General features: G+C 71.8%; 96 protein-coding genes, 2 tRNA genes, 2 pseudogenes and 1 riboswitch (2 of these 101 only partly in view). Of the genes and pseudogenes, 55 read left to right on the forward strand and 45 right to left on the reverse strand.

Annotated features, from left to right (window positions below; all coding sequences use genetic code 11):
• The 6 genes from pth to AC07AZ_RS23480 all read right to left on the reverse strand — a co-directional run.
• A protein-coding gene (gene pth, locus AC07AZ_RS23455; RefSeq protein WP_478850771.1) for an aminoacyl-tRNA hydrolase crosses the window boundary here: on the reverse strand, positions 1–507 show its 5' portion. 96 nt of this gene lie to the left of the window's left edge; the window shows 507 of its 603 coding nt (coding positions 1–507); its start codon is at positions 505–507; its stop codon lies beyond the left edge, outside the window.
• A gap of 83 nt (positions 508–590) precedes the next feature.
• Complete coding sequence (locus AC07AZ_RS23460; protein WP_478850773.1) at positions 591–1,178, reverse strand: 50S ribosomal protein L25/general stress protein Ctc; 588 nt, start codon at positions 1,176–1,178, stop codon at positions 591–593.
• Positions 1,179–1,363: 185 nt separating this feature from the next.
• Positions 1,364–2,338, reverse strand: a complete 975-nt coding sequence (locus AC07AZ_RS23465) for a ribose-phosphate diphosphokinase (RefSeq protein ID WP_478850775.1) — start codon at positions 2,336–2,338, stop codon at positions 1,364–1,366.
• 130 nt (positions 2,339–2,468) lie between these two features.
• Positions 2,469–3,917, reverse strand: coding sequence for a bifunctional UDP-N-acetylglucosamine diphosphorylase/glucosamine-1-phosphate N-acetyltransferase GlmU (gene glmU / locus AC07AZ_RS23470; RefSeq protein WP_478850777.1), 1,449 nt, complete (start codon positions 3,915–3,917; stop codon positions 2,469–2,471).
• A gap of 114 nt (positions 3,918–4,031) precedes the next feature.
• A tRNA-Gln gene (locus AC07AZ_RS23475) sits at positions 4,032–4,102 on the reverse strand.
• An 11-nt stretch (positions 4,103–4,113) separates the two neighbouring features.
• Positions 4,114–4,986: a hypothetical protein gene (locus AC07AZ_RS23480; RefSeq protein WP_478850779.1), complete on the reverse strand. Its 873-nt coding sequence runs from the start codon at positions 4,984–4,986 to the stop codon at positions 4,114–4,116.
• Positions 4,987–5,153: 167 nt separating this feature from the next.
• On the opposite strand from AC07AZ_RS23480, the gene AC07AZ_RS23485 reads away from it, so the two are divergent.
• Positions 5,154–6,461, forward strand: coding sequence for a sensor histidine kinase (locus AC07AZ_RS23485; RefSeq protein ID WP_478850781.1), 1,308 nt, complete (start codon positions 5,154–5,156; stop codon positions 6,459–6,461).
• Positions 6,462–6,539: 78 nt separating this feature from the next.
• On the opposite strand, the gene AC07AZ_RS23490 is transcribed toward AC07AZ_RS23485, so the two are convergent.
• Entirely contained in the window at positions 6,540–7,034 is a 495-nt protein-coding gene (locus AC07AZ_RS23490) for an SUKH-3 domain-containing protein (protein ID WP_478850783.1), read from the reverse strand.
• 170 nt (positions 7,035–7,204) lie between these two features.
• Positions 7,205–7,732, reverse strand: a complete 528-nt coding sequence (locus AC07AZ_RS23495; RefSeq protein ID WP_478850785.1) for a YwqJ-related putative deaminase — start codon at positions 7,730–7,732, stop codon at positions 7,205–7,207.
• Positions 7,733–8,080: 348 nt separating this feature from the next.
• Between AC07AZ_RS23495 and AC07AZ_RS23500 the strand changes: the two genes are divergently transcribed.
• From AC07AZ_RS23500 to AC07AZ_RS23510, 3 genes are all read left to right on the forward strand, one after another.
• Positions 8,081–9,151: an SMI1/KNR4 family protein gene (locus tag AC07AZ_RS23500; RefSeq protein WP_478850787.1), complete on the forward strand. Its 1,071-nt coding sequence runs from the start codon at positions 8,081–8,083 to the stop codon at positions 9,149–9,151.
• A gap of 8 nt (positions 9,152–9,159) precedes the next feature.
• Positions 9,160–12,108, forward strand: a complete 2,949-nt coding sequence (locus AC07AZ_RS23505) for an SUKH-4 family immunity protein (protein ID WP_478850993.1) — start codon at positions 9,160–9,162, stop codon at positions 12,106–12,108.
• 202 nt (positions 12,109–12,310) lie between these two features.
• The gene (locus AC07AZ_RS23510) at positions 12,311–13,201 is read left to right on the forward strand and encodes a cellulose-binding protein (RefSeq protein WP_478850789.1); all 891 of its coding nucleotides are present in this window, start codon (positions 12,311–12,313) and stop codon (positions 13,199–13,201) included.
• Between the two features lie 79 nt (positions 13,202–13,280).
• Here the strand turns inward: AC07AZ_RS23510 and AC07AZ_RS23515 are convergent, their stop codons facing one another.
• Together AC07AZ_RS23515 and AC07AZ_RS23520 are read right to left on the reverse strand one after the other, a co-directional pair.
• Positions 13,281–14,861: a sodium/solute symporter gene (locus AC07AZ_RS23515; RefSeq protein WP_478850995.1), complete on the reverse strand. Its 1,581-nt coding sequence runs from the start codon at positions 14,859–14,861 to the stop codon at positions 13,281–13,283.
• Positions 14,862–14,887: 26 nt separating this feature from the next.
• A complete protein-coding gene (locus tag AC07AZ_RS23520) occupies positions 14,888–15,334 on the reverse strand; it encodes a DUF485 domain-containing protein (RefSeq protein ID WP_478850791.1) in 447 nt (148 codons plus the stop codon).
• Between the two features lie 706 nt (positions 15,335–16,040).
• On the opposite strand from AC07AZ_RS23520, the gene AC07AZ_RS23525 reads away from it, so the two are divergent.
• The 3 genes from AC07AZ_RS23525 (at position 16,041) to mfd (ending at position 23,316) form a co-directional block, all read left to right on the forward strand.
• Positions 16,041–16,829, forward strand: coding sequence for an ABC transporter ATP-binding protein (locus AC07AZ_RS23525; protein WP_478850793.1), 789 nt, complete (start codon positions 16,041–16,043; stop codon positions 16,827–16,829).
• Positions 16,826–19,393 carry an ABC transporter permease gene (locus AC07AZ_RS23530; RefSeq protein ID WP_478850795.1) on the forward strand — a complete coding sequence of 856 codons (2,568 nt, stop codon included), beginning with the start codon at positions 16,826–16,828 and terminating at the stop codon, positions 19,391–19,393. The genes AC07AZ_RS23525 and AC07AZ_RS23530 overlap by 4 nt, the downstream gene beginning before the upstream one ends.
• Before the next feature lie 383 nt (positions 19,394–19,776).
• On the forward strand, positions 19,777–23,316 hold the full coding sequence (gene mfd / locus AC07AZ_RS23535) for a transcription-repair coupling factor (protein WP_478850798.1): 3,540 nt from the start codon (positions 19,777–19,779) through the stop codon (positions 23,314–23,316).
• A 406-nt stretch (positions 23,317–23,722) separates the two neighbouring features.
• Here the strand turns inward: mfd and AC07AZ_RS23540 are convergent, their stop codons facing one another.
• The gene (locus tag AC07AZ_RS23540; RefSeq protein WP_478850800.1) at positions 23,723–23,905 is read right to left on the reverse strand and encodes an Rv0909 family putative TA system antitoxin; all 183 of its coding nucleotides are present in this window, start codon (positions 23,903–23,905) and stop codon (positions 23,723–23,725) included.
• Between the two features lie 167 nt (positions 23,906–24,072).
• On the opposite strand from AC07AZ_RS23540, the gene AC07AZ_RS23545 reads away from it, so the two are divergent.
• On the forward strand, positions 24,073–24,795 hold the full coding sequence (locus tag AC07AZ_RS23545; RefSeq protein ID WP_478850802.1) for an HNH endonuclease family protein: 723 nt from the start codon (positions 24,073–24,075) through the stop codon (positions 24,793–24,795).
• A 76-nt stretch (positions 24,796–24,871) separates the two neighbouring features.
• Here the strand turns inward: AC07AZ_RS23545 and AC07AZ_RS23550 are convergent, their stop codons facing one another.
• Positions 24,872–25,666, reverse strand: a complete 795-nt coding sequence (locus AC07AZ_RS23550; RefSeq protein ID WP_478850804.1) for a LolA-like protein — start codon at positions 25,664–25,666, stop codon at positions 24,872–24,874.
• A 275-nt stretch (positions 25,667–25,941) separates the two neighbouring features.
• Between AC07AZ_RS23550 and AC07AZ_RS23555 the strand changes: the two genes are divergently transcribed.
• The 15 genes and pseudogenes from AC07AZ_RS23555 (at position 25,942) to AC07AZ_RS23625 (ending at position 44,476) form a co-directional block, all read left to right on the forward strand.
• A complete protein-coding gene (locus AC07AZ_RS23555) occupies positions 25,942–28,224 on the forward strand; it encodes an N-6 DNA methylase (RefSeq protein WP_478850806.1) in 2,283 nt (760 codons plus the stop codon).
• A 170-nt stretch (positions 28,225–28,394) separates the two neighbouring features.
• Positions 28,395–29,090 carry a hypothetical protein gene (locus AC07AZ_RS23560; protein ID WP_478850808.1) on the forward strand — a complete coding sequence of 232 codons (696 nt, stop codon included), beginning with the start codon at positions 28,395–28,397 and terminating at the stop codon, positions 29,088–29,090.
• Positions 29,087–30,622 (forward strand): protein kinase domain-containing protein, encoded by a 1,536-nt coding sequence (locus tag AC07AZ_RS23565; RefSeq protein WP_478850810.1) that lies wholly within the window; start codon positions 29,087–29,089, stop codon positions 30,620–30,622. The genes AC07AZ_RS23560 and AC07AZ_RS23565 overlap by 4 nt, the downstream gene beginning before the upstream one ends.
• Before the next feature lie 134 nt (positions 30,623–30,756).
• The gene (locus AC07AZ_RS23570; RefSeq protein WP_478850812.1) at positions 30,757–31,584 is read left to right on the forward strand and encodes a glycoside hydrolase domain-containing protein; all 828 of its coding nucleotides are present in this window, start codon (positions 30,757–30,759) and stop codon (positions 31,582–31,584) included.
• A gap of 201 nt (positions 31,585–31,785) precedes the next feature.
• Positions 31,786–32,433: a SurA N-terminal domain-containing protein gene (locus tag AC07AZ_RS23575; protein ID WP_478850814.1), complete on the forward strand. Its 648-nt coding sequence runs from the start codon at positions 31,786–31,788 to the stop codon at positions 32,431–32,433.
• Between the two features lie 51 nt (positions 32,434–32,484).
• Positions 32,485–33,570: a nucleoside triphosphate pyrophosphohydrolase gene (locus tag AC07AZ_RS23580; RefSeq protein ID WP_478850816.1), complete on the forward strand. Its 1,086-nt coding sequence runs from the start codon at positions 32,485–32,487 to the stop codon at positions 33,568–33,570.
• Entirely contained in the window at positions 33,567–34,838 is a 1,272-nt protein-coding gene (locus AC07AZ_RS23585) for a cytochrome P450 family protein (protein ID WP_478850818.1), read from the forward strand. Before AC07AZ_RS23580 ends, AC07AZ_RS23585 begins: the two co-directional genes overlap by 4 nt.
• 167 nt (positions 34,839–35,005) lie before the next feature.
• Positions 35,006–36,016, forward strand: a complete 1,011-nt coding sequence (locus tag AC07AZ_RS23590; protein ID WP_478850820.1) for a transglycosylase family protein — start codon at positions 35,006–35,008, stop codon at positions 36,014–36,016.
• Positions 36,017–36,213: 197 nt separating this feature from the next.
• A riboswitch (cyclic di-AMP (ydaO/yuaA leader) is annotated at positions 36,214–36,379 on the forward strand.
• A gap of 3 nt (positions 36,380–36,382) precedes the next feature.
• Entirely contained in the window at positions 36,383–37,111 is a 729-nt protein-coding gene (locus AC07AZ_RS23595; RefSeq protein WP_478850822.1) for a transglycosylase family protein, read from the forward strand.
• 341 nt (positions 37,112–37,452) lie between these two features.
• A complete protein-coding gene (gene eno, locus AC07AZ_RS23600; RefSeq protein WP_478850997.1) occupies positions 37,453–38,739 on the forward strand; it encodes a phosphopyruvate hydratase in 1,287 nt (428 codons plus the stop codon).
• Between the two features lie 118 nt (positions 38,740–38,857).
• Positions 38,858–39,334: an FtsB family cell division protein gene (locus tag AC07AZ_RS23605; protein WP_478850824.1), complete on the forward strand. Its 477-nt coding sequence runs from the start codon at positions 38,858–38,860 to the stop codon at positions 39,332–39,334.
• A 48-nt stretch (positions 39,335–39,382) separates the two neighbouring features.
• Positions 39,383–39,835 (forward strand): annotated as a pseudogene (locus AC07AZ_RS23610) (DUF501 domain-containing protein); the annotation flags it as partial.
• 147 nt (positions 39,836–39,982) lie between these two features.
• The gene (locus AC07AZ_RS23615) at positions 39,983–41,002 is read left to right on the forward strand and encodes a Ppx/GppA phosphatase family protein (RefSeq protein ID WP_478850999.1); all 1,020 of its coding nucleotides are present in this window, start codon (positions 39,983–39,985) and stop codon (positions 41,000–41,002) included.
• Positions 41,003–41,572: 570 nt separating this feature from the next.
• On the forward strand, positions 41,573–42,970 hold the full coding sequence (locus tag AC07AZ_RS23620; protein WP_478850826.1) for an NAD(P)/FAD-dependent oxidoreductase: 1,398 nt from the start codon (positions 41,573–41,575) through the stop codon (positions 42,968–42,970).
• A gap of 210 nt (positions 42,971–43,180) precedes the next feature.
• Positions 43,181–44,476: a class I SAM-dependent methyltransferase gene (locus AC07AZ_RS23625; RefSeq protein WP_478850828.1), complete on the forward strand. Its 1,296-nt coding sequence runs from the start codon at positions 43,181–43,183 to the stop codon at positions 44,474–44,476.
• Between the two features lie 57 nt (positions 44,477–44,533).
• On the opposite strand, the gene AC07AZ_RS23630 is transcribed toward AC07AZ_RS23625, so the two are convergent.
• Both AC07AZ_RS23630 and AC07AZ_RS23635 read right to left on the reverse strand, forming a co-directional pair.
• Positions 44,534–47,062: an ABC transporter permease gene (locus tag AC07AZ_RS23630; RefSeq protein ID WP_478850830.1), complete on the reverse strand. Its 2,529-nt coding sequence runs from the start codon at positions 47,060–47,062 to the stop codon at positions 44,534–44,536.
• A gap of 38 nt (positions 47,063–47,100) precedes the next feature.
• Complete coding sequence (locus AC07AZ_RS23635) at positions 47,101–47,871, reverse strand: ABC transporter ATP-binding protein (protein ID WP_478850832.1); 771 nt, start codon at positions 47,869–47,871, stop codon at positions 47,101–47,103.
• 394 nt (positions 47,872–48,265) lie between these two features.
• Between AC07AZ_RS23635 and AC07AZ_RS23640 the strand changes: the two genes are divergently transcribed.
• The 3 genes from AC07AZ_RS23640 (at position 48,266) to AC07AZ_RS23650 (ending at position 50,911) form a co-directional block, all read left to right on the forward strand.
• Positions 48,266–48,349 (forward strand) — tRNA-Leu (locus tag AC07AZ_RS23640).
• A gap of 272 nt (positions 48,350–48,621) precedes the next feature.
• Positions 48,622–49,797 (forward strand): 4-hydroxybenzoate 3-monooxygenase, encoded by a 1,176-nt coding sequence (locus AC07AZ_RS23645; protein ID WP_478850834.1) that lies wholly within the window; start codon positions 48,622–48,624, stop codon positions 49,795–49,797.
• 217 nt (positions 49,798–50,014) lie between these two features.
• Positions 50,015–50,911 carry a Bax inhibitor-1/YccA family protein gene (locus AC07AZ_RS23650; RefSeq protein ID WP_478850836.1) on the forward strand — a complete coding sequence of 299 codons (897 nt, stop codon included), beginning with the start codon at positions 50,015–50,017 and terminating at the stop codon, positions 50,909–50,911.
• A gap of 60 nt (positions 50,912–50,971) precedes the next feature.
• Here the strand turns inward: AC07AZ_RS23650 and AC07AZ_RS23655 are convergent, their stop codons facing one another.
• Together AC07AZ_RS23655 and AC07AZ_RS23660 are read right to left on the reverse strand one after the other, a co-directional pair.
• Positions 50,972–52,552 (reverse strand): IS1182 family transposase, encoded by a 1,581-nt coding sequence (locus AC07AZ_RS23655; RefSeq protein ID WP_478851001.1) that lies wholly within the window; start codon positions 52,550–52,552, stop codon positions 50,972–50,974.
• Between the two features lie 155 nt (positions 52,553–52,707).
• Positions 52,708–52,938, reverse strand: coding sequence for a DUF4287 domain-containing protein (locus tag AC07AZ_RS23660; protein WP_478850838.1), 231 nt, complete (start codon positions 52,936–52,938; stop codon positions 52,708–52,710).
• Between the two features lie 104 nt (positions 52,939–53,042).
• On the opposite strand from AC07AZ_RS23660, the gene AC07AZ_RS23665 reads away from it, so the two are divergent.
• Positions 53,043–53,354, forward strand: coding sequence for a hypothetical protein (locus AC07AZ_RS23665; RefSeq protein WP_478850840.1), 312 nt, complete (start codon positions 53,043–53,045; stop codon positions 53,352–53,354).
• 218 nt (positions 53,355–53,572) lie between these two features.
• Here AC07AZ_RS23665 and AC07AZ_RS23670 read toward each other — a convergent pair whose 3' ends face one another.
• The 3 genes from AC07AZ_RS23670 to AC07AZ_RS23680 form a co-directional block, all read right to left on the reverse strand.
• On the reverse strand, positions 53,573–54,355 hold the full coding sequence (locus tag AC07AZ_RS23670) for a hypothetical protein (protein WP_478850842.1): 783 nt from the start codon (positions 54,353–54,355) through the stop codon (positions 53,573–53,575).
• A 315-nt stretch (positions 54,356–54,670) separates the two neighbouring features.
• Positions 54,671–55,891, reverse strand: coding sequence for an acetyl-CoA C-acetyltransferase (locus AC07AZ_RS23675; RefSeq protein ID WP_478850844.1), 1,221 nt, complete (start codon positions 55,889–55,891; stop codon positions 54,671–54,673).
• A gap of 196 nt (positions 55,892–56,087) precedes the next feature.
• Entirely contained in the window at positions 56,088–57,137 is a 1,050-nt protein-coding gene (locus AC07AZ_RS23680; RefSeq protein ID WP_478850847.1) for an SGNH/GDSL hydrolase family protein, read from the reverse strand.
• 313 nt (positions 57,138–57,450) lie between these two features.
• On the opposite strand from AC07AZ_RS23680, the gene AC07AZ_RS23685 reads away from it, so the two are divergent.
• Positions 57,451–58,839 (forward strand): cystathionine beta-synthase, encoded by a 1,389-nt coding sequence (locus AC07AZ_RS23685; RefSeq protein ID WP_478850850.1) that lies wholly within the window; start codon positions 57,451–57,453, stop codon positions 58,837–58,839.
• A 731-nt stretch (positions 58,840–59,570) separates the two neighbouring features.
• Positions 59,571–59,726: a hypothetical protein gene (locus tag AC07AZ_RS23690; RefSeq protein ID WP_478850852.1), complete on the forward strand. Its 156-nt coding sequence runs from the start codon at positions 59,571–59,573 to the stop codon at positions 59,724–59,726.
• A gap of 22 nt (positions 59,727–59,748) precedes the next feature.
• On the opposite strand, the gene AC07AZ_RS23695 is transcribed toward AC07AZ_RS23690, so the two are convergent.
• From AC07AZ_RS23695 to AC07AZ_RS23715, 5 genes are all read right to left on the reverse strand, one after another.
• On the reverse strand, positions 59,749–60,177 hold the full coding sequence (locus AC07AZ_RS23695) for a hypothetical protein (RefSeq protein ID WP_478851003.1): 429 nt from the start codon (positions 60,175–60,177) through the stop codon (positions 59,749–59,751).
• A gap of 89 nt (positions 60,178–60,266) precedes the next feature.
• The gene (locus AC07AZ_RS23700) at positions 60,267–61,202 is read right to left on the reverse strand and encodes an ABC transporter substrate-binding protein (RefSeq protein WP_478850854.1); all 936 of its coding nucleotides are present in this window, start codon (positions 61,200–61,202) and stop codon (positions 60,267–60,269) included.
• A gap of 12 nt (positions 61,203–61,214) precedes the next feature.
• Positions 61,215–61,922: an ABC transporter permease gene (locus tag AC07AZ_RS23705; protein ID WP_478850856.1), complete on the reverse strand. Its 708-nt coding sequence runs from the start codon at positions 61,920–61,922 to the stop codon at positions 61,215–61,217.
• A gap of 1 nt (position 61,923) precedes the next feature.
• Positions 61,924–62,565, reverse strand: coding sequence for an ABC transporter permease (locus AC07AZ_RS23710; RefSeq protein ID WP_478850858.1), 642 nt, complete (start codon positions 62,563–62,565; stop codon positions 61,924–61,926).
• Positions 62,562–63,620: an ABC transporter ATP-binding protein gene (locus AC07AZ_RS23715; protein ID WP_478850860.1), complete on the reverse strand. Its 1,059-nt coding sequence runs from the start codon at positions 63,618–63,620 to the stop codon at positions 62,562–62,564. The genes AC07AZ_RS23710 and AC07AZ_RS23715 overlap by 4 nt, the downstream gene beginning before the upstream one ends.
• A gap of 141 nt (positions 63,621–63,761) precedes the next feature.
• On the opposite strand from AC07AZ_RS23715, the gene AC07AZ_RS23720 reads away from it, so the two are divergent.
• The 3 genes from AC07AZ_RS23720 to AC07AZ_RS23730 all read left to right on the forward strand — a co-directional run bounded on the left by AC07AZ_RS23720 (position 63,762) and on the right by AC07AZ_RS23730 (position 66,888).
• Entirely contained in the window at positions 63,762–65,279 is a 1,518-nt protein-coding gene (locus AC07AZ_RS23720) for an aromatic amino acid ammonia-lyase (protein ID WP_478850862.1), read from the forward strand.
• On the forward strand, positions 65,276–66,148 hold the full coding sequence (locus AC07AZ_RS23725; RefSeq protein WP_478850864.1) for a MurR/RpiR family transcriptional regulator: 873 nt from the start codon (positions 65,276–65,278) through the stop codon (positions 66,146–66,148). The genes AC07AZ_RS23720 and AC07AZ_RS23725 overlap by 4 nt, the downstream gene beginning before the upstream one ends.
• Before the next feature lie 146 nt (positions 66,149–66,294).
• The gene (locus tag AC07AZ_RS23730) at positions 66,295–66,888 is read left to right on the forward strand and encodes a hypothetical protein (protein ID WP_478850866.1); all 594 of its coding nucleotides are present in this window, start codon (positions 66,295–66,297) and stop codon (positions 66,886–66,888) included.
• A 16-nt stretch (positions 66,889–66,904) separates the two neighbouring features.
• Here AC07AZ_RS23730 and AC07AZ_RS23735 read toward each other — a convergent pair whose 3' ends face one another.
• From AC07AZ_RS23735 to AC07AZ_RS23755, 5 genes and pseudogenes are all read right to left on the reverse strand, one after another.
• Positions 66,905–67,279, reverse strand: coding sequence for a roadblock/LC7 domain-containing protein (locus tag AC07AZ_RS23735; protein ID WP_371670990.1), 375 nt, complete (start codon positions 67,277–67,279; stop codon positions 66,905–66,907).
• 777 nt (positions 67,280–68,056) lie between these two features.
• Positions 68,057–68,656 (reverse strand): annotated as a pseudogene (locus tag AC07AZ_RS23740) (roadblock/LC7 domain-containing protein); the annotation flags it as partial.
• A gap of 34 nt (positions 68,657–68,690) precedes the next feature.
• Positions 68,691–69,578 carry a transcriptional regulator gene (locus tag AC07AZ_RS23745; protein ID WP_478850869.1) on the reverse strand — a complete coding sequence of 296 codons (888 nt, stop codon included), beginning with the start codon at positions 69,576–69,578 and terminating at the stop codon, positions 68,691–68,693.
• The gene (locus AC07AZ_RS23750) at positions 69,575–69,985 is read right to left on the reverse strand and encodes a hypothetical protein (RefSeq protein ID WP_478850871.1); all 411 of its coding nucleotides are present in this window, start codon (positions 69,983–69,985) and stop codon (positions 69,575–69,577) included. Before AC07AZ_RS23750 ends, AC07AZ_RS23745 begins: the two co-directional genes overlap by 4 nt.
• A 170-nt stretch (positions 69,986–70,155) precedes the next feature.
• On the reverse strand, positions 70,156–71,610 hold the full coding sequence (locus AC07AZ_RS23755) for a type III PLP-dependent enzyme domain-containing protein (RefSeq protein WP_478850873.1): 1,455 nt from the start codon (positions 71,608–71,610) through the stop codon (positions 70,156–70,158).
• Positions 71,611–71,725: 115 nt separating this feature from the next.
• Between AC07AZ_RS23755 and hutU the strand changes: the two genes are divergently transcribed.
• From hutU to hutI, 4 genes are read left to right on the forward strand one after another with little or no spacing between them, the layout of a single operon-like run.
• Complete coding sequence (gene hutU, locus AC07AZ_RS23760) at positions 71,726–73,390, forward strand: urocanate hydratase (RefSeq protein WP_478850875.1); 1,665 nt, start codon at positions 71,726–71,728, stop codon at positions 73,388–73,390.
• Positions 73,387–74,610 carry an allantoate amidohydrolase gene (locus AC07AZ_RS23765; protein WP_478850877.1) on the forward strand — a complete coding sequence of 408 codons (1,224 nt, stop codon included), beginning with the start codon at positions 73,387–73,389 and terminating at the stop codon, positions 74,608–74,610. Before hutU ends, AC07AZ_RS23765 begins: the two co-directional genes overlap by 4 nt.
• Positions 74,607–75,974, forward strand: coding sequence for a formimidoylglutamate deiminase (locus AC07AZ_RS23770; RefSeq protein WP_478850879.1), 1,368 nt, complete (start codon positions 74,607–74,609; stop codon positions 75,972–75,974). The genes AC07AZ_RS23765 and AC07AZ_RS23770 overlap by 4 nt, the downstream gene beginning before the upstream one ends.
• Before the next feature lie 41 nt (positions 75,975–76,015).
• Positions 76,016–77,188: an imidazolonepropionase gene (hutI, locus tag AC07AZ_RS23775; RefSeq protein WP_478850881.1), complete on the forward strand. Its 1,173-nt coding sequence runs from the start codon at positions 76,016–76,018 to the stop codon at positions 77,186–77,188.
• On the opposite strand, the gene AC07AZ_RS23780 is transcribed toward hutI, so the two are convergent.
• Both AC07AZ_RS23780 and AC07AZ_RS23785 read right to left on the reverse strand, forming a co-directional pair.
• Positions 77,151–77,549, reverse strand: coding sequence for a DUF397 domain-containing protein (locus AC07AZ_RS23780; RefSeq protein ID WP_478850883.1), 399 nt, complete (start codon positions 77,547–77,549; stop codon positions 77,151–77,153). The two genes, hutI and AC07AZ_RS23780, sit on opposite strands and share 38 nt — an antisense overlap.
• A gap of 8 nt (positions 77,550–77,557) precedes the next feature.
• On the reverse strand, positions 77,558–78,409 hold the full coding sequence (locus AC07AZ_RS23785; RefSeq protein WP_478850885.1) for a helix-turn-helix domain-containing protein: 852 nt from the start codon (positions 78,407–78,409) through the stop codon (positions 77,558–77,560).
• A 202-nt stretch (positions 78,410–78,611) separates the two neighbouring features.
• On the opposite strand from AC07AZ_RS23785, the gene AC07AZ_RS23790 reads away from it, so the two are divergent.
• Together AC07AZ_RS23790 and AC07AZ_RS23795 are read left to right on the forward strand one after the other, a co-directional pair.
• Positions 78,612–79,019, forward strand: a complete 408-nt coding sequence (locus AC07AZ_RS23790; RefSeq protein ID WP_478850887.1) for an ATP-binding protein — start codon at positions 78,612–78,614, stop codon at positions 79,017–79,019.
• Between the two features lie 57 nt (positions 79,020–79,076).
• Positions 79,077–79,337 carry a hypothetical protein gene (locus AC07AZ_RS23795; RefSeq protein ID WP_478850889.1) on the forward strand — a complete coding sequence of 87 codons (261 nt, stop codon included), beginning with the start codon at positions 79,077–79,079 and terminating at the stop codon, positions 79,335–79,337.
• Between the two features lie 27 nt (positions 79,338–79,364).
• Here the strand turns inward: AC07AZ_RS23795 and AC07AZ_RS23800 are convergent, their stop codons facing one another.
• Both AC07AZ_RS23800 and AC07AZ_RS23805 read right to left on the reverse strand, forming a co-directional pair.
• Positions 79,365–80,921, reverse strand: a complete 1,557-nt coding sequence (locus AC07AZ_RS23800; RefSeq protein WP_478850891.1) for a ricin-type beta-trefoil lectin domain protein — start codon at positions 80,919–80,921, stop codon at positions 79,365–79,367.
• A 228-nt stretch (positions 80,922–81,149) separates the two neighbouring features.
• A complete protein-coding gene (locus tag AC07AZ_RS23805) occupies positions 81,150–82,055 on the reverse strand; it encodes an RNA polymerase sigma factor SigF (protein ID WP_478850893.1) in 906 nt (301 codons plus the stop codon).
• Positions 82,056–82,293: 238 nt separating this feature from the next.
• Between AC07AZ_RS23805 and AC07AZ_RS23810 the strand changes: the two genes are divergently transcribed.
• The 6 genes from AC07AZ_RS23810 to AC07AZ_RS23835 all read left to right on the forward strand — a co-directional run bounded on the left by AC07AZ_RS23810 (position 82,294) and on the right by AC07AZ_RS23835 (position 87,956).
• Positions 82,294–82,698, forward strand: a complete 405-nt coding sequence (locus tag AC07AZ_RS23810) for an STAS domain-containing protein (protein ID WP_478850894.1) — start codon at positions 82,294–82,296, stop codon at positions 82,696–82,698.
• A gap of 200 nt (positions 82,699–82,898) precedes the next feature.
• The gene (locus AC07AZ_RS23815) at positions 82,899–83,405 is read left to right on the forward strand and encodes an ATP-binding protein (protein WP_478850896.1); all 507 of its coding nucleotides are present in this window, start codon (positions 82,899–82,901) and stop codon (positions 83,403–83,405) included.
• Between the two features lie 425 nt (positions 83,406–83,830).
• Entirely contained in the window at positions 83,831–84,541 is a 711-nt protein-coding gene (locus AC07AZ_RS23820) for an LPXTG cell wall anchor domain-containing protein (RefSeq protein WP_478850898.1), read from the forward strand.
• 30 nt (positions 84,542–84,571) lie between these two features.
• A complete protein-coding gene (locus tag AC07AZ_RS23825) occupies positions 84,572–85,486 on the forward strand; it encodes a COG1470 family protein (protein ID WP_478850900.1) in 915 nt (304 codons plus the stop codon).
• Positions 85,487–85,539: 53 nt separating this feature from the next.
• Positions 85,540–86,634 carry a hypothetical protein gene (locus AC07AZ_RS23830; RefSeq protein WP_478851005.1) on the forward strand — a complete coding sequence of 365 codons (1,095 nt, stop codon included), beginning with the start codon at positions 85,540–85,542 and terminating at the stop codon, positions 86,632–86,634.
• The gene (locus tag AC07AZ_RS23835; RefSeq protein ID WP_478850902.1) at positions 86,631–87,956 is read left to right on the forward strand and encodes a hypothetical protein; all 1,326 of its coding nucleotides are present in this window, start codon (positions 86,631–86,633) and stop codon (positions 87,954–87,956) included. The genes AC07AZ_RS23830 and AC07AZ_RS23835 overlap by 4 nt, the downstream gene beginning before the upstream one ends.
• 168 nt (positions 87,957–88,124) lie before the next feature.
• On the opposite strand, the gene AC07AZ_RS23840 is transcribed toward AC07AZ_RS23835, so the two are convergent.
• Positions 88,125–89,630, reverse strand: a complete 1,506-nt coding sequence (locus AC07AZ_RS23840) for a peptide MFS transporter (RefSeq protein ID WP_478850904.1) — start codon at positions 89,628–89,630, stop codon at positions 88,125–88,127.
• 557 nt (positions 89,631–90,187) lie between these two features.
• Between AC07AZ_RS23840 and AC07AZ_RS23845 the strand changes: the two genes are divergently transcribed.
• Both AC07AZ_RS23845 and AC07AZ_RS23850 read left to right on the forward strand, forming a co-directional pair.
• On the forward strand, positions 90,188–90,865 hold the full coding sequence (locus AC07AZ_RS23845) for a response regulator transcription factor (RefSeq protein ID WP_356042789.1): 678 nt from the start codon (positions 90,188–90,190) through the stop codon (positions 90,863–90,865).
• Between the two features lie 166 nt (positions 90,866–91,031).
• A complete protein-coding gene (locus tag AC07AZ_RS23850; RefSeq protein ID WP_478850906.1) occupies positions 91,032–92,312 on the forward strand; it encodes an ATP-binding protein in 1,281 nt (426 codons plus the stop codon).
• 109 nt (positions 92,313–92,421) lie between these two features.
• Here the strand turns inward: AC07AZ_RS23850 and AC07AZ_RS23855 are convergent, their stop codons facing one another.
• Positions 92,422–93,006, reverse strand: coding sequence for a GtrA family protein (locus AC07AZ_RS23855; RefSeq protein WP_478850908.1), 585 nt, complete (start codon positions 93,004–93,006; stop codon positions 92,422–92,424).
• A 264-nt stretch (positions 93,007–93,270) separates the two neighbouring features.
• Here AC07AZ_RS23855 and AC07AZ_RS23860 point away from each other — a divergent pair, with 264 nt between their 5' ends.
• From AC07AZ_RS23860 to AC07AZ_RS23875, 4 genes are all read left to right on the forward strand, one after another.
• On the forward strand, positions 93,271–94,410 hold the full coding sequence (locus AC07AZ_RS23860; RefSeq protein WP_478850910.1) for a 5-(carboxyamino)imidazole ribonucleotide synthase: 1,140 nt from the start codon (positions 93,271–93,273) through the stop codon (positions 94,408–94,410).
• On the forward strand, positions 94,407–94,934 hold the full coding sequence (gene purE, locus AC07AZ_RS23865) for a 5-(carboxyamino)imidazole ribonucleotide mutase (protein ID WP_478850912.1): 528 nt from the start codon (positions 94,407–94,409) through the stop codon (positions 94,932–94,934). The genes AC07AZ_RS23860 and purE overlap by 4 nt, the downstream gene beginning before the upstream one ends.
• A gap of 5 nt (positions 94,935–94,939) precedes the next feature.
• Positions 94,940–96,118: a dipeptidase gene (locus tag AC07AZ_RS23870; RefSeq protein WP_478850914.1), complete on the forward strand. Its 1,179-nt coding sequence runs from the start codon at positions 94,940–94,942 to the stop codon at positions 96,116–96,118.
• A 172-nt stretch (positions 96,119–96,290) separates the two neighbouring features.
• Positions 96,291–97,412, forward strand: coding sequence for a dipeptidase (locus AC07AZ_RS23875; RefSeq protein WP_478850916.1), 1,122 nt, complete (start codon positions 96,291–96,293; stop codon positions 97,410–97,412).
• Positions 97,413–97,424: 12 nt separating this feature from the next.
• Here the strand turns inward: AC07AZ_RS23875 and AC07AZ_RS23880 are convergent, their stop codons facing one another.
• Together AC07AZ_RS23880 and AC07AZ_RS23885 are read right to left on the reverse strand one after the other, a co-directional pair.
• Positions 97,425–97,817: a VOC family protein gene (locus tag AC07AZ_RS23880; RefSeq protein ID WP_478850918.1), complete on the reverse strand. Its 393-nt coding sequence runs from the start codon at positions 97,815–97,817 to the stop codon at positions 97,425–97,427.
• A 17-nt stretch (positions 97,818–97,834) separates the two neighbouring features.
• Positions 97,835–98,194: a VOC family protein gene (locus tag AC07AZ_RS23885; RefSeq protein WP_478850920.1), complete on the reverse strand. Its 360-nt coding sequence runs from the start codon at positions 98,192–98,194 to the stop codon at positions 97,835–97,837.
• Between the two features lie 126 nt (positions 98,195–98,320).
• Between AC07AZ_RS23885 and AC07AZ_RS23890 the strand changes: the two genes are divergently transcribed.
• Positions 98,321–98,821 (forward strand): CGNR zinc finger domain-containing protein, encoded by a 501-nt coding sequence (locus AC07AZ_RS23890; protein WP_478850922.1) that lies wholly within the window; start codon positions 98,321–98,323, stop codon positions 98,819–98,821.
• A 439-nt stretch (positions 98,822–99,260) separates the two neighbouring features.
• Here the strand turns inward: AC07AZ_RS23890 and AC07AZ_RS23895 are convergent, their stop codons facing one another.
• A complete protein-coding gene (locus AC07AZ_RS23895; protein ID WP_478850924.1) occupies positions 99,261–100,604 on the reverse strand; it encodes a UDP-glucose dehydrogenase family protein in 1,344 nt (447 codons plus the stop codon).
• Between the two features lie 190 nt (positions 100,605–100,794).
• Between AC07AZ_RS23895 and AC07AZ_RS23900 the strand changes: the two genes are divergently transcribed.
• Positions 100,795–101,952, forward strand: a complete 1,158-nt coding sequence (locus AC07AZ_RS23900; protein WP_478850926.1) for an acyl-CoA dehydrogenase family protein — start codon at positions 100,795–100,797, stop codon at positions 101,950–101,952.
• A 163-nt stretch (positions 101,953–102,115) separates the two neighbouring features.
• Positions 102,116–102,478, forward strand: a complete 363-nt coding sequence (locus tag AC07AZ_RS23905) for a four-helix bundle copper-binding protein (protein WP_478850928.1) — start codon at positions 102,116–102,118, stop codon at positions 102,476–102,478.
• Positions 102,479–102,529: 51 nt separating this feature from the next.
• On the opposite strand, the gene AC07AZ_RS23910 is transcribed toward AC07AZ_RS23905, so the two are convergent.
• Complete coding sequence (locus tag AC07AZ_RS23910; protein WP_478850930.1) at positions 102,530–103,822, reverse strand: M48 family metalloprotease; 1,293 nt, start codon at positions 103,820–103,822, stop codon at positions 102,530–102,532.
• A gap of 143 nt (positions 103,823–103,965) precedes the next feature.
• Positions 103,966–105,234 (reverse strand): LCP family protein, encoded by a 1,269-nt coding sequence (locus AC07AZ_RS23915; protein WP_478850932.1) that lies wholly within the window; start codon positions 105,232–105,234, stop codon positions 103,966–103,968.
• 119 nt (positions 105,235–105,353) lie between these two features.
• Here AC07AZ_RS23915 and AC07AZ_RS23920 point away from each other — a divergent pair, with 119 nt between their 5' ends.
• A complete protein-coding gene (locus tag AC07AZ_RS23920; protein WP_478850934.1) occupies positions 105,354–105,911 on the forward strand; it encodes an acyl-CoA thioesterase in 558 nt (185 codons plus the stop codon).
• Between the two features lie 32 nt (positions 105,912–105,943).
• Here AC07AZ_RS23920 and AC07AZ_RS23925 read toward each other — a convergent pair whose 3' ends face one another.
• Positions 105,944–107,407, reverse strand: a complete 1,464-nt coding sequence (locus AC07AZ_RS23925; RefSeq protein ID WP_478850936.1) for an LCP family protein — start codon at positions 107,405–107,407, stop codon at positions 105,944–105,946.
• 127 nt (positions 107,408–107,534) lie between these two features.
• Between AC07AZ_RS23925 and AC07AZ_RS23930 the strand changes: the two genes are divergently transcribed.
• Positions 107,535–108,563, forward strand: a complete 1,029-nt coding sequence (locus AC07AZ_RS23930) for a glycosyltransferase family 2 protein (RefSeq protein WP_478850938.1) — start codon at positions 107,535–107,537, stop codon at positions 108,561–108,563.
• Between the two features lie 219 nt (positions 108,564–108,782).
• Here AC07AZ_RS23930 and AC07AZ_RS23935 read toward each other — a convergent pair whose 3' ends face one another.
• The 4 genes from AC07AZ_RS23935 to AC07AZ_RS23950 form a co-directional block, all read right to left on the reverse strand.
• Complete coding sequence (locus AC07AZ_RS23935; protein ID WP_478850940.1) at positions 108,783–110,465, reverse strand: LCP family protein; 1,683 nt, start codon at positions 110,463–110,465, stop codon at positions 108,783–108,785.
• Positions 110,466–110,541: 76 nt separating this feature from the next.
• Positions 110,542–112,284 (reverse strand): LCP family protein, encoded by a 1,743-nt coding sequence (locus AC07AZ_RS23940; RefSeq protein WP_478850942.1) that lies wholly within the window; start codon positions 112,282–112,284, stop codon positions 110,542–110,544.
• 230 nt (positions 112,285–112,514) lie between these two features.
• On the reverse strand, positions 112,515–113,861 hold the full coding sequence (locus tag AC07AZ_RS23945) for an LCP family protein (RefSeq protein ID WP_478850944.1): 1,347 nt from the start codon (positions 113,859–113,861) through the stop codon (positions 112,515–112,517).
• Between the two features lie 119 nt (positions 113,862–113,980).
• Positions 113,981–114,146, reverse strand: the final stretch of a protein-coding gene (locus AC07AZ_RS23950; protein ID WP_478850946.1) for a TIGR03089 family protein. It continues 590 nt past the right edge of the window; only the last 166 of its 756 coding nucleotides appear in the window; the start codon falls outside the window, past its right edge — the gene reads right to left on this strand; the stop codon is at positions 113,981–113,983.

The raw sequence follows: 114,146 nt of genomic DNA on the forward strand, positions 1-114,146 counted from the left end.
GCGCTCCGCCGACGAGAAGTCCTTCAGCACGAAATCCGCGACCTGCATACGACCCGGCGGCCGCCCGATCCCGAACCGCACCCGGTGATACTCCGCCCCCATCGCCTTCGTCATCGACTTCAACCCGTTGTGCCCGTTGTCACCGCCACCCAGCTTCAACCGCAACGCCCCGAAATCGATGTCCAGCTCGTCATGCACCGCCACCACACGCGCCGTCGGCACCTTGTAGAAGTCCCGCAACGCCGTCACCGGCCCACCCGACAGATTCATGTACGACATCGGCTTCACCAGGATCACCCGCCGGCTCGCCGGCCCCGGCGCACCGAACCGCCCCTCAACGACCTGCGCCTGAGCCTTCCCCGCCCGCTTGAACCGGCCCCCCATCCGCCCAGCCAGCAGATCCGCCACCATGAAACCCACGTTGTGCCGGTTCATCGCGTACTCCGGCCCGGGATTCCCCAACCCCGCGATCAGCCACGGAGCGCCCGCGTCAGTCGTCACGTCCATGTCTCCTTGAGTAACACGCCAGCCGCCGCCCCCCAAAGGAAGCAGCGGCTGGTGCTGAAGCCGGAACAACCCGGCCGGCCCGATCAGACCTCGGCAGCCAGGTCACCCTCGCCCTCGGCGGGGGCTTCCTCAGCCTGCGCGGCGAGGACCTGAAGGACGACCGCGTCCTCGTCGATCGCCAGCGTCGTGCCCTCGGGCAGCGGGATGTCCTTCGCCAGGATGGAGGCACCGGCCTCCAGGCCCTCGATGGAGACGGTGACCGACTCCGGGATGTGCGTGGCCTCGGCCTCGACCGTCAGCGTGCTCAGCACGTGCTCGAGCAGGTACGCGCCCGGCGCGAGGTCACCCTCGGTCTGCACGTACACCTCGACGTTGACCTTCTCACCACTGCGGACCAGCAGCAGGTCCACGTGCTCCAGGTACCCCTTGATCGCGTCACGCTGCACGGCCTTCGGGATCGCCAGCTGCGTCTTGCCCTCAAGCTCAAGAGACAGCAGGACGTTCGGCGTACGCAGCGCGAGCAGCAGCTCGTGACCCGGCAGCGTCACGTGGATCGGGTCACCACCGTGACCGTAGACAACCCCGGGAACCTTGCTGTCCCGGCGGATACGGCGGGCAGCACCCTTACCGAACTCGGTACGGGGCTCGGCGGCCAGCTTGACCTCAGACATGTTCACTCCTCGTAGAACTGGGGAAAGTGGTCACCCGGCCAAACCATCGGCCTGCTACGAAGAGCGCGTCGATAACGGACCGCCGTACGCCTCCTGTGAAGCGGTACGGCCTCCCTCGCCGAGCAACGAACGCAGTCTACTCGGCGGGGAGGCCACACCCAAAAGGATCTTCGCAGCGAACGGTCCTACTGCTCGTCGAACAGGCTCGTCACCGAACCGTCCTCGAACACCTCACGCACCGCACTCGCGATCGTCGGCGCGATCGACAACACCGTGATCTTGTCCAGCTCCAGCTCACCCGGCGTCGGCAACGAGTTCGTGAACACGAACTCACTCACCTTCGAGTTCTTCAACCGATCCGCCGCCGGACCCGACAGCACACCATGCGTCGCCGTCACGATGACGTCCTCCGCACCATGCGCGAACAACGCGTCCGCCGCCGCCACGATCGTGCCACCCGTGTCGATCATGTCGTCGACCAGCACACACACCCGGCCCTCGACCTCACCGACGACCTCGTGCACCGTCACCTGGTTCGCCACGTCCTTGTCACGCCGCTTGTGCACGATCGCCAACGGCGCACCCAGACGGTCACACCAACGATCCGCCACCCGCACCCGGCCCGCGTCCGGAGACACCACCGTCAACTTGTTCCGGTCGACCTTGCGACCCACATAATCCGCAAGCAACGGCAACGCGAACAGATGATCCACCGGACCATCGAAGAAACCCTGGATCTGATCCGTGTGCAGATCCACCGTCAACAGCCGGTCCGCGCCCGCCGTCTTCATCATGTCCGCGATCAGCCGCGCCGAGATCGGCTCACGACCACGGTGCTTCTTGTCCTGACGGGCATACCCGTAGAACGGCACGATCACCGTGATGGAACGCGCCGACGCACGCTTCAACGCGTCGATCATGATCAACTGCTCCATGATCCACTTGTTGATCGGAGCCGTATGGCTCTGAATCAGAAAGCAGTCCGCACCACGCGCCGACTCCTGATACCGCACATAGATCTCACCGTTGGCGAAATCGAAGGCCTTCGTCGGAACAACCCCGACACCCAACTGCTCGGCAACCTCCTCGGCAAGCTCGGGGTGGGCGCGGCCGGAGAAGAACATCATCTTCTTCTCGCCGGTCGTCTTGATCCCGGTCACAGCACTGTCTCCTCAGAGGTGTCTCAGCTGGCAGTCGAACAACCCCCTCCGTCGAACGAGAGGGCCTCTCAGCTGGGGAAGCGGGTGTGCATCTATCACGGTACGCCGTCACCGACGCACCCGTTTCCGGTCAGCTTCCGCCATCAGGCTCCCGGGACGCCGCCTCGGCCGCCTTCGCCGCCGCACTCCCCGGACGCTTACGAGCCACCCAACCCTCGATATTCCGCTGCTGACCACGGGCCACAGCCAACGAACCAGGCGGCACATCCTTCGTGATCACCGACCCCGCAGCCGTGTACGCACCATCCCCCACCGTGACAGGAGCCACAAACATGTTGTCCGAACCCGTCTTGCAGTGCGAACCCACCGTCGTGTGGTGCTTGCTCTCCCCGTCGTAGTTCACGAACACACTCGCCGCACCGATATTGCTGTACTCACCGATCGTCGCGTCCCCCACATACGACAGATGCGGAACCTTCGTCCCCTCACCGATCGACGCGTTCTTCGTCTCCACATACGTACCGATCTTGGCCTTGGAACCGAGCCGGGTACCAGGCCGCAGATAGGCGTACGGCCCCACGGTCGCCCCCGCCCCCACGTGCGCGCCGTCGGCCACCGTCGTGTCGACCCGAGCCCCCGCACCCACCACCGTGTCCTTCAGACGACTGTTCGGGCCCACCTCGGCACCCTCACCCAGATGCGTGGCCCCCTGCAACTGCGTGCCCGGATGGACCACCGCGTCCTGCTCGAAGGTGACCGCCACATCGACCCACGTCGTCGCCGGGTCGACCACCGTCACGCCGGCCAGCATCGCCCGATCCAACAACCTGTCGTTCAGCGTGCGACGCGCCTCGGACAACTGCACCCGGTTGTTGATCCCCGCGACCTCCCGGTGATCGGCCGCGACCGACGCACCGACCCGATGCCCCGCCTCCCGCAGAATCCCCAGCACATCCGTCAGGTACTCCTCACCCTGACTGTTGTCCGTACGCACCTTCCCGAGCGCGTCCCCGAGAAGCCGCCCGTCGAACGCGAACACCCCCGAGTTGATCTCACGGATCCCCCGCTGCGCGTCAGACGCGTCCTTGTGCTCGACGATCCCCGTCACCGCACCCGACACCCCGTCCCGCACGATCCGGCCGTAACCCGTCGCGTCCGGCACCTCCGCCGTCAGCACCGTCACCGCGTTACCGTCGGCGGAATGCGTCGCCGCGAGCGCCCGCAGCGTCCCACCGCTCAACAGCGGGGTGTCACCACAGACCACCACCACCGTCCCCTCGACCGGACCGCCCAACTCCTCCAACGCCATCCGCACGGCGTGCCCCGTGCCGTTCTGCTCCGCCTGCACCGCGGTACGGACATGCGGGTCGGACGCGGTCAGGTGCGCGACGACCTGCTCCCGCGCGTGGCCGACCACGACGACCAGGTTCTCGGGATCCAACTCTCGTGCGGCGGCGAGCACATGACCCACCAGGGAACGACCACAGATCTCATGCAGGACCTTGGGTGTGGCCGACTTCATACGGGTGCCCTCACCCGCTGCGAGAACGACGACGGCGGCCGGGCGAATGGCGCTCACGGGGTTGCCCTTCGGCTTTCAATGGCTGGCGTGGACACCCGCAGGATACCGGGGCGTTTCATGGCAGACATGAGAGTGGGCCCTGACAGTGCTGTCAGGGCCCACAGGCAAGGGCTCCCGGAGAAGGATTCGAACCCTCATTCAACGGACCAAAACCGTTTGTCCTGCCCTTAGACGATCCGGGATGGTTTTAGCGCTATGTCCGATTCCGTAGATCGGCTTCTCGCGCGGACTCCACTATGCCGCACCAGGAGCCCTCGATGCGACGGTACAAGTCGGCACCCTTCAGGACTTTGATGACCAAGCAGCCGCGGTACGAATCTGCGGTGTTCCTGCGCACGGTCTTCGGGTTGTGTTTCTTGGGAGACGTCTTGTAGAACCTGGAGCGGTCCGCTCCGACGAGGTCGGCCCAGTACTGCTCAGCGCCCGCCGCGTCCGCGCTCTCGTGGATCATCACGGCGTACCGGAGTCGCTCTCGTCCCACTTCCAGTAGGTCCAGCCAGGCCAGGAACACCTCGATCATGCCTGGGTCGCTGTTGACGAAGGTGACGTTCTCCCGGCGGTCGTACGGCTTGTCCTTGGCGCCCTCGGCCCAGTACAGGCCGACACCCACCAGGAAAAGTTCCCGGTCGGACATCCTGCCGACTTTCTGCGCGGCGGCGGCCTTGATCCGCTGCCGCTCCTCGTCGCGCACCGCCAGCTCGTGGTCCCATCGTCTGCGCGCGGCCAGCTTCGCCTGTTCTGTCGGGTCGCGACGCTCGGGCTTCGGCAGATCCCGCACCCAGAGTGAGATCGAGCTCTTGGAGCACCCCAGCTCCAGCTGGATCCGGTCGTACGTCCAGCCCTGGAGCCGCAGCTCCCTCGCCCTGTCCCTGAGGTCGTCCTTCGCGTTCGGGCGTTTCGTCCATTCCGGAGGGGGCTCGCCCTCCAGGAGGCGATTCAGGATGTCGTTGTTGTCGACGTGCAGCCGGTCGCGGATCTGCCGGCGGCTCAGTCCGTCTCGCCGTAGGGCCATCGCCTGCTTCCTGAGTCCTTCGAAGTCGGCGTATTTTTCCTGGGCTTTTGCCATAGGCATACCCTCCCGGCGGAATCGGAGCTTCCGGTGTCGAACGGTGTGCGATTCAGCAGTTCGAGGGATATCGGGCCGTTTCGTTGTCGATCGGTTGCGGAGAGTGGTGTAGGCCAGTCGCGGAAACTCGCCGGAAAAGGGGCGGTCGGCGCCCGTAGGCTGGAGTCATGACCACGACGGGGGAAGACCACGCGACGGCTTGGGAAGGGCCGTGGTGGTGGGCCAGGTGGCGCAGCGCGGTGCTCGATGTGGGCCTGGCGTGCGTTTCCGCGCTGGAGTGTGCGGTGGAGGGGATTCCGTTCGCGCGGGACGCGGGGGTCCCGGTGGCGGCGGGGGTTGTTTTCGGGTTGTTGGCCGGTTCGGTGCTGGTGGTGCGCCGTAAGTGGCCGGTCGCGGTCGTGTTGGTGTCGATCGCGATCACGCCTGCCCAGATGGGTTTCCTGATGGGCATTGTCGGTCTCTACACCCTGGCGGCGTCGGAGTTGCCGCGGCGGATGATCGCGTCGTTGGCGGGGATGTCGCTGGTGGGGACGTTGATCGTGACGTTCGTGCGGGTGCGGCAGGACATGGCGCGGGGGGATTTGACGCTGGGGGACTGGTTCGTGCCGTTCGCGGCGATCGCGACGTCGTTGGGGTTGACGGCGCCGCCGTTGTTGTTGGGGCTGTATGTGGGGGCGCGGCGGCGGTTGATGGAGAGTCTGCGGGAGCGGGCGGACGATCTGGAGCGGGAGTTGCAGTTGCTCGCGGAGCGGGCGGAGGAGCGGGCGGAGTGGGCGCGTGGTGAGGAGCGGACGCGGATCGCGCGGGAGATGCATGACGTGGTGGCGCACCGGGTGAGTCTGATGGTGGTGCATGCGGCGGCTCTGCAGGCGGTGGCGCGTAAGGATCCGGAGAAGGCGGTGCGCAATGCGGTGTTGGTGGGGGATATGGGGCGGCAGGCGCTGACGGAGCTGCGGGAGATGCTCGGGGTGCTGCGCAGTGGTGACGGGGTGGAGCGGCGGGAGCGGGCGGCGGTGCCGTTGGTGGCGGTGGGTGTGGCTGCTGCTGTGGCGGCTTCTCGGGTGGGGGAGGAGGGGGAGGGGCCGTGTCTGTCGGAGTTGGAGGAGTTGGTGGGGCAGTCGGCGGCTGCGGGGATGGTGGTGGATCTGTCGGTGGAGGGTGAGGAGCGGGTGTACGCGGCGGTGATCGAGCAGACGGCGTTCCGTGTGGTGCAGGAGGCGTTGACGAACGTCCACAAGCATGCGGCGGGGGCGAAGACGTATGTGCGGTTGGCGCATCGGGTGTCGGAGATCGCGATGCAGGTGGAGAACGAGCCGCCGCCGGAGGTGTCGTCGGCGTCTTCGGCGCGGTTGCCGTCGGGGGGTAATGGTTTGTTGGGGATGAGGGAGCGGGTCGTGGGGTTGGGGGGTGTGTTTGTTTCGGGGCCGACGGATGCGGGGGGTTTTCGGGTGTCGGCGGTGATTCCGGCGTCGTAGGTGGCGGTGGGGTGTGTGGGGCGCGGACCGGGGCGTGTGGGCGTCTGTGTGGGGCGGGTGGGGGCCGGTGGGGGTGGGTCAGCCGGCGGTGAGTCGTATGGGTTCGGTGCCGGTGATGAGTCGGGTGAGGGCTTGGTCGATGTCGGGGCCGAGGTACCAGTCGCCGGTGTGGTCGAGGGTGTAGACGCGGCCGCTGGCGTCCATGGCGAGGAGGGCTTCGGTCTGGGTTTCGGTGCCGAGGGGGGAGACGTCGGTGTCGAGGGCGCGGCCGAGGTCGCCGAGGGTGCGGGCGAGGTGGAGGCCGTAGAGGGGGTCGAGGTGGAGGGTGGCGGGGGCGACTTGTCGGCCGGGGCCGGTGGGGGTGAGGTGGAGTCCGCCGAATTCGGCCCAGGCTTCGACGGCGGCGGGGAAGACGGCGTGGCGGTGTCCGGCGGGTGAGGTGTGGTCGCGCAGGGTGTCGGCCCAGATCTCGGCTTGTTTTATGTCCCAGCGTCCGGGTTGCCAGCCGGCGGCGCGGAGGGTGGCGTCGACGGGGACGGGGAAGCGTGTGGTGGAGGTGCGGTCGGTGTGCATCTGCCCTTCGTTCGTCGTGCTCGTGCGGGTCGCGGTGGGGCGCCGGGGCGTCGTCGCGCGGGGTGCGGAATGCGGTGGTGACTGCGGTGACTGCGGTGACTGCGGTGACTGCGGTGACTGCGGTGACTGCGGTGAGTGTGGTGCTGTGGGGTGTGGTGGGGGGCCGGGGGTCAGTCGTCGGTCGTCGTGGGGTTGACGACGCGGACGCCGAAGTGGGCGCTGAGGGCGGTGCAGGCGCGGCAGGGGGCGGCGAATCCGCCGTGCAGGGGGTCGCCGTCCTCGCGGATGCGGCGGGTGGTGAGTTTTGCCTGTTTGAGTGATTTGCGGGCTTCGCCGTTGGTCATGGGTCTGCGGGCGGCGCGTTTGCTGCGTTCGGCGTCGGCGGCGGCGATGTGGCGGGAGATGAGGATGGTTTCGGCGCAGCGGCCGGTGAAGCGGTCGCGTTGGGCGCTGGGGAGGGTGTCGAGGAAGTCCTGGACGAGGGGGTGCAGGGCGGGGGGCTGGTCGCCGCGTGCGGCGGTGCCGGTGAGGGTGGTGCCGCGGACGGAGAGGGCGGCGGCGACGGTGGGGAGTATGCCGTCGCGGCGGTGGCGTAGGACGGGTGTGTGCGCGTTGTCGGTGGTGCTCCAGCCGACGCGGGGGTCGCCGGAGGTGCCCGGCGGTTGTCCGGTGTGCGGTCCTGCGTGTGTCGTGTTCATGTCTTCATCCCCTCCCGGGCGTCCTCCCGGTCGACACAGAGTGCCAAATGGCGTGGCTGGTGCGGTAGCTGGGGCGATGCGACACGCCCGGGTTTGGGCGGGCTGTCACTAGGGGGTGACGGCTGGTCACGGAAGCGGAGGGGTGCTGACCGGTGCCCGGTGACCGGTGTCGTCGTACCGCATAGGCTGTCGGCACCGCGATCCGAGGGATCCGCGCGGTCGACCTGTTCGACGCGTGGTGACGGAGGGCGAGACGGAAGTCGAGACGGACGAGACAGTCGTTACGGGGCGTGGTGGCCGGAGCCGGTCGCCGCGGGTCGTACAGAGTGCCGCAGGGGGCAAACCGCCATGACGACAGGTCGGCTCGGGCTGGGGGATCCTCCCGGCAGCCAGGCCGGGGGACAAGCCGCGCCGCCCAACGCGGCTTATGCCGGGCAGGTCGTGCACTTCCCGGACCCGGTCCGCGCGGCCCGTCACCCGAGGGGGGTGCGGGTGGACGAGCGCGGCTATCCGGACTTCTCGCCGTACGCGCGGGCGGCGGCGGAGATCGCGGAGCCGCCGGAGGGTTTCGGTGTCGACGAACTGCGGCTGACGGACTACGTGTCGGCGAACGCGGCGCTCGCGGCGACCGGACACGAGTTGTGGGACACGGTGCCCGCGGTGGCGACCCCGCACGGCTGGACCTGGCACCACGCGGTCGGCGGTCGCCGGCTGGAGCTGGTCCCGGTCGAGGTGAAGGCGTTGCTGCGCCATCACGGCGGGATCGCGACGTCGAACGTCGACCACGGCAAGCGCGGTACGCGGCCGTTGCAGGAGACGCGGCCCGCGCACTTCGGGTTGCCGAAGTCGGGGGTGGCGGTGACCGAGTCGCAGGTGCAGGGGGTCGAGGAGGATCTCGGGTACCGGCTGCCGGGCGCGTACCGGTCGTTTCTGAAGGCGGCGGGCGGGTGCGCTCCGGTGGGCACGGCGCTGGACGCGGAGTTGGGGCTGCTGATCGACCAGCCGTTCTTCACGGTGCGCGACGAGGCCGCGGTGAACGACCTGGTGTATGTCAACAAGTGCCTGCGTGACCATCTGACCAAGGACTATCTGGGTGTCGGGTTCGTGCAGGGCGGTCTGCTGGCGGTGAAGGTGAAGGGGCGGGGCGTCGGTTCGGTGTTCTTCTGCGCCTACGACGATGCCCGGGACGTCGATCCCGGGTGGGCGCCCGCGGAGCGCGTGGAGCGGCTGCTGCTGCCCTGCGGTGAGGACTTCGACGTGTTCCTGGCGCGACTGGCGGGTTCTCCGCCGGAGTTGGAGACGGTGGCGAACCTGATGGTGGACGGTGGGTTCGCGCAGGCGGTTCCCGTGTCGCCGGAGCCGGGGGTCCCGGGGGTCCCGGGGTCTTCGGCGTCTTCGGCGTCTTCGGTGGGGGAGTGAGCTGGACGATGGTGACCTTCGCGCAGGCGCAGGAGCGCGCCGAGGAGTGGATCAACGGGGACGTGCCCTCGTACCAGCATCGTGAGGTGCGGGTGCGGGAGTTCGGGCTCGGGTTCGTGGTGTGGGCCGAGGACCGGGCGGAGGGCCCGCGGTCGGACGGGGGCGCGCAGCGGCTGGTGCTCGCCCGGGACAGCGGTGAGGCCACGTTGTGGCCCGCGCTGCCGGTGGGTGAGGTCATCCGCCGGTACGAGGAGGAGTACGGCCGTCCGGAGCCGGCCGACGAGCCGGTGCCGGCGCCCTCGGCGCGGGTCGATCTCAATCAGACGTCGTTCCTGCTGAGTCCGCCGGAGTGGTTGCAGGAGGCGGCGGACAAGCTGGGCATCCCGGATCGGCGGGGGGACGGGCCGGCCGCCGCGCCGGTGCCCTCCCCGGACCGCGTGTCGGCCGCCGACCGTGCTCCCGCTGCCGACCGCGCGTCCTCCTCCGACCGTGCTGTCGCCGCCGACCCGGTGTCCGCGCGGGACTCGCTGCCGCAGACGCAGGCGGGCGTGCCGCTCGGGGCGGCCGGTCCGGGGGCGCCTTCGGGTGCCGCGCCCTGGGCCGGGACCGACACCAACGGGGACGCGGGTGAGGACCGGTCCGTGCCGCTGCCCGCGACCGTGTTCGCGCCGCCGCTGAGCGGTGCCGACGACGACACCACGCCGCCCGCGGGGCTGGCCGACGCCAAGACGGCCCTGATCTCGGGTGGCAGCCGGCTCCCGCCGACGGCGCTCGCCCCCGCGTTCCCCGACCCGAACGCGCAGGGGACGCGGGAGCCGGGCAGCGACCGGCGGCAGGGTCAGGGCCCGGGGCCGGGCCAGAGCCACGGGCAGGCACAGGGGCCCGGTCCGGCCGGTGTTCCGTCGTCCGCTGCCGGAGCGCCGGCCGGCGGTCCTCCCGCCGCGTCGCCGGGGGCTTCCTCGTACGGCTATCCGCAGGGAGGCGGCGCGGCCGCTGCGTCCCCGGGCGGGCCGCAGGGCCCGCCGCCTCCGCACCACGCGCCGCCCGCGGCGGGGGCGTCGGCCTACGGCTACCCGCAGGGTCCGGGCGCGGTTTCGCCGCCGCCCCCGCCGGCCGGTCCCGGTGCGCCGGTCCGGCCGCTGCCGCCGAACGCCGGGGACATCGCCGACGCGGCGACGAGCAAGGCGGCGCCCCAGCCGCGCCGGGCGCGGGGCGCGGGTGCGAACCCGCCGCCTCCGCCGGGTGCGCCCGGGGCCCCCGGCGCGCGCCCGGGCGCGGTTCCTCCGCCGGCCGGTCCCGGTGCGCCGGGCGCGCCGGCGGGCGGTTACCTGCCCACCCAGCTCGTCTCGCAGCTCGGCCCCGACGGCCAGGGAGGTGCCCCGGTTCCGGACGCGCCCCGGCCGCCGGGCGCGCCGCACCCGCCCGGTGCGCCCAACCCGCCCGGGGGTGCGGTGGACCATGCCGCCACCGTGTTCGCAGACCCCGGCCGGATGGGCGCGGGCGCGGGTGCGCCGCCTCCGCCGAGCGCCCCTGGTGTGCCCGGCGCGCCCTGGGCGCCGCAACCGCCCGGTGCCCCCGGCGTCCCTCACTCTCCCGGTGCGCAGGGTGCCGCGGCGGTCGCGCGGGGCGCCGTTCACCACGCGGAGACCGTGCTGTCCGCGCCTCCGGTGACCGGCCCCGGCGCCCCTCCGCCGCCGCAGGCACCTGGTGCGCTCGGCGGGCTGGGTGCTCCGGGTGTTCAGGGTGGTCCTGGTCCGGGCGGTCCGGGTGCTCCGGGTGTTCAGGGTGGTCCGCGGCCGATGCCGCCCGGTGCCGGCGTGATGCCGCCTCCCGGTGTCGTGCCGCCGGGCGTGATGCCGCCTCCCGGTGTCGTGCCGCCGGGCGTGATGCCGCCTCCCGGTGTCGTGCCGCCGGGTGCGATGCCGCCGCCGGGGCTGCCCGTGCCCGGGCAGCAGCCGTCCGCTTACGGCTATCCGCAGGCGCCGCCGACGGTCGGCCCCGGGTATCAGGCCGTGCTGCGCTACCGCGCGCAGGACGGGTCCGAGCAGCAGCTGATCCGGCGTTCGGCGCCGGGGACGCCACACCCGGAGTGGCAGATCTTCCACGAGCTGCGGGCGATGAACGTGCCGCCGAACCAGGTGCTCGAACTGCACACGGAGCTCGAACCGTGCGAGCTGCCCGGCGCCTACTGTGCGCGGATGATCCGTGAGCAGTGGCCGCAGGCGCGGCTCGCGAGTATCGCGCCGTACGGCACCGACCATGCGAGCCGGCAGCAGGGCATGCAGCAACTCCTGGCCCATCAGGGTGAGTTGCATCAGGTGGCCGACGGGCCCGCGCGTTCCGCGCCGGTGCGCGCGCCGTTGCCGCAGGTGCAGTCGGCGCCGCCGGTTCCGCCGGAGGGTGTCGCGCAGGAGATGGCGGGGGCGTTCGGGCCGGGGGTCTTCCGGTTCGAGCAGGCCGCCGTGTCCCGGCAGGGCGTGCCGCCGGTCGTGGCGCACTCGCTGGTGGTGGCGGGGCTGCCGGTGGACATGGGTCCGTTCTTCTGGGCGCAGGCCCAGCCGGGACGGCCGGTGCCCACGCTGGCGGAGCTGGCGCAGGAGCGCGGGGTGCGCCCGGCGCCGGACGCGGGCTCGTACCTCGTGATGGGCAGCGACTTCGGGCGGGCGCTGTGTGTGCAGTACGGCACCGCGAACATCGTGGCCGTGCCCGTGGAGGCGGGGCCGGGCGGTGCTCCCGTACCGCCGCAGTTCGTGAACACGGGGCTGCCCGAGTTCCAGCGCTGTCTGGCGCTGCTGGGCCGGATGTGGCGGCTGCGGTTCGGGCTGAACCAGGAGCAGGCGGGCCGCTGGACCGTCGACTTCCAGGCGCAGCTGGTGTCCCTCGACCCGGCGGCGCTCGGTTCGCCGGAGAGCTGGTGGTCGGTGCTGCTGGAGCAGATGTGGGACGGGCTGCTGTGACGGGGAGACCTCGCCGCTGAGGTGTCGTGGCGCTCTTCGTGAAGGGCCGGACCCGATCGTGTGATCGGGTCCGGCCCTTCTGCGTGTCGTCGGCGCCCGTGACCTGCGCACGGAGTGTCGCGTTACGAACATTTCCCCCTATACATCAGGATATGCGCGAAATCATTATTTTCGCGTCCGTTCGGCGGAGAGGGATTCCAGGATGAACAGCGCACCGGACTCGACCCGCGACTTCGTGGTGGCACGGGGCCGCGGCTACCGTCCCGACCAGGTCGAGGCGTACGCCGCGGCGCTTTCCCGGGATCGCGACGCCGCGTGGGAGCGGGCGGCCCGTCTCACCGTCCTCGCCCGGGAGATGGAGGAGGAGGCGGCCGACCTGCGGGATGCCGTGGCCCGGCTGGCTCCGCAGACCTACGAGGCGCTCGGGGACCGGGCGCGGCGGCTGTTCGCACTGGGCCGCGAGGAGGCCGCGGCCGTCCGGGACGGCGCCCGCGAGCAGGCCCGCGGCCTGGTGGAGGAGGCGCGGGCGCGGGCGGCCGAGGTGGAGGAGGCCGCGCGGACGCACGCCGACACCGTCCTGGCCGAGGCCGACGAACGCGCCCGGCAGCGGCTGCTCGCGGCGCGCGCCGAGGCCGACGAGATCCGGATCGCGGCAAGGCGCGAGGTGAAGGAGAGCCGTGGCGAGTCGCTGGCCGCGCTGCGGGACGTACGGCAGCGCACCGCGGCCCTGCTGGCCGAGCAGGCCAGGGAGCACGCGGAGCGCTGGGCCGAGGCCGAGCGGGAGGCCGAGGAGCGCGCGGCCGCGCTGGGCGCGCGGCACGCCGAGCGGGTGGCGCTCGCGGAGGCCGGCCTGTCCGCGGCGAAGCAGGCGTTCGCGGAGGCGGAGGCGGAGCTACGGCAGCGGCAGGAGGACGCGCGGGAGCGGGCGGCGGAGGTGGTGGCCGAGGCGCGGGTGCGTGAGGAGCGGATCGTGCGGGAGACCGAGCGGGTGCTGCGGGAGCACGGCGAGCGGTGGGACGACGTACGGGCGCACATCGACAACGTTCGCGACAGTCTCAGTGCCCTGACGGGACGGGCGGCACCGTCGGAGTGAGCCGCCCGTCCCCGGCAGCGGGCACCCGGCTCCCGGCGCCGGGCACGCGCACCGGACGGTCAGGGGACCGGGCCGGTCGTCAGCGTCCCCTGCGGACCGCCCCCGCCAGGATCCAGCCCTCCACCGCTTCGTACTGCTTGCGTTGTTCCGCCGCCTTGGCGCGGCCGGAGGCCACCGTGCCGAGCCAGCCGAGGGCGAAGCCGGCCGGGATGGAGACCAGGCCGGTGGTGGTGAAGGGGAACCAGTTGAAGTCGGCGTCGGGGAAGGCCGAGACCGGGGAGCCGGAGACCAGGTTCGTGCCCGGCATCAGCAGCAGGACCGTGAGCGAGCCGCCGATCAGGGTGCACAGCAGGCCGGCCCGCGTGTAGCGGCGCCAGAAGAGGCTGTAGACCAGGGCGGGGGCGATCGCCGAGGCGCCCAGGCAGAAGGACAGGGTCACCAGCGGCTGCAGGCTGCGGTGCTGGACCAGGGTGGCCAGCGCGATCGCCGGGATGCCGACCGCCACCGCGGACAGCCGGGCCAGCGTCATCTCGCGGCGCGCCGACATCTGCTGTGCGCGGGCGGCGAACACGTCGTGGGCGAGGGAGTTGGCGCAGGCGAGGATCATGCCGGCGACGGAGGCGAGCAGGGTCAGGAAGATCGCCGTGGTGACCGTGGTGAACAGCAGGGTCTCCGCGGTCGAGACGTCCAGGCCGAAGGCGGCCCGGGAGCCCAGCAGGTAGGCCGTGTTGCCCCGCGGGTCCGCCTGCGCGATGACCGCCCGTCCGATGAGCGCCGTGGCACCGAACCCGACGACCGTGATGACGGCCACGAACAGCACCACCGACGACACCGCCCAGGACATCGAGCGGCGCACCTGTCGGGCGCTGGAGGCGGTGTACATGCGCATGGTGACGTGCGGCAGGCAGGCGCCGCCGAGCACCACCGACAGTTGGGAGGTGATCATGTCGAGGCGGGGGTTGGGGCTGCCCGCGAACTCGATGCCGGAGTGGAGGAACGCCGAGCCCACCCCGCTCTGCCGGGCCGCCGCGTCGAACAGGGCGCCCGGGTTCCAGTCGTAGCGGTGCAGGATGAGCAGGGCGACCGCGGTGCCCGAGCCGAGCAGCATCACGATCTTCAGGATCTGGATGAGGGCGGTGCCCTTCATGCCGCCGATGGCGGCGTAGCTGATCATCAGGATGCCCAGGCCGATGATGCAGCCCGTCTTCAGCGAGTCGCCGGAGAAGCCGAGGATGAAGGCCAGCAGCTGGCCCGTGCCCGCGAGTTGCACCAGCATCAGGGGCAGCAGCGCGGCGAGGGTCACCCCGCACGCGGCGATGCGCACCGAGCGTCCCGGCATTCGCCGGGCCAGGGCGTCGCCCATGGTGAACCGGCCCGTGTTGCGCAGGGGTTCGGCCAGCAGGAACATCAGCAGCATCAGGGACAGTGCCGTGCTGAGGGCCAGGACGATCCCGTCGTAGCCGCACAGCGCGATCACTCCGCCGGTGCCGAGCACCGACGCGGCGGAGATGTAGTCGCCGCCGATGGCCAGGCCGTTGCGCAGGGGGGACAGGGAGCCGTAGCCGGTGTAGAACTCGTCGAGGTCGTCGCGGTCAGGGCCGGTCATCACGCACAGCAGGAGCGTGACGGTGGCGATGGCGGAGAACCCCACGAGGGACATCGCCTGTGCCGAGTCGCTGAATCCGTTCACGGCCGCACCGCCCCCCGCCTGGCGTCCAGTTCGGACTGTCTGCGGATGCGGTCGGCGACGGGGTCGAGGTGGCGGCGCGCGGTGTGCTCGTACACGATGACGGCCAGCCAGGTGACGGGCAGCTGGATCAGGGCGAGCAGCAGACCGGTGGGCAGGCCGTCGGTGACGGTCGTCGTCATGACGGCCGGGGCGGACGCGGACAGGATCAGGAAGAGGGTGAAGTAGCCGAGCGCGGTGAGGGTGGCCACGCGCCGCTGCCGGCGGTAGGCGCCGCGCAGGACGCGCAGGTCGCTGTGGTGCCCGAGCGGCGCGTGGTGCGAGGTGGGCCGTGGGGAGGGCTCGGTTGGCTCGGCCGGCTGCCACGGGTAGGTGGCGTAGGAGGGGGACGCGTGGTGCGGTGGTCGTTCCGGATACGGGTACGACGGGGACGTGTCGTAGGACATCCCGGTGCTCCTTGCGTGGCTCGGGTCCGGCACGGCGGACCGCAGGGAGGTGGGGGGTGGGCGAGCGGAGTCACGCACGTTACTCGCTGGTTCGCGCAGGCGCGAGGGTTTCACCAAACTGATCGGTCGGTAGGTGCGTGCCGCGCTGACCTCGGGTGTTACCGGCGTTAACTCCGACTTTTGGCCGGCCGGGACGGCTGCCCGGGGGGCACTCCGTGAGGCCGGGAACCTGCGCGGTGCCCACCGCGGCAGCACCACGTCCCGCTGACGCAGGACGGCTTCCCGCTCGCCCCCGACGTGGCGGGAGGGTGGAGCGTGGCGGGGCCGGACGGTGGAGCGACCCCGAGATCCACTCCACCCGGAGGTGGACAGCCCCTAGGGGTACCTCCGTCGCACGTCTCGGGGAGGGTTCGTACCGGCGGAGGAGGAGACCGGGCGGGTGGCGTCCTTAACCTGGCTTTACGCCGCCGACGGGTGGCGGACCTGACCCACGGGGGTGGGGTTTTCCCCCGCAGAAGACTGCGCTGGGCACCAGCGCGCGGGACCCCCCGCAACCACCAGACTCGACCACGTGAGCAGGACGGACAGGGCGGACAGGACGGACCGCTCACCGTTTCGACCGCCCGACCGCCCGACCGGCAGCACCGGGTGCGCACGCACCAGGGGAACGCACGTTCCACTCGTTTACTGACATAGGAGACATACCGTGACATCGGCTGTGACCATTCCCAGGCACGGGGGCACTGGAGGGCGTACGGCCGTTGCCGCACGGGCGCGGCAGGTCGTGAAGGCGTACGGGTCCGGGGAGACCCGGGTCGTCGCGCTCGACCACGTCGACGTGGACATCGTCCGCGGCCAGTTCACCGCGATCATGGGCCCCTCGGGGTCCGGCAAGTCCACCCTGATGCACTGCCTCGCCGGACTCGACACCGTGACGAGCGGTCAGATCCACCTGGACGAGACCGAGATCACCGGGCTGAAGGACAAGAAGCTCACGAAGCTGCGCCGGGACCGGATCGGTTTCATCTTCCAGGCGTTCAACCTGCTCCCGACGCTCAGCGCACTCGAGAACATCACGCTGCCCATGGACATCGCCGGCCGCAAGCCGGACCGGGCCTGGCTCGACCAGGTCATCGACACCGTCGGCCTCCGCGAGCGGCTGCGGCACCGGCCCAACCAGCTCTCCGGCGGCCAGCAGCAGCGGGTAGCGGTGGCCCGCGCCCTCGCCGCCCGGCCCGAGATCATCTTCGGCGACGAGCCGACGGGCAACCTCGACTCCCGGGCCGGCGCCGAGGTCCTCGGCTTCCTGCGCCGGTCCGTCGACGACCTCGGACAGACCATCGTGATGGTCACCCACGACCCGGTGGCCGCCTCCTACGCGGACCGTGTGCTGTACCTCGCCGACGGCCGGATCGTCGACGAGATGTTCCACCCGACCGCCGACACGGTCCTCGACCGCATGAAGGACTTCGACGCCCGGGGGCGTACGTCATGACCGTGCTCAGGACCTCGATGCGCAACTTCTTCGCGCACAAGGGGCGCATGGCCCTGTCGGCCGTGGCCGTCCTGCTGTCGGTCGCCTTCGTGTGCGGCACGCTGGTGTTCACCGACACGATGAACACCACCTTCGACAAGCTCTTCGCGGCGACGGCGTCCGACGTGACGGTCTCCCCGCAGGGAGCCAAGGCCGACGACACCCCGCAGAACGGCCGGCCCGCGTCACTCCCCGCCTCCGTGCTGGAGCGGGCGCGGACGGCACAGGGCGTCAAGTCCGCCGAAGGCGCGGTCAGTTCGTCGAGCGTGACCGTCGTCGACAGCCACAACGAGAACATGGGGTCGTCGACCGGCGCCCCGACCATCGCGGGCAACTGGACGCAGAACGAACTGCGTTCGATGGAGATCACCTCCGGGCACGCCCCGCGCGGCCCGGCCGAGACGATGGTCGACGCCGACACCGCCGACAAGCACCACCTGAAGATCGGGGACGAACTGCGCACCATCGCCGTCACCGGCGACTTCAAGGCGCGCATCGTCGGCATCGCCACCTTCAAGGTGACCAACCCCGGTGCGGCCGTCGTCTACTTCGACACCGCCACCTCGCAGCGCGAACTGCTGGGCGCCACCGGCCGGTTCACGAACATCAACGTCACCGCCGACGCCGGCGTCAGCGACACCCTGCTCAAGCGGAACGTCACCGCCACCCTCGGCGCCGGCACCTACAAGGTGCAGACGCAGAAGGAGAACGCGGACGAGAACCGCAGCAGCGTCGGCACGTTCATGGACGTCATCAAGTACGCCATGCTCGGCTTCGCCGGAATCGCCTTCCTGGTCGGCATCTTCCTCATCATCAACACCTTCTCGATGCTGGTCGCCCAGCGCACCCGCGAGATCGGGCTGATGCGCGCCATAGGCTCCTCCCGCAAGCAGGTCAACCGCTCGGTCCTGGTCGAGGCGCTGCTGCTCGGCGTCTTCGGCTCGGTCCTCGGCGTCGGCGCGGGCGTCGGCCTCGCGGTCGGCCTGATGAAGGTCATGTCGTCGATGGGCATGGAACTGTCCACGGACGACCTCACCGTGAAGTGGACGACCGCGGTCGCCGGCCTCGCGCTCGGCATCATCGTCACCGTCCTGGCCGCCTACGTCCCGGCCCGCCGCGCCGGCAAGGTCTCCCCGATGGCGGCGCTGCGTGACGCCGGCACCCCGGCGGACGGCAGGGCGGGCCTCGTCCGCGGCCTCGTCGGCCTGGTCCTCACCGGCGCCGGCGGCCTCGCCCTCTACGCGGCGGCCACCGCCGACAAGGCGAGCGACGGATCGCTGGTCCTGGCCGCGGGTGTCGTCCTCACCCTCATCGGGTTCGTGATCATCGGTCCGCTGCTCGCCGGCGGCGTGGTCCGCGTGCTCAGCGTGGTCCTGCTGCGGATGTTCGGCCCCGTGGGACGCATGGCCGAACGCAACGCGCTGCGCAACCCGCGCCGTACCGGCGCCACCGGCGCGGCCCTCATGATCGGCCTCGCCCTGGTCGCCTGTCTCTCGGTCGTCGGTTCCTCGATGGTGGCCTCCGCGACCGACGAACTGGACAGGTCGGTCGGCGTGGACTTCATCATCGAGGGCAACCAGCGGATCGTCCCGCAGGCCGAGAAGGCCGTCGAGTCCACGCCCGGCCTGGCGCACGTCACGCGCTACAAGGACCTGGACGCGAGGATGACCTCCCCGGACGGCAAGGCCGACACCGACGGCGTCACCGCCGCCGACCCCACGTACGCCCAGGACCTGCGCCGCAAGACGACCGCCGGCGACCTGGCCGCCGCCTACGGCAAGGACGCCATGTCGGTCGGCTCCGACTACGCCACCGAGCACCACGTCAAGGTCGGCGACACCCTGACCGTCGCCTTCAAGGGCGGCAGCACCGCCCGGCTGAAGGTCGCGGCGATCACCGACGACGACGTGGCCATCGACCAGGGCGCGCGGTACATCAGCCTCGACACCATGAAGAGGTACCTGCCCGCCGACAAGGTCCCGCCGAACCAGATCATGTTCGCCGAGGCCAAGGAGGGCGAGCAGAAGGCCGCCTACGCGGCGCTGAAGAAGTCCCTGGCCGCCTACCCGCAGTACGAGGTCCGCGACCAGACCGACTACAAGCAGGAACTGAAGGACCAGATCGGCCAGCTCCTGAACATGGTCTACGGCCTGCTGGCCCTCGCGATCATCGTGGCGGTCCTCGGTGTGGTGAACACGCTGGCGCTGTCGGTGGTGGAGCGGACCCGGGAGATCGGCCTGATGCGGGCGATCGGCCTCTCGCGCCGCCAGCTGCGCCGGATGATCCGCCTGGAGTCGGTGGTGATCGCCCTCTTCGGCGCCCTGCTCGGCCTCGGCCTCGGCATGGGCTGGGGGGCCACGGCACAGAAGCTGCTCGCCCTGCAGGGCCTGAAGGTCCTGGAGATCCCGTGGCCGACGATCATCGGGGTGTTCGTCGGGTCGGCGTTCGTCGGACTGTTCGCGGCCCTCATCCCGGCGTTCCGGGCGGGCCGGATGAACGTACTGAACGCGATCGCGACGGAGTAGCCACCGGCCGCGACCGCGGGGGGAGACGGGGGAGCGGGGGAGACGGGGGGAGCGGGGGAAATGGGCCCGGGGGGGGGGGGGGGGGGGGGGGGGGGGGGGGGGGGGGGGGGGGGGGGGGGGGGGCGAGGGGAGGATGGAAGAACACAGAACAACCCCCACCCCCCCCCCCCCCCCCCCCCCCCCCCCCCCCCCCCCCCCCCCCCCCCCCCCCCCCCCCCCCCCCCCCCCACCGCCGTGCGCGCCCACCGCGGGCGCCGGCGGCCGGGGCGTTGTCCACAGGCCCGACGGACGCGCGCGTGCCGTCGTACGCTGGAGGTTCCCCCGGCCCGCAGCGCGCGTCGGGCGATTCGCGTTGCCCACCCCCCGGACGAAAGCCGCCCCGAATGAGCCTGCACGGTCTGCTCGACGCCGTCGTCAAGGACACCGCCCTCGCCGAAGCGATCACCGCCGCCGGCGACGGCAACCGTATGCACGTCGACCTGATCGGCCCCGCCGCGGCCCGCCCCTTCGCGGTCGCCGCCCTCGCCCGCGAGACCGGCCGCACCGTGCTCGCCGTGACGGCCACCGGCCGGGAGGCCGAGGACCTCGCCGCCGCCCTGCGCACCCTGCTCCCCTCCGACGGCGTCGCGGAGTACCCGTCCTGGGAGACGCTCCCGCACGAACGGCTCAGCCCGCGCAGCGACACCGTCGGCCGCCGCCTCGCCGTTCTGCGCCGCCTGGCCCACCCGCGCGCCGACGACCCCGAGACCGGCCCGGTCTCCGTCGTCGTGGCCCCCGTGCGGTCCGTCCTCCAGCCGCAGGTCAAGGGCCTGGGCGACCTGGAGCCGGTGGCCCTCGCCACCGGACAGACCGCCGACCTGAACGCGATCGTGGAGGCCCTCGCCGCCGCCGCGTACGCGCGCGTGGAGCTCGTCGAGAAACGCGGCGAGTTCGCCGTCCGCGGCGGCATCCTGGACGTCTTCCCGCCCACCGAGGAACACCCGCTGCGCGTCGAGTTCTGGGGCGACGACGTCGAGGAGATCCGCTACTTCAAGGTGGCCGACCAGCGCTCCCTGGAGGTCGCCGACCACGGCCTGTGGGCGCCGCCCTGCCGCGAACTGCTCCTCACCGACGACGTGCGCGAGCGCGCGCGGGTCCTCGCCGAGCGGCACCCCGAACTCGGCGAGCTGCTCGGGAAGATCGCCGAGGGCATCGCCGTGGAGGGCATGGAGTCCCTCGCCCCCGTCCTGGTCGACGACATGGAACTGCTGCTCGACGTGCTGCCCAAGGGCACCATGACCGTCGTGTGCGATCCGGAGCGGGTGCGCACGCGCGCCTCCGACCTCGTGGCCACCAGCCAGGAGTTCCTCCAGGCGTCCTGGGCGGCCACCGCGGGCGGCGGCGAGGCACCCATCGACGTCGGCGCGGCCTCCCTGTGGTCCCTCGCGGACGTCCGTGACCGGGCCCGCGAGCTGGACATGATGTGGTGGTCGGTGTCGCCGTTCGCCGCGGACGACGAACTCGCCGCCCTCGACGGCGACACCCTCAAGCTCGGCATGCGCGCACCCGAGACCTACCGCGGGGACACGGCGAAGGCCCTCGCCGACACCAAGGGCTGGCTCGCCGACGGCTGGCGCACGGTGTACGTCACCGAGGGCCACGGCCCCGCCGCACGCACGGCCGAGGTGCTCGGCACCGAGGGCATCGCCGCCCGCCTCGACACCGACCTCGGAGAGATCGCCCCCGCCGTCGTGCACGTGGCGTGCGGCTCGATCGACTACGGCTTCGTGGACCCGGCGCTGAAACTGGCCGTGCTGACGGAGACCGACCTCTCCGGCCAGAAGGCGGCCGGCAAGGACGGCGCCCGCATGCCCGCCCGCCGCCGCAAGACCATCGACCCGCTCACCCTGGAGACCGGCGACTACATCGTCCACGAGCAGCACGGCGTCGGCCGCTACATCGAGATGGTGCAGCGCACCGTCCAGGGCGCCACCCGCGAGTACCTCGTCGTGGAGTACGCCCCCGCCAAGCGCGGCCAGCCGGGCGACCGCCTCTACATCCCCACCGACCAGCTGGAACAGATCACCAAGTACGTCGGCGGCGAGGCCCCCACCATGCACCGCCTGGGCGGCGCCGACTGGACGAAGACCAAGGCGCGCGCCAAGAAGGCCGTCAAGGAGATCGCCGCCGACCTCATCCGGCTGTACAGCGCGCGGATGGCGGCGCCCGGCCACGCCTTCGGCCCCGACACACCGTGGCAGCGCGAGCTGGAGGACGCCTTCCCGTACGTGGAGACCCCCGACCAGCTCACCACCATCGCCGAGGTCAAGGACGACATGGAGAAGACGGTCCCGATGGACCGCCTGATCTGCGGCGACGTCGGCTACGGCAAGACGGAGATCGCGGTCCGCGCCGCCTTCAAGGCCGTCCAGGACGGCAAGCAGGTCGCCGTGCTCGTGCCGACGACCCTGCTGGTGCAGCAGCACTTCGGCACGTTCGGCGAGCGGTACTCGCAGTTCCCGGTCAACGTGCGGGCACTGAGCCGCTTCCAGACCGACACCGAGGCGAAGGCGACCCTGGAGGGCCTCCGGGACGGCTCGGTGGACGTCGTCATCGGCACCCACCGCCTGTTCTCCTCCGAGACCAGGTTCAAGGACCTCGGCCTGGTCATCGTCGACGAGGAGCAGCGCTTCGGCGTCGAGCACAAGGAACAGCTGAAGAAGCTGCGCGCCAACGTCGACGTCCTGACCATGTCCGCGACCCCGATCCCCCGCACCCTGGAGATGGCGGTCACCGGCATCCGCGAGATGTCGACGATCACCACCCCGCCGGAGGAGCGCCACCCCGTCCTCACCTTCGTCGGGCCGTACGAGGAGAAGCAGATCGGCGCCGCCGTCCGCCGCGAACTGCTGCGCGAGGGCCAGGTCTTCTACATCCACAACCGGGTCGAGTCCATCGACCGCGCGGCCGCCCGGCTGCGCGAGATCGTCCCCGAGGCGCGCATCGCCACCGCGCACGGGCAGATGTCCGAACAGGCCCTGGAACAGGTGGTCGTCGACTTCTGGGAGAAGAAGTTCGACGTCCTCGTCTCCACCACGATCGTCGAGTCCGGCATCGACATCTCCAACGCGAACACGCTGATCGTGGAGCGCGGCGACAACTTCGGCCTCTCCCAACTGCACCAGCTGCGGGGGCGCGTGGGGCGTGGGCGGGAGCGTGGTTACGCCTACTTCCTCTACCCGCCGGAGAAGCCGCTGACGGAGACCGCCCACGAACGGCTCGCCACCATCGCCCAGCACACGGAGATGGGCGCCGGCATGTACGTGGCGATGAAGGACCTGGAGATCCGCGGCGCCGGCAACCTCCTCGGCGGCGAGCAGTCCGGCCACATCGCGGGCGTCGGCTTCGACCTGTACGTGCGGATGGTCGGCGAGGCCGTCGCGGACTACCGGGCCTCCCTGGAGGGCGGGGTCGAGGAGGAGCCGCCGCTCGAGGTCAAGATCGAGCTTCCCGTCGACGCCCACGTCCCGCACGACTACGCCCCCGGTGAGCGGCTGCGCCTTCAGGCCTACCGCGCCATCGCCTCCGTCAACACGGAGGAGGACATCAAGGCCGTACGCGAGGAACTCGTCGACCGCTACGGCAAGTTGCCCGAGCCGGTGGAGAACCTCCTGCTGGTGGCGGCCCTGCGCATGCTCGCGCGCGCGTGCGGGGTCGGCGAGGTCGTCCTCCAGGGCAACAACATCCGCTTCGCGCCGGTGGAACTGCGCGAGTCCCAGGAACTGCGGGTGAAGCGCCTCTACCCCGGGACCGTCATCAAGGCGACGGCCCACCAGCTCCTGGTCCCCCGCCCCAAGACGGCGAAGGTGGGCGGGAAGCCGCTGCTCGGGCGGGAGTTGCTGGGCTGGGTGGGGGAGTTCCTGACGTCGATCCTGGGGTCGTAGCGGGGCGTGGCGGGTCGCTTCCGCGGGGCCGTGTGGGGCGGGTTCCGCGCGGGGTGGTGCGGTGGTTCCCCGTGCGGGGTGGTGCGTTGGTGCGGGTCCCCCGCGGGGTGGTGCGCTGGTGCGGGTCCCCCGCGGGGTGGTGCGCTGGTGCGGGGCCCGTGCGGAGGTGCGGGGAGCGGCGTGAAGCCGTCCGTCGGAGGAGGTCCTCCGCGGACGGCTTCTGCTCCCCGGTCGTTCGCACCCTGTGGCCCGTGGCCCGTGGCCCGTGGCCCGTGGCCCGTGGCCCGTGGCCCGTGGCCCGTGGCCCGTGGCCCGTGGCCCGTGGCCCGTGGCCTGTGGCCTGTGGCCCGTGGCCTGTGGCCCGTGGCCCGTGTGAAGCGCCGTGGGTTTCCGTCAGTCTCCGGGGCTACGGCTGGTCGGGGCGGTCGCGGTCCATGCCGAGTGAGCCCTCGATCCGCTGTTGCCCGTCGTCGACCCGGCTCTCGTACTTGTTGCCCGTCCTGTCGTTGACCTGCTTTTCGGCGGCGTCGGACGCGTGCTTGCCCCGGTCGCCCTTCATCTGGTTCTTGAGCTTGTCGAGGATGCCCATCCAGAGCTCCTTCCGGAGGTGACTCACGAACGAGGATACGCGCCACTTGCGGCAGATGTCCCACTAAGGCCCGGTATGGTCTGGACCTCTCCGCCGCTACGGTGGGTCCAGCGAGAACCGCCCGCGCCGGGCGGGGCCGGGCAGAGCAAGGGGAGGGACGCGCAGTGATGCGTCTGAGGGGCGGGGCAGCCGTGGCTGTCGTCATGGTGTTCGCCGTCACCGGCTGCAAGGACCAGGCCCTGGGGTCCGGCGGACCCGAGGAGACGGCCGGGCCGGGTGGCGGAGGAGGTGCGGCCCTCACGGCCGCCGAGTCGCTCACGGTCAAGGGGCGGGCCCCCAAGACCGGTTACGACCGGGACCGGTTCGGCACCGCCTGGGCCGACACCGACTCCAACAGCTGCGACACCCGGGACGACATCCTCAAGCGTGACCTGGAGGACGTGAAGTTCACCGGCGGCACCTGCAAGGTGTCCTACGGCGCGCTCGACCCGGACCCGTACTCCGGCAAGACGGTGACCTATCGACGGGGCCGCAGTCAGGTCGACATCGACCATGTCGTCGCCCTGTCCGACGCCTGGCAGAAGGGCGCCAAGTACTGGGACGCCGGCAAGCGCATAGCCCTCGCCAACGACCCCCTCAACCTCATAGCGGTCGACGCGAGCACCAACCGCAGCAAGGGGGACGGCGACACCGCGACCTGGCTGCCGCCCAACAGGAAGTACCGCTGCACCTACGTCGCCGCGCAGGTCGCCGTGAAGAAGAAGTACAAACTGTGGGTCAGCTCCGCCGAACAGGCCGCGATGAAGAAGGTTCTCGCCGGCTGTCCGGGCCAGAAACTCCCGACCGGCGGCAACCCGACCGAGGCGCCGGCCCGCTTCCACGCCGACTGAGCGGACCGGGGCACACGCCCGCTTCCACGCCGACCTGGCGGACCGGGGCGCCGGAACGCCCCGGGGACGGTCTGGCTCAACCCCCCAGCGCGTCCAGGTCCACGATGTCGCCGCCGGGCTTCTTGGCCGGCACCGGCTTGTCGTAGTCGCTGAAGGTCAGGGTGCCCGGCTCCTTCGCCGACCTGTCGACGACCCGCAGCAGGTACGGCTTGCCCTCGGTGGCCACGTACAGCGTGTACCTGTCCTTGCCGTCCTTCTCGTTCAGGACGATCGCGGGCGTGCCGTCGACCGTGCCGGTCCTCCCGCGCGTCGCGTCCGAGTTCACGTCCTCGGCGCCGGCGAGGACCGTGTCCAGGTCGCAGAAGCCCGCGATGTCCTTGGCGTCCTTGCCCGTCGCGGACATCCTGGTCCACTTGCCGGCCAGCAGGGACACCGCCGCGTCGACGTCCGCCTTCGCCTCCCCCTTGCTCTGCGCGCGCAGGAACGCCTCGTCGTACTTCATGTAGACGGTGTCACCGGTCTTGACCAACTCGGCCTGACCCTGGCCACCCATGCTCATCGTGCCGGCGCACTCGCCCGCGGTGTTCACGGCCATGTCGATGCGGATCGTGCCGTCGCTCCCGGAGTCGACGACGTCGCCCTTCATGCGCAGCGACGAAGCGCCGGTGGTGGCCTTGACGGCCCGGTCGGCTATCTCGCCGCCGCTGAGCCCGGCGAACGGCTCCTGCCCCTTGCCGGACCCGCCCGACGAGCCCGAACCGCCCGCGGAGTTCGCCTTGCTGTCCGCGTCGTCCTGGCCGGGCAGGCAGCCGGTGAGTCCCGTGGTGGCCGCGGCGGCGAGGCAGAGAGCGGCGAGGGCGGTGCGACGCATGGCAGGTCCCTAGGTGAGGTGGCGTGTGGGTGGGGGTGACGCGGAGTTGAGGTGACGCGGCGAGGGCGGCCGTCGTTGGTCAACAGCCGCGTTGTCGTTCGCTGGGTCAATCACATCAGAGCGTGTGAACCGAGTCAACATCGTTCACGGATTTTCGCGTGTACACGGTCGTGAAGGGGTAGATCCTGCATACGTCGTTATGCTCGGCGTCACACACGGGTGCCCGGGCGGATCGACCGCGGCGGAACGCCCACGGGATGAGGGGAGCGGGGCGCGTGCAGGACAACGCCACCGAGGTCACCGCCGCCGGAATCGCACGGCTCGCCGGTGTCGGCCGCGCGGCCGTCAGCAACTGGCGCCGCCGCCACGCCGACTTCCCCAAACCGGTCGGCGGCACCGAGACGAGCCCCTCCTTCGCCCTCGCCGAGGTCGAGTCATGGCTGCGCCGCCAGGGCAAGCTGGCCGAGGTCCCCCTGCGGGAACGCGTCTGGCAACAGGTCTCCGGCCACCCCGAGGGGCCGGTCACCGCCCTCACCCACGTCGGCTGCGTCCTGCTGCTCATCCACGACCGCCCCACCGACTGGCTGGAGGTCGCCGCCGGCTCCGACGAACGTCTCGCCGCGATGCTGCCGGCCGCGCTGCGGCAGGTGCTGACACCGCGCTTCGGGGCGGCCGGCAGGCGTGCGGCGCCGGGCGTGAACGGCTCGGTGGGTGTGAACGAGCCGGTCGGTGTGAACACTCCGGCCACCGTTCACGACCCCAGCACCGTTCACGACCCCAGCACCGTTCACGACCCCAGCACCGTTCGCGACTCCGCCCCTGTGAACCCCGCCTACGCCGTGAACGGCCGTACCGCCGCGAACGAGCGAGTCGCCGCGAACGAGCGAGCCGCTGTGAACACCCCCACCCCAGTTCACACCACCGGCCCCGCCCCCGCCCTCCACCCCCCCACCGGCCCCGAACTCCTCCCCTCCGTCCCCCTCCTGCGCGGCGCCGCCGAACTCGCCGCCGAGCTGGGCGCGCGGCGGACCTTCGAGTTCCTGCTCGGCCGGTATCTCGACGCCAACCCGCGCCAGTACACGCTCACCCCCGCCGAACTCGCCGGGCTCATGGCCGACCTGGCCGGCCCCGCCCGCACCGTCCTCGACCCAGCCTGCGGCACCGGTGCCCTGCTGCGCGCCGTAACCCCCAGCACCGGCCAGCAGCTCCACGCCCAGGACAGTGCCCCCGACCTCGCCGCGCTCACCGCGCTGCGGCTCGCGCTGCACACCCCGGCCGCAGTGCGCGGCGCCGTCGGCGACACCCTGCGGGCCGACGCCTTCCCCCGGCTGCGCGCCGACGCCGTCCTGTGCCATCCGCCCTTCAACGAGCGCAACTGGGGGCACGACGAACTCGCCTACGACCCCCGCTGGGAGTACGGCTTCCCGGCCCGTACCGAGTCCGAGCTGGCCTGGGTGCAGCACGCGCTCGCCCGCCTCACCGACGGTGGCACCGCCGTCCTGCTGATGCCGCCGGCCGCCGCGTCCCGCCGGTCGGGGCGCCGTATCCGGGCCGACCTGCTGCGCCGGGGTGCGCTGCGCGCCGTCATCGCGCTGCCCGTCGGTGCCGCGCCGCCCTACAACATCCCGCTGCACCTGTGGGTGCTGCGCCGGCCGGAGAAGGCCCCCGCGCAGCCCGAGGTGCTGCTCGCCGACACGGGACGGTTCGCCACCGAGGGACGCGGGGGACCCGACTGGCGGGCGGTGCGGGACGCCGTTCTCGGGGCGTGGCGACCCTTCGACCGCGCGGGCCGGCTCGACGAACAGCCCGGCGTGGCGCGCTCGGTGCCCGTCATCGACCTCCTCGACGACGACGTGGACCTCGCCCCGGCCCGTCATCTGCCGCCCGCCACGGCGGCCGAGGGCGCCGAACAGCTGACGGCCGTACGGGAGCGTCTCGGTGAGACCCTCCAGCGGATCGCCGGTCTCACCCCGCCGCCCGTGGACGCGGTGAGGCTCGCGCGCCGGCCGTTCACCACCGTCGGTGAACTCGCGCGCGGGGCAGCCCTGGTGATGCTGACGGGCGGAACCGGCGGGCCCGCGCGCGTGCGCGTGCTCACCGACAGCGACGTCCTCGCCGGAACCGACCCCTCCGGCTCGTTGCCGCAGAGCGACGAGGACGCGGTGCTCACGGAGGTGGGCGATGTGGTCGTCCCGGTGCTCGGCGGTGGTTCCGTGGCGCGCGTGATCGACGGGGCCACGGCGGGAGCGGCCCTCGGGCGCAACCTCGTGCTGCTGCGCCCCGACCCGGCGGCGCTGGACCCGTGGTTCCTCGCCGGGTTCCTGCGCGGTACCGCCAACAACCGTCAGGCCAGCAGTTACGCGTCCACCGCGACCCGGCTCGACGTGCGCCGCCTCCAGTTGCCGAGGGCGCCGCTGGAGGAACAGCGGCGCTACGGCGCGCGCTTCCGCGCCCTGGACGAGTTCGAGCGGGCGCTCAGGCAGGCGGGACGGCTCGGGGAGCAGCTCGTACGCGGAATGTACGACGGCCTCACGGACGGTACGGTCGCACCGGACTGAGGCGCCGGGCACGGCTCGTGATCAGTGCCACAACGGTTCGGTACAACCCCAGGCCAGTTGTCCGTGTCGGCCTATACGCTCGAAGCGACATTCGCACGACCGTCGTTGCCGCCCGGTGCGCGCCGGCGACGGTCGCCCTCGTACGCCCACTTCAGGCATCAGGAGCAGCCATGCAAGGCCACGGCTACAGGCAGCCGGCGAAGCAGCCCCCGTCGACGGGCGTGCTGGTTCTCCTGCGCGTGGTCTTCGTGGTGGTCTCCGTGTGCAGTTTCGGCATGCTGACCTGGGTGATGCTGCTGCGCCTGGCCATCGTGACCCGCAAGGCGCTGGACTGGGGCCTGTTGGCGGCGTCGATCGTGCTGGAGGGCCTCGGCCTGTACCTGCTCGGTTCGGAGTCCGGCGAGGAGATCCACACCCCGAGCGGCTGGCTGGGCCTGGTGCTGCTCCTGGGCACGCTGGTGGTCGCCGTCTCGTACTTCCTCGCGGCGGACATACGCCACTTCCAGCGGCAGCAGTACGCCGGGTACGGGCCGCAGGGGCCGCCGGCCGGGCCGTCGTACGGCTATCCGCAGGCCCAGCCGCAGCCGCCCTACCCGGCCGCGACCGTGCCGCAGTCCCCGTCCCCGATGCCGCACACCCCCGTGCCGCACACCCCCGTGCCGCACACCGCGGTGCCGCACACCCCCGTGCCGGTGCCGCAGCAGCCGCTGACCACCCCGCCCCCGCCCCAGCGCCCGGCGCCCGTGCGCATCGACCAGGTGCGTGCCGAGCTCGACGAGCTGAGCGACTACCTCCGCCGGCACGACAGCCGGTCCGACGGCCCGCGCGACGGACACCCGGACGCCCGGCCCGAGGGCGGACGATGACCGTGGCGGCCGGGCGGACCGTCGCCGACCGCTACGAACTGTCCACGCTCATCGGACAGGGCGGCATGGGCCAGGTCTGGACGGCGTACGACCAGCGGCTGGACCGGCGCGTGGCGGTGAAGCTGCTGCGTCCCGACAAGGTGGCGGGCCAGGAGGCCGACGAACTGCGCCGCCGCTTCGTGCGCGAGTGCCGGGTGACCGCGCAGGTCGACCACCCCGGACTGGTCACGGTGCACGACGCGGGCAGAGAGGGCGAGGAGTTGTTCCTCGTCATGCAGTACGTCGACGGCGCGGACCTGTCCGACCATCTCGCCGAGCACGACCCGTACCCGTGGCAGTGGGCGGTGGCGGTGGCCGCGCAACTGTGCGCCGTGCTCAGCGCCGTGCACGCGGTGCCGATCGTCCACCGCGACCTCAAGCCGCGCAACGTGATGGTGAAGCAGGACGGCACGGTCACGGTCCTCGACCTCGGTGTCGCCTCCGTCATGGACACCGACACCACCCGCCTGACGCACACCGGTTCACCGATCGGCTCGCCCGCCTACATGGCTCCCGAGCAGGCGATGGGCGGCGCGGTCGGCCCGTACACCGACCTGTACGCGCTCGGTGTGCTGCTGCACGAACTCCTCAGCGGGGACGTGCCGTTCGCGGGGTCCACGGCGCTCGGGGTGCTGCACCGGCACCTGTACGAACCGCCGCTGCCCGTGCGCCGGGTGCGCGCGGAGGTGCCCGAGGCGCTCGAAGCGCTCGTGCTGCGGCTGCTCGCGAAGGACCCGCAGCACCGTCCCGCGTCCGCGCAGGAGGTGTACGAGCACCTCGCGCTGCTGCTGCCCGCGCGCGGGACGCCGACCGGGGCGCCGCTCGATCCCACGCGCCCGTTCCTGCGCCCGCACGCCCCCTGGCCGGACCTCGCGCGCACACCGGCGCCGCAGCCGGCTCCCGTGGCGTCCGCCGCGCCGGTCGCGGAGAAACCCGATGTGGCCCGGGCCGTCGACGACGTCAAGCGCCTGCTCGGCGAGGGCCGGATCACCCAGGCCGTCGACATCCTCGGCGCGATCCTGCCCGCCGCGGCCGAACAGCACGGCGAGCACTCCCCGGTCGTACGGACGCTGCGCAAGCAGTACGCGGCGACGCTGATGGACGACGGCCAGTACCGGCGCGCGCTGCCCGAACTGCGCCGCCTCGCCGACGAACGCGCCACCGAGGCCGGCCGGTCCGACCCGCAGTCCCTGCGCTTCCGCTACGAGGCCGCGCAGTGTCTGGAGCAGCTCGGCGAACCGGCGGCGGCGCTCGCCGAGTACCGCGCGCTGCTGCCGTACTACGAGAACCAGTACGTGGCCGGCGGCCCGGAGCTCTCGCACGACGTCCGCCGCCGTATCGGGCACCTGCTCCTCGCCCTCGGTGACCGCGCCGCCGCGCACGACACGCTGGGCCGGCTGCTGCACGACGTGGAGCGCCACCAGGGCCCGGGAAACCCGCTGGCGCTGGAGATCCGCCGGACCCTCCAGTGGCTTGGTCAGGTGCGCGGCTAGATTTACGTACCGCGGGCACCGCGCCGCAGGCAGGCAACGCGAGCACCACGCGCACTACACGCACCACACGCACCACACGCACCGCCGTATCGCACACATCGCTCAACCGAGACACACCAGGGGTGGGTTCGTCCATGTCCAGCCATCGTCAGTCGAAGAAGCGCAGATACCTCACCTGGGGTGTCGCCGGTGCCGCCGTCGTCGCCGGGGCCGGGATCGCCGCGCAGACGTCCATGGCCGCCACGACCTGGCCCGCGCAGCGCACGTTCACCGGCCGTGCCTTCGACGCCTGCACGGCGCCCTCCCTCGCCGCGATGAAGGCGTGGAACACCGGTTTCTACGGTGCCGCCGCGGTCTACGTCGGCGGCAAGAACCGCGGCTGCACGCAGGCCAACCTCACCGCGTCCTGGGTGAAGTCCGTCAGCGCGGCCGGCTGGAAGCTCATCCCGCTGTACGTCGGCGCCCAGCCGTCCTGCCAGAGCGGCTCCAGCCCCGAGAAGATGACGACCGCCACCGCCGCCTCCCTCGGCACGAGCGACGCGGCCGACGCCGTGGCCAAGGCGTCCGCCCTCGGGATGAAGGCCGGCAGCCCGGTCTACCTCGACATGGAGGCGTACGACATCACGAACAAGGCGTGCAACGACGCGGTCCTCACCTACGTCCGCGCCTTCGACAAGGCCCTGCGCGCCAAGACGTACCGCAGCGGCTACTACGGCTTCACCAGCTCCAGCGCGAAGGCGATCGCGAACGCCACCGACAGGACCGACCTGCCGGGCAACATGTGGTACGCGCTGTGGGACAAGAAGAACACCACCACCACGGACTGGCCGTTCACGGCCACGCAGTGGACCGACCACAGCCGCGGCCACCAGTACATGGTCAACAGCAAGGAGACCCGCGGCGGTTACACGATCACCGTGGACCGCGACGCGTGGGACGGCCCGGTGGCCATCACCGGCTGAGCACCGGCTGAGCACCGGCGGACGGTCCGCGGGCCACCGGCGGGTGACCCGAGGGAGCCCGGCCGAGCGGGTGCGGGCGCGGCGGTGCCCGAAGTCCCGGTGAATCGTTGGTCGAATGGGTTGGCCAGAGCCTGGCCACTGCCTACCATCGATCACCGCAAGACTTTGTGCACCGTCGCACAATCTCCTCGGGAGGCTTCCTTGCACCGCCGCCGTCGCACCGCGCTCGTCCTCTCCGCCGCGATCGTCGCCGCGGCCCCCGTCCTGACCGCGTGCGCGAGCGACGCGCATCCCGGGGCGGCGGCCGTGGTCGGAGGTCAGCGGATCACCGTCGCCCAGCTGGAGAACCGGGTGGACGAGGTGCGCGAGGCCCAGCGGGCGGCCGTGCCGGACGACGCCCAGTACGAGCAGGCCATCGCGAAGACCGGCACGCTCACCCGCGACACCCTGCACGGGATGGTCCTGGACCGGGTGCTGCACCGCGCCGCCGGGGACGCGGGCGTGACCGTCACCCGCAAGGAGATCCAGCGGATGCGCAGCGGCCTGGAGCAGCAGGCCGGCGGCCCCAGGGCGCTGGAGACGGCCTGGCTCCAGCAGTACGGCATTCCGCCGCAGCGCCTCGACGACAACCTCCGCCTCCAGCTGGAGGCCCAGAAACTCGCCGCGGCGCTCGGCACCCAGACCAGCCGGCCGGAGTTCTGGAAGGCCCTGTCCAAGGCGTCCGAGGCCCTGAAGGTCGACCTCAATCCCCGCTACGGCAGCTGGGACGTCCAGAAGAGCAGCCGCGTCGACGCGAAGACGCCCTGGGTGCGCGAGGTCACGGCGACGGACACGCAGCAGACGGCGTAACGGTTCGCCGGGGCTCCCGTCCCTGTGGACGGCCCCGGTGCTGTCGGTGGCGTGGGTTACGTTCGGAGGGTGAACGCAACCACCCCAGAAGGCGCGACCAGCCCAGTAGGCGCGACCACCCCAGAAGGCGCGACCAGCTCCGCCACCGGCCGCGTCGTCCTGCTCACCACCAGCCACCGTGTCGCGCCCGGTCTGCTGTCCTGGCCGGCCTGGGAGGCGTTGCGGGCGGCCGACCGGGTGCTGTGCGGGGACGGCGCGCACCCGCAACTGCCGTATCTGCGCGAGGCCGGGATCGCCGTCGACGAGGTGGCGCCGTCCGCCGAGGAACTGGTCGCGGCCTGCGCCGGCGGGCGCACGGTCGCCGTGGTCGCGACGGGTGAGGGGGAGCCGGCCCTGACCGACGGCCTGGCCCGGCTGGCCGGCTCGGGCCGGGTCGCGATGCCGGAGCTGGAACTGCTGCCCGCCTCCTACGACCTGCCCGGTGCCCGGCTGCTGGACCTCGTGCAGGTCATGGACCGCATCCGGGTCGAATGCCCCTGGTCGTCCCGCCAGACCCACGAGGGCCTGGCGAAGTACGGCATCGAGGAGGCGTACGAACTCGTCGAGGCGATCGAGGACGGCGACCGCGCGGAACTGCGCGAGGAACTGGGCGACGTGCTGCTCCAGGTCGTCTTCCACGCCCGTATCGCCGAGGAGGGCGACCCGCGGGACGGTTCGGACGCCTTCTCCATCGACGACGTGGCCGCCGGTATCGTCGCCAAGCTCATCCACCGCCACCCGCACGTCTTCGGGGACGAGACCGCCACGACCCCCGAGGAGGTCAAGGCGCACTGGCTGCGCACCAAGGCGGTGGAGAAGCGGCGCACCTCGCTGACCGAGGGCGTCCCGCTCGGGCAGCCGGGCCTGGCGCTCGCCGCGAAGCTGGCCTCACGGGTGCGGACGGCGGGACTCGAGGTACCGCTGCCGAGGGGGGAGGGCGCCGGGTACGAACTGCTCGCGCTGGCGGTGCGCGCCGAGGCGGCGGGCGTGGACCCGGAGGCGGCGCTGCGGGCGGCGGCCCGCGCCTACCGGGACGCGGTGCGGGTCGCGGAGGGCGTGGACCGGGAGCCGGCCGCGCCGGATACCGTCGGGGAGTGACCGACCAGCCCCCGCCCACGCCCCCCGCACCCGACCTCTTCACCTGGGAGTTCGCCGCCGACCCCTACCCGGCGTACGCCTGGCTGCGCGAGCACGCCCCCGTGCACCGCACGCGGCTGCCGAGCGGTGTGGAGGCATGGCTGGTCACCCGGTACGCGGACGCCCGACAGGCCCTCGCCGACCCGCGGCTCAGCAAGAACCCGGCGCATCACGACGAGCCCGCGCACGCGCGCGGCAAGACCGGCATCCCGGGTGAGCGCAAGGCCGAGCTCATGACCCATCTGCTGAACATCGACCCGCCGGACCACACCCGGCTCCGGCGGCTGGTCTCCAAGGCGTTCACTCCGCGGCGGGTCGCCGAGTTCGCCCCCCGGGTCCAGGAACTCACCGACCAGCTCATCGACGGGTTCGCGGAGCGCGGCTCAGCGGACCTCATCCACGAGTTCGCCTTCCCGCTGCCCATCTACGCGATCTGCGACCTGCTCGGCGTCCCCGGAGAAGACCAGGACGACTTCCGGGACTGGGCGGGCATGATGATCCGGCACGGCGGCGGCCCGCGGGGCGGGGTGGCGCGGTCGGTGAAGAAGATGCGGAACTATCTCGCCGAGCTGATCCACCGCAAGCGCGCGGCGCTGCCCGCCGAGGCGGGGCCGGGCGAGGACCTCATCTCCGCGCTGATCCGCGCCTCCGACCACGGCGAGCACCTCAGCGAGAACGAGGCGGCGGCCATGGCGTTCATCCTTCTCTTCGCCGGGTTCGAGACCACCGTCAACCTCATCGGCAACGGCGTGTACGCGCTGCTGAACCATCCGGGGCAGCGCACCCGCCTCCAGGAGTCCCTCGCCGCCGGCAACAGGGGCCTGTTGGAGACGGGGGTGGAGGAACTCCTGCGCTACGACGGCCCGGTGGAGCTCGCGACCTGGCGGTTCGCGACCGGGTCGCTGACCCTCGGCGGGCAGGACATCGCGGCGGGTGACCCCGTCCTCGTGGTCCTCGCGGCCGCGGACCGGGACCCGGAGCGGTTCGCCGATCCGGACGTGCTCGACCTCGGGCGGCGGGACAACCAGCATCTCGGGTACGGCCATGGCATCCACTACTGTCTCGGCGCCCCGCTCGCCCGGCTGGAGGGCCAGAGCGCGATCGGCACGCTCCTCACCCGGCTGCCGGACCTGCAACTGGGTGTGGATCCGGCCGACTTGCGGTGGCGGGGCGGCCTCATCATGCGCGGACTGCGTACGCTGCCGGTGGAGTTCACGCCCCGTGGATGACTGCTCCCACCTGCGTAAAGGTGACATGGCCTCAACTCTGTGATGTTCACGTGATCTACGCGGCATTAACTTGTGACAAGTGATCGTGTGCCTATACGTTCACGGATCAGCGCGGTCCCCGGCTGTGGGCGCCGCGCGGTCACTGTCGTTCTGCGAAAGGTCTCCGCATGCTCTCCGGGAACGGTCGACACCGTCGCCCCCGTCAGGCTCCGGCTCTCCTCGTGGCAGCCGGCGTGACCGGCTCCGCCATCGCGATCCCGCTGCTCGGCGCCACCGGGGCGAGCGCGGCCGCCGGCACCACCTGGGACCAGGTCGCGGAGTGCGAGAGCGGCGGCTCCTGGAGCGAGAACGCGGGTAACGGCTACTACGGCGGCCTCCAGGTCTCCCAGGAGAACTGGGAGAAGTACGGCGGCCTCGAGTACGCGTCGAGCGCCGACGAGGCGAGCCGCTCCCAGCAGATAGCCGTGGCCGAGAAGATGCTCGACGACCAGGGCATCACCGCCTGGCCGACGTGCGGTCTGCTCGCCGGGCTCAGCAAGGACTCCGGTTCGGCCGACATCGACACCGGCCTGGGCACCACCGCGCCCGACTCGTCCGACTCCGGCTCCTCTGGCTCCTCCGGTTTGTCCGACTCATCGGAATCGTCCTCGTCTTCGTCCTCTTCCTCGCCCTCGGCGTCGCCCACCTCGTCCGGGGCGTCGGCGAGCGCCGGGGCCGGCACGAAGAAGAAGGACGACTCGGCCAAGTCCGGTACCGCCTCCGGCGCCGGCGCCGACAAGAGCGCCGATTCCCGCGCCGATCAGGGCGATCCGGGCACTTCCGGCAACTCGTCCTCCGGTGCGGTGAAGCAGGATGAAGCGGACAACGTTCAGCAGAGCGTGGGCACTTCGAGCCTGGTCGACACCGGGTCGCTGAGCTCCGGCCGGCACCGCGGTGGCAGCGCCGACGAGGACGCCACGACCGACGCCGCCCCCTCCGCCGGCCGCCACGTCGCCGGCGAGGGCGACGCCTCGCCCGTCGACTCCTACACCGTCCGCCTCGGGGACACGCTCGCGTCCATCGCCGACTCCCTTGGCCTCGACGGCGGGTGGCGCGCGCTCTACGACGCGAACAGGGACGCCATCGGTGTCGACCCGAGCAGCATCGCCCCCGGTCAGACCCTGCGAGTCGGGGTCTAACCGGGCGAAAAGCAGCGGGAGTTCGCGTCACACTTATGGCCGAATGTCCGCTTTGGTGAAAGTGTGGGATGACTCTCAGAAGCCCTGATCGTCTTTGAAATTCGCCGGATCACCTGTCTACGGTCGTGACCGCTCGTCAACACGAGCCCCGGCGGCCGCAACGCCGAATCCTGCCAGCGGCCGTACGGGAACAGTCGTCGCGTAATGCGCCGTAGGCAGGAGCGGGGGACCCAAGGTAAGCGCCGCGCCGGGCAGTTGACGGAACGGCTTGGGGTTAAGCCACGCCTCCCACGGAGGTGTGGCCGGGCAACTCAACCGGCCCGAACCCGACAGCTCACCTCGCAGGCGTCGGTGAGGGGATCAACCATGCTGTTTTCCGGCAAGGGCAAGCACCGCCGCCCGTCCAAGGCCACCCGCGTCGCCACGCTCGCCGGCGTCACCGGTGTCGCCATCGCCGCCCCGCTCATGGCGGCCGGCAACGCCTCCGCCGCCACCACGTCCGAGTGGGACACCGTCGCCGCGTGCGAGTCCGGCGGCAACTGGTCCATCAACACCGGCAACGGCTACTACGGCGGCCTGCAGTTCTCCGCCTCCACCTGGGCCGCGTACGGCGGCACGCAGTACGCCTCGACCGCCAACCAGGCCTCCAAGGCGCAGCAGATCGCCGTCGCCGAGAAGGTCCTCGCCTCCCAGGGCAAGGGTGCCTGGCCGGTCTGCGGCAAGGGCCTGTCGAGCGCCGGCTACAGCGGCTCCGGCAGCACCGGCACCTCGTCGAGCGGCTCGAACAGCTCCAGCGGCTCGAACAGCTCCAGCGGTTCCAGCAGCAGCTCCTCGGCCACCACCCGCTCGACCTCCGAGCAGCCGGCCTCCCGTTCCGCGGAGCGCCCGGCCGCCAAGAAGACCGTCAGCACCCCGACCGGCAAGAAGGTCAAGAAGGGTGACGGCGAGTACAAGGTCGTCAAGGGCGACACGCTCAGCTCGATCGCCGAGAAGCACAAGGTCAAGGGCGGCTGGCAGAAGCTGTTCCAGCTGAACAAGGACATCGTCGACGACGCCGACTTCATCTTCCCGGGCCAGCAGCTCCACCTGAAGTGACACCCGGCCCGTAGCCGAACCACAGCGCCCTCACATCCGGGCCCCGCAGGCTGGGGCCCTCGTGAGGGTCACCCCCCGTCCCCACGGGCTCCCCGCTCCGGTGCGTCTTCCCCCGTACGTACCGGAGCGGGGCTTTCTGCTGTCCGGCACCCCGCTTTCGGGCTCCGCGCAGCTCCGCTCTTTGTTCCGTTCGGAAACAATTTCCTCTCGGTTCTGTCCACGACGTGGCCGGAAGGCCGACCGATCCCCCCGGGGCGGTTAGGCTCGTCCCGCAGAGCCCCGGCGGCGCTGCGCCTGCCGGGCCCCGGCCCGGCCGTACCCGCGTCACATTGAAGAAGGAGATGCTCGTGCCGTCCATCGACGTCGTCGTAGCCCGGGAAATCCTGGACTCCCGAGGCAACCCCACGGTCGAGGTCGAGGTCGGCCTCGACGACGGCAGCACGGGTCGTGCCGCCGTTCCGTCCGGCGCCTCCACGGGTGCCTTCGAGGCCATCGAGCTGCGCGACGGTGACCCCAACCGCTACCACGGCAAGGGTGTCGAGAAGGCCGTCCTCGCCGTCATCGAGCAGATCGGCCCGGAGCTCGTCGGCTACGACGCCACCGAGCAGCGCCTGATCGACCAGGCCATGTTCGACCTGGACGCCACCGACAACAAGGGCTCCCTCGGCGCCAACGCCATCCTCGGCGTCTCCCTCGCCGTCGCGCACGCCGCCTCCGAGGCCAGCGACCTGCCGCTCTTCCGCTACCTGGGCGGCCCGAACGCGCACCTGCTGCCCGTGCCGATGATGAACATCCTGAACGGCGGCTCGCACGCCGACTCCAACGTGGACATCCAGGAGTTCATGATCGCCCCGATCGGCGCGGAGTCCTTCTCCGAGGCGCTGCGCTGGGGCGCCGAGGTCTACCACACCCTCAAGAAGGTGCTGAAGACCAAGGGCCTGTCCACCGGCCTCGGCGACGAGGGCGGCTTCGCCCCGAACCTGGAGTCCAACCGCGCCGCCCTCGACCTCATCCTCGAGGCCATCAAGCAGGCCGGTTACATCCCCGGCGAGCAGATCGCGCTCGCCCTCGACGTCGCCGCGTCCGAGTTCTACAAGGACGGCAAGTACGAGTTCGAGGGCAAGTCCCGCTCGGCCGCCGAGATGACCGAGTACTACGAGGAGCTCGTCTCCGCGTACCCGCTCGTCTCCATCGAGGACCCGCTGTACGAGGACGACTGGGCCGGCTGGAACGTCATCACCAAGAAGCTGGGCGACAAGGTCCAGATCGTCGGCGACGACCTCTTCGTCACCAACCCCGAGCGCCTGGCCCGCGGCATCGAGGAGGGCTCCGCGAACGCCCTGCTCGTCAAGGTCAACCAGATCGGCTCGCTGACCGAGACGCTGGACGCCGTCGAGATGGCCCAGCGCAACGGCTTCAAGTGCATGATGTCCCACCGCTCCGGCGAGACCGAGGACGTCACCATCGCCGACCTCGCCGTCGCCGTGAACTGCGGCCAGATCAAGACCGGCGCCCCGGCCCGCTCGGACCGCGTCGCCAAGTACAACCAGCTGCTGCGCATCGAGGAGATCCTCGACGACGCCGCGGTGTACGCCGGCCGCAGCGCCTTCCCGCGCTTCCGCGGCTGACCCACCTCGGCAGGGCTCAGCCAGTCGCACGTACGTCCCCGTACCCGGTCCCGTACCGTGTCCGGGGACGTACGCGCGTATGACGGGCCGACAGGTGCGAAGGGGAGGCGGAGAGCCAGTGGCCGTGAAGGACCGGGACCGTTTCTCCACCACGACCAGGATCCGGCTGCTCGGCGAGCAGACGGCGGCCCGGGTCTACCGCTCCCAGACCAGGCGCCAGGCGCGCCGCTCCCGGCTGACCAGCCGCGCGGCCCTGCTCGCCCTGGTCCTGTGCACGCTGATCGTGGCCCTCGCCTACCCGATGCGGCAGTACGTCTCCCAGCGCGCCGAGATGGCCGACATGGTGCGCCAGAAGGAGCGGGCCAGGCAGCGGGTCGAGCAGCTGCGGGACCTCAAGGCGCGCTGGCAGGACGACGCGTACGCCGAGCAGCAGATCCGGCGGCGGCTGCACTACGTGATGCCGGGGGAGACCGGCTACGTCGTCATCGACCCCGGCGCGGCCAGGCAGTCGCGCGCCGAGCAGGGCGCGGCCGACCGCCCCTGGTACTCGAACGTCTGGGACGGCGTCGACAAGTCCGACGCCTCCGACCGGTGACCTCGCCTGGTGAACGACCCAGGTGAACCGACTTACAGAGAGACAGGCATGGAAACGCCCCCGCCGACCACCCCGCGCACCGAGCCCACCGACGCGGACGTCGAGGCCTTCAAGCAGCAGCTCGGGCGTCCGCCGCGCGGGCTGCGCGCCATCGCCCACCGGTGCCCGTGCGGGCAGCCGGACGTCGTGGAGACGGCACCGCGGCTGCCCGACGGCACGCCCTTCCCCACGACGTACTACCTGACGTGCCCGCGCGCCGCCTCGGCGATCGGCACGCTGGAGGCGAACGGCGTCATGAAGGAGATGACGGAGCGCCTCGGCACCGACCCGGAACTCGCCGCCGCCTACCGCGCCGCGCACGAGGACTACCTCGCGCGCCGGGACGCCATCGAGGTGCTGGAGGGCTTCCCGAGCGCGGGCGGCATGCCCGACCGGGTGAAGTGCCTGCACGTGCTGGTGGGCCACTCCCTGGCCGCGGGGCCGGGCGTCAACCCGCTGGGCGACGAGGCGCTCGCGATGCTGCCGGAGTGGTGGCGCAAGGGCCCGTGCGTGCAGCCGCTGGAGGCGCCCGACCCGGCGGACGAGCACCCCGGCGAGGAGGGCGTGGTCGAGGACCCCGCCGTCCTCCGTGGCGGCTCCGTCGCGGACATCCCGCCGGTCGCCCCCGGGTTCAGCCGGGTCGCCGCCGTCGACTGCGGCACGAACTCCATCCGGCTGCTGGTCGCCGACGTCGATCCGGCCACCGGTGAGTTGCTCGAACTCGACCGGCGCATGACGATCGTGCGGCTCGGCCAGGACGTGGACCGGACCGGCCGGCTGGCCCCCGAGGCGCTGGAGCGGACGTTCACCGCGTGCCGCGCCTACGCGGAGGTCATCCGTGACCTGGGTGCGCGGACGGTGCGGTTCGTGGCCACGTCGGCCTCGCGGGACGCCTCCAACCGGGAGGAGTTCGTCCGCGGGGTGCGGGACATCCTCGGCGTCGGTCCCGAGGTCGTCTCCGGCGCGGAGGAGGCCGAGCTGTCCTTCACCGGCGCCACCAGGGAGCTGGCGGGGCGGCCCGAGGCGGGCCCGCCGTCCGGGGACGGCGACGGACGGGAGGCGGACGGATTCGCCCGCCCCTACCTGGTCGTGGACATCGGCGGCGGCTCGACCGAGTTCGTCGTGGGCGAGGACGGGGTGCGCGCGGCGCGCTCGGTGGACGTCGGCTGCGTCCGGATGACCGAGCGGCACCTGGTGCGGGACGGGGTCGTCACCGACCCGCCGGCCGCCGAGCAGGTCGCGGCGATGCGCGCCGACATCGAGGCGGCCCTCGACCTGGTCGAGGAGTCGGTCCCGCTGCGTGAGGCGCGGACCCTGGTCGGACTGGCCGGATCGGTCACGACCGTGTCGGCCATCGCGCAGAACCTGCCCGCCTACGACTCGGTGGCCATCCACCACTCGCGGATCTCCCGTGAGAAGGTCCGCGAGATCACCGAGTGGCTGCTGCGCTCCACGCACGCCGAACGCGCGGCGGTCCCCTCCATGCACCCGGGGCGCGTCGACGTGATCGCCGCCGGGGCCCTCGTCCTGCTGACGATCATGGAGCGGACCGGAGCCGAGGAGGTCGTGGTCAGCGAGCACGACATCCTCGACGGGATCGCGTTCCACACGGCACTCGAGTCGCGGTAGGAGGCGATCCCCGACGGCTTCGCGTGGTCGGTGGTGTGGTCCCGCGGCGGCGTGGTCCGGGCGGGCCGGCTCCGGCTCCGGGGCTCGACGGCGGGTGGCGTGGGCCACCCGGGCGGGGTGGTCCGGGTCTCCTTTGCTACCGATCAGTAGCCCTCGGCTGAGCAGGTCGGATAGCGTATGAGCGCCTCCGGGGGGTCTGTGCGGACCCCCTGGAGGCGCCCCGCCGGGAAAGTTCGTGAAGTTCTTCACAAGGATTTCTGTCCGGCCGGGCGAGGAAAGTGACGGGACTGCCCCTTTCGGGGGTTCGACCCCTGAGGGCAGGGGCCCGGCAGGCCGTTTCCGAGAGGGCGCCGGCGGGGTTTCCGAGGCGCTTCCGAGGGGGTCTCCGGGCGGCCCGGACCACACGGAAGGGCAGCTCACGCGGCCTTGACAACGGTTCATACCGCCCCGCCGCGGACCCGCCCCGCGAGGCCCCGGATCAAGCGGGCGGCGGAGGATAACACAGGGCCTGAGGATGCTTGTGAAGGGGCGCACGAGCTACCCCCCCGAGCCGGGTGGATACTCGATGGCATGAGCACCACGGAGCGTCCCAGGATCCTCGTAGTAGGCGGTGGGTACGTAGGCCTGTACGCAGCTCGGCGCATTCTCAAGAAGATGCGCTACGGCGAGGCGACCGTCACGGTCGTCGACCCCCGGTCGTACATGACCTACCAGCCCTTCCTCCCCGAAACCGCCGCCGGCAACATCTCCCCGCGCCACGTCGTCGTCCCGCTGCGACGCGTGCTGCCGAAGGCGGAGGTGCTCACCGGCCGGGTCACCACCATCGACCAGGACCGCAAGGTCGCCACGATCGCCCCGCTGGTCGGCGAGGCGTACGAGCTGCCCTTCGACTACCTGGTCATCGCGCTCGGCGCGGTCTCCCGCACCTTCCCGATCCCCGGCCTCGCCGAGCAGGGCATCGGCATGAAGGGCATCGAGGAGGCCATCGGCCTGCGCAACCACGTCCTCGAGCAGCTCGACAAGGCCGACTCCACGACCGACGAGGAGATCCGCCGCAAGGCGCTCACCTTCGTCTTCGTCGGCGGCGGCTTCGCCGGCGCGGAGACCATCGGTGAGGTCGAGGACCTGGCCCGGGACGCGGCCAAGTACTACACCAACGTGTCCCGCGAGGACATGCGCTTCATCCTGGTGGACGCCGCGGACAAGATCCTGCCCGAGGTCGGCCCCAAGCTCGGCCAGTACGGCAAGGAGCACCTGGAGAGCCGCGGGGTCGAGATCTACCTCTCCACCTCCATGGACTCCTGCGTCGACGGCCACGTCGTGCTGAAGAACGGCCTCGAGGTCGACTCCAGCACGATCGTGTGGACGGCCGGCGTCAAGCCGAACCCGGCGCTGGCCCGCTACGGCCTGCCGCTCGGCCCCCGCGGTCACGTCGACTGCGCGCCCACCCTCCAGGTGCAGGGCACCGACTACATCTGGGCCGCCGGCGACAACGCCCAGGTGCCCGACCTCGTCGGCCGCAAGGCCGGCAACGAGAACGCCTGGTGCCCGCCGAACGCGCAGCACGCGCTGCGGCAGGCGAAGGTCCTCGGCGACAACGTGATCTCCGGCCTGCGGGGCTTCCCGCAGAAGGACTACAGCCACGCCAACAAGGGCGCGGTCGCGGGCCTGGGCCTCCACAAGGGCGTCGCGATGATCGTCATGGGCAAGATGAAGATCAAGCTCAAGGGCCGTCTCGCCTGGTACATGCACCGTGGCTACCACGGCATGGCCATGCCGACCTGGAACCGCAAGATCCGCGTCTTCGCCGACTGGACCCTCGGCATGTTCCTCAAGCGTGAGGTCGTCGCGCTCGGCGCGCTGGAGTCCCCGCGCGAGGAGTTCTACGAGGCCGCGAAGCCGGCGCCGGTCGCCGCGGTGGCCAAGACCGAGGAGAAGCCGAAGGCCGAGCAGGCCAAGGCGTCCTGACCTCCGGTCACCCGCTCCGCCCGAAGGACCTCCCGCCATCCGTGGTGCGGGAGGTCCTTCGGCGTTCCGGGGCCGGCGGCGGGCGGCGGCCGGCGGGTGGCGGCGAAGGGTTTGCTCAGCCGTAACGCGCGTGGGGGACTGCGACGCGGCGTCACAGGTGTTTACGTGGTGTCGGACGTTCAGGGATCACTCCTCACGGAGGTGTACGCCATGGCTGACGCCGCGCTGCGGCTGACGGGCCTCGTCGAACAGTTGCTGGGGGCTCCGCTCCCGCTCCGCATCCGCGCCTGGGACGGCTCCCAGGCCGGGCCGCCGGACGCGCCCGCACTGGTGGTACGCAACCGGCGCGCGGTGCGCCGGCTGTTGTGGAAGCCCGGCGAGCTGGGCCTGGCACGGGCCTGGGTCGCCGGGGACCTGGAGGTCGAAGGGGACCTCTTCACCGCGCTCGCCCTGATCGCGGGCCTGTGGGAGCACGAGGAGAACCCCAGGAGCCCGGTCCAGGCGCTGCGCGACCCCGAGGTGCGGGCCGCCGTACGCGGCCTCATCAGGTTCGCCGGCCCCCCGCTGCCGCCCGCCCCGCCCCGCGAGGAGGTGCGCAGAGCCCGCCGCGGCCTGCACAGCAGACGCAGCGACAAACGCGCCGTCAGCCACCACTACGACGTCGGCAACGAGTTCTACGAGCTCGTGCTCGGCTCGTCCATGGTGTACTCCTGCGCCTACTGGTCCGCGCCCGAACCGGAGGGCACACTCGCGGACGCCCAGCGGGACAAGCTCGAACTCGTCTGCCGCAAGCTCGCCCTGACGTCGGGTCAGCGGCTGCTGGACGTCGGCTGCGGCTGGGGCTCCCTGGCCGTCCACGCGGCCCGCGAACACGGCGTGCGGGTGGTCGGCATCACGCTCTCCCAGGAGCAGGCCGCCTACGCCCGCAAGCGCGTCGCCGAGGAGGGGCTCACCGACCGGGTCGAGATCCGGGTGCAGGACTACCGCGACGTCGTCGACGGGCCCTTCGACGCCGTCTCCTCCATCGGCATGGCCGAGCACGTCGGCGCCGAACGGTACCTGGAGTACGCGGACCAGCTCCACCGGCTGCTCGCGCCGGGCGGGCGGCTGCTCAACCACCAGATCGCCCGCCGCCCGCAGCGCGACGAGTCGACGTACACCCTCGACGAGTTCATCGACGCCTACGTGTTCCCCGACGGTGAACTCGCCCCGCTGGGCACCACCGTCACCCAGCTGGAACGCGCCGGGTTCGAGGTGCGCGACGTCGAGTCGATCCGCGAGCACTACGCGCTCACCCTGCGCCGCTGGGTGGCCAATCTGGAGGCGGGCTGGACGCGGGCCGTGCGGCTGACCGGTCCCGGCCGCGCCCGGGTCTGGCTGCTGTACATGGCCGCCTGCGCGGTCGCCTTCGAACGCAACCAGATCGGCGTCAACCAGGTGCTCGCCATCCGGACGCCGGACTCCGGCGCAGCCGGCATGCCACTGCGGGCGCGCACCTGGAACTGAGCACACACGACAGGGTCCCGTTCCGGCATCCGGAACGGGACCCCGCCGCGTGCGCGGCTACTCGGACTTGATCGCCGACAGCATGTTCAGCCGGGCCGCCCGCCGGGCCGGCCACAGCGCCGCCAGCACACCCACCGTCCCCGCCAGCAGGAGGAAGACGGCCATCCTGGCCCAGGGCAGGACGAGTTCGTACGTCGCCATCCTCGCGCCGAGCAGCTCCCCGGCCGCCCAGCCGAAGAACACGCCCAGTCCGATGCCCAGGACCGCGCCGAACAGGGAGATGACCAGGGACTCCAGGCGGACCATCCGCTTGATGCCCTTGCGGTCCAGGCCGATCGCGCGCAGCATGCCGATCTCCTGCGAGCGTTCGAAGACCGACATGGCCAGGGTGTTGATCACACCGAGGACCGCCACGATCACCGCCATCGCCAGCAGGCCGTAGACCATGTTCAGCATCAGTGTGAACATCTGCGCGATGTCCTCGGAGAGGTCCTTCTTGTCCTGGACCTTGATGGCCGGGTTGAGGCCGAGGGCCTTCTCCAGACGGTTCTTCGTCGCGTCGGACGCGCCGCCGGACGTCTTCACCATGACCTGCATGTCGGCCGGATCCGACTGGTGCGGGGCCAGCGCCGAGGTGTCCAGCATGATGCCTTGGATCATCTCGTTGCCCTCGTAGATCCCGGCGACCGTCAGCCGCTGCCTGTGGCCGTCCTCGTAGGAGACGGTGAAGACCGAACCGGCCTTCCATTTGTGTGACTTGGCGGTGTCGGCGTCCGCGACGACCTGGGTGCCGCCGACCGTGAAGGAACCCTCGTCGACCTTCAGCCTGGTGAGGTCGCCGATCGCGCCGCCGTCGACCGCGGTGACGTACTCGGTGGTGCCGTCGATGCGGGCGGCCGCGTTGCGCAGCGGGCTGGTGGCGGTGACGCCGTCGACCCGCGCCAGCCTGCTCCGCACGTCCGGGGAGAGCTCGTTGCCGTTGGCCATGGACACCACGTAGTCGGCGCTGATCGCCGCCGACGCCATCTTGTCGATCGACCGCTGGAGGCTGCCCGCCATCACCGTCATACCGGTGATGAGGGTCAGGCCGATCATCAGCGCGGACGCGGTGGCGGCCGTACGGCGGGGGTTGCGGACCGAGTTCTGGCGGGCCAGCTTGCCCGCGATGCCGAACCCGCGCAGGACCGGCGCCGCGGCCGCGATCAGCGGGCGGGACAGCAGCGGGGTGAGGATGAAGACGCCGATGATCAGCAGGACCGCGCCGACGCCCATGGGGGCCTGGCCGTCGGAGCCCTCCATCGTCCGGGCCGCGAGGACCACCGCGACGCCCGCCCCGCTGAACAGCGCGCCCAGCGTGTTGCGCAGGACCAGCGACTTGGTGGTGGCCGGGGCGTGCAGGCTGCTCATCGCGGCCACCGGCGGGATCTTCGCGGCCCGGCGGCCCGGCAGCCAGGCCGCCAGCATGGTGACGAGGATGCCGACCGCGAACGCGGCGACGACCGTGCCGGGGGAGACGACCAGCGGGCCGTCGGGGACCGTCGCGCCGAGCGAGCCCATCAGCGAGCGCAGTCCGGCGCCGATACCGACGCCCGCGACCAGACCGGCGACGGCCGCGACGGCACCGACCACGAACGCCTCCAGGAGCACCGACCGGGTGACCTGCCTGCGCGAGGCGCCGACCGCGCGCATCAGCGCCAGTTCCCTGGTCCGCTGGGCGACCAGCATGGTGAAGGTGTTGGCGATGATGAACGTACCGACGAACAACGCGATGCCGGCGAAGACCAGCAGGCCCTGCTTGAGGCCCGACATGGAGGCGGAGATCAACTTCGCCTGCGCGTCCGCGAGTTCCTGCCCGGTGGTGGTCTCCGTGCGGTCCCTGGGCAGGGCCTTGTCCAGTGCGCTCTTCAGCGCCGCCTGACTGGTGCCCGGCGCCGCCCGCACGTCGATCTCGTCGTAGCTGCCCGGCTTGCCGAAGAGGCGCTGCGCGGTCGCGGTGTCGAACAGGGCGAGGCTGCCGCCGGCCGCGACGTTGCCGTCGTCGGTGGAGAAGACGCCGGTGACCTTCGGGGTGAGGACCGGGCCGTCCACCGAGAGGCGCACGGTGTCGCCGACCCCGTACCCGGTGCGCCGGGCGGTGGCCGAGTCGATGAGGACCTCGCCGGCGCCCTTCGGGGCGTGTCCCTCGACCAGCGGATAGCGGGCGTCCTTCGCGCCCCAGTAGTTCCCGCCCCGCGACTGGAAGCCGCCGCCGACGAGCTTGCCGTGCTTGTCGGCGATGGCGGTGAAGCCGCTGACGACGCCGGTGGCGGACGCGGCACCGGGGACCCGGGCGCTCCTGTCGAGCATCGCCCGGGTCAGCTCGGAGGTCCTGCCGATACGGTCGCCCTTGTCCTCCTGGCTCTCGGCCACGACGGCGACGTCGACCTGGCCGAAACCCTTGGCGGAGCTCTTCTGGTACGCGTCGGAGATGGTGTTGGTGAAGACCAGGGTCCCCGACACGAAGGCCACGCCGAGCATCACGGCGAGCACGGTCATCAGGAGCCGGGCCTTGTGCGCGAGTACGGTGCGCAGGGCGGTACGGAACATGGGTTCTCTCTGTCCGGGCGGGTGGAGGTGGGGGAGCGTCAGCTCGTGCGGCCCTTGGCGTCGAACTGCTTCATGCGGTCGAGCACCGAGTCGGCCGTCGGCCCGTACACCTCGTCGACGATCCGCCCGTCCGCCAGGAACACCACCCGGTCCGCGTACGCCGCCGCCACCGGGTCGTGGGTCACCATCACCACCGTCTGCCCCAGCTCCCGCACGGAGTTGCGCAGGAAGCCCAGGACCTCGGCACCCGCCCGGGAGTCGAGGTTCCCGGTCGGCTCGTCACCGAAGATGATGTCGGGCCGGGAGGCCAGGGCGCGGGCGACGGCCACGCGCTGCTGCTGGCCGCCGGACAGCTGGGCGGGCCGGTGGCCGAGCCGGTCGGCCAGCCCGATCATCCGGATCACGTTCTCCAGCCACTCCTTGTCCGCCTTGCGGCCCGCGATGTCCATGGGGAGGGTGATGTTCTCCAGGGCCGTCAGAGTGGGCAGCAGGTTGTACGCCTGGAAGATGAAGCCGATCTTGTCCCGGCGCAGCTTGGTCAGCTGCTTGTCCTTGAGGGAGCCCAGTTCGGTCTCGCCGATGCGCACCGAGCCGGAGGAGAAGGTGTCCAGACCCGCCACGCAGTGCATCAGCGTGGACTTGCCGGATCCGGAGGGGCCCATGATCGCCGTGAACTCGGCCTGCGGGAAGTCGATGGAGACCCGGTCGAGAGCGACCACCTGGGTCTCGCCCTGTCCGTAGATCTTCGACAGATCCGTGGCGCGTGCGGCCACGGTGGTGGTCCGGCCGGCGATGGATGAGGTGGTCACGAGGAGACGCTCCTGTCGGGACGGCGATGCAGAGGAAGGGGACGGGTCCCATCCTGTCCGTGGATCGCTGGCGTGTAGTCAGCCGCTGTTCCGGTTCCGAAGGCAGCCTGCGGTCGGACCGGGCGCGCTCACGTCATACCTGGGGATGACGGCCCACCCTGAGGAGGGGTCTGTCGAGAACGGGTGGAGCGCCCTTGTTCGGACGGTGAAATTCCGTCATTCCGCATGCGCGGCCCGGCGCCGCACGGAACGCTACTGGCAAGTGCGGATGGCCCGTTCCGGGGGCTGATGCACCCTCAGAACTCAATAAAATAAGACAACATCGCGCTGCCCGGCCGCAGTTCGGGGGAGGTATCCCGATAGGCTCGGCACCTCGACGCGGAGCCCACGGCCTGCCCGGATGGTGGAATGCAGACACGGCGAGCTTAAACCTCGCTGCCCCTCAGTGGGCGTGCCGGTTCAAGTCCGGCTCCGGGCACCTCCGACGTTTTCGCGGGCCGCCACGCGCGGTCCGTTTCGCTGCATCCTCCATTGAGGACTTCACGGCGCGCGGACTTCACGGCGCGCGGACTTCACCGCGCGGCCGTCGACAGCCGACCCCTGACCGTTGACAGCCGACCCGCACGGTCCGAGACTCACTGATGAAGTGAAAAAAACTTCACTATGCGAACAGGGTTGGCGGACCCGCAACCCGCATCCCGAAACAGCACCCGCGACCATGAGCATGACCATGACCGAAGGGAACGACCGATGCGCACCACCGTCGGCATCATCGGAGCCGGCCCCGCCGGCCTGCTCCTCGCCCGGCTGCTCCACAACGCCGGGATCGACTCGGTCGTCCTGGAGAGCCGCGACCGGGCCTACGTCGAACAGCGCCAGCGGGCCGGCATCCTCGAACAGGGCACGGTGGACGTGCTGCGCGCGGCCGGGGCCGCCGGGCGCCTGGACCGCGAGGGGCTCCGGCACGACGGCATCGAGCTGCGGTTCGCCGGGCGGCGCCACCGCGTCGACTTCCCCGCCCTCACCGGCGGCCGGTCCGTGACGGTCTACGCCCAGACCGAGGTCTGCAAGGACCTCATCGCCCTCCAGCTCAAGGACGGCGGCCCGCTGCTGTTCGAGGCGGAGGCCCTCGCCGTGGAGGGCGCGGAGAGCGACAGCCCGCGCGTGCGGTTCCGGCACGAGGGCCGCGAGGACGTCCTGCACTGCGACTACGTCGTCGGCTGCGACGGCTTCCGGGGCGTCTCCCGCGGCGCGCTCCCCGACGGCACGGGCCGCGTCTTCGAGCGGACCTACTCCTACGGCTGGCTCGGCATCCTCGCCGACGTCCCGCCCTCCCACGACGAGCTCGTCTACGCCCGCCACGACCGCGGCTTCGCCCTGCTGTCCATGCGCTCCCCGACGGTGTCCCGCCTCTACCTCCAGGTGCCCGAGGGCACGGACGCCGCCGAGTGGAGCGACGACGACATCTGGGCGGAGCTGGAGCGCCGCTTCGAGACCGCCGACGACTGGCGGCTGCGGCGCGGCCCGATCACCCAGAAGTCCGTCACCCCGATGCGCTCCTACGTCCACGAGCCGATGCGGCACGGCCGCCTCTTCCTCGCCGGCGACGCGGCGCACATCGTGCCGCCCACGGGCGCCAAGGGCCTCAACCTCGCCGTCGGTGACGTCGTCACCTTCGCGAGGGCACTGACGTACGAAAGGGAGACGGGCTCGGCCGGACTCCTCGACGCCTACTCCGCGACCTGTCTGCGCCGCGTCTGGCAGGCCGAGCGGTTCTCCTACGACATGACGACCCTCCTGCACCGGGCGCCCGGCGCGACCGGCTTCGAGGAGCGCCTCCAGCTGGCCCGTCTGGAGCGGCTCACGTCCTCCCGGGCGGCCGAGGCGGACCTCGCCGAGGCGTACACCGGGTTCCCGTTCGGGTGACGCTCGATCGGGTGATCCGGGAGCGGGATCTCCGGACGGTTCCGGACGTGTCGCGGCTTGGTCATGAATGAGCCCCTCCGGTCCTGGGAATCAGAGATCCGCGTAGCGTGTTGCGCAGCACGACGAGGGAAAGATCCTCCCCAAGCAGTAGGGTCAATCCTTTGCCTACCTATTACTCTTGTGGCCAAGGCCACGACCGTGGCCATGGAGGAGTGAAATGAGGAGCAGAAACCCGGTCTTCTCGCGACGGGGGTTCAGCCGCGACAACGGCTACGCGGGCTTCAACACCGCGCCGCAGGCCGGGGGCCCCGCAGTCGGCACGCAGCCGGGCAACCCGTACGCCCAGCCGTCCGGCAACCCCTACGCGCAGAACCCCTACGCCCAGCAGGACCTGCAGTACGCCGCTCCGCCGCAGGCCCCGGCCACCACCGGGCGGATGACGATCGACGACGTCATTCTGCGGACCGCGTCGACGCTCGGTGTCCTCATCGTCACCGCCGCGCTCGCGTGGGCGCTGCTGCCCGTGGACGACGCCAACATCAACCGCTCGTACGGCTTCGCCATCGGCGCCGCGCTGATCGGCATGGTCCTGGCGTTCGTGCAGTCCTTCAAGCGCAAGGCCTCGCCCGCGCTGATCCTGTCGTACGCGGCCTTCGAGGGCGTCTTCCTCGGCGTCGTCTCCAACATCGTCGACGACCGCATCGCCAGTGGCGCGGCCATGCAGGCCGTGATCGGCACCATGGCGGTCTTCGCCGGCGTGCTGGTCGCCTACAAGGCCGGCTGGATCCGCGTCAACCGGCGCTTCTACGGCTTCGTGATGGCGGCCGCCCTCGGCTTCGTCCTGCTGATGACGGTCAACCTGCTGTTCGCCGTCTTCGGCGGCGGTGACGGCCTCGGCTTCCGCAGCGGCCCGCTCGGCATCGTGTTCGGTGTCATCGGCATCCTGCTCGGCGCCTGCTTCCTCGCCCTCGACTTCAAGCAGGTCGAGGACGGCATCGCCTACGGCGCGCCGCGCGAGGAGGCCTGGCTCGCGGCCTTCGGCCTGACGCTGACCCTGGTGTGGATCTACATGGAGTTCCTGAGGATCATCGCGATCCTCAACAGCAGCGACTAGAAGGCTGATGAAGATCTTGTTGAGGGGCTGTCCGGCCGGAGGCCGGATGGCTCCTCTTCGTTATGTGGTGGCTGGGGCGAGGTGCCAGGCGCCGTCGATGTGGGTGAGTCCGAGGTTGATCAGTCGGCGGAGGTTGAGGGCGGCGGCTCGGGTGTGGAGCCAGGTGTCGTTCTTGAGGGTGCCGCGGTAGCGGAGTTTTCGGTTGCCGTGGTGGACGAGCCAGGCGACGGCGCGTTCGACCGGGGGCCGCCAGCGGCGGTAGTCGGTCTGCCAGCCGGGGTCGGTGGCGGCCTGGTGGCGGGCGGCTGTCTGGAGGTCGTGGTGCGGGCGGATGGTCAGGATGCGTCCGGCCCTGGCTTTGGTGCACTGCTCGCGCAGGTGGCATCCGGTGCATAAGTTGCCGAAGGAGGCTTTGCGTTGGTGGTGCTGCCCGCCGGGGTCGGACAGGGCCACGGTGTGTCCGGCCGGGCAGGTCACGAGGGCGGCGGTGGTGTCGATGGCGAAGTCGTCGAGGGTGAAGCCGCCGGGGACGGCGGGCCGCAGCGGGGCGGGCTTGAGGAACAGCCGGTGTCCGGCCCGGTCCAGGGCCTGGCGGGCGTCACCGGTGGAGTAAGCCGTGTCACCGAAGGCGTCCACCGGAGTGTCCTCGTCGGCGAGCAGCTCAAGACCCACTGCGGCCTCGTGGTGCTCGAGCCCGGCGCCGGGCCGCAGAGCGACGGCGGTGTATAAGCCGGTCTCGGGCTCGACGGCCAGGTGGGCCTTGAAGCCGTCCTGCTGGTGGCTGCGGGTCTTGTGGACGTGGCGGGCTTCGGGATCGACGGTGGAGACCATCCGGTTCGGGGCGGTGCCCCTGGTGATGCGCCAGCGGCCGTCGCGGCCGTCGGAGTCATCGGCGGGCTCGACGTCCTGGCCGGCGACCAGGGCCAAGATGCCCACCGCGTTCGCGGCTTTCTCCGCCAGTTGCTGTTCGGACAGGTGGCCCAGCAGCCGCAGCGCATCGGTGACCAGCGCGTCGACCAGCTCGGCGCGGGCCTGCTCGTCGTTCCAGGCGATCTTCGGTTTGCCCGGGTCGGTGTAGTCGTGGGCGGTGCACTGCACCGCTGCCACCTCGGCCGCTGCGGGGACTTCGCGGATCACCGCGCGGACGGCGGCGATGATCTGGGTGACGGTGTCCTGGGTGGCGACCGCGTCGTCCAGCACGGTGGAGTCCAGCGCCCGGCGGTGCTTGCCCTTGAGTACGCCGGTGGCCTTCACGACCTCGCGCACGGCCTCGAAGATCCGGTTCGGGCGGGCGGAACGGGCCAGCCGGCGGCGGAAGTAGGCCAGCAGCGACGGGTCGAACGCCATGTCGTGAAGGCCCAGCCCGCAGGCAGCCTTCCACCGCAGGTCGCACCGCAGTTCCTGCACCGTCTCGAAGTCCGACAGCCCGTGCAGGGCCTGCAAGGTGATCGCAGCGGCCAGGATCTGCGGCGGCATGCTCGGCCGTCCGTTCGCCGACGGGTACATGTCCGCGAACATCGCCGCCGGGAACAGCTCGCCGCGGTGCTCGGCCAGGAACGCGAACACGCTCCCGGCCGGGATCAGATCCCGGCAGGTCTCCCACACGTCCGGCCCGACACTCTCGCCGACCCACTCACCCATCGCCACATAACGAGTCTGGCCCTGCCGCTGACGCGGCAGGGCCAGAACCCAAGATCTTCATCAGACTTCTAGTGCCTGTCGCGGCACCGGCTCCGCCGCACCACGAAAGGGCCCCGGGTTCACCCGGGGCCCTTTCGCTGTCCAGACGTGCGCGCCTAGAGCAGTTTGCGCGCGGCCCTCCTCAGGTCGTACTCGTGAATGATCGCCTTGGCGTGGCCGTACGCGAGGTTGTGCTCGGCGCGGAGCCAGCTGACCTTCTCCTCGAAGCGGAAGAGAGCGGGGCCTTCGTCGACGGTGCGCAGCCAGTCGGACACCTCACGACCGGTGCAGTGGGGAATGCGGGCGAGCATGTTGCGGTGGGTCTCCTGGGAGAAGACTTGGGACATCGGCGCCTCCGGACGCAAAGGGGATATAAGCCGGTCCTTCAGGTCACCGTGCCTCAGCGTCGGCGCGTTGGCAACAGTCGCGGTGCGGCGCGTAGTCTCGCGGCGTGGTTGATACGACGCCTCTCGTCCGCGCGGTGGATCACTTCGCCGACCGTCTGCGTGCCGCTCCGCAGAGCCGGTTGCAGCGCAGTGCCGCCGCGGAAGCGCTGGCGCTGGCCAGGGAGTTGGCCCGGTGGGCACAGCGGGTCGAGGACCCCGGGGCTCCGCCGCGGGAGATGCCTGACGCGGGGATGTTCGCCGCGGCCGACCAGATCACCGTCGCGGTGCACGATGTAGCGCTTGTGCTGCGCAGTGACGGGGAGGTCGCGGAGGCGGTGCGGATGGTGGAGGAGGCGCAGAAGCGGGCGGGGGTTTGACGGATGCCCGTCCGGCCCGAGGTCGCGGGTGCGGGTGTGCTTGCGCGTGCGGGTGGGTGGGGCTCGTCGCGCGGTTGCCCGCGCCCCTGGGGCGGGGCGGGTCGGCCTGGGTTCCGCGTGCGGGTGCGTGGGGCTTGTCGCGCGGTTGCCCGCGGCCCCTGGGGGTGGGGTGGGTTCGCCTGTCGCGGAGTTGTTCGCGGTCCTGGCGCCGGGGTTGGTCAGAGGCTGGCTATGACTCGGTCGGCGAGGATGTAGACGTTTTCCTCGCCGCAGGCGAAGGTCAGGGTGTAGGCGCCCGAGATGCCGGAGCCGCCGAGCAGGGTCGGGGTGAGGCCGGCGCGGAGGGCGGCGGCGAGGCGTTCCGCCGTCTCGCGGTGGCCCGGGGTCATGCACAGCGTCGTGCCGTCCGCGAAGACGTAGACGTCGAGGGTGCCCAGCGGGCCCGGGCGGACGTCGGCCAGTTCCACGTGGGAGGCGGCCAGTTCCTCCAGGGTGGCGACCGTACGCTCATGGTCGTTGCCGGCCGGTGACGCGACCGGCACGAAGTCCGGGTGCGAGGGGTGGCGACGGCGGGCCGCGGCCAGTTCCGGGGACTCCCCGGCGAACTCGTCGGCGTCCGTGCCCGGCTCGGTCACCGTCTCCAGCGGCTCCAGGCCCACGAAGTCGGTGTGGCGGGGCAGGAACAGCTCACTGTCCGGCAGGCCCAGCAGGCTGGGCGCGTCGGAGGCGTCACGGGACTCCTGGGCGGCCCAGAACGCCCGCGCCTCGGCGAGCTCACGCTCCCGCTCCTCGGCGAGCGCCTCGGCCACGGCGGCGCGTATCTCGTCGACGTCCGCGGCGAGACGGGCGGCGGGCACCCGGCCGCGGAGGGCGGCCGCGTTGCTCTGCGCCAGTTCCGTGTGCAGCGCCGCGACCTGTCGGCGCAGCACCATGAGGGTGCGCAGGACGGCGACGCCCACGGCGCCTGTGGCGGCCGTGGTGAGCAGCAAAGCGATGGGCATGGCGCTCACTGACGTACTCCCGGTTCAAAAGTCGACCCCCGACTTCCTACATCAGCTTGAAGGGCGGACCATCCCGCTGTCAGTGCGTAACGTCACGAAACGGGCAGGACTTTGAGTCGGGGGGTAGGGGGTGTGGCGGCTCTGACCTGGGCGAATCCTGTTCTGGGCGAGATAGGTCACATCCTGGGGGAGATTGGATCACAAATCGGCCCAGAACCTTGGGGTTTCCCAGGTTCCGGGCCGATGGGTGACGCACGGTCCCGGGCTGACTACTGACAGGTGTTCAGCGACGGTCCGGGGGAGGGGAAGAGGTGGTCAGCTGAGGCGCTCGATGACCATCGCCATGCCCTGGCCGCCGCCGACGCACATCGTCTCCAGGCCGAACTGCTTGTCGTGGAACTGGAGCGAGTTGATCAGCGTGCCGGTGATCCGGGCGCCGGTCATGCCGAAGGGGTGGCCGACGGCGATGGCGCCGCCGTTGACGTTCAGCTTGTCCAGCGGGATGTCCAGGTCGCGGTAGGAGGGGATCACCTGGGCGGCGAACGCCTCGTTGATCTCGACCAGGTCGATGTCGCCGATGGTGAGGCCCGCGCGGCGCAGGGCCTGCTTGCTCGCCTCGACCGGGCCGAGGCCCATGATCTCGGGGGAGAGGCCGGAGACGCCGGTGGAGACGATCCGGGCCAGCGGGGTCAGGCCGAGCTCGGCGGCCTTGGTGTCGGACATGATCACCAGGGCGGCCGCGCCGTCGTTCAGCGGGCAGCAGTTCGCCGCCGTGACCATGCCGTCGGGGCGGAAGACCGGCTTGAGGCCCTGGACGCCCTCCAGGGTGACGCCGGCGCGCGGGCCGTCGTCCTTGGCGACGACCGTGCCGTCGGGCAGCGTGACCGGGGTGATCTCGCGCTCCCAGAAGCCGTTCTTGATGGCTTCCTCGGCGAGGTTCTGCGAGCGGACGCCGAACTCGTCCATGTCCTGACGGGTGACGCCCTTGAGGCGGGCCAGGTTCTCGGCGGTCTGGCCCATCGCGATGTAGGCGTCGGGCACCAGGCCGTCCTCGCGCGGGTCGTGCCAGCTGGTGCCCTCCTGCTCCGCGACCGCGGCGGTGCGCGCCTCGGCCTCGGCGAAGAACGGGTTGTGCGTGTCGGGGAGGCTGTCGGAGTTGCCCTTGACGAACCGGGAGACCAGCTCGACACCGGCCGAGATGAACACGTCGCCCTCGCCGGCCTTGATGGCGTGCAGGGCCATGCGGCTCGTCTGGAGCGACGAGGAACAGTAGCGGGTGATCGTGCAGCCGGGGAGGTGGTCCATCCCCATCTGCACGGCCACGATCCGGCCGAGGTTGTTGCCCTGCTCGCCGCCGGGCAGGCCGCAGCCGAGCATCAGGTCGTCGATGTCCCGGGGGTCGAGCTCCGGGACCTTGGCGAGCGCCGCCTGGATGATCGTGGCGGTCAGGTCGTCGGGGCGCAGGTCCTTGAGGGAGCCCTTGAAAGCGCGGCCGATGGGGGAGCGGGCGGTCGAGACGATCACGGCTTCGGGCATCACGGCTCCAGACGACGACGGGAGGGGCTTACGGGGCAAGTTACCTGTACGTAAGCCCGTGGTCACCGCCATACGGGTGTGATGCGGACCTCTTTTCCAAGCGCTTGCTTAGGTCGGCTCGCGCGGTGCGCGCCGCGGGTACGCGAGCAGACGCGCCCTCAGGTCTCCGCTCCGTCCGTGTCGTGCGACCCCGCCCTCAGGTCTCCGCTCCGTCCGTGTCGTGCGACCCGCCCACCGGCTCGTCGACCCGCACCACCGCCGGCAGCCTGCGGCGGCGGCGCTTGAGGAGGGCCCAGGGCCCCTTCGAACCGCTCGGCATCGCGGCCGCGACCTCCGTACCGGCCTCCGAGGCCGCCTCCGCGGCGGCCCGGGCCACGGGCAGGAAGCCCTCGCGGCGGGAGGCGTCCGGACGCTCCTCGTCGGCCGGCCACAGGCCCAGGGCCGCGCAGACGGTGGGCAGCACCGCCATCGCCGCCGTCGCGTAGCCCTCCGCGGAGGGGTGGTAGTTGTCCGGACCGAACAGCTCCCGCGGGTTCGCCTCGAACTCGGGGCCGAGCAGGTCGCCCAGCGACACCGTGCGGCCGCCCTGCTCCACCGCCCCGATGGTCTGCGCCGCCGCCAGCTGGCGGGACGCCCGCCGGGCCAGCCACCGCAGCGGCTGCTGAACCGGCTCGATGGTGCCCAGGTCGGGACACGTGCCGACGACGACCTCGGCGCCGGCCGTGCGCAGCCGCCGTACCGCCGCCGAGAGGTGACGCACCGAACGGGTCGGCGGCATCCGGTGGGTCACGTCGTTCGCGCCGATCATGATGACGCAGACGTCGGGCACCCGGGTGGGATCCGACAGGGCGAGCGCGACCTGCCGGTCCAGGTCGTCGGAGCAGGCCCCGGGCAGAGCCAGGTTGCGCAGTTCCACCGGGCGCTCGGCCACCGCCGCCAGCCCCGAGGCCAGCAGCGCGCCCGGCGTCTGCCCACCCCGGTGCACGCCCTGGCCCGCCGCCGTCGAGTCACCCAGCATCGCCAGCCGCAGCGGCGGCTCACCCGGGACGGAGTACCCGAGGCCGTACAGCCCCTGCGCGTTCGGCACATGGGGTGCCGAGCCGTTGCCCACCTGCCGCCTGGCCATCCGCACCTCGGCCAGCACCAGACCGACCGCCGCCGCCCCGGCCAGACCGATCCCGCCACCGCCGTAGGCCGCGCCGGCCGCGATGCGCCGGGCCACTCTCGCTCTCGACATGCTCGTCATACGTCGCCGCCACCTCCACGTACCGGTACACCCACTGCTTGCCCCGCACGCACCGTCGCCCAATCCCCACAGGCGGTGAACGACCGTCACGGGTGCCGGAGCGGCGGTCGGCCCAGCCGTCGGACACCCCCTGCCCTCCGCGGCGCCGGCCGCACCCCGCAGCGAGCCGAACCACCCGCACCCCGCAGCGCGCCGAACCACCCGCGTGGCCCACCCCGGGCCCCGGAACCGCGGAACACCGGGAATCCGACGGCAGCCCTTAGGCTGGCGGAACCACTACGACCACTTCTTTTGCAAGCATCCGGAGACAACGGTGCAATTCCACGACTCGATGATCAGCCTCGTCGGCAACACCCCGCTGCTGAGGCTCAACAGCGTGACCAAGGGCATTCGGGCGACCGTCCTGGCCAAGGTGGAGTACTTCAACCCCGGCGGTTCCGTGAAGGACCGCATCGCCCTGCGCATGATCGAGGCGGCCGAGGAGAGCGGCGAGCTCAGGCCGGGCGGCACCATCGTCGAGCCGACCAGCGGCAACACCGGGGTCGGGCTCGCCATCGTGGCCCAGCAGAAGGGCTACAAGTGCATCTTCGTGTGCCCCGACAAGGTGTCCCTCGACAAGATCAACGTGATGCGGGCCTACGGGGCCGATGTGGTCGTCTGCCCCACCGCCGTCGATCCCGAGCACCCGGACTCCTACTACAACGTCTCCGACCGCCTGGTGCGCGAGACGCCCGGCGCCTGGAAGCCCGACCAGTACTCCAACCCGAACAACCCGCTCTCCCACTACCACTCCACCGGCCCCGAGCTGTGGGAGCAGACCGAGGGGCGGATCACCCACTTCGTGGCGGGTGTGGGCACCGGCGGCACCATCTCCGGCACCGGGCGCTACCTGAAGGACGCCAGTGACGGCCGGGTCCAGGTCGTCGGCGCCGACCCGGAGGGGTCCGTGTACTCCGGCGGCTCCGGGCGGCCGTACCTCGTGGAGGGCGTCGGCGAGGACTTCTGGCCGAGCGCCTACGACCGGACGGTCGCCGACGAGATCGTCGCGGTGTCCGACAAGGACTCCTTCCAGATGACCCGGCGGCTCGCGAAGGAGGAGGGCCTGCTGGTGGGCGGCTCCTGCGGGATGGCCGTCGTCGCCGCGCTGCGCGTCGCCGAGCGGCTGGGCCCCGACGACGTCGTCGTCGTCCTGCTGCCCGACAGCGGCCGCGGCTACCTCTCGAAGATCTTCAACGACGAGTGGATGGCCGACTACGGCTTCCTGGAGAACGAGGGCACCAGCGCCCGCGTCGCCGACGTCCTCAGCGACAAGGTGCACGGCGCCATCCCCTCCCTCGTGCACATGCACCCGGACGAAACCGTCGGCCAGGCCATCGAGGTGCTGCGCGAGTACGGCGTCTCCCAGATGCCGATCGTGAAGCCGGGCGCCGGTCACCCGGACGTCATGGCCGCCGAGGTCGTGGGCTCGGTCGTCGAGCGGGAGCTGCTGGACGCCCTGTTCACCCAGCGGGCGTCGCTGGAGGACCCGCTGGAGAAGCACATGTCGGCGCCGCTGCCGCAGGTCGGCTCCGGTGAGCCGGTCGGCGACCTGATGACCGTGCTGGGCTCGGCGGACGCGGCGATCGTCCTCGTCGAGGGCAAGCCGACCGGCGTGGTCAGCCGGCAGGACCTGCTGGCCTTCCTCGCCCGGGGCGGAAAGTAACGGGAAACCTGCGGTGAACCGCCGGTGCCGGTGCCGAACTTGCGGTTTCCCACCGAAAAGGTGGACTTCGCAGAAGTGGTACGAGCGTGTCACGTACGCGCAGCACCCGCTTAACACGGCTCCGGCACATTGGTGGATGTCGGCAGGGCGGGAGCGGCTCCCCGCCCAGCCGGCACCGAAACGGCGTCAAGGACCTCCGGAGCGGCTCCCGGACCTCCATGGACGCCATGGACGCGCACGCCCGGCCCTGACCCGGCACGCGTCCTCCGCGGGGACCGCCGTCGTCCCGCCCCCCGGTAACGGGGGTGCGGCGGTCCCCGCGCACACCCTTTGCGCCTGAACCGGCGCCGCTCCCGCGGAGGTGGCGCTCGCCGGCGCGGCCGCTCAGCCGACGGTCGAGGTGGCGGCTTTCCCACTGCCGAGCAAGGCCGGCCTCTCCGCTGTCCACGAATCCGGTTGCGGTGTGTGGACCACGATCGTCTGCTCCGGGTCGGCCGGGACCGTCACCGTCTCGTACGGCGGCGTGAGCAGGCCCGCCCACCTGGTGCCGGACGTGTTTCACGTCCCTGCGCACCGAGTTCGGGCCTCGGGACGTCCGGGTCACCGACATCGAGCCCGGACTGACCGAGAACGAGCCGACGCCGCACATCGGCGGCGACGAACCGTGCGACGAGGTCGAGGACACGTTCGAGGCGCTGGACGGGCTGGCGTCAGAGGAGGACGCCGACGTCGTGGCGTACGTGGCGTACGTGGCGTACGTGGCGTACGTGGCGTACGTGGCGTACGTGGCGTACGTGGCGTACGTGGCGTACGTGGCGTACGTGGCGAGCCGGCCGCGCCGGGTGAACCAGCGGCAGATCGTGGTGCTGCCCACCCGGCAGGCGTGAGTCCGGGCGGGCGGCGGCGCGGTCAGTCCTTCCAGTCGCCGTCCTCCGCGACCCTGCGGCGCATGCCGCCGAAGAGACCGGGGTTGGTGCGGACGGCCTGGAAGGCGTTGACCCCGACGATGCCGGCCCAGGCGGCGAACAGACCGGGCAGGTGGCCGAGGGCGCCGCCGATCGCGGACAGCGGGATCGCCAGGACCAGCGAGACGATGCCGAACCCGAAGCGCTCGCCCCAGGAGTCGGTGGCCTGCGGCGACCGGGAGCCCCGGGCCGCCACCATCCGCCGCTCGGCGAACTGCCTGCGCAGCCGGCGCTCCACGGCGTCGTCGATACGCTGGTCGACCTTCTCCAGGAACGAGTCGACCAGCGCCGACTCGTAGTCCTCGCCCAGTTCCCTGCGGGCTTGCAGGGTGACGTTGAGTTCCTTCTTCAGCTCGATGTCCCGAGCTTCCATTCCGGTCATGCCGACCAGGCTAGGCAGCGGTCACGGCGGCCGCACTGGGGATAGCCCCCCTGTTCGGGCGGGGGCCGCCGACCTCCCGGCTACGCCGCCAGACCGTGCTGCTTCGCGAACGCGTTCGCCACGTCCTGAGGGTCCTTCTTGTCCTTGTCCACCTGGCGGTTCAGCTCGGTGAGCTGGGCGGTGGTCAGGACGTTGCCGAGCTTCGCGAGGGCCTTGCGGACCGTGTCGTCGGCCTTGCGGTCGGCGATGAGGGGGACGATGTGCTGGCTGGGAACCAGGTTCTGCGGGTCGGTCAGGACCACCCAGTCGTTGGCCTTGATGTCGGTGTCGGTGGTGAACAGGTTCGCCACGTCCACGTCTCCCTTCTTCAGGGCGCCCTTGACCAGCGGGCCGTCGGAGTCGAGCGACCTGAACTCCTTGAACTCGACGCCGTACACGTCCTTCAGGCCGACCACACCGACCTGGCGCGTCTTCATCTCGGCGGCGGCGCCGAGGACGAGCTCGCCGTTCCGCTTCCTCAGATCGGCGAGGGAGGTCAGGCCGTACTTCCGCGCGGTCTCGCGGGTGACGACGAAGGCGTCCGAGTCCTCGGCCATGCCGTACGGCAGGACCTGGAGGCCGGCCGGGAGAGCGAGGGCCAGGGCGTTCTGCATCGAGCCCGGCTCCGCGACCGTGGACCTGGGGTCGAGGTAGGTGAGCAGAGCGCCCTGGTACTCGGGCAGGAGGTCGATGTCGCCGCTCCTGAGGGCGGGGAAGACGATCTCCCGGGTGCCGAGGTTGGGGCGGACCTTCACCTTCACGCCTGCCTGCTCCAGGACGGCCGCGTAGAGGTAGCCCAGCACCTGGTTCTCGGTGAAGTTGGCGGTGCCGATGGTGACTCCGCCCTTGCTGGAGCCGCCGCCGCCGGACGCGCCGGTGCCCTGGCTGTCGAGGGAGGTGATGCCGCCCCCACAGGCGGCGAGGGCGGGGACGGAGGCGGCCGCGAACAGGCCGCCGAGGAGGGTGCGTCGGTTCATGTCGGGGGTTCCCTAGGCGGTGTGGGCGTTGCGGGTGGGGGTCCCCCCGCCCGAGCGGCGTCGAGAGCGGGGGAGGAACAGGAAGCGCTGGAGGCCGGCCAGCGCCAGGTCCAGGACGACGGCGACCGCGGCGACCAGGACCGCCCCGCCGAGGACCTGGACGAGGTCGCGCTGCGCGAGACCGTCGAAGACGTAGCGGCCCAGCCCGCCGAAGGAGACGTACGCGGCGATCGTGGCGGTGGCGACCACCTGGATGAGCGCGAGACGCAGGCCCGTCATGATCAGCGGGAGCGCGAGCGGGAGTTCGATCCGCAGCAGCACCTGGTGGCCGCGCATGCCCTGGCCGCGGGCCGCGTCCTTCACGTCGGGGTCGACGGCGCTCATGCCCGCGTAGGTGTTGGTGACGATCGAAGGCACCGCGAGGGCGACCAGCGCGATGTACACCGGCCACATGGACAGGCCGCTGGCCAGGAAGACCAGGACCACCAGGCCGACCGTGGGCAGGGCGCGGCCGAAGGACGCGAGGTTGATGGCGAGGAACGCGCCGCGGCCGGTGTGGCCGATCAGCAGGCCCAGCGGGAGGCCGATCACCGCGGCGACGAGGGTGGCGAGCAGCGAGTACTGGAGGTGCTCGGCGACCCGGTGGGCGATGCCGTCGGCGCCGGACCACTGGGCGCCGCTGGTGAGCCAGGCGCCGAGGTTCTTCATGAGTTCGTACATCTCAGGCTCGCCGCCTCTTCCACGGGGTCAGGACGTACTGGACGGCGACCAGGACGGCGTCCGCGAGCACCGCGAGCAGGATCGTGAGGACCACCCCCGCGATCACCGGGGTCGGGAAGTCGCGCTGGAAGCCGTCGGTGAAGAGCTGGCCGAGACCGCCGTCGCCGAGGTAGGTGGCCACCGAGACCAGGGAGATCGACATCACGGTCGCGATGCGCACGCCCGCCATGATCACCGGAAGGGCGAGCGGGAGTTCGACGGTCAGCAGCGTGCGCAGGGGGCGCGTGCCCATCGCCCTGGCCGCCTCCCTGGTCTTGGCGGGGACGGAGTCGAGGCCCTCGACCGTGTTCCGCAGCAGGACGACCAGGGTGTAGACGGTCAGGCCGACGACGGTCGTGGTGCGGGTCAGTCCGGTCACCGGCAGCAGCAGTACGAAGATCGCGATGGACGGGATCGTGAACAGGACGTTCGAGAGCCCGAGGAGGATGCCGCGCAGGAAGCGGACGCGGTGGGCCACCACGGCGAGGGGCAGCGAGACCAGCAGGCCGAGCAGCACGGCGGTGAGGGCGGCCTGGAGGTGGGAGACCGTGAGGGTGGTCAGGTCGTCGGTGTGGCCGGATATCCACGACCAGTCGACGCTCATGCGGCCACGCCGGTGTCCGTGGAGGTCCGGGCCTCGGTGTGGGCGCGGCCCGCGTGGGCGTGGATGTCGTCGCGGGAGGTGACACCGGTGAGGACGCCGTCGGCGTCGACGCGGGCGACCAGGCCGGTGGGGGAGGCGACGGACTCGTTGAGCGCCGACAGCAGGGAGTCGCCGTCGGTGAGCGGCCGTACGGGCAGTTCGTCCCGCGTCCTGTCGGCGGACCAGTGCAGCGGCTTGCGTGCCGCGTCGAGGACGAGGGTCCAGGCGCCGCCCTCGGGGGCCGGGCCCTGCGGGACGCCGGCGAGGGTCTTCAGCGAGAGCAGCTTGAGGCCGCGCTCGGCGCCGAGGAAGTCGGCCACGAAGTCGTCGGCCGGGCGGGCGAGGAGTTCGGCGGGGGCCGCGCACTGCACGAGGTGGCCGCCGGTGCGGAAGACGGCGATGCGGTCACCGAGCCGGACGGCCTCGTCGATGTCGTGCGTGACGAAGACGATGGTCTTGTTCAACTCCTGCTGGAGTCGGAGCAGTTCGTCCTGGAGCTGGGTGCGCACGACCGGGTCGACGGCGCCGAACGGCTCGTCCATGAGCAGCACCGGCGGGTCGGCGGCGAGCGCTCGGGCGACGCCGACCCGCTGCTGCTGGCCGCCGGAGAGCTGGTGCGGGTAGCGCCGCCCGGCGTCGGCGGCGAGACCGACGGTCTCCAGCAGTTCGGCGGCCCTGGCCCGCGCCCTGCGGCGGCCCCAGCCGAGCAGCAGCGGCACGGTGGCGATGTTGTCGAGGACCGTGCGGTGCGGGAAGAGCCCCGACTGCTGGATGACGTACCCGATGGAGCGGCGCAGTTCGGCGGCGTCCTGCCGGGTGACGTCCCTGCCGCCGACCCGGATGGTGCCGGAGGTCGGTTCGACCATCCGGTTGACCATGCGCAGGGTGGTGGTCTTGCCGCAACCGGAGGATCCGACGAGGACGGTCACGCCGCCTTCCGGCATGTCGAGGGAGAGATCGTGGACTGCTGTCGTGCCGTTGGGGAAGCGCTTGTGGACCGCGTCGAACTGGATCATGAGTTGTCCCTTGCCCGGCTGTATAACCTCATGCAGAGTTCTTGGTGTCTGAATAGGTTGTCAATGCCCTGGTGTTAATCCGAGGTACGGATGACCGGCAGGCAAGATCGAGTGTCCGGGTCGAAGGGAGTCTGTGGCCTTATGTCGTCTCAGATCGTGGACGTACCGGCTTCCACGGCGTCCGGGGACTCCGGTCCCGTCGTCCTCGACGGGCGTGGTCTCGCGGTCGTGGACGTCGTCCGGCTCGCCGACGCGACCGCGCTGCCGGCCCCCGACGCCGACGCGGTGGCGCGGATGACCGACTCCTGGGACGCCGCCCGCCGGATCGCCGCGACCGGACGCGTCTACGGCCGCTCCACCGGCGTGGGCGCCAACCGGAACGAGGACGTGCCCACCGAGGCGGCCGCCGAACACGGCCTGCGGCTGCTGCGCAGCCACGCCGGCGCCATCGGCGGGGAACTGCCCGCCCGGCAGATCAGGGCCATGCTCGCCGTCCGCGCCAACCAACTGCTCGCCGGTGGCGCCGGACTGCGGCCCGGTGTCGTGACCGCCCTGTGCGAGGCGCTGGAGAGCGGGGCGTATCCGGTCGTCAACGAGTTCGGCTCGGTCGGCACCGGAGATCTCGCCGCTCTGGCCCAGCTGGGGCTCGCACTGGTGGGGGAGCACCCGTGGCGCGGCGCCGCCGCACCCGAACCCCAGTCCCTCGACAACAACGACGCCCTCGCGCTGATCAGCAGCAACGCCCTCACGCTCGGCCAGTCCGCGCTCGCCCTGCACGAACTGCGCGGCCTCGTCGCCGCCACCCAGGTCGTCGGCGCCCTGTCCCTGCTCGCCGTCGACGGCTCGCACGAGGCGTACGCCGCCCCCGTGCACGCCGCCCGCCCACACCGGGGCAGCGTCGAAGTCGCCCGCCGCATGCGGGAGTTGATCGGCGCCGCCGACCGGCCCACCCCGCCCCTCGGCCGCATCCAGGACCCGTACGGCTTCCGCTGCCTGCCCCAGATCCACGGTCCCGCGCACGACGCCGCCGACGCCCTGGAGGAGGTGCTCGCCATCGAGATCAACGCCGCCGCCGAGAACCCCCTCATCTCCCCCCAGGACCTCGCCGCCTACCACCACGGCGGCTTCTACCAGGCCCAACTGGCGCTCGCCCTGGACCACTTCAGGCTCTCGGTCACACAGGTGGCACGGCTGTCGACCTCCCGGCTCTCCACCCTGAACGAACCCGCCTACACCCGGCTGCGGCCCTTCCTCGCCGACCTGGAACCCGCCTCGTCCGGCGTGATGATCCTGGAGTACGCCGCCGGGGCCGCCCTCGGTGACCTGCGGGCCTTCTCGGCACCCGCGTCGCTCGGCCACGCTGTACTCTCCCGGGGCGTCGAGGAACAGGCCAGTTTCGCCTCGCTCGCCGCCCGGCAGACGCTGCGTGCCTGCGGCGCGTACCGTCTCGTCGTCGGCTGCGAACTCGTCGCCGCCGTACGGGCGCTGCGCCAGCGCGACCTCCGGCCCGACCCGGGACTTCCGGTGGGCCGGGCGCTGGAGCTCGCCGAGTCGGTGCTCGACGCGGAACAGGCCGACCGGCCGCTCACGGACGACGTGACGGCGGCGGCCCGGCTGCTGGACCGGTTCACGGACATCTGGAGGGGGAGCGGGGCATGAGCGCGGACAGGGACACGGGTACGGGAGTGAGCGTGGCGGACAGCTCCGCCGCACGGCTCCAGGCCCTCTTCGAGGGGCACCGGCTGACACCGACCCAGCGGCGCATCGCGCACAGCATGGTCCGGCGGGCGGCCGACGTGCCGTTCCTGTCCAGCGTGGAGCTGGCCGAACTGGCCGGGGTCAGCCAGCCGTCGGTAACCCGCTTCGCGGTCGCCCTCGGCTTCGACGGCTACCCCGCCCTGCGCCGCCACCTGCGGGAGGTGGCGCCCGCCGAACAGAGCGCGGACCCGGCGTCGTACAACGAGTACCAGCAGGCCGTCGAGGCCGAGATCGAGAACCTGCGGCACCTCGCGGAACTCCTCGCCGACCCGCGGCCGCTCCAGCGGGCGGGACGGCTGCTCGCCGCCTCCCGGCCGCTGCCCGTGCTCGGGCTGCGGGCCGCGGCCTCCCAGGCGTACGGCTTCGCGTACTTCGCCGCCAAGGTCCATCCGGACGTACGGCTGCTCAACGAGGGCGGCACGATGATCCACGACCGCATCGACGCCGCCGTCCGCGCCGGCGCCTCCACCCTGCTGTGCTTCGCGCTGCCCCGGCATCCGCGCGAGGTGCTCGACACGCTCGCCTACGCCCGGCAGGCGGGCCTGACCGTGGTGACCGTCGCGGACTCCGCGTTCGCGCCCGTCGCCAAGGTGTCCGACCTGCTGCTGCCCGCCGCCGTCGGCACGGGCCTCGCCTTCGACACCGCCTGCGCCCCGATGCTGCTGGGCCGGGTGCTCCTGGAGGCGATGTGCGACGACCTGCCGGACGCGCAGGCCCGGCTGGAGGAGTTCGACGCGAACGCGGTGGCCCGGGGGCTGTTCGTGGAGTGACGGCTCGTGGGGCCGCTCGTGCGCCGTGTCCCGAACTCGTCGGTCCGCTCTCAGACTCGTCTCACCTTCGCTCGCTATCCTGCGCGGCCGGAAAGCCGTAACCGGGAAGCCGTAAAGGGAAGTCGCCCAGGGCGAGGAGGCGCAACGTGGCACGTGCAGGACGCGGAGGTCAGGGGCTGGCTCGGGTGGCCGTGGTCGTACGGGCCGGAGCCGCACCCCTGTGGTGGGCCGGGGTGTTCGCGGGAGGCGTCGGCGTGCTGGTGCCCGGCGTCACGGGCCGCAGGATCGGGGTGCTGGCGGGCGCCGCGCTGTTCATCGTCGCCGCGGCCGTCGTGGTGTACCGCGGGCGAGGGCGGTACGCCGACCTCGCCCGGGGCGCCGCCCGCGCGGGCCGGCACGACGTGCTCCAGGACCGCGCGGTGACCGTGCGCAACTGGCGCCGGGGACACCGCTGGTGGCTGCTGCTCGCCTTCCTCGCCGCGCTGGGCAGCGCGTTCGCCGTACCCGCCGCGGGCGGCATGCTGCTCGCCGGCTGCGGCACCGGGCTGCGGCTCAAGGCCGCCTGGCTGGGGCGGCGCGAGCGGGCCGGGGAGGCCCTGCTGTGGGTGCGCGTCGACTGGCTCGACGCGCGGGGCGGACGCCCGGCCGGCAAACCCGTCAGGGCGTACCGCGGCACGGGCATCGCCGCGGGCGACGCGGCCCCGGGCGGGGCCCGCCGCCGCACCGCGGCGATGGTGTGAGCTCCGGCCCCCCGGGTCAGACCTCCAGATCCCCCTCGATCCTCTTCAGCTGGTGGCGGGCCATCGCGAGGTTGGCCCGCTTGGCGTCGAGCACCAGGTAGAGGAAGAGGCCGTTGCCGCCCCGGCCGCTGATCAGCCGGATCAGGTGGTACTGGTCGGACAGGGTGATCAGGATGTCCTCGATCTCGGCCTTCAGACCGAGGTGCTCCATCGTGCGCATCTTGGCGCGTACCACGTCGGTGTTGCCGGCCGCGGCGACGTTGAGGTCGAAGCCCTTGCTGCCGCCGATGGTGCCCAGCGCCATACCGCTGGTGTAGTCGACGAGCGCGACGCCGGTGGCGCCCTCGATGGAGGCGAGAGCTTCTTTGAGGGTGGTCTCGGTGTTGGCCATGGTGATCTGGTCCTCTCAACTTTCCGTGGTGGTACGCGCGTTGGCGGACGTGCCGCGAGGTGGGCGCGCGGTTCTGGTGCGTGTGGCGCTGGTCTGGGCGGCCGGCTTGTCGCTGGGCTCGGTGGGGGGATCGGTGGCCGGATCGACGGCCGGATCGGTGGCCACGCTGGTCGCCATGCCGGTCGCCATGTCGATGGCCGGGGCGGTCGCCGGGTCGACGGCTGGTTCGGTCGCCGGGCCGACGGCTGGTTCGAGAGCCGGTTCGGTCGCCGGGTGGGCGGCTGGTTCGGGTGGTGGGACGGTGGCCGGGCCGAGGGTCGGGGTGCGAGTCTGGTCGGTGGCGTTGCCGGTGATCCTGGCGGTGACTCGTGCGGTGACACGGGCGGTCACCGGTCCCGCGGCCGGTGCGGCCGTCGGACCGGCCGCCGGTGCGGCCGTCGGACCGGCCGTCGGTGTGGCTGACGGACCGGCCGTCGGTGTGGCCGTCGGTGTGGCTGACGGACCGGCCGTCGGTGTGTCGGCGGATGGCGCGGCCGGTGTCCGGGTCGTGCCGGTGGCCGACCGCGTGGCCCGCCTGCCGCTCGGTGCGGTGACCGGTCCGGCGGGCGGCGCGGTGACCGGCTCGGTGGACGGGCCGGTGCCCCGGCCGGTTCCGGCGGGCGGTGCGGTGCCCGGGCCGGTTGCGGTGACCGGTCCGGACGGCAGACCGGTGGCCGGGCCGGTTCCGGTGGCCGCATGGGTTCCGGTGGACGGTCCGGGTCCGGTGGACGGTCCGGTCGCCCGGCTCGTCGTAGGGGCCGGTTCGGCCGCGGCCGGGTTCGTGGTGGGTTTCGGGGCGGGCCGCGGGGTGGTCTTGGCGGTGGTCCTCGAAGTGGCGCGGGCCGTCGTGCGCGCCGGGGCGCGCGTGGCGGGCTTCGCCGTGGGCTTCGGGGGCCGCGCCGGTGCCCGGGGCGCCGGCGCGGCGGGCGCGACGACGAGCTCCCCGATGCGGGCACCGGCCCGGCGCCCCTCCAGGTGGAGGCGGCCGACGTTGACGCGGTCCTGGGCGAGCAGCGTCAGTACGGCGAAGGGGCCCGCCGAGTACGTCGCCACGCAGCCGTACACCCCGCGCACCAGCAGCTCGCGGAAGTCACCGTGACCGGTGGCGTCCGTCAGCTGGACGGCGACCCCACGGGCGGTCGCGGCCAGCGCCGCCACCCCCGCCGGTTCGACACCGGGGGTGTCCTGGGCGAGGACGAGTCCGTCGACACCGGAGGCCAGGGAACCGGTCAGCTGCGGCACGCGGGCGCGCAGCCGGCGCAGCTCGTCCAGGATCTCCGCCTCCGCCGCCGTCACCTCTGCCGCCGTGACTTCCCTCGCCGTCACCTCCGCTGCCATCGGGTCACTCCTCTCGGCACGAGGTCGCTGCCTTTCAAAGGGCCTCCAGCGCATCCCTGAGCCTCTTCAGCAGCGTGATGTCGGGGTCGCTCGGTTCGCCGGGGGCGCCGAGCACGGGCGGGGGTGGCAGGGCGGGAGCCTGCGGACGGGGCGCCACCACGCCGGCCGCCACCAGCCGGCGTACGTCCACCAGCGTGTGGAACGCCGGCCGGCCCAGCTCCCGCGCGATGTCCGACGCCGTGCGTACGCCGTCCACCAGGGCCAGCACCGCCTGCCGGCGGGGGGTGAGCGCCGGGGCGGCGACCGCCTCGGCCCGTGTCAGCGGGGTGGCGTCGGTCGTGGAGTCGGGCCAGATGCGGTGCAGCAGGTCGCGGCGGCGCAGCGTCTCGCGTTCCAGGGCGGCCACCGGTACGGGCCGTACGGCGCCCGGGGTCTCCGTGGTGCCGTAGCGGAACCGGCCGGGTGTGCTGCTGGGCGCGAGGGCGAAGTACGCCGCGTCGTACAGCGCGACCAGGTGGCACAGCTCCAGCGCGCCCGGGGCGGGCCGGCCGCCGTCGACCGGGACGCGCCCGGAGCGGTGCCGTCCGCCCGCCCCGCCCGCCGCCTCCCCCCGCGGGCCGGTGACGGTGGCGACGCCGGCCGGCAGGTCCGTGGCCGGGACCGTGCTGAGGACGGCGGGGCCGCCGAGCGGGCCGCGGGTGGTGAGGAGCACGTCGAGGGCGGGAGCGGCGGGGCTCTCCGCGTGCACCACCTGACCCTCGGCGAGATGGAGCGTGCCGCGCTCGCGGACGAGGACCCCGGTGGCCCGCTCGGCGGCGAGCCGGGTCAGCATCGGTGAGACGCCGCCCCAGCCGCGGTCCTGGGCCGCGGCCTTGTCCCGCACGGGCAGGCGGGGCGGCGGAGTGGTTCTGACGACGGTCATCCGAGCACCAGCCGTCCCGCCATCTCACCCAGCCGGATGCGGGCCAGCGCGAGGTTGCCGTCCGCGCGGGCCAGCCACAGGTGCAGGAAGACGCTGCTGTCGAAGGACGTCGGCACGAACCGCAGCACGTGGTAGCTGTCCCGGTTGCTGAGGATCAGGTCCTCGACCGGCGGCCCGGCCCCGGCCTCCGCCGAGTCCTGCTCCGTCTCGCCCGCGGGTGCGAAGGCGTGCTGTTCGGCGGCCAGCCGCGCGAGTTCGGCCGCCTCCGCGGCCGCCGCCTCGTGATCGCCGCCCGGGGACTCCCCGACGGTGCCCAGGGCCAGCCCGCTGGTCCAGTCGACCAGCGCGGCGCCCCGGGCACCGGGCAGTCGCATCGCTTCCAGCAGACACTCGTCGATTCCGGGCACCGTGGCTCCCTCCCGCCTGGTGATTCGGCTGAGTGACGCCGAAACTACGCAACGTGTGCGTGGGGAGTGAGTGTTCTGGCATTTTCCGGCGGAACATGCTGCGGATGGCTAAGGTGGGTCAACTGACCTCAAACACAGCCCAGTTGACCAGCATGTTGTGAGGGAGTCGGTCAATCGCGCCCGGACGCCCGGAGGGTGGTGAGCGCGGCGGCGTGCGCCCCTCCGGATTCGGCCACGATCTCCCGTACGGTCTGCTGCTCGCGGACGGTCGCGAAGGCGACGCCCCCGGCCCCGTCGGCGGCGAAGCCGTAGATGCCGGGCCGGGCAAGGGAGTTGTAGGCGTAGTGGTGGGCGAAATAGTAGGCGCCCGTGTCCAGTGCCGCCGCGTAGTCGCCCTGTTCGAGGAGGGGCAGTTCGCGTCCGGAGGCGAGCAGGTCGCCCGCGAAGCAGGCCGGCCCCGCGATGTCCTGCACCACCCCGGGTCCGCTCTTGGGCCGGCCCTTCGCGTCGTACGCGGCGATGCGCAGCGGCCACGCCGTGGGTACGTAGACCGTCCGCGCCGCGACCTGGACGCCCGCGTGCGTGACCGCCACCGGCCGCCCGCCGGCGTACTTGGCGTACTCCACCCGGGCCACCACCGTCCCGTGCTTGGCCAGCAGCGACCGCCCGAACTCGGTGACCAGTCCGTACCGCCCGTCGAACAGGCCCGGCACCGCCTCCCGCAGCAGGCGCGCGTAGTGCGCGTACGTAGGTGCCGTCGCGTCCGAGCCGAAGTTGACCGGCAGTCCGCCGCCGATGTCGATCGTGTCGATCTGCGGCCGGCCGACACGGCGGTTGATCTCCTCGGCGAGCGCGTAGGTCTCCGCCGCGCCCCGCGCCATCAGCGACAGCGGGATGCCCTGCGACCCGGTGTGCGCGTGCAGCCGGGTCAGCCACGGGCGGTCCGCGTAGGCCCGTACGACCCATTCGCGCGCGCCCTCGTCGCGCAGCGCCACGCCGAACTTCGAGGTCGCCGTGGCCGTGGACAGGGCCTCGATGGAACCCCCGCCGAGCTGCGGGTTCACCCGGATGCCGAGCGGGGAGCGGGTGGTGGCGGAGCGCATCAGCGCGTCGATGCGGTCCAGCTCCTGCGGGTTGTCCGCGTTGACCGCGATCCCGAGGGCCAGCGCCTCGCGCAGCTCCGCCGGGGTCTTGGCGGGCGAGTCGAGGACCGTGCGGGACGGCGGCAGGCCCGCCGCGCGCGCGAGGGCCAGCTCGCCGGGGCTCGCCACCTCCGCGCCGATCCCCTCCTCGTGCAGCAGCCGCAGCACCGGGACCAGCGGGGTCGCCTTCACGGCGAAGGCGTGCAGCACGGGCGTACCGGGCGCCACCACCGCGTCGAAGGCGGCCGTCAGCTCGGCCGCCGACTCCCGGATGCCGGTGACGTCGAGCAGGGCGACGATCGGAGCGCCGGGTGCGAGCAGCCCCTGCTCCACGGCGGCCCGCACCGCCTGGTCGCGGCGGACGACCCGGTCGGCACCGGAGCCCGCGTCCACGCCCGCGCGCGGGACAGGTGCCGCCCGCCCGTCCGCCCGGTCCCAGCTGTCGTCCACGGCGTGCCCCGTCATGTCGTTGTCCGTGCCCATGCGTCCAGCCAAACACCCGCGAGGTGCCGGTGCGGGCCGACCCCTGTATTGACTAGCTCTATTCAGAGGGTGAGTATGTGAATAACGGCAGCAACAATCCGCTTGGAGGCAGACCATGTCAGGACCCCGCCCCGTGCGAGCGCCCCGCGGTACGGAACTGAGCGCCCTGGGATGGCAGCAGGAGGCCGCCCTGCGGATGCTGCAGAACAACCTCGACCCGGAGGTCGCCGAGCACCCCGACAAGCTCGTCGTCTACGGCGGCACCGGCAAGGCGGCCCGCGACTGGCGCTCCTTCGACGCCATGGTCCGCACCCTGCGCACGCTCAAGCAGGACGAGACGATGCTCGTCCAGTCGGGCCGCCCGGTCGGCGTCATGCAGACCCACGAGTGGGCCCCGCGCGTGCTCATCGCCAACTCCAACCTCGTCGGCGACTGGGCCAACTGGGAGGAGTTCCGCCGCCTGGAGGCCCTCGGCCTGACCATGTACGGCCAGATGACGGCCGGCTCCTGGATCTACATCGGCACCCAGGGCATCCTCCAGGGCACCTACGAGACCTTCGCCGCCGTCGCCGCGAAGAAGTTCAACGGCACCCTCGCCGGCACCATCACCCTGACCGCCGGCCTCGGTGGCATGGGCGGCGCCCAGCCGCTCGCCGTGACCATGAACGACGGCGTCGCCCTCTGCATCGACTGCGACCCGCGCGCCATCGAGCGGCGCATCGAGCACCGCTACCTCGACGTGCGGGCGGACTCCCTGGAGCACGCGCTCCAGCTCGCCACCGATGCCCGCGACCAGCGCCGTCCGCTGTCGATCGGCCTGCTCGGCAACGCGGCGGAGCTGTTGCCCCGCATGCTCGCCGAGGGCGCCCCCATCGACATCGTCACCGACCAGACCTCGGCGCACGACCCGCTGGCCTACCTGCCCGTGGGCGTCGACTTCGACGACATGGCGTCCGCCGCGGCCAAGGACCCGGCCGGCTTCACCACCCGCGCCCGCGAGTCCATGGCCCGGCACGTCGAGGCGATGGTCGGCTTCATGGACGCCGGCGCCGAGGTCTTCGACTACGGCAACTCGATCCGCGGCGAGGCCCAACTCGCCGGCTACGACCGCGCGTTCGCCTTCCCCGGCTTCGTGCCCGCCTACATCCGCCCGCTGTTCTCCGAGGGCAAGGGCCCCTTCCGCTGGGCGGCCCTGTCCGGCGATGCCTCCGACATCCACAAGACCGACAAGGCGATCCTCGACCTCTTCCCCGAGAACGAGTCCCTGGCCCGCTGGATCAAGCTGGCCGGCGAGCGCGTCCACTTCCAGGGTCTGCCCGCCCGTATCTGCTGGCTCGGCTACGGCGAGCGCGACAAGGCCGGCGAGCGCTTCAACGACATGGTCGCGAGCGGCGAACTCGCGGCCCCGCTGGCCATCGGCCGCGACCACCTCGACGCGGGGTCGGTGGCCTCTCCCTACCGCGAGACCGAGGCCATGCTCGACGGCTCCGACGCGATCGCCGACTGGCCGCTGCTGAACGCCATGGTGAACATCTCCTCCGGCGCCTCCTGGGTGTCCATCCACCACGGCGGCGGGGTCGGCATGGGCCGCTCCATCCACGCCGGACAGGTCACGGTGGCCGACGGCACCCCGCTCGCCGGCGAGAAGATCCGCCGGGTCCTGACGAACGACCCCGGGATGGGCGTCATCCGGCACGTCGACGCCGGCTACGACATCGCCGAGAAGGTCGCCGACGAGCGCGGTGTCCGCATCCCCATGCGCGAGGGTGACGACGCGTGACCTTCCACAGCATGTGGACGCAGTTGCTGCCGATCGGCCGCGACCGCTCCTCCGGCGGCTACCGCCGCTTCGCCTGGACCGGGGCCGACGCCGACTGCCGGGCCTGGTTCAGGGAGCAGGCCGAGTCCCGCGGGCTCACCTACGAACTCGACCGCAACGGCAACCAGTGGGCCTGGCTCGGCGACCCCGCCGCGGGCGACGCCGTCGTCACCGGGTCGCACCTCGACTCGGTGCCCGACGGCGGCGCCTACGACGGACCCCTCGGCGTGGTGTCCTCCTTCGCCGCCCTGGACGAACTGCGCGCCCGCGGCGTGCGGTTCACCAGGCCCGTCGCGCTCGTCAACTTCGGCGACGAGGAGGGCGCCCGGTTCGGGCTCGCCTGCGTCGGGTCCCGGCTCACCGCCGGACACCTCACCGTCGAGCAGGCGCACCGGCTGACCGACGGGGACGGTGTCACGCTGCCGCAGGCCATGGAGGCCGCCGGGTACGACCCCGAGGCCATCGGCGCCGACCCGGAGAGGCTCGCCCGCATCGGCGCGTTCGTCGAACTGCACGTCGAGCAGGGGCGGGCGCTCGACCTGTCCGGTGACCCGGTCGGCCTGGCCGGCGCGATCTGGCCGCACGGCCGGTGGCGGTTCGACTTCCGGGGCCAGGCCAACCACGCCGGCACCACCCGGCTGGCGGACCGGCGCGACCCCATGCTGTCGTACGCCGAGACGGTGCTCGCCGCCCGGCGCGAGGCCGAGCTCGCCGGCGCCGTCGCCACCTTCGGCAAGATCGCGGTCGAGCCGAACGGCGTCAACGCCATCCCCTCCCTGGTACGCGGCTGGCTCGACTCCCGGGCGGCCGACCAGGAGAGCCTGGACACCGTGGTCGACGGCGTCGAGAAGGCGGCCCGCGACCACGCCGCCGCCCACGGAGTCGACCTGGACGTGGTCCGCGAGTCCTTCACGCCCGTCGTCGAGTTCGACCACGCCCTGCGGGACGAACTGGCCCGCATCCTCGGCAAGGACACCGAACCCGCCCTCGCCGTGCCCGTCCTCGGGACCGGTGCCGGACACGACGCCGGAATCCTGTCCGGGAGCATTCCGACCGCCATGCTGTTCGTGCGCAACCCCACGGGTGTCTCGCACTCCCCGGCCGAGTTCGCCGCCGAGGACGACTGCGTGGCCGGGGTGACCGCACTCGCCGACGTTCTGGAAGGGCTGGCCTGCAGGTGACGCACCCCCTCACGCGTACGTACTGGCTGGAGCACGCCTGGCTCGACACCAACGTCGAGCCGGGCGTGGCGATCACCGTGTCCACGGGCGGCTCCGCGGGCGGCGACGGCCGCATCACCGCCGTCCGCACGGACACGCCGACCCCGCCGCCCGGCGCCGAGATCCTGCGCGGTCTCACCCTGCCCGGACTGGCCAACGCCCACAGCCACGCCTTCCACCGCGCCCTGCGCGGCACCGTCCAGGTGGGTTCCGGCACCTTCTGGACCTGGCGCGAGCTCATGTACTCCTTCGCCGACCGGCTGACCCCGGAGACCTACCACGCGCTGGCCCGCGCGGTGTACGCGGAGATGGCGCTGGCCGGTGTCACGGCCGTGGGTGAGTTCCACTACGTGCACCACAACCCGGACGGCACGCCCTACGCCGACCCGAACGCGATGGGCGAGGCCCTCATCCAGGCCGCCGCCGACGCGGGCATCCGCATCACGCTCCTCGACACCGCCTATCTGTCCGCCGGTTTCGGACAGCCGCCCAACGCGCACCAGCGCCGCTTCTCCGACCGGACGGCCGAGGCCTGGGCGGAACGCTGTTCAGTTCTCAAGGACCGGGACCACGCGCGGATCGGGGCGGCCATCCACTCCGTGCGGGCCGTGCCCGCGGGCCAGCTGGCGACGGTGGCGCGATGGGCCGAGGAGCGGCGGGCCCCGCTCCACGTGCACCTGTCCGAGCAGACCGCGGAGAACGACGCCTGCCAGGAGGCCCACGGGTGCACGCCCACGCGCCTCCTCGCCGACCACGGTGTCCTCGGCCCGCGCACCACGGGTGTCCACAACACGCATCTCACCGACGAGGACATCAGGCTCCTCGGCCGCTCCGGCACCGGCACCTGCATGTGCCCCACCACCGAACGCGACCTCGCCGACGGCATCGGACCCGCCGTCGCCCTGCAACGGCACGGCTCCCCGCTGTCCCTCGGCTCCGACAGCCACGCCGTCATCGACCTGCTCGAAGAGGCCCGCGCGATGGAGCTCGACGAGCGGCTGCGCACCCGCACCCGCGGCCACTGGACGGCCGCCGCCCTGCTGCGGGCCGCCTCCGCCGACGGCCATGCCGCCCTCGGCTGGCAGGACGCCGGCAGCATCGAGGAGGGCGCGCTCGCCGACCTCACGACGATCGCGCTCGACTCGGTCAGGACCGCGGGCCCGGTGCCCCGGCTCGGCGCCGAGACGGCCGTATTCGCGGCGACGGCGGCGGATGTGCGGCACACGATCGTGGGCGGCCGGCACGTCGTACGGGACGGGGCGCACGCGCTCGTGCCCGACGTGCCGGGGGCGCTGACGGCCGCCGTGGCCGCCCTGCGCGCCTGACGCGCACCGAACCCCGCTCCCAGCCCCACGAGGACGACGCCATGAGCAGCACCGTCATCAGCAACATCGCCACGCTGGTCACCAACGACCCCTCCCTCGGTGACAACTCCCCCCTCGGACTGATCCAGGACGCGGCCGTCGTCATCGACGGCGACCGTGTCGTGTGGACCGGTGAATCAAGCAAAGCACCCGCCACTGACAACCGGGTCGACGCCGGCGGCCGGGCGGTGCTCCCCGGCTTCGTCGACTCGCACTCCCACCTGGTGTTCGCGGGCGACCGCACCCAGGAGTTCAACGCCCGCATGTCCGGCCGGAGCTACACCGCCGGCGGCATCCGGACGACCGTCGCCGCCACCCGCGCCGCGACGGACGAGGAGCTGGAGGCCAACCTCACCCGCTACCTCGCCGAGGCGCTGCGCCAGGGCACGACGACCTTCGAGACGAAGTCCGGCTACGGCCTGACCGTCGAGGACGAGGCCCGCGCCCTGCGCATCGCCGCCCGCCACACCGACGAGGTCACCTACCTCGGCGCCCACATCGTCTCCCCGGACCTCGCCGACGACCCGGCCGCCTATGTCGCCCTGGTCACCGGCGAGATGCTCGACGCCTGCGCCCCGCACGCCCGCTGGATCGACGTCTTCTGCGAGAAGGGCGCCTTCGACGGCGACCAGGCCCGCGCCATCCTCACCGCGGGCCGGGCCAAGGGGCTGCACCCGCGCATCCACGCCAACCAGCTGTCCCACGGACCCGGCGTGCAGCTCGCCGTCGAACTCGACGCGGCCAGCGCCGACCACTGCACCCACCTGACGGACGCCGACGTCGACGCCCTCGCGAGCGGGCGTACGGTCGCCACGCTGCTGCCCGGCGCCGAGTTCTCCACCCGCGCCGCCTGGCCGGACGCCCGGCGCCTCCTCGACGCGGGCGTCACCGTCGCGCTCTCCACGGACTGCAACCCGGGCTCGTCGTTCACCTCCTCCGTCCCGTTCTGCGTCGCGCTCGCGGTGCGGGACATGGGGATGACACCGGACGAGGCGGTGTGGTCGGCGACGGCGGGCGGCGCGGCGGCCCTGCGGCGCGACGACGTGGGCCGGATCACTCCCGGCGCCCGTGCCGACCTCCTCCTCCTCGACGCGCCGAGCCACGTACACCTGGCCTACCGGCCGGGCGTACCGCTGGTCAGCGCGGTGTGGCGCCGGGGCACACGCGAGCACTGACGCCCGCGTCCGCCTTCAGCCCCCGTATGAGATACGCCAACGGGCCGGTACCGGTGACGAGTTCATCGCCGGGGGCGTCGCTCTCGCGGAGGTGGACGGCGTTGGGGGTGGCGGCGACCTCGACGCAGGTGTCCCCTTCCCCGCCACCGGAGAACGTGGACTTCTGCCAGTTAACGCCCGCGTCCGCCTTCAGCCCCCGTATGAGATACGCCAACGGGCCGGTACCGGTGACGAGTTCGTCGGCGGGGGTGGCGCTCTCGCGGAGGTGGACGGCGTTGGGGGTGGCGGCGACCTCGACGCAGGTGTTTCCCTCGCCGCCGCCGGAGAACGAGGACTTCTGCCAGTTCAAGGCGTGCTCCATGGCGTGACTCACAACTCCTTGGTCAGGCGGTGGATGAAGTCCCGTGACGCTGTGGGTTCCAGGGACGCCTTCCCCACCGTACGGAAGAGTGTTCGGAGTCGTTTTAGCTGGGCTTCAGCGTCGATGAACAGGGTGCCTGTGGGAGCGTCACGCATTCCGGTGTCCAGTTGGGGCACGGGACCGCCGAGGTACATCATCGAGGCGTCGGCTCCGGCGAAGCCATCCTGGTCAGTGGGGATGACGCGGATAGTGGTGCGCCCTTGCTCGATCTGGTCGAGCAGATAGCGGAGTTGGACGAGAGCTGCCGGGCGGTCGGCCACGCGGATGCGCAGCGCGAACTCGTGGACGATCGTCTCGTAGGGGGAGGAACGGCCTCCCTCGATGGCGGCGCGTCGCCGCATCCTGTGTTCCACCCGAGGTACCAGCTCGCTCTCGGGTAGCTCCGGGCGCATGTACCGGAACACGGCTCGGGCGTAGTCGGGGGTCTGGAGCAGCCCGGGAACGTGGGTGATGACGACCTCGCGCAGAAACGTGGCATGGTGCTCCGCCTCCGCCACGTCCAGATTGACCTGGGGGAGAACTCCCCGGTACTCGTCCCACCAGCCACGCGTGCGATCACCCGCCATGGCTGCGAGAGCGTCGATCAGTGCTTCGTCCGCGCAGGCGTAATGGGCCGCGAGGCGGCGGATGCGCTCCGCACTCACGGCTGCGATGCCTGCCTCGACCTGACTCATCTGGGCCGACGTCGAGTTCAGGAATGACGCCGCCTCACGGGCTTTGAGGCCCGCAGCTTCGCGTAGCTTGCGCAGTTCGGCCCCAAGGCGCATTTGGCGCGCCGTGGGATGGGTCCTCGCTGCCATCTGCTTCTCCCCAACCTGCCTGCCGTCGTGCCACTTTCGGGTGTCAGATTACGGCAGTTGGTTGCACAGGCAGAAATTAATGCCCTACCGTCAGTGGCGTACCGCACACGCTGCGGAAGCGCACCGCTCCGTCCTGCCATGACGGCTGAGGCATGCCACCGCCCGTGCCCACCTCACCCCCCACCCCGCCAGGAGCTGACGCATGTCCGAACGTGATCCCTGGGAGTACTCCCTCTACATCCCCAACGATCCCCGCGCCGTCACCGTCTGCCGCCGCACCCTGCGTCTGATCCTGACCCTGCACGGCCTGATCCGCCTCGCGGACACCGCCGAGCTGATCGCCTCGGAGCTGGTCTCCAACGCCGTACGCCATACGAAGGGTCCCGCCGCGCTGCGCGTGCGCTGGTCGCCCGGGGTGCTGCGGATCGGCGCCTGGGACACCGACCCCGAACCGCCCGAGCCGGGTGAGCGGTTGGAGGACCTGGCGGACGCGGAGGGCGGCCGTGGCATCGCCCTGACGCGGGCCTGCGCGGACGTCTGGGGCTGGCAGCCACTGTCCCGCTTCGGCAACCGGGGCAAGTACGTGTGGTGTGACCTGGGCGCCGCGTAGCTCGTTGATGACTCGCAGCGGACGGCACCAAACGCTCAGCAGATGTGGAGGGACCTGATGACGGCGATCCAGTACTTCTGGCGACACCCGCTGGCCGAGCAGGTGCGCGAAGAAGGCCGGGAAGAAGGCCGGGAGGAAGGCCGGGCGCAGGAGAGGGCGGATGCCGTTCTGCGTAATCTTCGGTGGCGGCGGATCGATGTCTCCGAATCCGTCCGTGAGCGTGTGCTCTCCTGCACCGACATGGGCGAACTGGGCACCTGGCTGGACCGCTCCTACCACGTCACCGACGCGCGGGAACTCTTCGTCGAGGGTTCCTGACGTCGTATCGCCGCGCCACGAGCCCCCTCACACCGCCCCCGCCCGCCACCTCTGTTCCGGGCCTCCGGTCAGCCGGTCCAGGGACAGGGCGTCGCCGTCGGCCGGGGTCAGGGCCGTGGCGATGGCCACGGCCGGGCGGATCACGCCGTCGTCGTCCACGGTGAAGCGCAGGTTGTCGCCGTGGTCGCCGTCGACCGAGTCGCACTCCCAGATGCCGACGCCGTCGTCCACGGAGCCCCGGCTGTCCAGGCAGAAGTCGGTGTCGGCGGAGGACTGGAGGACACCGCGCGCCGCGTCGACACGCCACCGCTGGGTGCGGGAGCCCGAGCAGGGAGCCGTGACGACGTCCGTGCCCTTCTCCAGGTCGCCGTCGCGGATGTCCAGGCAGCGGCCCGAGGCGACGTTCACCACCTGTGCGAACGTGCCGCCGGGCGGGGGCGTCGGGGAGGGCGTGGGGGTAGGGGAGGGTGACCTCGACGGGGTCCGCTTCGAGCGGGACGGGCTGGGCGACGGCGAGGGGGACTGGCTGGTGGCCGACGGCGACGGGGTCACCGGCACGGTCGCCGTCACCGTGACCGGCGGAGGGCCCGCCGGTGCGGTCGTGCCGGCCGCCGCCCGCCCGCCGGGCGTCCCGCCGCCCTGGACGACGAGCAGGACGATCAGTGGGGCGAGGGCCACGCCGAGCGCGGCCGAGGCGAGTACGAAGCGGCGGGACGGCGGCCAGGTGCCCGGCCTGGTACGGCTGTCGAGCCGCCGTGGCGCTTGCGTCCGGGAGGCGACGTACGCCGTGCCGGCCCACGGCAGCAGGCCCTCGGCCAGGGCCGGGCGCGGGTTGTCACGCAGCGCGGACAGTTCCTCGTAGGCCGCCGTGCAGTGCGGGCAGTGCGTCATGTGGGCATGCAGGTCGGTGCTGTCCCGCGGGTTGTCCGGGCGCACCGACTCCTCGATCAGCCGGCGGAAGTCGCCGCAGCGCGGGTCGTCGGAGGCGGCGAGGCGGTGCCGCAGACATGCCTGGGCCATGGCCTGCGCCGCCTGCCGCGTGCCGTAGAGGACGTCCTCGCGGGTGAGGCCGAGATAGCCGGCGGTGCGGTCCTCCGGCTCACGCTCCACGATGCCGTACCAGACGAGACCCTGGCTGCGGGCCGGCAGCGACTGGAACGCGGCCAGCATGGGCGGCACCGGGCCCCCGGGTCCCGCCGTGTTCAGCACCAGGAGCAGGCCGGCGTCCAGTCCGGCGGACCGCCCGTCCGTGGCCCAGGAGGCGGCCACCCGCCCGGCCAGCAGCAGGAGTTGGTGCCGCCAGGGAACGCCCGGGTCGATGCCGCGCGCGGTCTCCCGGGCCGCGAGCGTGAACGCCTGGGCCGCCAGCTGGCGTGCCGTGGACTCGCTCGTGGTGCACAGACGGGCATGGGCGAGGACAGCGGCGCGGTGCCGCGCCCGCAGCTCCTGCAGAGCCGCGTACGCGGACGCGGTGTCGGCACGCAGCAACTCGGTGAGCCGCGCGTCGGACGCGCCGGCGTAACCGCCCGCGTACGACGCGCCTCCGGCCTCGACGTCGTTGTCGCCCCCGTCGGCCCGACCCATGCACCTGCCTCCTCGCCCGGTGACGCGGTCCGGCCCGGTCCTGACGGACCGGCCAGTTTGGAAGGTGCCATAGTGAGGGAAGGCGGCTCCCGGGAAAAGAGGTTCCCGGAGGTAACCGGTGAACGGCCTGATCACAACGGTGAGCGCGGTGTGCCCGTCGCCCCGAGGGGTACCGGACACACCGCGCTCACCGTGCTCGTCACGGGGCCGCGCCCCGTTTCGCCGGGTCTACTCCTCCAGCGTCAGACCCTTGCGCAGCCGCACCAGCGTCCGCGAGAGCAGCCGGGACACGTGCATCTGCGAGATGCCGAGTTCGTCGCCGATCTCCGACTGGGTCATGTTGGCGACGAAACGCAGCGAGAGGATCTGCCGTTCCCGGGCCGGGAGTTCGGCGATCAGCGGCTTCAGTGACTCCACGTACTCGATGCCCTCGATGCCGTGGTCCTCGTACCCGATGCGGTCCGCGAGGGTGCCCTCGGCGTCGTTCTCCTCCTGCTGGGCGTCCAGCGAGGAGGCGGTGTACGCGTTCGAGGCGGCCATGCCCTCGACGACCTCGTCGTTGGAGAGGCCGAGGCGCTCCGCCAGCTCCGCCACCGTGGGCGCGCGGTCGAGACGCTGGGCCAGGTCGTCGCCGGCCTTGGCCAGCTCGATCCGCAGTTCCTGCAGCCGGCGCGGTACGCGCACGGACCAGGACGTGTCACGGAAGAAACGCTTGATCTCCCCGACGATGGTTGGCATCGCGAAGGTGGGGAACTCCACGCCCCGGCTGAGCTCGAAGCGGTCGATCGCCTTGATCAGGCCGATGGTGCCGACCTGGATGATGTCCTCCATCGGCTCACTGCGGGAGCGGAAACGGGAGGCGGCGAACTTGACCAGAGCGAGGTTCAGCTCGACGAGCGTGTTGCGGACGTACGAATACTCGCGCGTGCCTTCCTCCAGGGAGGAGAGCCGCTCGAAGAGGGTCTTCGACAAAGCCCGTGCGTCGACCGCCCCGACCTCGTAGAAGGGCGGGATCTCCGGGAGTCCGGCGAGTGCGTCGTCGCGCTCGATGGGATTCAGATGTTCCGGGGGGGATGTCGACGTCGCCTCGTGGGTACGCGATGCGTCGAGCCGGGGTGACATGATGTCCTCCATCGTTCTCGGCATATGGCTGCCGAAGCCAGTTTGTGCACAGCGGTGTGCGGCGCCTCCAAAGCCGGCGTGTCGAGTACGTGTCCCTACTAGCCCTACCTGCTTTCCCAAGCACATCGCAAGTATTTTTTGTGCGCAAATGTCTGTTTGCGGGTGGATGTTCGGGTGTTGAAGGGCGCTGGGAGGGCGTAGTGTTCGAGGTCGTCAGTCAGCAGCCACGACGTCGGGAGAGAGAGACGGCATGGACCGCGGGACGGTCGGCAGCGCACAGTCTGGCCGGCTTCTGGTTGAAGTGCGGGAAGAGGGCTCCAGCGCCGTCGTGACCCCGGCAGGTGAGTTGGATCACCACACCGCCGATCTGTTGCGCGAGCCGCTTGAGGGCTGCCTCGCCAAGGGATTCAGTCGACTGGTGGTCGACTGCTCACGCCTGGAGTTCTGCGACTCCACGGGGCTGAACGTGCTGCTCGGCGCGCGGCTCAAGGCGGAGGCCGTCGGAGGTGGGGTGCATCTCGCGGGTATGCTGCCCGTAGTCGCACGCGTGTTCGAAATCACAGGGGCGGACGCCGTCTTCGCTGTCCATGACAGTGTCGAGGCGGCCCTTGTCGACGAGCCGGGCAGTGCCGGCGGAGGCGGCGGGGAGGGCTGAGCCGATCGTGGCGAACGAGTCGGCCGACCGCGTCCCGGTGGCCCCCTGTGACCGGCGTTTTTCAGGCGTCACGCGGTTTGGTGCCGGATCCGGGGTGTTCTGCCCGTTGGGTCGGGCAGGAGAGTTCCGTACCCGATGTCGTACCGACCGTGTGGTGACCTGTGAATCGTGAACTGGTGAATCGGTGAGGTGAAGCGCTGATGAGCACCACCCGGCCTTACCCGCCGGGCGACCGCGGCCCGGAGCCCAGCGGTGCTTCCGGGGTGTCCGAGGGAGGCGCGGCCGTGTCTTCGGGGGGTCGTCAGGTCCGCAGGCTCAGTTTCGACGGGCAGAGCGGTGTCGTGCCGCTGGCCCGCGACTTCACCCGCCAGGCGTTGTACGCCTGGGGCTGGATGCCCGCGGCCACCGCCGACCAGCGGGCCGCCGCCGAGGACGTACTGCTCGTCGTGTCCGAGCTGGTCACCAACGCCTGCCTGCACGCCGAGGGCCCGGACGAGCTGCTGATCTCCTGCGACAACAAGGTGATCAGGCTGGAGGTCTCCGACCGGGGCGCCGGCCAGCCGGCCCCCCGCACCCCGCACCGCGCCGGCCGCCCCGGCGGCCACGGCATGTTCATCGTGCAGCGGCTGTGCCTGGACTGGGGCGTCGTGCGGGCCTCCGGAGCCCCGGGCAAGACGGTCTGGGCGGAACTGGGCGCACCCGCCTAGCAGTTCCCGCCGGCCCGCACGCGTCCTCGTGCCCGCCGGTCGTCGTGCCCGCACGCGTCCTCGTGCCCGCCGGGTCCTCGTGCCCGCCGTGTCGTCGTGCCCGCACGCGCCCTTGTGCCCGCCGTGTGGTCGTGCCCGCACGCGTCCCCGTGCCCGCACGCGCCCTTGTGCCCGCCGTGTGGTCGTGCCCGCACGCGTCCCCGTGCCCGCACGCGCCCTTGTGCCCGCCGGGTTGTCGTGCCCGCACGCGTCCCCGTGCCCGCCCGAGTTCCGTGTCCCACCCGCACATTCCCCTACGTCACACCCTGCGCGCCGGATCGCCACAGATCCGGCGCGTGCTGTGTCTTCCTTCCTCAAGGCCCCCGGCGTACCTTGACGGCCGATCTGATGTGCCGTCAGGAAACGCCTTCAGGAAGGAGGGGACCGTGTCGAACGGGACGTTCCACAGACGAACCGCCACGCTCGCGTCCGCCGCGGCCCTGGCCGGCTCGGCGGTGCTGATGACCGCCCCCGCTGCCCACGCCGAGGTCGTCGACGTCAACTACCAGTGCAAGACGCCGATCGGCGACAAGAGCGCCGTCTCGCCCATCGACATCAAGGGCGTCAAAAGCGGCGGCGGCTACAAGCTCACCATGTCCTGGCAGAAGGGCGTCTCCTCCAGCCCGGTCGAGCTCGGCAAGGGGGCGATGAGCCCCAGCGCCACCATCACCGTGGGCGGCGCCGACAGTGGCACGGTCGCGGTGACCGGTCCCGCCAACCAGGCCGCGATCCCCGCCAACACCCCCATCAAGATCAACGACTTGACGGGCACGTACACCCCGAAGAAGACCGGCAAGGTCACCTTCACGGCGGGTGTGCTCACCATCAAGGCGCTGGGCACGACGACCACGTGCACACCGACGAACAGCCCCAAGCCCTCTCTCACGCTGGACGTGACGGCGGCGGGCGGAAGCGGTGGCGGCGGATCCACGCAGACCCCGCAGAGCGGCGGCGACTCCGGCGCCCAACTCCCGCAGACCGGCCCCGACGACTCGGCGGTCGCCCTCGGCACCCTCGGCGGCACCGTGCTGCTCGCGGGCGCGGCGGGCACGCTGTGGCTGACGCGGAGAAACCAGGCGGCACGGGTCCGCCGCTGACAGGACGTCCGTACGACGCCGGAGCCGCCCATGCCCTCCCCGATCCGCGCCCTGCCCCCGCCCGCGACCACCCTGCCGGACCGGTCCGCGCGGTCCGTGCTGCCTCTGCTGTGCCTGGCGTGCCTGACGGTCGTGCTGGTCCTGCCGGCCGCCGGCCCGGCCGCCGCGGCCGACCGGGGCTGGACCGTCGCGCCCGCCGGTGCCGGGCGGCCCTCCTTCTACGCCGAGGGCGCCGCGGGGACGGTCCTGCAGGACACGGTGTCCGTGGTCAACCGCGGCGGGAGACCCGTCACCGTACGGCTCGCCGCCACCGGACTCCGCGTCACCTTCGCCGACCGCGGCCTGCGCGTCCCCGCCCGCACCCGCGCCGACGTCCCGTTCACCGTGCGTGTCCCGGCGGGCGCCGCCCCCGGCGACCGCTCCGGCGCGATCGTCGTCCACGACACCGGCGGCCGCTCCCGGTCCGTACCCGTCCTGCTGCGCGTCGGCGGTCCCGCGCTGTCCGCGCTGACCGTCGAGCACCTCGCCGTGCACGGCGACCGGATCACCTACGACTTGGTCAACCGCGGTACGACCGTCCTCGTGCCGCGGCTCGCCGTGCACGCCGACGGGGTGTTCGGCACGCTCCTCGACCGCGCCCCGCGCACCTTGCCCCTCGACCTGCCGCCGGGCCGCCGGCTCAGGCTCAGTGAGCCCTGGCCCGGCCGGCCCGCCCTGGACGCCGTCGAGGTACGGCTGACGGTGACGGCCGCGGGCGGGGCGCGGGACGCGGCCGGCACCTCGGCGGGGTTCGTGCCCGGGGGCGCGGTGGCGGCGGCCGGGGGAGCGGTGGCGGCGCTCGCCGCCCTCACCGTCGTACGACAGCGCGCACGGCGTGCGCCCGACGGCGGCGCGGTGTCCGAAGACCCCCGTTCCGAAGCCGGGCCGGCGGAGGTGGTGACGTGAACCGCACAGCGCGCGGCGGAGTCCGCGGCAGGGCACGGACGGCGGTCCTCGTGATGGTGCTGGTGCTGTTGCCGGCGCCCCTGGCGGGTGTCGCGGCGGCGGACGGACCGAGCGTGCGGCTCTCCGCCGCGCAGGCGGGCACCGGCGGCTCGGTCACCGTCACCGGCGCCGGCTGGCCGCCGCACGCCCTGCTGACGCTGCTGGTGTGCGGACAGGCCGTGCCCTCCCGCGGCGTGATCGGCGGCACCAACTCCTGCGCCAACGCGGACGGCCGGGCCGTCACCACCGACGCCCGCGGCCGGTTCGGCCGGAAACTGCCGGTCACCGAGCCGCCGGTGCCCTGTCCGTGCGTCATCCACGTGGCGACGGTGACCGGCGCCGCGGCCGAGGCGGACGCCGCCTTCCAGGTGGCCGGGCACGCCGTCGAGCCGCTGCCCGCGGAGTCGGGCGGCGGGCGCCTGTCCGTCCTCACCGACACCCGCCTCGACGGGTCGAGCGGCCTGCTCACCTGGTTCGGCGGGCCGCCCGCCCGCACCCTCGACCTCACCGTCGGCAACGTCGGCACCTCCGCCGTGAAGAACCCCGTCTTCCAGATCGGCACCTCGCACGGCGTGTTCGCCCCGCAGTGGGAGGAACGCCAGTGGCACGGCACGATCCCGCCCGGCGGGAAGGCCCGCGTCAAGCTCCCGGTCGAACTGTCCGCCGGCGCGCACGGCGACTACACCGTCTCGCTGAAGTACGCCGGCAAGGTCCTCGCCGAACAGCCCTGGGGCGTGGGCCGGCCCTGGGGCGTCACCCTGTTCTGGGTCCTGGTCGGCCTGGTCGTGCCGGCCGCGCTGTTCCGCGCCGGGATGGCCGTGGTGGACCGGGTACGGCCGCGCCGCCCGGGCGGGGTCCGCCACCGCGGCCCCCGCCTGTCCCAACTCACCGTCCGGCTCCCGGGGTTGCGCACCCCCGTACCCGAACCACCCTCCCCGACGGCCCTGCCGTGGTTCACCCCCGACTCCGACCCGGGCACACCGGGCCGGCTCTCCGCACCGCACGACGACAACTCGGCGAGTCCTGCGACCTCGGCGAGCCCTGAGACCTCAGCAAGTCCTGGGACTCCCACGAGTCCCACGACTCAGACCAGGAAGGGTTCCACGTGAGCAAGCCAAGGAGAGCCGCGCCGGCCGGTCCGCGTCGCGGCCGACGAGCGGGCGCGGTCTGCGCCGCACTCGCGCTCGGCGGCGCGGGCGCCCTGCTCGGCGTGGCCGCCGGGCCCGCCCAGGCCGCCGAGGTGGCGTACGCGACCAAGTGCGTCCCGCCCGCGGGCGTCGGCCTCGATCCCGTCGAGGGCACCGCCAAGGTGGAGATCACCGCCCCGGCCACGGCGAAGGTCGGCGACGAGGTGCAGGTGGTGTGGAAGTTCGTCCAGGCCGCCTCGAAGAACCCCGACCTCATCGACCTGCCGGCGAACTCCGTCCAGCCGTCCGGCACGCTCAAGGCGGCGGGCGCGCAGACCGCCGACATCGCGATGCAGGGACCGCGCGAGAACCCCGCCATCCCCAAGGGCGGCGACATGGTGCTGTCCGACATGAAGGGCACCCTGAAGCTCACGGCGCCCGGCACCCTCACCCTCACTCCGGACGCGTACGACGTCAACGTCATGTCGACGGACACCAAGTGCGCGCCCACGGAGGCCGTGCAGCCGGCGGCGACCATCAACGTGACGGCGGGGGAGGGGACTGGGACTCCGACGCCGACGCCGACCCCCACCCCGACCCCCACCCCGACCGGCTCCACCTCCCCGACGACCACGCCGAGCGGCACCGCGAGCCCGAGCGACGGGACGGGCACCGGGCAGACGGACTTCACCGGCAAGGAGGTCCAGGTCCCCTACGCGTGTGACACGCCCCTCGGCGACAAAGACGTGACCTCGCCCGTGCAGATCAACGCCAAGAAGAACGGCGGGAGCTACGACCTCACCGTGCAGTTCAAGAAGTCGGTGATGGACAGCCCGGCCGACATCCCGAAGGACTCGGTCAAGCCGTCGATGGAGGTGGTCCTGGGCGGCGCGGACACCGGCACCGTGCACACGGAGGGGCCGACCAACTCCGCGCCCATCAAGACGGGCGACCCGATGACGATCCCCGACCTGACCGGCACCTACAAGCCGGGCGCCAGCGGTGAGTCGACCCTTTCCCCGGGTGTGCTGACGATCAAGGCCCTCGGCACGACCACGACGTGCACCCCCACGAAGGCCCTGGTCTCACTGACCCTGGACACCACCGAGCAGGCGAGCGGCGCGTCCGGCGGCTCGTCCTCCTCCGGCGGCTCCTCCTCCGGGGGTACGTCGGCCGGCGGCGGCCTGGCCGAGACGGGTGCCGGGGACCACGGCGCGCTCAAGGCCCTCGGCCTGGTGGCCGGCACGGCCGTACTGCTGGGCGCGGCGGTCTTCACCTTCCTGCCCCGGCGGCATCCGCGCTGACCGGGCGGAGGGGAACGGAAAGGGCCGCCGCAGTGCGGCGGCCCTTTCCGCGTGAACCGGCCGGCTTGACCTGCGGTCCCGGGCCGGCTTGACCTGCGGTCCGGGCCGGCTTGACCTGCGGTCCGGGCCGGGTGGCCGGGTGGCTGGTCCGGCGCCCGGCCGGGGAGGTCAGCGCACGTCGCCCATCAGGCTCCTGACCTTGTTGCGGAACATGTACACCGCGCCACCGGCGAGCACCGCGAGGACGGCCTCCAGCGCCACGAAGCCGCTCCGGTCGAGGTTGACACCGCCGACAGCCGGGTTGGACAGCAGCGCGGTGACCGAGTCGCCCGCGGTGACCGCGAGGAACCAGACACCCATCATCTGCGAGGCGTACTTCGCCGGCGCCATCTTCGTGGTGACCGACAGGCCCACCGGGGACAGCGTCAGCTCGCCGAGCGTCTGGAGGAAGTAGATCGCGACGATCCACATCGCCGCGGCCTTGTGGCCGTCCCCGGCGATCGCCAGCGGGGCGAGGAAGAGGAAGAACGACGCGCCGACCAGGGCCAGGCCCACGGCGAACTTCACCGCAGTGCTCGGCTCCTTGCCGCGCCGGTTCAGCCACAGCCACAGCCAGGCGAAGACCGGGGCGGCGGCCATGATCATGACCGGGTTGACCGACTGGTACCAGGAGACCGGGAACTCCCAGCCGAGGACGCTGTTGTCGGCCGAGGAGTCGGCGAAGATCGACAGCGTGGTGGCGCCCTGGTCGTAGATCATCCAGAAGGCGGCCGCGGCCACGAAGAACCAGATGTACGCCGACACCCGCGACTGCTCAATGGTGTCCAGGCCGCGGTCCCGCTTGATCCGGGCGATGACCCAGACCGGCACGATCAGACCGATGAGCGTGAGCGGGATCATCGCCCAGTTGAGCGTGAAGTGGCCGGAGAGACCGACGGCGGCGTAGAAGGCGGCGGCGACGGCGAGCCAGGTCAGGCCCTTGCGCAGGACGGCCGACTTCTCCACGGCGGACATCGGCGTGGGCACGAGGTCGCTGCGGTCGCTCAGGTGGCGGCTGCCGAGCAGGAACTGGGCCAGGCCCAGCGCCATGCCGAGCGCGGCCAGCGCGAAGCCGAAGTGCCAGTTGACCTTCTCGCCGACGGTGCCGATGATCAGCGGCGCGGCGAAGGCGCCGGTGTTGATCCCGACGTAGAAGACGGTGAAGCCGCCGTCGCGGCGCGGGTCGTTCGGTCCGTCGTAGAGGTGGCCGACCATCGTCGAGATGTTGGCCTTCAGCAGGCCCGAGCCGAGGGCCACCAGGGCCAGGCCGACGTAGAAGACACCGGCCTGGGGGATCGCCAGCGTCAGGTGGCCGAGCATGATGATCACGCCGGCCAGGGCGACCGTCTTGCGCGGGCCGAGGACACGGTCGGCGAACCAGCCGCCGGGCAGGGCGAGCAGGTACACCAGGGACACGTACACCGAGGCGATGGTGATCGCGGTCGCCGGGTCGAGATGCAGGCCGTTCGGAGCCACCAGGTACAAGGGGAGAAGGGCCTTCATGCCGTAGTAGGAGAAGCGCTCCCACATCTCGGTCATGAAAAGGGTGGCCAGTCCGCGGGGGTGGCCGAAGAAGGTCTTGTCGGAACCGGGGGTGCCCGGAGTCACCGAATCCTTCGTCAGGCTGGACGCCATGGTCGTTCCTTGCTGGTCGGGACGCGCTCTCACGACGGAGTGCGCGCCCGGTGGGGGGCGGCCGGCACCGGCCCGACCGGACGTCCGCCCCACGCCCACGGGGATGCCGCCCCGGATCGCGGGGCGGCGGACGACGGTCACCGGGATCCACGCCTCGGCGCGCGTCGATGCGCTGTGAGGCCCGGCCACAGGTCATTCCTTTCGAGGCCGGAGACAACCGGCCCGCACACAAAAGTGCCCCCCGGCGTCAAATGCCGCCAAAGGGTCTCACGGTGCTACAGGCGTGGATTCACCATACGGCAGGACAGAGCGGTAAATGAAAGGACTTGAGACACGGATCACAGGTTTCGATGCAACCGCAAGCACAATTCAAAGGCGTCTCTCAGCATCGCACCCCTGAGGCGCAGGTTCGCGCCACACTTCGGGGAGGCGGGGTGAAGGAAGCGGGGCGGTGCGGCGACGGCGGGCCGGACCGGCGAGTCCGGCTTGTCCGTAGGTAAGAACCACTGCCGTCGATCACACTCCAGCTCCGGTCGTCCGCGGACTACCATCAGCTCATGACCCGTGTACTGCTCGCCGAGGACGACGCGTCCATCTCGGAACCCCTGGCCCGCGCCCTGCGCCGGGAGGGGTACGAGGTCGAGGTGCGCGAGGACGGCCCCACCGCGCTCGACGCCGGTATCCAGGGCGGTATCGACCTGGTCGTGCTCGACCTCGGCCTGCCCGGCATGGACGGGCTGGAGGTGGCCCGCCGGCTGCGCGCCGAGGGCCTCGCCGTCCCGATCCTCATCCTGACCGCGCGCGCCGACGAGGTGGACACCGTCGTCGGACTCGACGCGGGCGCCGACGACTACGTCACCAAGCCGTTCCGGCTCGCCGAACTGCTCGCCCGCGTCCGGGCCCTGCTGCGGCGCGGCGCCGCCGAACCGCAGCAGCCGCCCGCCACCCACGGTGTGCGGATCGACGTCGAGTCGCACCGCGCCTGGATGGGCGACGAGGAGCTCCAGCTCACCGCCAAGGAGTTCGACCTGCTGCGGGTCCTGGTGCGCGACGCCGGCCGGGTCGTCACCCGCGACCAGCTGATGCGCGAGGTCTGGGACACCACCTGGTGGTCCTCCACCAAGACCCTCGACATGCACATCTCCTGGCTGCGCAAGAAACTCGGCGACGACGCGGCCAACCCCCGCTACATCGCCACCGTGCGCGGAGTGGGCTTCCGGTTCGAGAAGAGCTAGCTCCCCGGGTCTTTTCCCCGGGCTCCGCGCCACGGGGGCGGGACCGGGCGCGCGCCGGCGCCTCACGCCCCGGGGCGCCGCCCGGCCCGGGGGGGAGCACCGGTCGCCGTGACCCCACCGCCCGGGGGCACACTGGTCGCCGTAACCCCACCGCCCGGAGGACCCCGTGCGTCGTCGTCTCATCCAGTCCACCCTGGCCGTGGTGCTCGTCGTGATCGCCGTCTTCGGCGTCTCCCTCGTCATCGTCGAGACCCGGACCATCAGCAACAGTGCCCAGGAACGGGTGGACTCCGAGGCGCAGCGGCTGGCCAGCATCGTGGACAGCCGCCTGCTCAGCTCCGAGAACGTGGACGCGCGGATCCTCCGCGACCAGGTCGCCCAGGAACGCTACGCCGAGATCCGCATCCCCGGGGAAACGACCATAGAGATCGGCACCCCGCCCACCGGTGACGTCATCCGCGGCCGGGCCGACGGCGAGAAGGGCGAGACGGTCAGCGTCGAGGAGCCCCGCTCCTCCGTGACCCGCGAGGTCGGCCGCACCCTGCTGATCATCGGGCTGGTGGCGCTGCTCGCGGTGGTCGCCGCGGTGCTGCTCGCGATCCGCCAGGCCAACCGCCTCGCCTCCCCGCTCACCGACCTCGCGGAGACCGCCGAACGCCTGGGCTCCGGCGACCCCCGCCCCCGCCACAAGCGGTACGGCGTCCCCGAGCTCGACCGGGTCGCCGACGTCCTCGACTCCTCCGCCGAGCGCATCGGACGCATGCTGACGGCCGAACGCCGGCTCGCCGCCGACGCCTCCCACCAGCTCCGTACGCCCCTCACCGCGCTGTCCATGCGCCTGGAGGAGATCACCCTCACCGACGACCCGGACACGGTGAAGGAGGAGGCCAACGTCGCGCTGACGCAGGTCGAGCGTCTGACGGACGTCGTGGAACGGCTGTTGACCAACTCCCGCGACCCCCGCACCGGCAACGCCGTCTCCTTCGACCTCGACGAGGTCATCCAGCAGCAGCTCGCCGAGTGGCGCCCCGCCTACCGCAACGTCGGCCGGGCGATCGTCAGCTCCGGCAAGCGGCATCTCCAGGCGGTCGGCACACCGGGCGCGGTCGCCCAGGTGCTGGCCGCGCTGATCGAGAACTCCCTGATGCACGGCGGCGGCACGGTGGCCCTGCGCACCCGCGTCATCGGCAACCAGGCCGTCGTCGAGGTCACCGACGAGGGACCCGGTGTCCCCGCCGACCTGGGGGCCCGCATCTTCGAGCGGACGATCAGCGGGCGCAACTCGACGGGCATCGGGCTGGCGGTGGCCCGTGACCTCGCGGAGGCGGACGGCGGCCGGCTGGAGATGCTCCAGACCAAGCCGCCGGTGTTCGGGCTCTTCCTGTCACGCACCCCGCTGAAGAAGCCGGCGGTCGCGCTGGAGGACGAGGAACCCACGGTGCGGTAGGGGGCGCAGGGGGCCTGTGCCGGGGCCCGCGGGCCCCGGCGAAGTCACGGTGCCGGCCGGAGCGGGGGTGCTGAGGACAGCCGGGGTGCGGTGGGGGCAGGGGGGTGGGTCAGCCCACGCGCTGGTGCGGGCGCGGCTTCTTGCCGGCCGCCTTGTCCGTCTTGCCCGCCGCCTTCTCGGCCGCCCGCTCCAGGAACGACTCCGCGCTGGCCACCGCCTCCCTGGCGGGCAGCGCCCGGAACACCCAGGTGCGGTACGACCAGAACCGGAACAGCGTGGCGACGCCGATGCCCACGAACTTGAACACGTTGCTCTGCAGCGGGCTGTCCCAGCCGAAGCCGTACGTCGCCGCGTAGAGCACCCCGTTCTCGATGACCAGGCCGATCAGGCTGAACAGCAGGAACAGCGCGAGTTCCTTGGTGCGCCCGCTCTTGTCCCGGTCCCGGTAGGTGAAGTAGCGGAAGCCGACGTAGTTGAAGACGATCGAGACGACCGTGGCGACCACGCTGGCCCGCACGACCGGGAGGTCGGTCGTGTGCCGGACGAGGTTGAAGACGAGCAGGTTGACCAGGACACCGACCCCGCCCACCGCGCCGAACTTCGCGATCTCACGCGTCAGCCGGTCCAGGCGCTCACGCGCCGCGCTGCGGGAGGTGGGGGGCGTCGCACGAGGCCCCGAGGAACTGCGTTCCATGGCTGTCCAGGCCCCTGTCTTCCGATTTCGTCAACCCAGCCATGCTAACCACCCCTTCGCGCCGGCACCCGCGGATGAGGTCACAGCACCGGGAAGAGAGCGGAAACAGATCGGCAAGAGGCCGGGAAAAGACCGGTAAGAGCGGAAGTCCGGGGCGGGGTGCGGGACCGGGCGGGGGCCCGCGCGGGGCCGTACGGAGTGCCTCGGGGGGTTGTCGGGAGGAGCGGAAACCGGACGGGGTGGCGCGGCCGATACCCTGGGGGCGTGACGTTCCCCGTAGTCGGCATGGTCGGCGGTGGCCAGCTCGCCCGTATGACACACGAGGCGGGCATCCCGCTCGGCATCAGGTTCAAGCTCCTCAGTGACACCCCTCAGGATTCCGCGGCGCAGGTCGTCGGCGATGTCGTCATCGGCGACTACCGCGACCTCGACACGCTGCGTGACTTCGCGCGGGGCTGCGACGTGATCACCTTCGATCACGAACACGTCCCCACCGAGCACCTCAGGGCCCTGGAGGCGGACGGCATCCCCGTCCGCCCGGGCCCCGACGCGCTCGTGCACGCCCAGGACAAGGGCGTGATGCGGGCGAAGCTCACCGCGATCGGGGTGCCCTGCCCCCGGCACCGCCTCGTCAGCGACCCCGACGACGTGGCGGCCTTCGCCGCGGAGGGGGACGGCTTCCCCGTGGTCCTCAAGACCGTCCGGGGCGGCTACGACGGCAAGGGCGTGTGGGTCGTGGACTCCGCGGCGGAGGCCGCCGAGCCGTTCCGCGCGGGCGTCGCGGTGCTCGCCGAGGAGAAGGTCGACTTCGTCCGCGAGCTGGCCGCCAACGTCGTACGGTCGCCGCACGGCCAGGCCGTGGCCTACCCGGTCGTCGAGTCCCAGCAGGTGAACGGCGTGTGCGACACCGTGATCGCACCCGCCCCCGGTCTGCCGGAGGACCTGGCGCTGCGGGCCGAGGAGATGGCGCTGCGGATCGCCAAGGAACTCGGTGTCGTCGGCCACCTCGCCGTCGAGCTGTTCCAGACCCGCGACGGCCGCATCCTCGTCAACGAACTCGCGATGCGCCCGCACAACTCGGGCCACTGGTCGATGGACGGCGCGATCACCTCCCAGTTCGCCAACCACGTCCGGGCCGTCCTCGACCTCCCGCTCGGCGACCCGCGCCCGCGCGCCCGGTGGACGGTCATGGTCAACGTCCTCGGCGGCGACTACCCCGACATGTACTCCGCGTACCTGCACTGCATGGCCCGCGACCCCCAGCTGAAGATCCACATGTACGGCAAGGACGTGAAGCCCGGACGCAAGGTGGGCCACGTCAACACCTACGGCGACGACCTCGACGACGTGCTGGAGCGCGCCCGTCACGCTGCCGGCTACCTGAGAGGCACGATCACCGAATGAGCCCGACTGTTGGCATCGTCATGGGGTCGGACTCCGACTGGCCCGTCATGGAGGCCGCCGCCAAGGCCCTCGACGAGTTCGAGATCGCCTACGAGGTCGACGTCGTCTCGGCGCACCGCATGCCCCGCGAGATGATCACGTACGGCGAGCAGGCCGCGGACCGCGGGCTCAAGGTGATCATCGCGGGCGCGGGCGGCGCCGCCCACCTGCCCGGCATGCTCGCCTCGGTCACCCCGCTGCCCGTCATCGGCGTCCCGGTCCCGCTGAAGTACCTCGACGGCATGGACTCGCTGCTGTCGATCGTGCAGATGCCGGCCGGGGTCCCGGTCGCGGCCGTCTCGGTCGCCGGCGCCCGCAACGCCGGTCTCCTCGCCGCCCGCATCCTCGCCGCCCACGACGAGGAACTCCTCGGCCGGATGCGGGAGTTCCAGCAGGACCTCAACGACCAGGCCACCGAGAAGGGCAAGCGGCTGCGCGCCAAGGTCGACTCCGGGTCCACCGGCGGTTTCGGCTTCGGGAAGTGACGCGGATGACCTCGCTCGACGAAGCCCGGGAACTGCTGCGCGAGTTCCCCGTCGCCGACGGGCACAACGACCTGCCCTGGGCCCTGCGCGAACAGGTCCGCTACGACCTCGACGCCCGCGACATCGCGGTCCGCCAGAACGCCCACCTGCACACCGACATCCCGCGCCTGCGCGAGGGCGGCGTCGGCGCGCAGTACTGGTCGGTGTACGTGCGCTCGGACCTGCCCGGCGCGGTCACCGCGACGCTGGAACAGATCGACTGCGTACGGCAGCTCGTCGCCCGTCACCCCGGGGACCTGCGCGCCGCGCTCACCGCCGCCGACATGGAGGCCGCGCGCGCCGAGGGCCGGATCGCCTCCCTCATGGGCGCCGAGGGCGGCCACTCCATCGACAACTCGCTCGCCACCCTGCGTGCCCTGGCCGCGCTCGGCGTGCGGTACATGACCCTCACCCACAACGACAACGTGGACTGGGCCGACTCGGCGACGGACGAACCCGCGGTCGGCGGTCTGTCGGCCTTCGGCCGCGAGGTCGTGCGGGAGATGAACCGCGAGGGCGTGCTCGTCGACCTCTCGCACGTGGCCGCGACGACCATGCGGGACGCGCTGGACACCAGCACCGCGCCGGTGATCTTCTCGCACTCCTCCGCGCGGGCCGTGTGCGACCACCCGCGCAACATCCCCGACGACGTGCTGGCGCGGCTGTCCGCCAACGGCGGCATGGCGATGGTGACGTTCGTGCCGAAGTTCGTGCTCCAGGCGGCCGTCGACTGGACGGCCGCGGCCGACGACAACATGCGCGCCCACGGCCTGCACCCCCTGGAGACCAGCGCCGAGGCGATGAAGGTGCACCGCGCCTTCGAGGAGACGAACCCCCGTCCCCTCGCCACGGTCGCGACGGTCGCCGACCACCTCGACCACATGCGTGAGGTGGCGGGCGTCGACCACCTCGGCATCGGTGGCGACTACGACGGCACGGCCTTCACCCCGGACGGCCTGTCCGACGTCTCCGGCTACCCCAACCTGATCGCCGAACTGCTGGACCGCGGCTGGTCCAGGACCGACCTGGCCAAGCTGACCTGGCAGAACGCGGTACGGGTGCTGGGCGCGGCCGAGGACGTGGCCCGTGACCTCCAGGCCACCCGGGGGCCGTCCAACGCGACGATCGAGTCGCTCGACGGCTGACCAGCCCACGCCGTTCCGTCGCCGTCCCCCCGGCTCGCGCCCGCGGCCGGGGGACGGCGACGGCGTACCCCCGAACGCCCCACCCACCAGGAAGCCACCCCGGCCCCGTGCGACGGTGACGGTACGGAGATCAGGACGATCACGCCGTAGCTCACGACGTACGGAGCCCGCCATGGCAGACCTCCAGGACGAACTGCACACACCCCCAGAGGTCGACGCGCTCGACGATCCGGCGGAGCCCCGCGCGGACCCCCGCACGGCGCAGCCGCACACCGCCGGCCCGGACGAGGCGCCCCTGGAGCGGGCCCACGCCCTCCTCGCCCTGCACCCCGTCGCCGACGGGTACAGCGGACTGCCCTGGGCGCTGCGCCACCTGCACTGGTTCGACCTGGAGCTCGGCGAGTGCGCCGTCGACACGGATCTGCCGCGGCTGCGCGAGGGCCATGTGGGCGCGCTGCTGTGGTCGCTGCACCTGCCCGAGGGCCTGCAAGGCGAACGGGCCGTCGGCGCCACCCTGGAGCAGCTCGACCTGGTCAAGACGGTGGTGCGCAACCACCCGGAGGGGCTGCGGCTGGCCTGCACCGTCGGCCAGATCACCGACGCGCGCAACTGCGGCCGCGTCGCCGTCCTGCTGGGCCCCGCCTCGGCGGCCGCGCTCGGCGACTCGCTGGGCATCCTGCGTTCCCTGCACGCCCTCGGCCTGCGCGCCCTGACCCTGACCGGGGCGTCGTGGGCGAGCGAGGCCGGGCTCACCCGGTTCGGCGAGGAGGTGCTGCGCGAGATGAACCGGCTCGGTGTCCTCGCCGACGTCTCCGGCGCCTCCGCCGACACGATCCGGCGGGTCCTGGCCGTCTCCAAGGCGCCGGTGCTGTGCACCCGCTCCGCCGCCCGCGCCCTGCGCCCCCACCCGGCGAACCTCCCCGACGAACTGCTCGTCGCACTGGGCGCCGCCAAGGGCCTGTGCATGGTGCCGCTGACCGCCGAGCAGACCGGCACGACCGTCCGCGACGTCGCCGACCACCTCGACCACGTCCGCGCGCTCGCCGGGGAGCGGTCCGTCGGCCTGTCCGGCACCTACGACGCCGGCACCGCCCACCCGCGGGAGCTCCGGGACGCCTCCCGCTATCCGCACCTCGTCGCCGAGCTGCTCCGCCGCGGCTGGTCGGAGACCGATCTTGCCTTGTTGACCTGGGGAAACGTGCAGCGGGTGCTGCGGGACGGGGACTTCACGGCCCGCGCCGCACAGATGCGACGCGAGCCGTCGACAGCGAAGATCGCCGACCTCGACGGGTGACCGAGGACGTGCTCAGTCCCGCTCGATCCGGCACAGGCAGAACGGATGCCCCGCCGGATCGGCGTACACCATGAAGTCCTTCTTCTCCCGGTCCTCCAGGTCCAGCGGCCGCGCGCCCAGCGCCAGCACCCGCTCGTGCGCCGCGTCCATCTCCTCCCAGGTGGACCCGGCGTCGAAGTCGAGGTGGAACTGCTGCGCGTTGCGATCGGCCCGGGGCCACTCCGGAGGGGTGAGCCCGGGCGCCCGCTGGAAGGCGAGCCGCGGCCCGTCCGGGACGTGGAGGACGACCCAGTCGTCGTCCTCCACGCTCGGTGTGCCGCCGCCGACCTCGGCGTAGAACGCGGCGAGCGCGCGCGGGTCGGGGCAGTCGATGACGACGGAACGCAGCCGGGCCACGGTTGCCATGGAGATGTCCTTCCGGCTCAGGAGGCACAGAGGCAGAACGGGTGCCCGGCCGGATCGGCGTAAACCCGGAAACTGCGGGACCGGTCCTCGACGTCCAGCGGCTTCGCGCCGAGCGCCAGGACGCCCTTCTCGGCCTCGTCCAGGTCCTCGACCGTCAGGTCCAGGTGGAACTGCTGCGACGCGTCGGGCGCGGGCCACTTCGGCGGTACGTGGCCGGGGGCGGCCTGGAAGGCCAGCGACTGTCCGCCGGGCAGCCTCAGGTCCACCCAGTCCTCCTGGTCCTCGACGGTGCCGCCCAGCACCTCGGCGTAGAAGCCGGCGAGCGCGCGCGGGTCGGGACAGTCCAGGACGACGTCTCCCAGTTTGGCGAGTGCCATGACCTTCTCCTCCGTAGGGGATGCGGTTGCCGTGTTACCTGTAGAAGCTGATAACCAGTAACGGTTACCTGATGCTTGCGCATGGGAGGTAACGTCGCAAGGGGATTTGGAAGGTAGCGTGCAGCCATGAGCGAGAGAGCGCCGGCGCCGGGGGGCCTGGAGCTGGTGGAGTCCCTGGTCAACACGGTGGACCTGGAGTCGGGCGCCGACTCGCTGGACTCGGCCGAGGGCCGCGCGCGTCTCGGGCTCGGCGAGGACGAGGTGCCCGGGGCGCGCGAGCTGCGCGAGTCGCTGCGTGCCGTGCTGCTCGCCCACGCCGGCCATCCGCCGCACCGCGCGGTGACCCCGCTCGGCGAACTGCTCGCCGGGGCCCCGCTGCTGCTCGCCGTCGACACCCGGGACGGCTCCGCCCACCTCGCCCCCGCCGACACACACGCCCTGCACTCCCGCGTCGCGGCGGCCGTCGCCGACGCCCTCGTCGCGGGCACCTGGACCCGGCTGAAGGCGTGCGAGGCGGTGACCTGCCACTGGGCGTACTACGACCGCAGCCCGGCCGGACGCGGCCGCTGGTGCTCCATGTCGGTGTGCGGAGCGCGCGAGAAGATGCGCCGGTACCGGGCCAAGTAGGCGCCCGTGCGGGGGAGTTGAGCGGCCGCCACGCACAGCTCAGCCGGGTGGTGCAGAATGCTGCCAGACGCCGGTTCGGCCGACTGAGCCTCGGCCGAACCGGCGTCGCCCGCGTGATGTCGCCCGCGTGATGTCGTCTGCGTGATGTCGCCCGCGTGACGGGGGCGAGCCGCCCGACCGGAGGACGCGCCCCTACGGCCGTGGCGTGCACCCGTCTGTGCCGTACGGCCGCCGTAGCGCGGACGCGCCTGTGCCGCACGGCCGTACCGCCTGCACGACGGTGTCGTTCGGCCCGACCGCGCGCGTTTCCAGGCCGGGGCATGTGCCCGGGTCTGCGTGCCCCGCCCTACGTGCCCGGGGCGTACGCCCGAGCCGCCCGCCCGGTCCGTGCCGTCCCGCTCGGGGCGTACGCCCGAGCCGCCCGGTCCGTGCCGTCCCGCTACGCCGTGGGGCGGCCCATCGCCCGGTAGCGCCAGCCCGCGCGGCGCCACACTTCCGGGTCGAGGGCGTTACGGCCGTCGAGGACCACCCGTGCCGCCGCCACCTCGCCCAGCGCCGCCGGGTCCAGCTCGCGGAACTCCCGCCACTCCGTCAGGTGCAGGACCACGTCCGCGCCCCGCACCGCCTCGACCGCCGAGTCGGCGTAGGCGAGGGTCGGGAAGAGCCGGCGGGCGTTGTCCATGCCCTTGGGGTCGTACACCGTCACCTGTCCGCCCTGGAGGTGTATCTGCCCGGCGACGTTGAGCGCGGGCGAGTCCCGGACGTCGTCCGAGTCGGGCTTGAAGGTGGCGCCGAGCACGGCGACCCGCTTGCCCAGGAACGGCCCGCCTCCCAGCACCTGCCGGGCCAGCTCCACCATCTGGCCGCGCTGACGCATGTTGATCGAGTCGATCTCGCGCAGGAAGGTCAGCGCCTGGTCGGCGCCCAGCTCACCGGCGCGCGCCATGAAGGCCCGGATGTCCTTCGGCAGACAGCCGCCGCCGAACCCGATGCCGGCGCGCAGGAACTTCCGGCCGATCCGGTCGTCGTAGCCGATCGCCTCGGCGAGCTTAGCCACGTCGCCGTCCGCGGCCTCGCACACCTCGGCCATGGCGTTGATGAAGGAGATCTTGGTGGCGAGGAAGGAGTTCGCCGAGGTCTTCACCAGTTCGGCGGTCGGGAAGTCGGTGACGACGAACGGCGTGCCCTCGCCCACCGGCGTCATGTACACCTCGCGCAGCAGCTTCTCGGCCCGCTCGCTGCGCACCCCGACCACGATCCGGTCAGGGTGCAGGGTGTCGTCGACCGCGAAGCCCTCACGCAGGAACTCCGGGTTCCAGGCCAGTTCGGCGTCCTCACCGGCCGGCGCGTGCTCGGCGAGGTAGGCGGCCAGCCGGTCCGCGGAGCCGACCGGCACGGTGGACTTGCCCACCACCAGGGCCGGGCCCTTGAGGTGAGGTGCGAGCGAGGCGATGGCGGCGTCGACGTACGACATGTCGCAGGCGTACTCGCCGTGCCGCTGCGGAGTGTTCACGCAGACGAAGTGGACGTCGCCGAACTCCCCGACCTCGGCCCAGTCCATGGTGAAACGCAGCCGCCCGGTGGAGCCCTCGATGCCGGCGACGTGCTTGCGCAGCAGGTCCTCAAGACCGGGCTCGTACATCGGCACCCGGCCCTGCTGGAGCAGGTCGATCTTCTCGGGCACCACGTCGAGCCCCAGCACCTCGAACCCCAGCTCGGCCATGGCGGCGGCGTGCGTGGCGCCGAGGTAGCCGGTGCCGATCACGGTGATCTTGAGGCTCATGGATGCTCCAGAGGGGGACGTCTTCCGCTGCGGTGCCTGATCCTAGTAGGGGCATGACCGAGCCCCGCGACGGGCAACTTTCCCCTTGTCGCCAAGCTCACGTATCACTCGCGTGGGCAGGCCCCTAAAATTTGGGTTACTTAACGGTAATTAGCGCGAGCACCGCAGCGTCTTTGGAGCGTGAGACACCTTGGCCGGATCGGCTGACTTCGACCTGTACCGCCCGTCCGAGGAGCACGACATGCTCCGCGACGCCATCCGCTCGCTGGCCGAGGCGAAGATCGCGCCGCACGCCGCCGCGGTGGACGAGGAAGCCCGCTTCCCGCAGGAGGCGCTCGACGCGCTGGTGGCCGCCGACCTGCACGCCGTCCACGTGCCCGAGGAGTACGGCGGCGCCGGCGCCGACGCGCTGGCCACCGTGATCGTGATCGAGGAGGTCGCCCGCGCCTGCGTGTCCTCCTCCCTGATCCCCGCGGTGAACAAGCTGGGCTCGCTCCCGGTGATCCTCTCCGGCTCCGAGGACCTGAAGAAGAGGTACCTGTCGCCGCTGGCCAAGGGCGACGCGATGTTCTCGTACTGCCTGTCCGAGCCGGACGCCGGTTCGGACGCGGCCGGCATGAAGACGAAGGCCGTCCGCGACGGCGACTCCTACGTCCTCAACGGCGTGAAGCGCTGGATCACCAACGCCGGCGTCTCCGAGTACTACACGGTGATGGCGGTCACCGACCCCTCGAAGCGGAGCAAGGGCATCTCGGCCTTCGTCGTCGAGAAGTCGGACGAGGGTGTCTCCTTCGGCGCCCCGGAGAAGAAGCTCGGCATCAAGGGCTCCCCGACCCGCGAGGTCTACCTTGACAACGTCCGCATCCCGGCGGACCGCATGATCGGCGCCGAGGGCACCGGGTTCGCCACCGCGATGCAGACCCTGGACCACACCCGCATCACCATCGCCGCCCAGGCCCTCGGCGTCGCCCAGGGCGCCCTGGACTACGCCAAGGGCTACGTACGCGAGCGCAAGCAGTTCGGCAAGCCGGTCGCCGACTTCCAGGGCATCCAGTTCATGCTCGCCGACATGGCCATGAAGGTGGAGGCCGCGCGGCAGCTGACGTACGCGGCGGCGGCCAAGTCCCAGCGCGGCGACAGCGACCTCACCTTCCAGGGCGCGGCCGCGAAGTGCTTCGCCTCGGACGTGGCGATGGAGGTCACCACGGACGCGGTGCAGCTGCTCGGCGGGTACGGCTACACCCGGGACTACCCGGTCGAGCGGATGATGCGGGACGCGAAGATCACGCAGATTTATGAGGGCACGAACCAAGTCCAGCGGATCGTGATGGCGCGGAACCTGCCGTAATCCGGCGCACCCTCCACACCCGGCACAGCGGCCCCCGGTGTCACGCCGGGGGCTTCCGTGTGTCCGGCCGGTCCCGTCCGTCCTGTGGCGGCGGGGGGCCGGTGGGCGTAGGACGGGTAGGGCAAGGGGCTTTCCCCGAGCCCCCTCACCCCCAGGAGGAGCCATGCAGCAGCCCACCACGACCACCATGACCAAGGAGATGCAGGACTGCGTCGAGGCGTGCATGTCCTGCCACACAGTCTGCGAGGAGACCATGAGCTCCTGCATGCAGATGGGCGGCCAGGCCCAGATGCAGATCATGCGCGCGCTCATGGACTGCTCCGAGATGACGCGCATCTGCTCCGACATGATGATGCGCCGCTCGCCGATGTCGGCCGAGATGTGCGCGTTGTGCGCCCGGGCCTGCGACATGTGCGCCGAGGCGTGTATGTCCATGCCGGACGATCCGCAGATGACGCGCTGCGCGCAGGCGTGCCGACGCTGCGCGGAGATGTGCCGCACGATGGCGGGCGCCACCACGATGTGACCCACGCCGGAACGACGTCGGGGGCGCCTCCGGGCGCCCCCGACGTGCGCGCTAGCCCGGGTAGCCGTTCCGCAGGACGCGCCGCGCGGTGGTGCTCCGCGCGCCGGCGAGCTCCGTGGCGATCCGCTGCCCGCGCTCCTCGCCGGTCACGACGGCCGCGTCCAGGGCCGGTCCGGCGAGCAGGCCCGTGCGCCGCAGATGCGTCGGCGGGTGTGTCGCGTCGACGCTGTGCCCCCGCAGGGCGCCGACCCGCCGGAGCCGCTCGTACTCGTACTCCGGGATGGACGCCATGTGCGCGGCGAGCCGCTCCCACAGTCCGTCCGCCCGGTCCTGCTCGCCGGTCCGTCCGCCCCGGCGGGGACCACGCAGGGCGCCCTGGTTGGCCTCGCGCCGCAGGGTCGTGGCGGCCGAGTCCACGACCAGCAGCCGGTCCATGAGCCCCACGGCCGCCTCGGTGGACGCGGCCCGGCCGGCGACGCCGTCGGCGAGGTACTCGGCGCGCTGGGTGGCGCGCAGCGTCAGCTGGTCGAGCAGCATCAGGACGCCGGTGACGAACAGGTGCGGCACCAGGCAGGCCGCGTTGACGACCATCTGGACGATGTTCGGGTTCGAGGTGGGGGCGAAGAAGTAGCGCCAGGCGGTCAGCGAACGGCAGGCGGTCGCGACGACCAGTCCGTGGCGGGTGTCCCCGTTGCCGTAGTGGCCGAGCTCGTGGCCCAGCAGGGCGATGCGCTGGTGCGGCGTCAGGATCTCCCACAGGGGCAGCCCCAGCGTCAGCAGCCGCCGTCCCCGGAGGTCGTACGTCGTCACGCTCGCGTTGAGCTCCGTGCCGACGGCGATCGCGTCCACCCCGCGGGTGCCGGCGACCCGGGCGATCTCGTCGACCAGCGCGAACAGCTCGGGTGCCGTGTCGCGGCGCAGCACCGGCTCGTCGTCGGGCAGTCCGGGCACCCGCGGCCGCAGGGCCCAGGCCAGCGCGAGCGGGAACAGGCCGAGCGCCATGGAGGGTCCGCCCCAGCGGTGGACGATCCACCAGACCCCGCCGGCGAGGAGCACCAGCGTCAGCGCGTGCACGGCGAGAGCGATGGCGTAGGCGAGGAGGGTGGAGGCGTCCGGCCCCGCTCGCAGTTCCGTCCCGGCCGTCACGTCGGCGAGCAGCTTCGCGCCGTGCCGCCGGGCGAGCGCCCGCCGGGTCCGCTCCAGCAGTCCCGGCCGCTCCTCGGGGCGCGCCGGATCGACGTTCCAGTCGCAGTCGGCGCACCAGACGGTGAACCGGCGGTCCGCCCTGATCTCGGTCCCGCACCGCGGACACGGCTGAGTCGTCCCTTCCGCGACGACGGTCATCGTCGCCCTCCCCTCCTCGCGGCCCCTCCCCAGGAACCGCCTGTACATGACAGCCCTAGCTGATCATGGGGTCGGTCCCGGGTAAAGCCGGAAAGAGGAGCGGGCGGCCGCGAGAGGCGGCCGCCCGGGGGAGAGGTTCCGGCTCAGCTGCCGGAGACCGTCACCTTCTCGTCGTTGTTCAGCTCGTTCACCAGCGTCTTGACCTTCGCCTTGTCCCACAGGAGGTTGCCGCCGCTGGAGCCCGAGATCGGCATGTTCATGGAGGTGCCGTCGCCGCCGTTGACGCCCTTCATCGCGAAGAACATCGACCCCAGGTCGTACAGGCCCATGTCCTTGTCGACGATCAGGGTGTCCAGGCCCGCGCTCATCGTCGGGTAGAGCTTGAAGGGGTTCAGGACGGTCGACGGGGTCGCCACCTGGTGGGCGAGGGCGGCCAGGAACTTCTGCTGGTTCTTGGTGCGCTCCAGGTCGGACGCCGCGAAGGCGTGCCGGGTGCGGACGAAGGCGAGGGCCTCCTCGCCGTTCAGGGTCTGCTTGCCCGCCTTGAAGTCGGCGCCGGAGTACTTGTCCTTGAACGCCTTGTCGATGGTGATGTCGACGCCGCCGACAGCGTCCACGATGCTCGCGAACCCGGCGAAGCCGATCTCCACGTAGTGGTCGATGCGCAGCCCGGTGTTGAACTCGACGGCGCGCACCAGCAGCGTCGGCCCGTCCTCGGCGTAGGCGGCGTTCAGCTTCACGTGCCGGCCGGTGCCCTTGAAGGTCTTGCCGGACTGCGAGCCGACGTACGTCGGGATCTCCACGTCGGAGTCGCGCGGCAGCGAGATGAGCGTGTCGCCGTTGCCGCCGACGTGCAGGATCATCATCGAGTCGGTGCGCTTGCCGTCGGCGGAACCGGTGTGCAGGTCCTTCTTCTCCGCCGCGGACAGGCCCTCGCGGCTGTCGGAGCCGACGATCAGGTAGTTGGTGCCGTCGCCCCCGTCGGGCCGGTCGACGACCTTGGAGAGGTCGACCTCCCGCTTCAGCTTGGAGTCGGCCCAGAAGTACGTGCCGACGGTCGTCACGACCAGCACCGTCACCACGGTGATCGCCGTCCACTTGATGCGGCGGCGCCAGTCCGGCGCGGGGCGGGGGCCGCGGCCGGCCGGTCCGCCGGGACCGCCGCCGCCGGGAGCCCCGTAGACGTGGCCGGTGTTGTAGCCGCTGTCATAGGTGTCGCCGTAGCCGGCGTCGTGGCCCTGGCCGTCGACGTACGTCGGCTGCTGCGGCACCCCGCCGCCGTACGGCGGCGCCGCGGGCTCGCGGCGGACCTGCCGCATGACACGGGCACTCTCGGGCTGCGCGTTCGCGCTGCCGCGTCCGTAGCGGTTGTCACGGTCGTCGCGGGACCGTCCCTCGGGCCAATCGTTCATGGGCCCCAGTGTGCAGGGCAGGGGTATGTGCCTTACAAGGTTCGTCGGAAAATCAGGGCAGTGCTGTTGCCAAGCTGACACAAATTCCCCGATTGTCACCCCGGCATAAGGTGGGGGCCATGACAGACCAGGCCCCCGCCGCGGAACCGGCAGCCGCGGACCTCCCCGGCAAGCCCACCTCGGCGTCCCGCACCACGCTCAGCCACATCATGACCCACGCCGACACCAACCTCCTGGGCACCGTGCACGGTGGCGTGATCATGAAGCTGGTCGACGACGCGGCCGGCGCGGTGGCCGGCCGGCACAGCGGCGGGCCCGCGGTCACCGCGTCCATGGACGAGATGGCGTTCCTCGAACCGGTCCGCGTCGGTGACCTGGTCCATGTGAAGGCCCAGGTCAACTGGACCGGCCGGACCTCCATGGAGGTCGGGGTCCGGGTCCTCGCCGAGCGCTGGAACGAGTCCACCCCGCCCACCCAGGTCGGGTCCGCGTACCTGGTCTTCGCGGCGGTCGACGCCGACGGCAAGCCGCGCCGGGTGCCGCCGGTGGTCCCGGAGACCGAGCGGGACGAGCGTCGCCGCCAGGAGGCCCAGATCCGCCGGACCCACCGCCTGGCCCGGCGGAGGGCGATCATGGAACTGCGGGAGAAGCGGGCCGCCGAGGGCCTCGCGGACTGACGCTCACGGCCTCCGGGCCCTCCCACCGTCCCTCACGTGCAGCCCACCTGGTCGCCCGTGGCGGCCCCGAACTCGCCCTGGTACGGGTCGTCGGCCCGCACCCTGCGCACCTGCCGGAAGTCGGTCCCCGCGACGACCTTCAGGACGGCTCCCTGTCCCTTCACCGCCCGCAGCTCGCTGCCCGGCAGCGCCGCCGCCAGCGACTTCGCCGAACGGTCCCAGCGGGGGTCGTAGGCCACGACGGTCCGCCGGGTGGAGTGACCGGGCGCACTGGTCGGCACCCGTGTCGTGCGGAACCCGGTCGCCGCGAGCGCCGCGTCGACCCGCCTGCCGAGCCCTTCCGTGGCGGTCCCGTTCTCCACCTGGACCAGGATCTGCTGCGGGGCCACGTCCACCCGCACGACCCGGCTCCTGGGCCGGTGCACGGCCAGCGGCCGGTCCTCGCGCAGCGCCCGGAAGAGCCGCCCGGCCTTGTCCGCGTCCCACTTCAGGGTCGAGCCGACGCCCTTCACGAGGTAGCCCATCTGCCCGATCGGCACCGTGGTGAACTCCGACGAGGAGGGCGAGAAGTTGCGCATCGCCCGCCCCAGGTCGAGGAGTTCGCCCGTGCCGAAGCCCTTGTCGGCCCGGACCGAGCCGAGCACCGCCCGGGTGACGTCCCGGAACCGCATCGGGTTCAGCAGCACCCCGGAGGAGGTCGCCCGCTCGAGGAGACCGGCCAGGAACCGCTGCTGGCGCTGCATGCGGCCGAGGTCGGAGGCGCCGTCGACGTGCCGCGAGCGGACGTACTGGAGGGCCTGCCCGCCGCGCAGGGTGTGCAGGCCGGCCGGCAGGTCCAGCCCGGTGTAGGTGTCCTTCAGCGGCTCCGTGGTGCAGATCGGGACCCCGCCGAGCGCGTCCACGGTCCGCATGAAGCTGGTGAAGTCGACCTCCAGGTAGTGGTCGATCTTCACGTGGGTCATGTCCTCGACCGTGCGCACAGTCAGCTGCGGACCGCCCTCCGCGTACGCCGCGTTGAGCTTGAGGGGGTGCCCGGCGTGCTGCTTCCCGGAGACCTGGTCGGCGTGCGCGGGCGTCATGGCGTACGAGTCGCGGGGCAGGCTGACCACGCTCGCGCGCTCCCGGTCCTCCGAGATGTGCACGATCATGATCGTGTCGGTGCAGTGGCAGGGGGCGCCGCCGAGCCGGTATCTGCGCCGGTCCTGCTCGGTGATCCGGTCGCGGCCGTCGGTGCCGACCAGCAGCACGTTCATGCCGTTGCCCGCCTGCGGCCGGTTCTTCATGTCCTTGAACGGGTCGACCCGTTCGATGTCCGCGTCCAGGCTGGTGACGACCGCGTGCCCGATGCCGGCCGAGGCGAGCACCACGACGGACAGCGTGGTCACCGCCCGCATGGCCCAGCGGGGCTTCTTCCGCCGTACGGGTGGATGCGGCGCACCGGCGGGCCGGGGCCGGCGCTGCGGGGGTCGGGTGGGTGAGCCGGGCGGCGTGGGCATGGGGGAACACCTCCGCGAGGGCCGTACGTGGGATCCTGAGCACCGTAAGCCCATACGATCTGCGGACCGGGCGGCGCTCCGGGCGGCGCGCAACGCTGTCCCCCGTTCGCGGTAACGTGATCCCCCTATGAACGCCAAGCCCGACGTGCGTCTCCCCGCCGTATCTGTGATCATGCCCGTCCTCAACGAGGAGCGGCATCTGCGCGGAGCCGTCCAAGCGATCCTCGCGCAGGAGTACGACGGCGAGATGGAGGTCGTGATCGCCCTCGGTCCCTCCACGGACCGCACGGACGAGATCGCCGCCGAGCTCGTACGGGAGGACCCGCGCGTCCACACCGTGCCGAACCCCACCGGCCGCACCCCCGCCGCCCTCAACGCCGCCATCAAGGCATCCCGCCATCCGGTCGTCGTCCGCGTCGACGGGCACGGCATGCTCTCGCCGGACTACATCACCACCGCCGTACGGCTCCTGGAGGAGACCGGCGCGCAGAACGTCGGCGGCATCATGCACGCCGAGGGCGAGACCGACTGGGAGCACGCCGTCGCCGCCGCCATGACCTCGAAGATCGGGGTCGGCAACGCCGCCTTCCACACCGGCGGCCGGGCCCAGCAGGCCGAGACGGTCTACCTGGGTGTGTTCCGGCGCGAGGCGCTGGAGCAACAGGGCGGCTACAACGAGGAGTTCATCCGCGCCCAGGACTGGGAGCTGAACTTCCGCATCCGCGAGGCGGGCGGCCTGATCTGGTTCTCGCCGGAGCTGAGGGTGTCCTACCGGCCGCGGCCGAGCGTGAAGGCGCTCGCCAAGCAGTACAAGGACTACGGCCGCTGGCGGCACGTCGTCGCCCGCTACCACGAGGGCTCCATCAACCTGCGCTACCTCGCCCCGCCGACCGCCGTGTGCGCCATCGCGGCCGGCCTGGTCGTCGGTGTCACGCTCACGCCCTGGGGGCTGGTGGTCCCGGGCGGCTACCTGGCGGTGATCGCGGCCGGCTCGGCGCTCACCGGCAAGGGGCTGCCCCTCAGGGCGCGTCTGCAGATACCGGTCGCGCTCGCCACCATGCACATGTCGTGGGGCTGGGGCTTCCTGACCAGCCCCAGGTCACTGGCGAAGCGGGTCATCGCCTCCCGTCGCCCCGCGGTACTCAGCTCCAACTGAGCGCTGTTCCGCGCTGATCGGCACCGGGTGTGCCGCCGTCTCGCGGTGCTCAGTTCCGGGTGTGTCGCCGTCCTGTTGTGCTCAGCGCCGGTCGAGGGCCGTCCCGTTGTGCTCAGCGTCGGTCGAGTGCTGGCCCGCGGTGCTCAGTTCCGGGTGTGTCGCCGTCCCGCGGTGCTCAGCGCCGGCCGGGTGCCGCGGGACGGCCGTTCGCGGTCGCCGCTACCAGCGGTATGGCTTGTAGACGTCCATGCATTTCTTCTCCGTGCCGTTGATGGCGTCGGCGTTGCCGGGCAGGTCGCCCGCCGCCGGTTTCTTCTGCTTCGGGTAGGCCGTCCCGGTGCGCCAGTCGGCCCCCACGACGAGCGTGACGCCGGAGACGTCGGTCGACTTCTTCACCGAACTCAGCGGAATCCCCAGCGACTTGGCGACCGCCTGGGCGTCGCCCTCCAGCTCGGCGCTCGGGTAGCGGACGACTGTCTTGTCCTCGGACAGCCCGGCCGCCGGGTCCGTCGCCGCCTTCGTGAAGCCCTTCTCCGCCAGCCGCTGGGCGATCTCCCGGGCGCGGCCGGAGACCGGGCCGAGGGTGGAGGTGGCGGTGGCGTTGCGCACCGCGACGCCGATCTCGCCGTCCGCCGCGGCCGGGTCCTTCGACGCCTTCTCCCCGTCCGACGCCCCGGAGCCCTTCACGTCCGAGCCCTTGCCCTTGTCGTCGAAGGCCACGTCGTCGCGGAGCATCGACCACACCTTCTCGGCGTTGGCTCCGTCCGGCACCACGTGGTTGCGGTCCTGGCTGTCCTCGACGACCGGCATGGTCGTCATCGTGATGCGGTTCGTCGGCACCGTCTTCAGCTGCATGCCGAGGTCGTAGAGCTTCTTGACCGTGCCGATCTCCTCGGAGACCGTCAGCGACTTGGTGGCCGACTCGGCCAGGTTCATCAGCCGCCCGGTGTCGGTGAAGACGTTCTGGCCCTTCAGCGTGCGGATCATCGAGTTCATGTACATGTGCTGGGCCCGGGCGCGCAGCAGGTCGCTGCCCCAGGCGTGCCGGGTGCGCAGCCACTGCAGGGCCTGCTTGCCCTTGACCTTCTTCGAGCCCGCCGCCAGCTTCAGACCCGAGCCGCCGGGCACGCCGGGCAGCGGGCGGTCCCACACGTTCTGGTTGACGCAGACCTCGACCCCGCCGATCGCGTCCGCCATGCTCACCACGCCGGCGAAGTCGATCGTCATCCAGTGGTCGATGTAGACCCCGGTGAGGTTCTCCCAGGTGGCCAGCGTGCAGCCGGCGCCGCCGCGGCCCAGCGACTCGTTGATGATCCGGTTGGTCGCCGGGTAGGTCTGGCCCGTCTTCGGGTCCGTGCACTTGGGGATGTCGACGCGGGTGTCCCGCGGGATGCTCACCACGGCGGCGCTCCTGCGGTCCGCGGACAGGTGGATGAGCATCTGCACGTCGCCCAGCGGCGGGCTGTCGCGGTCGTTCTTACCGCCGCCCAGCGCCACGTTGGCGTCCGAGGCGCGGCTGTCGGAGCCGATCAGCAGGATGTTGACGGGCGTCTGCCCGGCGGCGTTCGCGTCCGCCCTGCGGGCCTTGGAGTCGCCGCTGCTGCGCTGCCCCTTCTCGATGTTGCCGTTGAGGTGCTCGTAGTAGAGGTATCCGGCGCCGGCCGTCCCGAGTATCAGCACCGCCAGGGTCGTCGCGGACCAGCGGAGCACCCGGTGCTTGCGGCGCGGTGCGACCCGGCGTCTGCCGAGGCCGCCGCTGTCACCCCCCGCGTTCCCGCCGCTGCCGCCGCCCGCCCGCACCTTTTGACGACCGTGCGGAACGCCGTGGCGCGTCCCTTCCCCCTGCACACTGTTCTGCGTCACTCTCCCCGTCCTCCCACCCCTGGTCGCGTCCGAAGACATGACCTCGCGCCCATGCGACGGGCCTGCCGTACGTCCCCTTAGACGTACGACAGGCCCGTCAGGTCACCTCACGAACTCAACTGGCGCACTTGACCTCGTTGGCCGTGGACTTGTCCACGTCCGGCGCCTGCGAGGAGGCGTCGAGCTTCACCCCGGCGCCCTTGAAGTCCTTGCCCAGGGTCAGTGTCATCGTCGGCAGGCCCTGGGAGTTGGTCACGCTCTCGCCGACCTTCATCGCGGAGCCGGACAGCCCCATGATGTCGGCGAGCCGGCGCGCCTGGGCCGCCTGGGCGGGAGCGTACTCGAGGCGCGTCTTCGACAGGGCCGCCTCCGCGTTGCCCGCGTTCTCCGACTTGGTGACGCCCTCGTCGTTCTGCAGCCAGGCGAGCGTCTCCTGGGCGCTCCCGGCCGCGGCACCGCCGTTGAAGACGCGCACCCGCACCTCGGAAGCGGCGGACTTGGTGCCCTTGAGCCGGGCGGCGACCGCGGCCTTCTCCTTCTTCTTCTGTGCCTTCACCGCGGTGAGGGACACATCGTCCTTGATGGTCCGGAACAGGGCGGGGGCCTTGTCCTGGTTCAGGACGACCGTGGCCTTGACCTTCTCGGCCGGGTTGTCGAGCACCGGCACCGTGGTGAAGGACAGGTTCTTGGTGTTGAGCTTGCCGAGCTCCAGCCCCAGGTCCTTCAGCTTGCTGATGCTGTCCAGCTTGGAGTCGACGGTCAGCGCCTTCGTGCCGGCCTCGGCGAGCTTGATCATCTTCGTGGGGCTGGTGAGCGTGTCGTTCGACTTCAGCTTGCGCATGAGCGAGCTGAGGAACTGCTGCTGGATCTGGATGCGGCTCAGGTCGCCGCCGAAGCCCACCGAGTGCCGGGTGCGCACGAACGCCAGCGCCTGCTCGCCCTCGATGGTGTGCGTGCCCTTGGACAGCTTCAGGTGCGAGTCCGCGTCGTCGATGTCCTTGGCGAGGCACACCTCGACGCCGCCCACCGCAGAGGTCAGCGTCTTGACCGCGTTGAAGTCGGCGACGATGAAGTTGTCCGGGGTGATCCCGGTCAGCTCCGTCACCGTGCGCATGGTGCAGCTCGGCGTCCGGTCGTCCTGGCCGAGGCTGGTGTTGAAGCGGACGTTCTCGGTGCCCCCGATGACCTTCGTGCTGCCGTCCTTCTGCTTGGTCTCGCAGTCGGGGACGTTCACGATCAGGTCGCGCGGGATGCTGAGCGCGGTCGCGTTCGTACGGTCCTTGGAGAGGTGCAGCAGGATCGTGGTGTCGGCGTGCCCCACGCTGCCGGAGTCGCCGTAACCCTCGTTGCCCGAGCCGGTGCGCTTGTCGGTGCCGATCAGCAGCAGGTTGATGGCCTTGTCCTTGCTGAAGCCACCGGTGCTCGCGCCGTCGTCGGACACGGACTGGATGTTGCCGTTGAGGTGCTCCAGGTAGAGGTAGGCCGCCCCGGCGGTGCCCACCAGCACGAAGGCCATGACGCCGCCGGTCCACAGCAGCGTCTTCTTGGCCTTCGACTTCTTCTGCACCGGCCGGCGTCCGCGCCGGCCCGGCGGCGGTTCCTCGGGCACGCCACGCCGCCGGCGCGGGGCCGGGACCTCGCGTCCGGGGATCGTCTCGGTGTCCCGTCCCGGCGCGGCCGTACGGCCCCGGGCACCGTTACCGGCGGGGGCAGGCCTGGCCGCCCTCCGCGGTCCGGGCACCGCCGGTTGCGGTGCGGAGGGAGCCAGTCGCAGTTCGTATTCGCCGGTGTTCGGGTTGATCACCCACTGGTCTGCGGGGTCGATGTCGTCCGCCCGCCCACGGCCTTGCGCGTCCACGGTTGTCTGAATCCTCCGTCGGGGCCACGCGGCGCCTGTCCCCCCCAGGCGCTCGGGTCTCGGTCACAGAGTGCACGACCCCAGGTCGGTCCTTGCGGCCGGGTGCACCGGATCGCTCACACTATCCGCCCAGTTCAGCGTTCAGGGACGTCAGTGACAAATTCCACGTCCCTACACCCGGGCAATTCGCCCATTTTATTGGACATTTGTTCGTCACCTTGGCTATTGCTTTACCCGCAGGTGTCGTCGGCGGCGTTGTTGCCGCGGAACGTGGGTGCGGGGGAGGTGGGGGCCGTGGGCTCATCGGACTGCTTTCCGGCGGACTCGACGCCGAGGCGGACCCCGTTCCGGTAACCCTTTCCGTACGCCGTGTAGTCGTACGATTGCTCGTACGACACGCCGTTCCCGCTCTCGTACGAGTTCTTTTCGGCGCCCGCGGTCGAATCGCGGCTTTTCGTCGTGGAATTCGCCGCGGCCCCCTTCGTGACCACCACCGGCGCGTCCGCGCGCAGTTGTGCGAACAGCTTCTGCGCCTCGGGTTCCACGAGCTGGTCGCGATTGGCGTTGTAGACGTACGACTCCCGCGGCACGGTCAGGAATTGCACACGTTCGGCGGGAATGTCACGTATCCCGCGCACGAGTTCGTACAGGCCGCGCAGACTCGCCAGGTCCGGGTCGGTGGTCAGCGACGAGGTCGCCGCGTCCAGGACGGGATACAGCCGCGCCGGATTCAGCAGGACGTCGTTGCTCTGCACCTTGTTGACGAGCGCGCCGAGGAACCGCTGCTGGCGGTCCATGCGGTCGGTGTCGCTGCCGTCGCCCAGGGACTTGCGGGCGCGGACGTAGCCGAGGGCCTGCTCGCCGTCGAGCAGCACCCGGCCCGCCGGCAGCCGCAGCCTGGCGGCCTTGTCGCGGATCGGCGCCGTCAGGCACACCTGGACGCCGTCGACCGCGTCGACCATGTCCTTGAAGCCGTGGAAGTCGATGACCATGTGATGGTCGATGCGGATGTCCGTGAGCATCTCCACGGTGCGGATCGTGCAGGCCGAACCACCCACCTGGAACGCGTGGTTGAACATCGCGAACATGGGAGCGGTGCGGGTGCCGTCCGGGCGCCGGCAACCGGGCACGTCCACCATCAGGTCGCGGGGGAGCGAGACGGCGGTGGCGCTGTGCCGGCCCGCCGACAGGTGCAGCAGGATGGTGGTGTCGGACCGCTCGGTCCCCGAGTCCCGCCCGTAACGGGAGTTGTCGTCCCCGGCGCGCGAGTCCGACCCGATCAGCAGGATGTTCTGCGCGTCCCGGACGAGCGACGTCGGCCGCTCCTTCTCGTAGCGCGCCAGCTCGTCCGCGGCCGCGTCGTCCGCCGTGATGTTCCCGTCGAGCTTCGCGTACACCGCCCAGCCGCCCCCGGCGGCCGCCACCACCAGCACGGCGACCCCGATCCCGGTCCACCGCACCCACCGCCGGCGGCGTCGTCGCACCAGCCCCCGCCCGGTCGCGGACGCCCCGGCTCCCGGCCCGAAGGTCCCTGCGGTGCCCTGGCGTCCGGAGGCGGTGCCCTCGGTGTCGGTCACGTGTGGAACCACCCCTCATGGCGTGTGAGCGTCTCGGGAGTGCTGCTCCTACGACCATGGCGTGAACCGGGTGCGAGGGGTGGCTGGAACTGGGCCGAACGGGCGACGCCCCGGGGCGGCTACCTGGCCGTCGCCGTCACCCGCTCGTTCTCCACGCGCCGGGCCACGGTCTCCTCGTCCGACCGGTCCAGATGACGGCACAGCACCACGGAGCCGCCGGTGGCGAGCGGCGCGTACAGCCCGGCGCAGAGTCCGCCCCAGCTGTCGTACGGCAGCCCGGACAGC

This window comes from Streptomyces sp. NPDC043878, from assembly GCF_056435735.1.

Excerpts from the sequence above, each read along its gene's own strand:
- AC07AZ_RS23930 (WP_478850938.1), top strand. The coding sequence starts at position 107,535 with ATGAACGCCAAGCCCGACGTGCGTCTCCCCGCCGTATCTGTGATCATG.
- AC07AZ_RS23650 (WP_478850836.1), top strand. The coding sequence starts at position 50,015 with ATGAGGAGCAGAAACCCGGTCTTCTCGCGACGGGGGTTCAGCCGCGAC.
- AC07AZ_RS23485 (WP_478850781.1), top strand. The coding sequence starts at position 5,154 with ATGACCACGACGGGGGAAGACCACGCGACGGCTTGGGAAGGGCCGTGG.
- AC07AZ_RS23545 (WP_478850802.1), top strand. The coding sequence starts at position 24,073 with ATGCGTCTGAGGGGCGGGGCAGCCGTGGCTGTCGTCATGGTGTTCGCC.
- AC07AZ_RS23550 (WP_478850804.1), bottom strand. The coding sequence starts at position 25,666 with ATGCGTCGCACCGCCCTCGCCGCTCTCTGCCTCGCCGCCGCGGCCACC.
- AC07AZ_RS23565 (WP_478850810.1), top strand. The coding sequence starts at position 29,087 with ATGACCGTGGCGGCCGGGCGGACCGTCGCCGACCGCTACGAACTGTCC.
- AC07AZ_RS23870 (WP_478850914.1), top strand. The coding sequence starts at position 94,940 with ATGACCTCGCTCGACGAAGCCCGGGAACTGCTGCGCGAGTTCCCCGTC.
- AC07AZ_RS23560 (WP_478850808.1), top strand. The coding sequence starts at position 28,395 with ATGCAAGGCCACGGCTACAGGCAGCCGGCGAAGCAGCCCCCGTCGACG.
- AC07AZ_RS23625 (WP_478850828.1), top strand. The coding sequence starts at position 43,181 with ATGGCTGACGCCGCGCTGCGGCTGACGGGCCTCGTCGAACAGTTGCTG.
- AC07AZ_RS23495 (WP_478850785.1), bottom strand. The coding sequence starts at position 7,732 with ATGAACACGACACACGCAGGACCGCACACCGGACAACCGCCGGGCACC.
- AC07AZ_RS23530 (WP_478850795.1), top strand. The coding sequence starts at position 16,826 with ATGACCGTGCTCAGGACCTCGATGCGCAACTTCTTCGCGCACAAGGGG.
- AC07AZ_RS23795 (WP_478850889.1), top strand. The coding sequence starts at position 79,077 with ATGACGGCGATCCAGTACTTCTGGCGACACCCGCTGGCCGAGCAGGTG.
- AC07AZ_RS23660 (WP_478850838.1), bottom strand. The coding sequence starts at position 52,938 with ATGTCCCAAGTCTTCTCCCAGGAGACCCACCGCAACATGCTCGCCCGC.
- AC07AZ_RS23670 (WP_478850842.1), bottom strand. The coding sequence starts at position 54,355 with ATGCCCATCGCTTTGCTGCTCACCACGGCCGCCACAGGCGCCGTGGGC.
- AC07AZ_RS23540 (WP_478850800.1), bottom strand. The coding sequence starts at position 23,905 with ATGGGCATCCTCGACAAGCTCAAGAACCAGATGAAGGGCGACCGGGGC.
- eno (WP_478850997.1), top strand. The coding sequence starts at position 37,453 with ATGCTCGTGCCGTCCATCGACGTCGTCGTAGCCCGGGAAATCCTGGAC.
- AC07AZ_RS23720 (WP_478850862.1), top strand. The coding sequence starts at position 63,762 with ATGTCGTCTCAGATCGTGGACGTACCGGCTTCCACGGCGTCCGGGGAC.
- AC07AZ_RS23510 (WP_478850789.1), top strand. The coding sequence starts at position 12,311 with ATGAACAGCGCACCGGACTCGACCCGCGACTTCGTGGTGGCACGGGGC.
- AC07AZ_RS23810 (WP_478850894.1), top strand. The coding sequence starts at position 82,294 with ATGGACCGCGGGACGGTCGGCAGCGCACAGTCTGGCCGGCTTCTGGTT.
- AC07AZ_RS23910 (WP_478850930.1), bottom strand. The coding sequence starts at position 103,822 with ATGACCGTCGTCGCGGAAGGGACGACTCAGCCGTGTCCGCGGTGCGGG.
- AC07AZ_RS23915 (WP_478850932.1), bottom strand. The coding sequence starts at position 105,234 with ATGAACGATTGGCCCGAGGGACGGTCCCGCGACGACCGTGACAACCGC.
- AC07AZ_RS23855 (WP_478850908.1), bottom strand. The coding sequence starts at position 93,006 with ATGGAACGCAGTTCCTCGGGGCCTCGTGCGACGCCCCCCACCTCCCGC.
- AC07AZ_RS23460 (WP_478850773.1), bottom strand. The coding sequence starts at position 1,178 with ATGTCTGAGGTCAAGCTGGCCGCCGAGCCCCGTACCGAGTTCGGTAAG.
- AC07AZ_RS23805 (WP_478850893.1), bottom strand. The coding sequence starts at position 82,055 with ATGGAGGACATCATGTCACCCCGGCTCGACGCATCGCGTACCCACGAG.
- AC07AZ_RS23780 (WP_478850883.1), bottom strand. The coding sequence starts at position 77,549 with ATGGAGCACGCCTTGAACTGGCAGAAGTCCTCGTTCTCCGGCGGCGGC.
- AC07AZ_RS23895 (WP_478850924.1), bottom strand. The coding sequence starts at position 100,604 with ATGAGCCTCAAGATCACCGTGATCGGCACCGGCTACCTCGGCGCCACG.
- AC07AZ_RS23745 (WP_478850869.1), bottom strand. The coding sequence starts at position 69,578 with ATGACCGTCGTCAGAACCACTCCGCCGCCCCGCCTGCCCGTGCGGGAC.
- AC07AZ_RS23680 (WP_478850847.1), bottom strand. The coding sequence starts at position 57,137 with ATGACGAGCATGTCGAGAGCGAGAGTGGCCCGGCGCATCGCGGCCGGC.
- AC07AZ_RS23645 (WP_478850834.1), top strand. The coding sequence starts at position 48,622 with ATGCGCACCACCGTCGGCATCATCGGAGCCGGCCCCGCCGGCCTGCTC.
- hutU (WP_478850875.1), top strand. The coding sequence starts at position 71,726 with ATGTCAGGACCCCGCCCCGTGCGAGCGCCCCGCGGTACGGAACTGAGC.
- AC07AZ_RS23840 (WP_478850904.1), bottom strand. The coding sequence starts at position 89,630 with ATGGCGTCCAGCCTGACGAAGGATTCGGTGACTCCGGGCACCCCCGGT.
- AC07AZ_RS23520 (WP_478850791.1), bottom strand. The coding sequence starts at position 15,334 with ATGTCCTACGACACGTCCCCGTCGTACCCGTATCCGGAACGACCACCG.
- AC07AZ_RS23830 (WP_478851005.1), top strand. The coding sequence starts at position 85,540 with ATGGTGCTGGTGCTGTTGCCGGCGCCCCTGGCGGGTGTCGCGGCGGCG.
- AC07AZ_RS23490 (WP_478850783.1), bottom strand. The coding sequence starts at position 7,034 with ATGCACACCGACCGCACCTCCACCACACGCTTCCCCGTCCCCGTCGAC.
- hutI (WP_478850881.1), top strand. The coding sequence starts at position 76,016 with ATGAGCAGCACCGTCATCAGCAACATCGCCACGCTGGTCACCAACGAC.
- AC07AZ_RS23710 (WP_478850858.1), bottom strand. The coding sequence starts at position 62,565 with ATGAGCGTCGACTGGTCGTGGATATCCGGCCACACCGACGACCTGACC.
- AC07AZ_RS23630 (WP_478850830.1), bottom strand. The coding sequence starts at position 47,062 with ATGTTCCGTACCGCCCTGCGCACCGTACTCGCGCACAAGGCCCGGCTC.
- AC07AZ_RS23935 (WP_478850940.1), bottom strand. The coding sequence starts at position 110,465 with ATGTCTTCGGACGCGACCAGGGGTGGGAGGACGGGGAGAGTGACGCAG.
- AC07AZ_RS23705 (WP_478850856.1), bottom strand. The coding sequence starts at position 61,922 with ATGTACGAACTCATGAAGAACCTCGGCGCCTGGCTCACCAGCGGCGCC.
- AC07AZ_RS23675 (WP_478850844.1), bottom strand. The coding sequence starts at position 55,891 with ATGCCCGAAGCCGTGATCGTCTCGACCGCCCGCTCCCCCATCGGCCGC.
- AC07AZ_RS23620 (WP_478850826.1), top strand. The coding sequence starts at position 41,573 with ATGAGCACCACGGAGCGTCCCAGGATCCTCGTAGTAGGCGGTGGGTAC.
- AC07AZ_RS23695 (WP_478851003.1), bottom strand. The coding sequence starts at position 60,177 with ATGGAAGCTCGGGACATCGAGCTGAAGAAGGAACTCAACGTCACCCTG.
- AC07AZ_RS23505 (WP_478850993.1), top strand. The coding sequence starts at position 9,160 with ATGGTGACCTTCGCGCAGGCGCAGGAGCGCGCCGAGGAGTGGATCAAC.
- AC07AZ_RS23500 (WP_478850787.1), top strand. The coding sequence starts at position 8,081 with ATGACGACAGGTCGGCTCGGGCTGGGGGATCCTCCCGGCAGCCAGGCC.
- AC07AZ_RS23905 (WP_478850928.1), top strand. The coding sequence starts at position 102,116 with ATGCAGCAGCCCACCACGACCACCATGACCAAGGAGATGCAGGACTGC.
- AC07AZ_RS23735 (WP_371670990.1), bottom strand. The coding sequence starts at position 67,279 with ATGGCCAACACCGAGACCACCCTCAAAGAAGCTCTCGCCTCCATCGAG.
- AC07AZ_RS23825 (WP_478850900.1), top strand. The coding sequence starts at position 84,572 with ATGCCCTCCCCGATCCGCGCCCTGCCCCCGCCCGCGACCACCCTGCCG.
- AC07AZ_RS23785 (WP_478850885.1), bottom strand. The coding sequence starts at position 78,409 with ATGGCAGCGAGGACCCATCCCACGGCGCGCCAAATGCGCCTTGGGGCC.
- purE (WP_478850912.1), top strand. The coding sequence starts at position 94,407 with ATGAGCCCGACTGTTGGCATCGTCATGGGGTCGGACTCCGACTGGCCC.
- AC07AZ_RS23515 (WP_478850995.1), bottom strand. The coding sequence starts at position 14,861 with ATGTCCCTCGTGGGGTTCTCCGCCATCGCCACCGTCACGCTCCTGCTG.
- AC07AZ_RS23655 (WP_478851001.1), bottom strand. The coding sequence starts at position 52,552 with ATGGGTGAGTGGGTCGGCGAGAGTGTCGGGCCGGACGTGTGGGAGACC.
- AC07AZ_RS23725 (WP_478850864.1), top strand. The coding sequence starts at position 65,276 with ATGAGCGCGGACAGGGACACGGGTACGGGAGTGAGCGTGGCGGACAGC.
- mfd (WP_478850798.1), top strand. The coding sequence starts at position 19,777 with ATGAGCCTGCACGGTCTGCTCGACGCCGTCGTCAAGGACACCGCCCTC.
- AC07AZ_RS23925 (WP_478850936.1), bottom strand. The coding sequence starts at position 107,407 with ATGCCCACGCCGCCCGGCTCACCCACCCGACCCCCGCAGCGCCGGCCC.
- AC07AZ_RS23790 (WP_478850887.1), top strand. The coding sequence starts at position 78,612 with ATGTCCGAACGTGATCCCTGGGAGTACTCCCTCTACATCCCCAACGAT.
- AC07AZ_RS23700 (WP_478850854.1), bottom strand. The coding sequence starts at position 61,202 with ATGAACCGACGCACCCTCCTCGGCGGCCTGTTCGCGGCCGCCTCCGTC.
- AC07AZ_RS23570 (WP_478850812.1), top strand. The coding sequence starts at position 30,757 with ATGTCCAGCCATCGTCAGTCGAAGAAGCGCAGATACCTCACCTGGGGT.
- AC07AZ_RS23885 (WP_478850920.1), bottom strand. The coding sequence starts at position 98,194 with ATGGCACTCGCCAAACTGGGAGACGTCGTCCTGGACTGTCCCGACCCG.
- AC07AZ_RS23880 (WP_478850918.1), bottom strand. The coding sequence starts at position 97,817 with ATGGCAACCGTGGCCCGGCTGCGTTCCGTCGTCATCGACTGCCCCGAC.
- AC07AZ_RS23715 (WP_478850860.1), bottom strand. The coding sequence starts at position 63,620 with ATGATCCAGTTCGACGCGGTCCACAAGCGCTTCCCCAACGGCACGACA.
- AC07AZ_RS23590 (WP_478850820.1), top strand. The coding sequence starts at position 35,006 with ATGCTCTCCGGGAACGGTCGACACCGTCGCCCCCGTCAGGCTCCGGCT.
- AC07AZ_RS23480 (WP_478850779.1), bottom strand. The coding sequence starts at position 4,986 with ATGGCAAAAGCCCAGGAAAAATACGCCGACTTCGAAGGACTCAGGAAG.
- AC07AZ_RS23755 (WP_478850873.1), bottom strand. The coding sequence starts at position 71,610 with ATGGGCACGGACAACGACATGACGGGGCACGCCGTGGACGACAGCTGG.
- AC07AZ_RS23845 (WP_356042789.1), top strand. The coding sequence starts at position 90,188 with ATGACCCGTGTACTGCTCGCCGAGGACGACGCGTCCATCTCGGAACCC.
- AC07AZ_RS23890 (WP_478850922.1), top strand. The coding sequence starts at position 98,321 with ATGAGCGAGAGAGCGCCGGCGCCGGGGGGCCTGGAGCTGGTGGAGTCC.
- AC07AZ_RS23875 (WP_478850916.1), top strand. The coding sequence starts at position 96,291 with ATGGCAGACCTCCAGGACGAACTGCACACACCCCCAGAGGTCGACGCG.
- AC07AZ_RS23920 (WP_478850934.1), top strand. The coding sequence starts at position 105,354 with ATGACAGACCAGGCCCCCGCCGCGGAACCGGCAGCCGCGGACCTCCCC.
- AC07AZ_RS23815 (WP_478850896.1), top strand. The coding sequence starts at position 82,899 with ATGAGCACCACCCGGCCTTACCCGCCGGGCGACCGCGGCCCGGAGCCC.
- AC07AZ_RS23595 (WP_478850822.1), top strand. The coding sequence starts at position 36,383 with ATGCTGTTTTCCGGCAAGGGCAAGCACCGCCGCCCGTCCAAGGCCACC.
- AC07AZ_RS23800 (WP_478850891.1), bottom strand. The coding sequence starts at position 80,921 with ATGGGTCGGGCCGACGGGGGCGACAACGACGTCGAGGCCGGAGGCGCG.